General features: G+C 61.8%; 97 protein-coding genes, 1 tRNA gene and 9 pseudogenes (1 of these 107 cut by a window edge). 33 read left to right on the forward strand and 74 right to left on the reverse strand.

Annotated elements, in window-relative coordinates:
* Positions 1 to 41: 41 nt before the first annotated feature.
* The 4 genes and pseudogenes from RPG13_RS30160 to RPG13_RS30175 form a co-directional block, all read left to right on the forward strand.
* Positions 42 to 170 (forward strand): annotated as a pseudogene (locus RPG13_RS30160) (LysR family transcriptional regulator); the annotation flags it as partial.
* A 200-nt stretch (positions 171 to 370) separates the two neighbouring features.
* Entirely contained in the window at positions 371 to 970 is a 600-nt protein-coding gene (locus RPG13_RS30165; protein ID WP_337127075.1) for a substrate binding domain-containing protein, read from the forward strand.
* A 194-nt stretch (positions 971 to 1164) separates the two neighbouring features.
* Complete coding sequence (locus tag RPG13_RS30170) at positions 1165 to 2319, forward strand: efflux RND transporter periplasmic adaptor subunit (protein ID WP_337126707.1); 1155 nt, start codon at positions 1165 to 1167, stop codon at positions 2317 to 2319.
* The gene (locus RPG13_RS30175) at positions 2319 to 5450 is read left to right on the forward strand and encodes an efflux RND transporter permease subunit (RefSeq protein ID WP_292502639.1); all 3132 of its coding nucleotides are present in this window, start codon (positions 2319 to 2321) and stop codon (positions 5448 to 5450) included. The genes RPG13_RS30170 and RPG13_RS30175 overlap by 1 nt, the downstream gene beginning before the upstream one ends.
* Here the strand turns inward: RPG13_RS30175 and RPG13_RS30180 are convergent.
* The gene (locus RPG13_RS30180) at positions 5423 to 5551 is read right to left on the reverse strand and encodes a DUF2283 domain-containing protein (RefSeq protein WP_337127076.1); all 129 of its coding nucleotides are present in this window, start codon (positions 5549 to 5551) and stop codon (positions 5423 to 5425) included. The genes RPG13_RS30175 and RPG13_RS30180 overlap by 28 nt on opposite strands.
* Before the next feature lie 191 nt (positions 5552 to 5742).
* Between RPG13_RS30180 and RPG13_RS30185 the strand changes: the two genes are divergently transcribed.
* Both RPG13_RS30185 and RPG13_RS30190 read left to right on the forward strand, forming a co-directional pair.
* A complete protein-coding gene (locus RPG13_RS30185; RefSeq protein WP_337126708.1) occupies positions 5743 to 6558 on the forward strand; it encodes an SDR family oxidoreductase in 816 nt (271 codons plus the stop codon).
* Positions 6559 to 6584: 26 nt separating this feature from the next.
* Positions 6585 to 7079 (forward strand): MaoC family dehydratase, encoded by a 495-nt coding sequence (locus tag RPG13_RS30190; protein ID WP_029348059.1) that lies wholly within the window; start codon positions 6585 to 6587, stop codon positions 7077 to 7079.
* A 5-nt stretch (positions 7080 to 7084) separates the two neighbouring features.
* Here the strand turns inward: RPG13_RS30190 and RPG13_RS30195 are convergent, their stop codons facing one another.
* A complete protein-coding gene (locus tag RPG13_RS30195; RefSeq protein WP_337126709.1) occupies positions 7085 to 7786 on the reverse strand; it encodes a hypothetical protein in 702 nt (233 codons plus the stop codon).
* Positions 7787 to 7995: 209 nt separating this feature from the next.
* Here RPG13_RS30195 and RPG13_RS30200 point away from each other — a divergent pair, with 209 nt between their 5' ends.
* The gene (locus RPG13_RS30200) at positions 7996 to 8640 is read left to right on the forward strand and encodes a TetR/AcrR family transcriptional regulator (protein WP_292706795.1); all 645 of its coding nucleotides are present in this window, start codon (positions 7996 to 7998) and stop codon (positions 8638 to 8640) included.
* A 222-nt stretch (positions 8641 to 8862) separates the two neighbouring features.
* The gene (locus RPG13_RS30205; protein WP_127294664.1) at positions 8863 to 9105 is read left to right on the forward strand and encodes a lipoprotein; all 243 of its coding nucleotides are present in this window, start codon (positions 8863 to 8865) and stop codon (positions 9103 to 9105) included.
* An 85-nt stretch (positions 9106 to 9190) separates the two neighbouring features.
* Here RPG13_RS30205 and RPG13_RS30210 read toward each other — a convergent pair whose 3' ends face one another.
* From RPG13_RS30210 to RPG13_RS30235, 6 genes are read right to left on the reverse strand one after another with little or no spacing between them, the layout of a single operon-like run.
* Positions 9191 to 9421: a hypothetical protein gene (locus tag RPG13_RS30210; protein ID WP_095488556.1), complete on the reverse strand. Its 231-nt coding sequence runs from the start codon at positions 9419 to 9421 to the stop codon at positions 9191 to 9193.
* A 52-nt stretch (positions 9422 to 9473) separates the two neighbouring features.
* The gene (locus tag RPG13_RS30215; RefSeq protein WP_337126710.1) at positions 9474 to 10055 is read right to left on the reverse strand and encodes a sarcosine oxidase subunit gamma; all 582 of its coding nucleotides are present in this window, start codon (positions 10053 to 10055) and stop codon (positions 9474 to 9476) included.
* Positions 10048 to 13056: a sarcosine oxidase subunit alpha gene (locus tag RPG13_RS30220; RefSeq protein ID WP_292722239.1), complete on the reverse strand. Its 3009-nt coding sequence runs from the start codon at positions 13054 to 13056 to the stop codon at positions 10048 to 10050. Before RPG13_RS30220 ends, RPG13_RS30215 begins: the two co-directional genes overlap by 8 nt.
* Positions 13053 to 13349, reverse strand: coding sequence for a sarcosine oxidase subunit delta (locus tag RPG13_RS30225; RefSeq protein WP_095488500.1), 297 nt, complete (start codon positions 13347 to 13349; stop codon positions 13053 to 13055). The genes RPG13_RS30220 and RPG13_RS30225 overlap by 4 nt, the downstream gene beginning before the upstream one ends.
* 8 nt (positions 13350 to 13357) lie before the next feature.
* Positions 13358 to 13780: a hypothetical protein gene (locus RPG13_RS30230; protein ID WP_095488501.1), complete on the reverse strand. Its 423-nt coding sequence runs from the start codon at positions 13778 to 13780 to the stop codon at positions 13358 to 13360.
* A complete protein-coding gene (locus RPG13_RS30235; RefSeq protein WP_095488502.1) occupies positions 13780 to 15033 on the reverse strand; it encodes a sarcosine oxidase subunit beta in 1254 nt (417 codons plus the stop codon). The genes RPG13_RS30230 and RPG13_RS30235 overlap by 1 nt, the downstream gene beginning before the upstream one ends.
* Before the next feature lie 267 nt (positions 15034 to 15300).
* Here RPG13_RS30235 and RPG13_RS30240 point away from each other — a divergent pair, with 267 nt between their 5' ends.
* Together RPG13_RS30240 and RPG13_RS30245 are read left to right on the forward strand one after the other, a co-directional pair.
* Positions 15301 to 16059: an SDR family oxidoreductase gene (locus tag RPG13_RS30240; RefSeq protein ID WP_126105085.1), complete on the forward strand. Its 759-nt coding sequence runs from the start codon at positions 15301 to 15303 to the stop codon at positions 16057 to 16059.
* Between the two features lie 121 nt (positions 16060 to 16180).
* Positions 16181 to 16570 (forward strand): SET domain-containing protein, encoded by a 390-nt coding sequence (locus RPG13_RS30245; protein WP_126105084.1) that lies wholly within the window; start codon positions 16181 to 16183, stop codon positions 16568 to 16570.
* Positions 16571 to 16642: 72 nt separating this feature from the next.
* On the opposite strand, the gene RPG13_RS30250 is transcribed toward RPG13_RS30245, so the two are convergent.
* Together RPG13_RS30250 and RPG13_RS30255 are read right to left on the reverse strand one after the other, a co-directional pair.
* A complete protein-coding gene (locus RPG13_RS30250; RefSeq protein ID WP_126105083.1) occupies positions 16643 to 17086 on the reverse strand; it encodes a DUF6766 family protein in 444 nt (147 codons plus the stop codon).
* Complete coding sequence (locus RPG13_RS30255) at positions 17073 to 17582, reverse strand: ferritin-like domain-containing protein (RefSeq protein ID WP_337126711.1); 510 nt, start codon at positions 17580 to 17582, stop codon at positions 17073 to 17075. Before RPG13_RS30255 ends, RPG13_RS30250 begins: the two co-directional genes overlap by 14 nt.
* Positions 17583 to 17982: 400 nt before the next feature.
* Between RPG13_RS30255 and rpsU the strand changes: the two genes are divergently transcribed.
* From rpsU to RPG13_RS30270, 3 genes are all read left to right on the forward strand, one after another.
* Positions 17983 to 18258 (forward strand): 30S ribosomal protein S21, encoded by a 276-nt coding sequence (gene rpsU, locus RPG13_RS30260; protein WP_095488505.1) that lies wholly within the window; start codon positions 17983 to 17985, stop codon positions 18256 to 18258.
* A 149-nt stretch (positions 18259 to 18407) separates the two neighbouring features.
* Positions 18408 to 19253 (forward strand): tetratricopeptide repeat protein, encoded by an 846-nt coding sequence (locus RPG13_RS30265; RefSeq protein ID WP_126105081.1) that lies wholly within the window; start codon positions 18408 to 18410, stop codon positions 19251 to 19253.
* A 165-nt stretch (positions 19254 to 19418) separates the two neighbouring features.
* On the forward strand, positions 19419 to 19892 hold the full coding sequence (locus RPG13_RS30270) for a DUF992 domain-containing protein (protein ID WP_126105080.1): 474 nt from the start codon (positions 19419 to 19421) through the stop codon (positions 19890 to 19892).
* A 136-nt stretch (positions 19893 to 20028) separates the two neighbouring features.
* Here RPG13_RS30270 and RPG13_RS30275 read toward each other — a convergent pair whose 3' ends face one another.
* The 3 genes from RPG13_RS30275 to RPG13_RS30285 are packed head-to-tail and all read right to left on the reverse strand — an operon-like array spanning position 20029 to position 23450.
* Positions 20029 to 21189 carry an ABC transporter permease gene (locus RPG13_RS30275; RefSeq protein ID WP_337126712.1) on the reverse strand — a complete coding sequence of 387 codons (1161 nt, stop codon included), beginning with the start codon at positions 21187 to 21189 and terminating at the stop codon, positions 20029 to 20031.
* Between the two features lie 55 nt (positions 21190 to 21244).
* Positions 21245 to 21988, reverse strand: coding sequence for an ABC transporter ATP-binding protein (locus tag RPG13_RS30280; protein ID WP_126105078.1), 744 nt, complete (start codon positions 21986 to 21988; stop codon positions 21245 to 21247).
* Positions 21989 to 21995: 7 nt separating this feature from the next.
* A complete protein-coding gene (locus RPG13_RS30285; protein WP_095488510.1) occupies positions 21996 to 23450 on the reverse strand; it encodes an efflux RND transporter periplasmic adaptor subunit in 1455 nt (484 codons plus the stop codon).
* Between the two features lie 1095 nt (positions 23451 to 24545).
* On the opposite strand from RPG13_RS30285, the gene RPG13_RS30290 reads away from it, so the two are divergent.
* Positions 24546 to 25982, forward strand: a complete 1437-nt coding sequence (locus RPG13_RS30290) for an MFS transporter (protein ID WP_337126713.1) — start codon at positions 24546 to 24548, stop codon at positions 25980 to 25982.
* Here the strand turns inward: RPG13_RS30290 and coaBC are convergent.
* The 5 genes from coaBC to ubiE all read right to left on the reverse strand — a co-directional run bounded on the left by coaBC (position 25979) and on the right by ubiE (position 30318).
* Positions 25979 to 27196, reverse strand: coding sequence for a bifunctional phosphopantothenoylcysteine decarboxylase/phosphopantothenate--cysteine ligase CoaBC (gene coaBC, locus RPG13_RS30295; protein ID WP_337126714.1), 1218 nt, complete (start codon positions 27194 to 27196; stop codon positions 25979 to 25981). The two genes, RPG13_RS30290 and coaBC, sit on opposite strands and share 4 nt — an antisense overlap.
* 25 nt (positions 27197 to 27221) lie before the next feature.
* Positions 27222 to 27632: a type II toxin-antitoxin system VapC family toxin gene (locus RPG13_RS30300; protein ID WP_095488513.1), complete on the reverse strand. Its 411-nt coding sequence runs from the start codon at positions 27630 to 27632 to the stop codon at positions 27222 to 27224.
* Entirely contained in the window at positions 27629 to 27868 is a 240-nt protein-coding gene (locus RPG13_RS30305) for a FitA-like ribbon-helix-helix domain-containing protein (protein ID WP_008874379.1), read from the reverse strand. The genes RPG13_RS30300 and RPG13_RS30305 overlap by 4 nt, the downstream gene beginning before the upstream one ends.
* 85 nt (positions 27869 to 27953) lie before the next feature.
* Positions 27954 to 29528, reverse strand: a complete 1575-nt coding sequence (ubiB, locus tag RPG13_RS30310; RefSeq protein ID WP_095488514.1) for a 2-polyprenylphenol 6-hydroxylase — start codon at positions 29526 to 29528, stop codon at positions 27954 to 27956.
* A gap of 13 nt (positions 29529 to 29541) precedes the next feature.
* The gene (gene ubiE, locus RPG13_RS30315; RefSeq protein WP_095488515.1) at positions 29542 to 30318 is read right to left on the reverse strand and encodes a bifunctional demethylmenaquinone methyltransferase/2-methoxy-6-polyprenyl-1,4-benzoquinol methylase UbiE; all 777 of its coding nucleotides are present in this window, start codon (positions 30316 to 30318) and stop codon (positions 29542 to 29544) included.
* Between the two features lie 148 nt (positions 30319 to 30466).
* Between ubiE and RPG13_RS30320 the strand changes: the two genes are divergently transcribed.
* The 3 genes from RPG13_RS30320 (at position 30467) to RPG13_RS30330 (ending at position 32846) form a co-directional block, all read left to right on the forward strand.
* Positions 30467 to 31438: an adenosine deaminase gene (locus tag RPG13_RS30320; RefSeq protein ID WP_095488516.1), complete on the forward strand. Its 972-nt coding sequence runs from the start codon at positions 30467 to 30469 to the stop codon at positions 31436 to 31438.
* A gap of 104 nt (positions 31439 to 31542) precedes the next feature.
* The gene (gene upp / locus RPG13_RS30325) at positions 31543 to 32172 is read left to right on the forward strand and encodes a uracil phosphoribosyltransferase (protein ID WP_095488517.1); all 630 of its coding nucleotides are present in this window, start codon (positions 31543 to 31545) and stop codon (positions 32170 to 32172) included.
* 110 nt (positions 32173 to 32282) lie between these two features.
* Complete coding sequence (locus RPG13_RS30330; protein WP_126107359.1) at positions 32283 to 32846, forward strand: TIGR02281 family clan AA aspartic protease; 564 nt, start codon at positions 32283 to 32285, stop codon at positions 32844 to 32846.
* Here the strand turns inward: RPG13_RS30330 and deoA are convergent, their stop codons facing one another.
* The 6 genes from deoA to RPG13_RS30360 form a co-directional block, all read right to left on the reverse strand.
* Positions 32847 to 34166, reverse strand: coding sequence for a thymidine phosphorylase (gene deoA, locus RPG13_RS30335; protein ID WP_126105073.1), 1320 nt, complete (start codon positions 34164 to 34166; stop codon positions 32847 to 32849).
* Entirely contained in the window at positions 34166 to 34984 is an 819-nt protein-coding gene (locus RPG13_RS30340) for a purine-nucleoside phosphorylase (RefSeq protein ID WP_292722260.1), read from the reverse strand. Before RPG13_RS30340 ends, deoA begins: the two co-directional genes overlap by 1 nt.
* On the reverse strand, positions 34981 to 35373 hold the full coding sequence (gene cdd / locus RPG13_RS30345; RefSeq protein WP_127204612.1) for a cytidine deaminase: 393 nt from the start codon (positions 35371 to 35373) through the stop codon (positions 34981 to 34983). The genes RPG13_RS30340 and cdd overlap by 4 nt, the downstream gene beginning before the upstream one ends.
* 180 nt (positions 35374 to 35553) lie before the next feature.
* Positions 35554 to 36525 (reverse strand): ABC transporter permease, encoded by a 972-nt coding sequence (locus RPG13_RS30350; RefSeq protein WP_127204613.1) that lies wholly within the window; start codon positions 36523 to 36525, stop codon positions 35554 to 35556.
* A gap of 1 nt (position 36526) precedes the next feature.
* On the reverse strand, positions 36527 to 37666 hold the full coding sequence (locus tag RPG13_RS30355) for an ABC transporter permease (RefSeq protein ID WP_337126715.1): 1140 nt from the start codon (positions 37664 to 37666) through the stop codon (positions 36527 to 36529).
* Positions 37663 to 39195 (reverse strand): ABC transporter ATP-binding protein, encoded by a 1533-nt coding sequence (locus RPG13_RS30360; RefSeq protein ID WP_126105069.1) that lies wholly within the window; start codon positions 39193 to 39195, stop codon positions 37663 to 37665. Before RPG13_RS30360 ends, RPG13_RS30355 begins: the two co-directional genes overlap by 4 nt.
* Before the next feature lie 320 nt (positions 39196 to 39515).
* On the opposite strand from RPG13_RS30360, the gene RPG13_RS30365 reads away from it, so the two are divergent.
* Complete coding sequence (locus RPG13_RS30365) at positions 39516 to 39725, forward strand: SlyX family protein (protein WP_095488524.1); 210 nt, start codon at positions 39516 to 39518, stop codon at positions 39723 to 39725.
* Between the two features lie 93 nt (positions 39726 to 39818).
* On the opposite strand, the gene RPG13_RS30370 is transcribed toward RPG13_RS30365, so the two are convergent.
* The 5 genes from RPG13_RS30370 to RPG13_RS30390 form a co-directional block, all read right to left on the reverse strand.
* Entirely contained in the window at positions 39819 to 40184 is a 366-nt protein-coding gene (locus RPG13_RS30370; protein WP_095488525.1) for a VOC family protein, read from the reverse strand.
* 110 nt (positions 40185 to 40294) lie between these two features.
* On the reverse strand, positions 40295 to 41284 hold the full coding sequence (locus tag RPG13_RS30375) for a BMP family lipoprotein (protein WP_095488526.1): 990 nt from the start codon (positions 41282 to 41284) through the stop codon (positions 40295 to 40297).
* A gap of 209 nt (positions 41285 to 41493) precedes the next feature.
* Complete coding sequence (gene msrA, locus RPG13_RS30380) at positions 41494 to 42159, reverse strand: peptide-methionine (S)-S-oxide reductase MsrA (protein ID WP_127294642.1); 666 nt, start codon at positions 42157 to 42159, stop codon at positions 41494 to 41496.
* Between the two features lie 75 nt (positions 42160 to 42234).
* Positions 42235 to 42558: a hypothetical protein gene (locus tag RPG13_RS30385; RefSeq protein WP_127294640.1), complete on the reverse strand. Its 324-nt coding sequence runs from the start codon at positions 42556 to 42558 to the stop codon at positions 42235 to 42237.
* A gap of 108 nt (positions 42559 to 42666) precedes the next feature.
* Positions 42667 to 43383: a hypothetical protein gene (locus tag RPG13_RS30390; protein WP_127294638.1), complete on the reverse strand. Its 717-nt coding sequence runs from the start codon at positions 43381 to 43383 to the stop codon at positions 42667 to 42669.
* A gap of 362 nt (positions 43384 to 43745) precedes the next feature.
* On the opposite strand from RPG13_RS30390, the gene RPG13_RS30395 reads away from it, so the two are divergent.
* Both RPG13_RS30395 and RPG13_RS30400 read left to right on the forward strand, forming a co-directional pair.
* Positions 43746 to 43835, forward strand: a tRNA-Ser gene (locus tag RPG13_RS30395).
* A gap of 114 nt (positions 43836 to 43949) precedes the next feature.
* Complete coding sequence (locus tag RPG13_RS30400) at positions 43950 to 45272, forward strand: tyrosine-type recombinase/integrase (RefSeq protein WP_337126716.1); 1323 nt, start codon at positions 43950 to 43952, stop codon at positions 45270 to 45272.
* Between the two features lie 1887 nt (positions 45273 to 47159).
* On the opposite strand, the gene RPG13_RS30405 is transcribed toward RPG13_RS30400, so the two are convergent.
* From RPG13_RS30405 to RPG13_RS30465, 13 genes are all read right to left on the reverse strand, one after another.
* Entirely contained in the window at positions 47160 to 48983 is a 1824-nt protein-coding gene (locus tag RPG13_RS30405) for a putative bifunctional diguanylate cyclase/phosphodiesterase (protein ID WP_337126717.1), read from the reverse strand.
* A 257-nt stretch (positions 48984 to 49240) separates the two neighbouring features.
* On the reverse strand, positions 49241 to 50419 hold the full coding sequence (gene ubiM, locus RPG13_RS30410) for a 5-demethoxyubiquinol-8 5-hydroxylase UbiM (RefSeq protein WP_095488531.1): 1179 nt from the start codon (positions 50417 to 50419) through the stop codon (positions 49241 to 49243).
* A 289-nt stretch (positions 50420 to 50708) separates the two neighbouring features.
* On the reverse strand, positions 50709 to 51053 hold the full coding sequence (locus tag RPG13_RS30415) for a hypothetical protein (protein ID WP_337126718.1): 345 nt from the start codon (positions 51051 to 51053) through the stop codon (positions 50709 to 50711).
* Between the two features lie 2 nt (positions 51054 to 51055).
* Positions 51056 to 51319, reverse strand: a complete 264-nt coding sequence (locus RPG13_RS30420) for a hypothetical protein (protein WP_337126719.1) — start codon at positions 51317 to 51319, stop codon at positions 51056 to 51058.
* A 704-nt stretch (positions 51320 to 52023) separates the two neighbouring features.
* On the reverse strand, positions 52024 to 52179 hold the full coding sequence (gene ccoS, locus RPG13_RS30425) for a cbb3-type cytochrome oxidase assembly protein CcoS (RefSeq protein ID WP_095488533.1): 156 nt from the start codon (positions 52177 to 52179) through the stop codon (positions 52024 to 52026).
* Complete coding sequence (locus RPG13_RS30430; RefSeq protein ID WP_337126720.1) at positions 52176 to 54464, reverse strand: cation-translocating P-type ATPase; 2289 nt, start codon at positions 54462 to 54464, stop codon at positions 52176 to 52178. The genes ccoS and RPG13_RS30430 overlap by 4 nt, the downstream gene beginning before the upstream one ends.
* Positions 54461 to 54958 (reverse strand): FixH family protein, encoded by a 498-nt coding sequence (locus RPG13_RS30435; RefSeq protein WP_337126721.1) that lies wholly within the window; start codon positions 54956 to 54958, stop codon positions 54461 to 54463. The genes RPG13_RS30430 and RPG13_RS30435 overlap by 4 nt, the downstream gene beginning before the upstream one ends.
* Positions 54955 to 56514 (reverse strand): cytochrome c oxidase accessory protein CcoG, encoded by a 1560-nt coding sequence (ccoG, locus tag RPG13_RS30440; protein ID WP_337126722.1) that lies wholly within the window; start codon positions 56512 to 56514, stop codon positions 54955 to 54957. Before ccoG ends, RPG13_RS30435 begins: the two co-directional genes overlap by 4 nt.
* Positions 56515 to 56680: 166 nt before the next feature.
* Positions 56681 to 57544: a cytochrome-c oxidase, cbb3-type subunit III gene (ccoP, locus tag RPG13_RS30445; protein ID WP_126105063.1), complete on the reverse strand. Its 864-nt coding sequence runs from the start codon at positions 57542 to 57544 to the stop codon at positions 56681 to 56683.
* Positions 57545 to 57546: 2 nt separating this feature from the next.
* Entirely contained in the window at positions 57547 to 57696 is a 150-nt protein-coding gene (locus RPG13_RS30450; protein ID WP_024502864.1) for a cbb3-type cytochrome c oxidase subunit 3, read from the reverse strand.
* An 11-nt stretch (positions 57697 to 57707) separates the two neighbouring features.
* The gene (gene ccoO, locus RPG13_RS30455; RefSeq protein WP_095488537.1) at positions 57708 to 58439 is read right to left on the reverse strand and encodes a cytochrome-c oxidase, cbb3-type subunit II; all 732 of its coding nucleotides are present in this window, start codon (positions 58437 to 58439) and stop codon (positions 57708 to 57710) included.
* Positions 58439 to 60058, reverse strand: a complete 1620-nt coding sequence (gene ccoN, locus RPG13_RS30460; protein ID WP_337126723.1) for a cytochrome-c oxidase, cbb3-type subunit I — start codon at positions 60056 to 60058, stop codon at positions 58439 to 58441. The genes ccoO and ccoN overlap by 1 nt, the downstream gene beginning before the upstream one ends.
* 497 nt (positions 60059 to 60555) lie before the next feature.
* A complete protein-coding gene (locus RPG13_RS30465) occupies positions 60556 to 61299 on the reverse strand; it encodes a Crp/Fnr family transcriptional regulator (RefSeq protein WP_337126724.1) in 744 nt (247 codons plus the stop codon).
* A gap of 152 nt (positions 61300 to 61451) precedes the next feature.
* Here RPG13_RS30465 and hemN point away from each other — a divergent pair, with 152 nt between their 5' ends.
* Positions 61452 to 62801, forward strand: a complete 1350-nt coding sequence (gene hemN / locus RPG13_RS30470; protein WP_337127077.1) for an oxygen-independent coproporphyrinogen III oxidase — start codon at positions 61452 to 61454, stop codon at positions 62799 to 62801.
* A gap of 236 nt (positions 62802 to 63037) precedes the next feature.
* On the opposite strand, the gene RPG13_RS30475 is transcribed toward hemN, so the two are convergent.
* From RPG13_RS30475 to RPG13_RS30555, 17 genes and pseudogenes are all read right to left on the reverse strand, one after another.
* On the reverse strand, positions 63038 to 63280 hold the full coding sequence (locus RPG13_RS30475; protein WP_337126725.1) for a DUF2274 domain-containing protein: 243 nt from the start codon (positions 63278 to 63280) through the stop codon (positions 63038 to 63040).
* Positions 63281 to 63292: 12 nt separating this feature from the next.
* Positions 63293 to 64507 carry a TrbI/VirB10 family protein gene (locus RPG13_RS30480; RefSeq protein ID WP_337126726.1) on the reverse strand — a complete coding sequence of 405 codons (1215 nt, stop codon included), beginning with the start codon at positions 64505 to 64507 and terminating at the stop codon, positions 63293 to 63295.
* Positions 64504 to 65532 carry a P-type conjugative transfer protein TrbG gene (gene trbG / locus RPG13_RS30485; protein WP_337126727.1) on the reverse strand — a complete coding sequence of 343 codons (1029 nt, stop codon included), beginning with the start codon at positions 65530 to 65532 and terminating at the stop codon, positions 64504 to 64506. The genes RPG13_RS30480 and trbG overlap by 4 nt, the downstream gene beginning before the upstream one ends.
* Position 65533: 1 nt before the next feature.
* A complete protein-coding gene (gene trbF / locus RPG13_RS30490) occupies positions 65534 to 66265 on the reverse strand; it encodes a conjugal transfer protein TrbF (protein WP_127808977.1) in 732 nt (243 codons plus the stop codon).
* Positions 66266 to 67588: a P-type conjugative transfer protein TrbL gene (trbL, locus tag RPG13_RS30495; RefSeq protein WP_337126728.1), complete on the reverse strand. Its 1323-nt coding sequence runs from the start codon at positions 67586 to 67588 to the stop codon at positions 66266 to 66268.
* A gap of 33 nt (positions 67589 to 67621) precedes the next feature.
* Positions 67622 to 68347: a P-type conjugative transfer protein TrbJ gene (gene trbJ, locus RPG13_RS30500; protein ID WP_337126729.1), complete on the reverse strand. Its 726-nt coding sequence runs from the start codon at positions 68345 to 68347 to the stop codon at positions 67622 to 67624.
* Positions 68344 to 70794 carry a conjugal transfer protein TrbE gene (trbE, locus tag RPG13_RS30505; protein ID WP_337126730.1) on the reverse strand — a complete coding sequence of 817 codons (2451 nt, stop codon included), beginning with the start codon at positions 70792 to 70794 and terminating at the stop codon, positions 68344 to 68346. Before trbE ends, trbJ begins: the two co-directional genes overlap by 4 nt.
* Positions 70788 to 71060, reverse strand: a complete 273-nt coding sequence (locus RPG13_RS30510) for a VirB3 family type IV secretion system protein (RefSeq protein ID WP_337126731.1) — start codon at positions 71058 to 71060, stop codon at positions 70788 to 70790. The genes trbE and RPG13_RS30510 overlap by 7 nt, the downstream gene beginning before the upstream one ends.
* Positions 71060 to 71368: a TrbC/VirB2 family protein gene (locus RPG13_RS30515; RefSeq protein ID WP_024502851.1), complete on the reverse strand. Its 309-nt coding sequence runs from the start codon at positions 71366 to 71368 to the stop codon at positions 71060 to 71062. The genes RPG13_RS30510 and RPG13_RS30515 overlap by 1 nt, the downstream gene beginning before the upstream one ends.
* A gap of 12 nt (positions 71369 to 71380) precedes the next feature.
* On the reverse strand, positions 71381 to 72349 hold the full coding sequence (trbB, locus tag RPG13_RS30520; RefSeq protein ID WP_337126732.1) for a P-type conjugative transfer ATPase TrbB: 969 nt from the start codon (positions 72347 to 72349) through the stop codon (positions 71381 to 71383).
* Positions 72346 to 72759 (reverse strand): CopG family transcriptional regulator, encoded by a 414-nt coding sequence (locus RPG13_RS30525; protein ID WP_337126733.1) that lies wholly within the window; start codon positions 72757 to 72759, stop codon positions 72346 to 72348. Before RPG13_RS30525 ends, trbB begins: the two co-directional genes overlap by 4 nt.
* Before the next feature lie 116 nt (positions 72760 to 72875).
* Positions 72876 to 74900 carry a conjugal transfer protein TraG gene (locus tag RPG13_RS30530; protein ID WP_337126734.1) on the reverse strand — a complete coding sequence of 675 codons (2025 nt, stop codon included), beginning with the start codon at positions 74898 to 74900 and terminating at the stop codon, positions 72876 to 72878.
* Positions 74901 to 75101: 201 nt separating this feature from the next.
* Positions 75102 to 78683, reverse strand: a complete 3582-nt coding sequence (locus tag RPG13_RS30535; protein ID WP_337126735.1) for a Ulp1 family isopeptidase — start codon at positions 78681 to 78683, stop codon at positions 75102 to 75104.
* 834 nt (positions 78684 to 79517) lie between these two features.
* Positions 79518 to 81823 (reverse strand): annotated as a pseudogene (locus tag RPG13_RS30540) (prolyl oligopeptidase family serine peptidase).
* A 666-nt stretch (positions 81824 to 82489) separates the two neighbouring features.
* Positions 82490 to 82721: pseudogene (locus tag RPG13_RS30545) on the reverse strand (IS5/IS1182 family transposase); the annotation flags it as partial.
* Between the two features lie 86 nt (positions 82722 to 82807).
* A pseudogene (fni, locus tag RPG13_RS30550) lies at positions 82808 to 83852 on the reverse strand (type 2 isopentenyl-diphosphate Delta-isomerase).
* An 88-nt stretch (positions 83853 to 83940) separates the two neighbouring features.
* Positions 83941 to 84834 (reverse strand): annotated as a pseudogene (locus tag RPG13_RS30555) (terpene synthase family protein); the annotation flags it as partial.
* A 903-nt stretch (positions 84835 to 85737) separates the two neighbouring features.
* Between RPG13_RS30555 and RPG13_RS30560 the strand changes: the two are divergent.
* The 4 genes from RPG13_RS30560 to RPG13_RS30575 are packed head-to-tail and all read left to right on the forward strand — an operon-like array spanning position 85738 to position 88692.
* Positions 85738 to 86034 carry a DUF2604 domain-containing protein gene (locus RPG13_RS30560; RefSeq protein ID WP_337126736.1) on the forward strand — a complete coding sequence of 99 codons (297 nt, stop codon included), beginning with the start codon at positions 85738 to 85740 and terminating at the stop codon, positions 86032 to 86034.
* 10 nt (positions 86035 to 86044) lie between these two features.
* On the forward strand, positions 86045 to 86644 hold the full coding sequence (locus RPG13_RS30565; RefSeq protein WP_442921400.1) for a putative metal-binding protein: 600 nt from the start codon (positions 86045 to 86047) through the stop codon (positions 86642 to 86644).
* A complete protein-coding gene (locus tag RPG13_RS30570; protein ID WP_126057777.1) occupies positions 86641 to 87129 on the forward strand; it encodes a Mov34/MPN/PAD-1 family protein in 489 nt (162 codons plus the stop codon). Before RPG13_RS30565 ends, RPG13_RS30570 begins: the two co-directional genes overlap by 4 nt.
* 3 nt (positions 87130 to 87132) lie before the next feature.
* A complete protein-coding gene (locus tag RPG13_RS30575; RefSeq protein ID WP_337126738.1) occupies positions 87133 to 88692 on the forward strand; it encodes an E2 ligase fold family C protein in 1560 nt (519 codons plus the stop codon).
* A 206-nt stretch (positions 88693 to 88898) separates the two neighbouring features.
* Here RPG13_RS30575 and RPG13_RS30580 read toward each other — a convergent pair.
* From RPG13_RS30580 to RPG13_RS30610, 7 genes and pseudogenes are all read right to left on the reverse strand, one after another.
* Positions 88899 to 91371 (reverse strand): annotated as a pseudogene (locus RPG13_RS30580) (S8 family peptidase).
* Between the two features lie 17 nt (positions 91372 to 91388).
* Positions 91389 to 92375 (reverse strand): AAA family ATPase, encoded by a 987-nt coding sequence (locus RPG13_RS30585; RefSeq protein ID WP_337126739.1) that lies wholly within the window; start codon positions 92373 to 92375, stop codon positions 91389 to 91391.
* 358 nt (positions 92376 to 92733) lie between these two features.
* Positions 92734 to 94704: a relaxase/mobilization nuclease RlxS gene (gene rlxS, locus RPG13_RS30590; RefSeq protein WP_337126740.1), complete on the reverse strand. Its 1971-nt coding sequence runs from the start codon at positions 94702 to 94704 to the stop codon at positions 92734 to 92736.
* 178 nt (positions 94705 to 94882) lie between these two features.
* Positions 94883 to 95566 (reverse strand): lytic transglycosylase domain-containing protein, encoded by a 684-nt coding sequence (locus RPG13_RS30595; RefSeq protein WP_337126741.1) that lies wholly within the window; start codon positions 95564 to 95566, stop codon positions 94883 to 94885.
* Positions 95554 to 96102 carry a S26 family signal peptidase gene (locus RPG13_RS30600; protein WP_127318495.1) on the reverse strand — a complete coding sequence of 183 codons (549 nt, stop codon included), beginning with the start codon at positions 96100 to 96102 and terminating at the stop codon, positions 95554 to 95556. Before RPG13_RS30600 ends, RPG13_RS30595 begins: the two co-directional genes overlap by 13 nt.
* Positions 96099 to 96368, reverse strand: coding sequence for a helix-turn-helix transcriptional regulator (locus tag RPG13_RS30605; protein ID WP_337126742.1), 270 nt, complete (start codon positions 96366 to 96368; stop codon positions 96099 to 96101). The genes RPG13_RS30600 and RPG13_RS30605 overlap by 4 nt, the downstream gene beginning before the upstream one ends.
* Before the next feature lie 181 nt (positions 96369 to 96549).
* The gene (locus tag RPG13_RS30610) at positions 96550 to 96873 is read right to left on the reverse strand and encodes a DUF736 domain-containing protein (RefSeq protein WP_337126743.1); all 324 of its coding nucleotides are present in this window, start codon (positions 96871 to 96873) and stop codon (positions 96550 to 96552) included.
* Positions 96874 to 97638: 765 nt separating this feature from the next.
* Here RPG13_RS30610 and RPG13_RS30615 point away from each other — a divergent pair.
* The 3 genes and pseudogenes from RPG13_RS30615 to groL all read left to right on the forward strand — a co-directional run bounded on the left by RPG13_RS30615 (position 97639) and on the right by groL (position 100314).
* A complete protein-coding gene (locus RPG13_RS30615) occupies positions 97639 to 98238 on the forward strand; it encodes a hypothetical protein (protein WP_337126744.1) in 600 nt (199 codons plus the stop codon).
* A gap of 61 nt (positions 98239 to 98299) precedes the next feature.
* Positions 98300 to 98593, forward strand: a pseudogene (gene groES / locus RPG13_RS30620) (co-chaperone GroES); the annotation flags it as partial.
* Between the two features lie 65 nt (positions 98594 to 98658).
* On the forward strand, positions 98659 to 100314 hold the full coding sequence (gene groL / locus RPG13_RS30625) for a chaperonin GroEL (RefSeq protein ID WP_337126745.1): 1656 nt from the start codon (positions 98659 to 98661) through the stop codon (positions 100312 to 100314).
* 157 nt (positions 100315 to 100471) lie between these two features.
* Here groL and RPG13_RS30630 read toward each other — a convergent pair.
* Positions 100472 to 100816, reverse strand: a pseudogene (locus tag RPG13_RS30630) (zincin-like metallopeptidase domain-containing protein); the annotation flags it as partial.
* A gap of 219 nt (positions 100817 to 101035) precedes the next feature.
* Between RPG13_RS30630 and RPG13_RS30635 the strand changes: the two are divergent.
* The 3 genes from RPG13_RS30635 to RPG13_RS30645 all read left to right on the forward strand — a co-directional run bounded on the left by RPG13_RS30635 (position 101036) and on the right by RPG13_RS30645 (position 105716).
* Positions 101036 to 102109 (forward strand): tyrosine-type recombinase/integrase, encoded by a 1074-nt coding sequence (locus tag RPG13_RS30635; RefSeq protein WP_337126746.1) that lies wholly within the window; start codon positions 101036 to 101038, stop codon positions 102107 to 102109.
* The gene (locus tag RPG13_RS30640) at positions 102109 to 103893 is read left to right on the forward strand and encodes a site-specific integrase (RefSeq protein ID WP_337126747.1); all 1785 of its coding nucleotides are present in this window, start codon (positions 102109 to 102111) and stop codon (positions 103891 to 103893) included. The genes RPG13_RS30635 and RPG13_RS30640 overlap by 1 nt, the downstream gene beginning before the upstream one ends.
* Before the next feature lie 224 nt (positions 103894 to 104117).
* Positions 104118 to 105716, forward strand: a complete 1599-nt coding sequence (locus RPG13_RS30645; protein ID WP_337126748.1) for a hypothetical protein — start codon at positions 104118 to 104120, stop codon at positions 105714 to 105716.
* 419 nt (positions 105717 to 106135) lie between these two features.
* Here RPG13_RS30645 and RPG13_RS30650 read toward each other — a convergent pair whose 3' ends face one another.
* The 4 genes and pseudogenes from RPG13_RS30650 to RPG13_RS30665 all read right to left on the reverse strand — a co-directional run bounded on the left by RPG13_RS30650 (position 106136) and on the right by RPG13_RS30665 (position 110540).
* Positions 106136 to 107035, reverse strand: coding sequence for an ArdC family protein (locus RPG13_RS30650; protein WP_292721428.1), 900 nt, complete (start codon positions 107033 to 107035; stop codon positions 106136 to 106138).
* A gap of 53 nt (positions 107036 to 107088) precedes the next feature.
* Positions 107089 to 107757, reverse strand: a pseudogene (locus tag RPG13_RS30655) (ArdC family protein); the annotation flags it as partial.
* A gap of 350 nt (positions 107758 to 108107) precedes the next feature.
* Positions 108108 to 108896, reverse strand: coding sequence for a DsbA family protein (locus tag RPG13_RS30660; RefSeq protein ID WP_337126749.1), 789 nt, complete (start codon positions 108894 to 108896; stop codon positions 108108 to 108110).
* 561 nt (positions 108897 to 109457) lie between these two features.
* Positions 109458 to 110540, reverse strand: coding sequence for a cation:dicarboxylate symporter family transporter (locus RPG13_RS30665; RefSeq protein ID WP_442921368.1), 1083 nt, complete (start codon positions 110538 to 110540; stop codon positions 109458 to 109460).
* Between the two features lie 710 nt (positions 110541 to 111250).
* Here RPG13_RS30665 and RPG13_RS30670 point away from each other — a divergent pair.
* Complete coding sequence (locus RPG13_RS30670; RefSeq protein ID WP_287067237.1) at positions 111251 to 111640, forward strand: hypothetical protein; 390 nt, start codon at positions 111251 to 111253, stop codon at positions 111638 to 111640.
* Positions 111641 to 112130: 490 nt separating this feature from the next.
* On the opposite strand, the gene RPG13_RS30675 is transcribed toward RPG13_RS30670, so the two are convergent.
* Positions 112131 to 112655: a Crp/Fnr family transcriptional regulator gene (locus tag RPG13_RS30675; protein WP_337126750.1), complete on the reverse strand. Its 525-nt coding sequence runs from the start codon at positions 112653 to 112655 to the stop codon at positions 112131 to 112133.
* Between the two features lie 714 nt (positions 112656 to 113369).
* Between RPG13_RS30675 and RPG13_RS30680 the strand changes: the two genes are divergently transcribed.
* Complete coding sequence (locus tag RPG13_RS30680; protein ID WP_337126751.1) at positions 113370 to 113618, forward strand: DUF6074 family protein; 249 nt, start codon at positions 113370 to 113372, stop codon at positions 113616 to 113618.
* A gap of 364 nt (positions 113619 to 113982) precedes the next feature.
* Here RPG13_RS30680 and RPG13_RS30685 read toward each other — a convergent pair whose 3' ends face one another.
* Both RPG13_RS30685 and RPG13_RS30690 read right to left on the reverse strand, forming a co-directional pair.
* The gene (locus tag RPG13_RS30685) at positions 113983 to 114615 is read right to left on the reverse strand and encodes an acyl-homoserine-lactone synthase (RefSeq protein WP_127212116.1); all 633 of its coding nucleotides are present in this window, start codon (positions 114613 to 114615) and stop codon (positions 113983 to 113985) included.
* 92 nt (positions 114616 to 114707) lie between these two features.
* Positions 114708 to 115343: the 3' portion of a LuxR family transcriptional regulator gene (locus RPG13_RS30690; RefSeq protein ID WP_135937843.1), read on the reverse strand. It continues 84 nt past the right edge of the window; the window shows 636 of its 720 coding nt (coding positions 85-720); its start codon lies off the right edge, out of view — the gene reads right to left on this strand; it ends in the stop codon at positions 114708 to 114710.

Here is a 115343-nt window from a genome sequence, read left to right on the forward strand (position 1 = left end):
TCTCAAAATGAGAGACAATCCGAATTTGCTGGAGGCCCCATATGCTGCGCGACTTCAGCGATACGGTCGCTTTCGTAAAGGTGGTGCAGGAAGGGAGCTTCACAGCGGCAGCGCGCGTGCTCAAGGTGCCGAAGACACGGGTCAGCCGGAAGGTGCAGGAGCTGGAATCCAGACTGCACACACAATTGCTGAATCGGACAACGCGCAGCCTTAAGCTGACTGAAGCGGGAGCGGTTTATTTCCAGCACTGCGAGCGAGTGGTGAAGAATCTGGAGGATGCGGAGAACGCAGTGGCGGAGTTGCAGCAACATCCGCCCGGTGGCTTCGGATTACAGCCCCGTACTGGCTGGCAACTCGCGTCCTCGCGCCGCTGCTCACCGAGTTTCGCCGCTTCTATCCAGAGGTGCTCCCGCAATTGCTTCTTGGGCACGAGGTCGTCGACCTCGTCGCCAAGGACATCGACATCGCTTTCCGGCTCCAGGAAGGCACCCTCCCCGATTCCACGCTCACGGCTCGGCGGCTCGGCGCATTGCCGATGGGCATCTATGGAGCCCCGGCCTACCTGGAACGCGCAGGAACGCCACAGCGTCCTTCGGAGCTAGCGGAACATGCCTGTCTGTTGACAGAGTTCTATTTCAATCGTCCGGCAGTAGAATGGCCCCTATCGAGCGGCGGCGAGCGGTCCCAGTTCAAAGTACGAGCAGTGGCCGTCGCCAGCGATCCAGAGGCCCTTCACGGGTTCCTGCTGGAAGGAGTTGGCCTGTTCATGACCAACCATGTGCGCGTCAAGTCGGACGTTGCCGCTGGAAGACTGGTCCGCGTCCTGCCCGAGTGGGCAGGGCCCGAGCCGACCCTCTATGCGATCCGGCCAGGCGGCGGCGTTCAGCCCCCCAAGGTTAAAGCATTCTTGGACTTTCTCATTCCGCGGCTCGACTTGAAGAAGATTGATAGCAAAGGGAGCCACATCTGAAGCCGGCGGCAGCGGCCGATCCAATTTGACCCAAGCGTAGCCCTTATCAAGGTTACACCGATTTAATGTGCAAGCGAGTGGGAGAATTGCCATAAAGCTTTGATATCGACGAGTCATCCTGCGTGTCGGAGTGTGCCGTCGCGTCTACTTCACCTTGGGAGCCGTAGACGGTATATTTGCCAACCGGAGCGCCGATGGCCACCTGGAAACAGATCGTTTTTGCACTTGTGATCCTGGTCGCGGCCGCGGCCGCCTGGGTTCGCTTTTTTCCAGGCGCGCCGGATGTGCTGGCGCGCTGGGGCATCGACTGGGCTCATGCCGCAACGCCGCCAACGGGCGCCGTCGATAAGGTCGGGCAAGCAGGCAGCGGCAACGCCGCTGGCCAGAGGGTGACTATCGTCGCGTTGCCAGCGGCCGCGGCCATCATCAACGATCGCCTGCAGGCAATCGGCACTGGCCGCGCCAACGCCTCGGTGACGGTCAATCCCTACAGTTCCGGCCGCCTCGTTGAATTCGTGGTCGAGTCCGGCGCCCATGTCGAAAAAGGGCAGGTCATTGCCGCCCTCGATTCCGACACCGAGGTGATCGCACAGGACCGCGCCAAGGTTGCTTTGCAGGACGCGCAGGCCAAGCTCGTCCGGGTCAAATCGCTGCGCGCATCCAACGCCGCGACGGCGGTCGCCGTTGCCGATGCCGAAGTGGTGCTGGCCAATGCCAAGCTGGCGCTTCGCGATGCGGAACTGGCCCTGCAGCGCCGCTCGATCGTCGCGCCGATCGCCGGCGTCGTCGGCATCCTGCCGATATCAGCCGGCAATTATGTGACCAGCCAGTCGGCGGTCGCCACCCTCGACGACCGCTCCAGCATATTGGTCGAATTCTGGGTGCCGGAGCGCTTCGCCGCCGCCGTCAAGGTCGGCGTGCAATTGTCGGCGACGCCGATCGCCAATCCCAACAAAGCCTATACCGGAACGGTTGCCGCCATCGACAACCACATCGACGAAGCCAGCCGTACCCTTCTGGTCAAGGCAAAGATCGCCAATCCGGCCGATTCGCTGCGTGCAGGCATGTCCTTCCGGATCGCCATGAAATTCCCCGGCGACAGCTATCCAGCGGTCAGTCCGCTGGCGATCCAGTGGGGCTCTGATGGTGCCTATGTCTGGGCGATCGCGGACGGCAAAGCCAAGCGGGTGCCTGTGCGCATCATCCAGCGCAACACCGAAACCGTGCTGATCGACGCCCCGATCGTCAGCGGCGACATGGTGGTGACCGAAGGCACCCAGAGCGTCAGCGAAGGCGGCGAGGTCGCCATCGCCGGCGAAGAACAGCGCGCCGCGGACGCTGACGGCTGATGACCGCTTCCAACAACGCCGCCAGCGACACAGGCTTTACCGCGCTATTCATCCGCAGGCCGGTGATGGCCTTCGTCTTGAACACACTGATCGCGGTCGCCGGCCTTGCCGCCTTCTACGGCGTCGAAATCCGCGAACTGCCGGATGTCGATCGCGCCGTCGTCACCGTTAACACGACCTTTGAAGGCGCGGCGGCCGAGACCGTCGACCGCGAATTGACCGACGTGATTGAGGGCGCGGTCGCCCGCGTCTCCGGTGTGAAGTCGATCTCGTCCACTTCGTCCTTCGGCACGAGCCGCGTCACCATCGAATTCAACGACGGCGTCGACCTCGACGTCGCCGCCTCCGATGTGCGCGACGGCGTCGGCCGCGTCGCCGACCAGATGCCGGACACGGCGGATGCACCGCGCATCGTCAAGGCCGATGCCAATTCCGAGCCGGTGATGCGACTGGCTGTCACCTCCGACACCATGTCGGTGCAGGACATGACGGTGCTGGTCCAGGACCAGATCGAGGATGAACTTGCCGCCGTGCCCGGCGTAGCCGACGTCCAGGTCTATGGCGACCGCGACAAGATCTTTCGCATCGATGTCGACCAGAACAAGCTCGCCAGCCTGGGCTTCACAGTTGCCGACCTGAGGGCAGCGCTGGCCTCGGTCGCTTTCGATTCGCCGGCCGGCTCGATCACCACGACCAACCAGGACCTCATCGTGCGCACGACGGCGGACGTGACCACGCCGGAGGAGTTCGAGAACATCATCATCGGCGGCACGACCCGCATCCGCGACGTCGCCACCGTCACGCTCGGCCCCGACATCGGCCAGACCACATTGCGTTCGAACGGCAAGACCGGCATCGGCCTCGGCATTATCCGCCAGGCGGAATCGAACACGCTGGATATTTCGACCGGCGTCAGGGCCGCCGTCGACAAACTGCAGGCAGATCTGCCTCAGGGCATGTCGATCAAGGTCACCAGCGACGATGCGGTCTTCGTCAACGGTGCGGTGCATGAGGTCGAGATCGCCCTCGGCCTGTCCGTCTCCATCGTGCTGATCGTCATCTACGTGTTTCTCCTCGACTGGCGCGCGACGCTCATTCCGGGGCTGGCTATGCCGGTCGCCATGATCGGGACGATCGCCGCCATCTATCTCGCCGGCTTCTCGGTCAACATACTGACGCTGCTCGCCCTTGTGCTGGCGACGGGCTTGGTCGTCGACGACGCCATCGTTGTTCTGGAAAACATCGTGCGACGACGCAACCAAGGCATGGGACCACGCGCCGCAGCCGTGCTCGGCGCCCAGGAAGTGTTCTTCGCCGTCATCGCCACCACGCTGACGCTGGTCGCCGTCTTCGTGCCGATCTCCTTCCTGCCGGGGCAGACCGGCGGCCTGTTCCGCGAATTCGGCTTCGTTCTCGCCATATCGGTGCTTCTGTCCGCCGTCGTGGCGCTGACGCTTTGTCCGATGCTTGCCTCACGCATGCTGTCGGCCGCGCCGCTTCACCACGAAGGCGGCAGCGGCATCGGCGCCCGCATCGGCGGCGCGCTGAACACGCTCTACCGGCGCTGCCTGCGCATCTGCCTCGACGCGCCGTGGATCGTGCTTCTGGTCGCGCTGCTGTTTGCAGCCACCGCCTTCACGCTGTTTGGCACGATCCGCCAGGAACTGACGCCGACCGAGGACCGTGCCGTCGTGCTCATGCGCGTCGACGCGCCGCAAGGGGTCAGCCTCGACTACACGACGCAGCAGATGGAGAAGATCGAGAAACTGATCCAGCCGCTGCGCGATTCCGGCGAAATCCGCAACACGTTCGAGAGCGCCGGCCGGAACGGCGCCTACAATGCCGGCTTCATGGTCATGACGCTGGCGCCATGGGACGAGCGCACGCGCAGCCAGCAGCAGATCATGGCCGACATTAGCCGGCTCACCCGGCAGGTGCCGAGCGTGCGCGTCTTTCCGATGCAGCCCAACAGCCTCGGCATTCGCGGCGCCGGCAATGGCCTGCAGTTCGCGCTGGTCGGCAACAATCGCGCGGCACTCGGCGACGCTGCGGTGAAGATCATCGCCGAGATGCAGAAGGATCCCCGCTTCCAGTCGCCCCGGCTCTCCGTCGACCCGACGCAACCCCAGCTTTCCGTGGCCATCGACCGCGAGCGCGCTTCGGACCTCGGCATCGACATCACCGGGCTTGCCGACACTTTCCAGGCCATGCTCGACGGCAATGATGTCGTCGACGTCTATATCGCCGACCGCAGCTACGGGGTGAAGCTCGTCTCGACGACCAACCCGATCAACGATCCAACCGACCTGGAGAATATCTTCCTGAAGACGGCCGACGGCCGCTTCGTGCCGATGTCGACCATTGCCACGCTGACCGAGCGCGCCGTGCCACCCTCGCTGACCCGCGAGCAGCAACAGCCGTCGGTGGCGATCACCTCCAATCTCAGCGGCGATTTCGCGCTCGGCCAGGCGCTCACCCGCGCCGAGGCAATCGCCACGCCGCTCCTGCCGCCGGGCAGCCGCATCGTCCCCTTGGCCGAGGCGGCGACGCTGGGCGAAACCAACAGCGCCATGATCACCATCTTCGGTTTCTCGCTGGTCATCATCCTTTTGGTGCTCGCCGCTCAGTTCGAGAGCTTCGTCAGCGCGATCATCATCATGGCGACAGTGCCGCTCGGCCTCGCCTGCGCGATCTTTGCCCTTTTGCTCAGCGGCACCAGCCTCAACGCCTACAGCCAGATCGGCCTGGTGCTGCTGGTCGGCGTCATGGCCAAGAACGGCATCCTGATCGTCGAGTTCGCCAATCAGTTGCGCGACCGCGGGCTCGGCGTGCGCGAGGCGATCGAGCAGGCCTCCACCATCCGGCTGCGGCCGGTGATGATGACGATGATCTGCACCGTGCTCGGCGGCGTGCCGTTGGTGCTGGCGAGCGGCGCCGGCGCCGAGGCGCGCATCGCGCTCGGCTGGGTGATCGTCGGCGGGTTGGGCCTGGCCACCGTCTCGACGCTGTTCCTGACCCCGGTCGCCTATCTCTTGCTCGGCCGCTTCGTCACGCCGAAGGTGGAAGAAGCATCACGGCTGAAGCGCGAGCTCGAGGAAGCCGCCTACACCAATGTCGAGCCGGCGGAGTAGGATCGGGTCAGGCCGCCTTCAGCATCGCCGCGAAGGTGTTCTCGGGCATCCAGCACCTCCATCCCGACGATGTGGCCTTCAGCATCATAGTCTAGGACTATGCCTGCGGAACTTCCACGCTTTCCTGGATCGCCTCCACCTTGCCGTTGGGCTTGACCAGTTCAGCCGGCACGCACTCCATCGCCTCGGCTCTGGCCCTTTACCCGTGACAAGGATGATCGTAGTTCGAATAGTCTTGTCAACGCGACGCCGTCCCCCCGGGGCCGCGAAGCAAAGGCGCGGAGACCCTACAATGAGCTATCTGGACGAGCTGTTTTCGGTGGCCGGCAAGACGGCGCTGGTGACCGGGGCTGCGACCGGTATCGGCCGCATGGCGGCAACCGCTTTGGTCAGGGCTGGCGCCACCGTGATGATCGCCTCGCGCAAGGGCGAGGATTGCATCAGCGTTGCCGGCGAATTGAACGGCCTCGGCGGCTCCGGCCGGGCCGAGGGTTTTTCCGGGGATGTTTCCAGCGAGGCTGGCATCGCGGCGCTGGTCGCCGAGGTCAAGGCACGGACGGAGCGGCTGAACATCCTGGTCAACAATGCCGGTGTTTCCTGGGGGGCGCCGCTGGAAAGCTTCCCCTACCATGCCTGGGCCAAGGTGTTCGGCGTCAATGTCACCGCCGTCTTCCATCTGACGCGCGAGCTTCTGCCGCTGCTCGATGCTGCCGCCAGCGACGCCGATCCGGCCCGGGTGATCAATCTGGGTTCGGTGATGGGCACGCAGCCGCTGGCCGACAACGCTTATTCCTACTCTGCCTCCAAGGCTGCGGTTCACCATCTGACGCGCACGCTTGCGATCGAGCTCGCCGCGCGTCGCATTACCGTCAACGCCTTCGCCCCCGGGCCCTTTCAGAGCAGGATGACCGCCTTCGCCACCGCGACCAAGGAACAGGCCAACCATGTCGGCGGCCATGTTCCGCTTCGTCGCATCGGCGCGCCGGATGACATTGCCGGCGCAACGCTCTATTTGTGCAGCCGTGCCGGCAGCTACGTCACCGGCGCCATCCTGCCGATCGATGGCGGGCAGTCGGTGCAGCATGGGCTGACACTGTTCAAGGAATGAAGCCGCTCGCGCTCCGGACGGTTGAAATGGAGGACATCAGCGTGGAACCGATCAGTCTCGATGTGCTTCTGGCCAGCGTCGGCAAGGAAGTCGGCGTGTCGCCGTGGCGGGTGGTCTCGCAGCGCATGATCGACCAGTTTGCCGATGCCACCGACGACCACCAGTTCATCCACTGCGATCCGGAGCGGGCCAAGCGCGAGACGCCGTTCGGCGGCACCATCGCGCACGGCTTCCTGTCGCTTTCGTTGCTGTCGGCGATGACCTTCGAGACCATGCCGCCGCTCGAAAACAGCAAGATGGGCGTCAATCATGGCTTCGATTCGCTGCGCTTCCTGGCGCCGGTGAAGACCGGCGCGCGCATCCGCACCCGTTTCGTGCTGGCCGACGTCAAGGTCAGGCCGTCGGGCTGGGTGCAGACGGCGCATGACGTGACCATCGAGATCGAGGGTTCGAAAAAGCCGGCCCTGACCGCCCGCTGGCTGACGCTGACACTGATAGAGCGCCAGCCAGAAGCGGCATAGACGGCTCAGCGAGCGTCGCTGGAGATGAACTTCATGTGCCGGCCGATCTGCAGGGCGATGTAGACGACCAGTGAGCAACCGATCGGAAACACGATCTCGTTGAGGCCGGTTGCGATAGCCTGCGGCAGTGCGAGGGCAACGTCCTTCGCCGCGGCCGTCTCGATCGTCAGCACCGTGATTCCGCCGCCGAACACCGCGCCTATCAAGGCGCCTGCCAGCGCGAAATGGAGCGGACGGGGTTCTTCCTTCGACGCCATCGAGGCCAGTATCCAGCCGAGCAGGCCGTATTCGATCGCCCGCAGCACTCCCAACGTCGTGAGCGAGAGGATGGCCGGCTTTGCGGCCGCATCAAGCGCACTTACCATGACCTTTTGCGTCCCCTTGGCGATGCCCATCGCCAGTGGCGCCGAGATCGCGCTGATCAAGCCGCCGAGCGAGGCTCGCACCTTGGCGAGCGCCGTGCCGAGGCTGACGCCGGCGCAGACGAAGAACGCCCATGTCACGCCTTGCGCCAATTCGATCGGGACCTGGGTGGTAGCCGGGTGGGAGCCTGCTGCAAATCTGCCAGCCAGAATAAGGGCCTCCATGGCGAAGCCGAGTGCGATCGCCAACCATGCAACCATGACGACTCGCCTGAGTGCCAGCCTGGCGCCATGAGAAAGTGGATCCACGTCCGACACGCCGGACGAAAGCTCAGTCGTGGCCATGTTGGCCTCCCCAAAACGGAAATTTTTGCAGAGTCGCGAACTATCGGTCGGTTGTAACGGCCCGATGTTGCCCGTCTGGGTCAGGGTAACACCTCACGTGAGAAGAAAACGGGCATGTCGGAACGCTCAAGCTGGTTTTGACAGCGCCTTGTCCGTTTCCGTACAGCGTATATAATTTAGCCAACCGCCAACGGATAAAGGCAGGCAAATTGCAGCTCAGCGTCCAGACACGCCGCGAGAAACAAAAGGCCGAACTGCGCTCCGAGCTTGTCGATGCGGCTCACAAGCTCGTGCAGGAGGAAGGCTATGAAGGCCTCACCATCCGCAAGCTGGCCAAGCGCGTCGGCTATGCTCCGATGTCGGTCTATTCCTATTTCGCCGACAAGCAGGACATCTTGTTCGCATTGGCCGAGGATGCGTTCGAGACTCTGGCAAAGCGTATCGAGGATCATCCGGCCGACGATCCGATCGAGGCGCTGCAGGTGATCATGACCGAATACGCGGCCTTCGGCCTCGGCAATCCCAACGAATACCGCACGGTGTTCATGACGGAAAAGACCAGACCGCCGGAAGGCAGGACCTTCGCCGAGATGCAAGAGGGCAACCCGTTGATGAAGGTGCTGATCAGCAGAGTCGAGGCCTGCGTTGCCGCCGGCAGGCTCAAGGGCGACCCACGCGCCATCGCCACCATGCTGTGGGCGGTCGGCCACGGCACGATCTCGCTGCTGATCACCTTTCCATTTTATCCGTTCGGCGATCAGCAGGCTTTCGTGAAGCGGATGTGCGACTTCACGCTTGCCGGGCTGGCCACGCAGGACGTGCCGCCGCTGACCGGAACGCCGGCCAACTGCTGAAGGATTCTTCGGTTTCGAAGACCTGAATATCTCGCAAGGCACTGGTGAACGGCGCCGGGCGGCACAACTCGGCGCGTGCCGACGCGATGCGATTCCAAACATTCAAATAAAATTGTTCGTACATGTACGACTTCTGGCTTGAACCCCGCGGCTGTCGGGCGTATATGTACGCCATATCGTACATGTACGAAAAAGTTCAGCCGACGAAACCGGAGACAGACGATGAAAAAGACAATCCTCGCCCTCGTAGCCGTCCTGGCATTGTCGGGTGCGGCCCTCGCCGGCCAGAGTCAGCCCGGCAAGCAGGCGCCAGCCGCCTGCGCCGACACCAACATCAAGCTCGATTGCGGCGCGACCGGATCGGTGGAAAAGGCAGGCTCGGCCACTCGCGATGGCTCGACTGAAAGCAAGGGCCCGCGGCTCGGCATCGACATCGATCCGTGGATCGTGCCCAGCACATTCTGAGGTTCAAAACAAATAGGCGGCAGGAAATCCTGACCGCCCGTTTTCGTGGCCATTTCAGCCCGGCTCCGCTGGAGCCTGATGGAAGCTATTTCCTGCGCTTCTTCATTCCAGCCACGATCTTGGCCTTGCCGGGCCTTGCGGGAGCGCCGGAAATGGAAGTCCCGGTGATCGACACCGGATCGCTGGCCGGAAACGTGTCCTCGAGCCCTTCCTCGAGCTCCTCTTCGATGTTTGATTCTTCGTGCTTCTCGTGTTCGAGAGAGCGCACGGCCGACGTCTTCTGGACCGGTGGATTCGGCGCGGATTTCGACGGCATCGACATTCTCCCTCGACTTGCTCCGGCAAACGGTCGAGCGCAGCGAATGTTCCTAAGCCGCTGCGTCGCCTGCCGCCTCCGACAGCAAAGTAAAGACATAATCGGAGAAGGAACGCCAGCATTCGACCCGGAACGCATCGGCCGCGGTGCGCAACAGCACAATCTCGACCTTGCCCAGAATGGTGCGCGACGCCGCGCCTACCGGAAAGGCGTCAAGCGACAGATCCTGCGGGCAGCCTGAATTGATTGTTGCCGCGGCTGCCGGGCCGGTGACCGATATGGCGACGTTGCGATGCGAGATGCCGACCGCCGAATGCAGCGCGGTCACCTCAACGCAGTCGGCGAGCGGATCTTTTGCCGCCTCGTCGATGACCAGCCATTCGTCCGGCCCTAGCCACAATGCAGTGCGCCCGGCCTTTGCCGCCGAGGTTTTGGGCTTTCGCGGCAGGGTCACGCCGAGCGCCTTCGAAAGCGCCGCGACTGAGGCCTCCGGCGCGCGCAGCGAAATGCGCTCCGCCGGCGGCAACACAGCAAGCGTGACGCCAGTGGCGGAAAATTCCTGGCCGGCGATAGCCGGGCGACGTTCGACCGACGGGACAGCGGCGGCAGTTTTCTTCGCGGCAGCCTTAGCCATTGAGGCGCTCCCCCTTCTCGTCGAAGAACACCATGCCGGTGACCTCCACCTCGATCGTCCCGTTTGGCATCGGCACGTAAAGCGTCTCGCCCGTCCGATCACGGCCTCCGGCAACCAGAGCCAGCGCGATCGAGCGGCCGCAATTTTGCGACCAATAGCTGGAGGTGACATGGCCGATCATGGTCATCGGGATCGCCTGCTTCGGATCGCCGACGATCTGCGCGCCTTCTTCCAGCACCACCTTGGGGTCCTTGGTCTTCAGGCCGACAAGCTGCTTGCGGCCCTTGGCGACAAGATCCGGCCGCGCCATGCCCCTGATACCGACGAAATCGGTCTTCTTCTTGCCGACCGCCCAGTCGAGACCGGCATCGCCAGGCGTCACCGTGCCGTCGGTGTCCTGGCCGACGATGATGTAGCCTTTTTCGGCGCGCAGCACGTGCATCGCCTCGGTGCCGTAAGCGCAGGCGCCATGCTTCTGGCCCTCGGCCCACAGCGCTTCCCAGACGGCCTGGCCGTGGTCGGCCGGCACGTTGACCTCGAAACCGCGCTCGCCGGTGAACGACATGCGGAACAGCCTCGTCGGCACGCCGCAGATCTTGCCTTCGCGCACCGACATATGCGGCAGCGCGTCGTCCGACATGTCGATGCCTTCGACCAGCGGCGCGATGATGTCCCGAGACTTCGGTCCCTGCACGGCGATCACCGCCCACTGCTCGGTGATCGAGGTCAGCCAGACGTTGAGATGCGGGAACTCGGTCTGGAGGTAATCCTCCATATGGTTCATCACCCGCGGCGCGCCGCCCGTCGTCGTCGTCACATGGAAACGGTCCGGCGCCAGTCTTCCAACGACACCGTCGTCATAGATGAAGCCGTCCTCGCGCAGCATGATGCCATAGCGGCAGCGGCCGGGCTCCAACTTCTCCCACGGATTGGTGTAGAGCAGTTCCATGAACTTGGCCGCATCCGGCCCGACCACCTCGATCTTGCCCAGCGTCGAGGCATCGAACAGGCCGGCGGTCTTGCGCACGGTGACACACTCGCGATCGACGGCGGCATGCATGTCTTCGCCCGCTTTGGGAAAATACCAGGCGCGCTTCCATTGGCCGACATCCTCGAACACGGCACCTTGGCGCTCGGCCCAGGGATGAATCGCCGTCTTGCGGGTCGGGTCGAAGAGCGGACCCCGCGCGTGTCCGACGATCGAGCCGAAGGTGACCGGCGTGTAGGGCGCGCGGAACGTCGTCAGGCCGACTTGCGGGATCGGCTTGCCCAGCGTCTCGGCTGCGATGGCCAGGCCGTGCATGTTGGAGGTCTTGCCCTGGTCGGTCGCCATGCCGTTGGTGGTGAAGCGCTTGACGTGCTCGATCGAGCGCATGCCTTCATGCACCGCCTGGCGGATGTCCTTGGCGGTGACGTCGTTCTGGAAATCGACGAAGGCCTTTACCGTCGTGTCCGCACCGGCGCCGGGCGCCGCACCCAGCATGCCGCGCGACCAGCTCTCGCTGGCGTCGACCTTCGGCTTGGCTCCCTTGACGGTGTCGGCGCCGGCATTCTTGACGCCCGCATCCTTGGCCGCCTTGGCGCCCGCCGCATAGGCCTCGTCGATCGTCGCCGACAGCCCGTCCGTGCCGTTGCAGGCGCCGACGGAGACGCAGTCCTGCGCATAGGCGCCGGGCACGAAGCGCTTGGTCTCGTCGTTGAAGGCAACCTTGCCGCGCGACTGCGAGAACAGATGCACCGACGGCGTCCAGCCGGCCGACATCAGGATCGCGTCGACCGGGATGGTGCGCTCGCCACCGCCATTCTTCGGCTGCACGGTCATCGATGAGACGCGCAATTTGCCGCCGGCGCGGATCACCGCACGGCCGAAATTGACCTCGATGCCGAGCGCCCTCGCCTCATCGATCACCGGTCCGGTCGGGTTGTCGCGCAGATCTACGATGGCCGCCACGCCGACGCCGGCCTTCTTCAGGTCGATCGCCGCCGCATAGGCGGAATCATTGGCCGTATAGACGCCGACATTCCTGCCGACCGCGACGCCGTAATGGTTGAGATAGGTCCGCGCCGCCGACGCCAGCATGATGCCGGGCCGGTCGTTGTCGGCAAACACCATGTGCCGCTCGATGGCGCCGGTTGCCAGCACCACGCGGCTGGCGCGGACCTGCCACAGCCGCTCGCGCGGCAGGTCGCGGCCGGGGCTCTGCAGATGATCGCTGACGCGCTCGACCAGCCCGACGAAATTCTGCGCGTAATAGCCGAAGGCCGTCGTGCGGGACAGCACGCGGACATTGTCCATGGCCTTGAGCTTGGCGACTGCACCTTGCGCCCAGGCAAAACCATCCTGGCCGTCGATCCTGGCGCCACTCTCGAAACGAAGGCTGCCGCCGAAATCCGCCTGTTCGTCGGCAAGGATGACGCGCACGCCGGTTTCGGCCGCGGCAAGTGCGGCGGCGATGCCGGCAGCGCCACCGCCCACCACCAGCACGTCGCAATGGGCATAGCGCGCCGAATAGTGGTCGGGATCCGGCTGGTCGGGGGCGACGCCGAGGCCGGCCGCAGCCCTGATCTTGGGCTCGTAGAGGTTCTTCCAGGCGGACTTCGGCCACATGAAGGTCTTGTAGTAGAAGCCCGCCGAAAGCAGCGGCGAGGCGATGTCGCCGACCGCGCTGACGTCGAAGGAAAGCGACGGCCAGCGGTTCTGCGACTGTGCCGTCAGCCCGTCATAGAGCTCCTGCACGGTGGCGCGGACATTCGGCGTCTTGCGCGCTGCGTCGCGCTTGACTTCAACCAGCGCGTTGGGCTCTTCCGCCCCGGCGGACAGGAAGCCGCGCGGCCGGTGGTATTTGAACGAACGGCCGACCAGATGGACGCCGTTGGCAAGCAGCGCCGAGGCCAGCGTATCGCCCTCGACACCGGCATAGGGCCGGCCGTCGAAGCTGAAGCTGGCCGTCTCTGCCTGCTTGAGGCGCCCAGCGCCGGGAATGCGGAACGCTGCGATCATTTGGAGGCTCCCGGCAGCTTCGCGGGCTTCGGCTCGCCGGCCTTGTAGGTCATCAGGAACCTGTCGCTGACGGTATCGCGCACGGCATTGAAGAACCGCGCGCAGCCATGCATGTGCCGCCAGCGCTCATAGATGATGCCTTTGGGATTCGAGCGGATGAAGAAGAACTTTTCGAAGTCGTCATCGCTTGTCGCGGCCATATCTGACGAACGTGCAATATGCGCCTCGCCGGCGTTGCGGAATTCGAGTTCCGGACGCTCTTCCTCGCAATAGGGGCAGCGGATGAGAAGCATGATTGTTCCTACAATTCGCCGTGGCCGACGCGAGCGCCGGCAGGTTGATCGCAAAGCCTCTGGCCCAACGTCACGAAAGGAGCGACGAGCCGGATGCGCTCCTCGATGCTTGCCGCGGGGCGAAAAAGCGCGCGGTTCGCCATGTTGCCGATAGTGAGCTGGATCGGATCGGTGGTGACGATGAGGCCGCGCGGCTCGAATGGCTCGTCCTCGTCCAGATCGGATGGCCGGCCTTCAAAGAAGGAAACGATTCTTTGCCCGCCGCTCCAGACGCAGGCCAGAACGCCGTCATCGACAGCAAACGGCCATTCCGCCTCGTTTTCGGCGCGACTGATCGGCTGCACGCGCACCTCGTCCGGCGACGGAAAATGAAACAGGCCTTGCTCTCCCGCGAGCATCAGCGGCATGGCGACAGCCATCTCGGCCATCATCAGTGCGCCACCGCCGCCGCAGCCGCCTCGTCGATCAGGCGACCGGTGCGGAAGCGCTCGATGGTGAAAGGCGCATTGATCGGATGCGGATCGTCCCTGGCGATGGTGTGGGCAAAGACATGGCCCGATCCGGGCGTTGCCTTGAAGCCGCCCGTGCCCCAGCCGCAATTGACATAGAGACCGGGCACCGGCGTCTTGGCCAGGATCGGCGAGCGGTCGGGCGTCACGTCGACGATGCCGCCCCACGAACGCAGCATCTTCATGCGGGTGAACATCGGGAACATCTCGCAGATGGCGTCGAGCGTGTGCTGCAGGATGTGCAGGCCGCCGGTCTGCGAATAGGAAATATACTGGTCGGTGCCGGCGCCGATGACCAGCTCGCCCTTGTCGGACTGCGAGATATAGGCATGCACGGTGTTCGACATCACCACGCAGGGGAATACCGGCTTGACCGGCTCCGACACCAGCGCCTGCAGCGGATAGCTTTCCAGCGGCATGCGCACGCCGGCCATGTTCATGATGACGGACGAATGGCCGGCGGCAACGACGCCGACCTTCCTGGCGCCGATGAAACCGCGCGTCGTCTCGACACCCATGACCGCACCGTTCGGCGCCCGCTTGACGCCGGTGACCTCGCAATTCTGGATGATGTGGACGCCGCGCGCCGAAGCGCCGCGCGCATAGCCCCAGGCAACGGCATCGTGACGGGCGGTGCCGCCGCGACGCTGCAGGGTCGCGCCCATCACCGGATAGCGGGCATCGCGCGAAATGTTGAGCGGCGGGCAGAATTCCTTCGCCGCTTCCGGCGTCAGCCACTCATTGTCGATGCCGTTCAGCCGGTTGGCGTGGACATGGCGCTTCAGCACCTGGATGTCGTGGACATTATGCGCCAGCATCATGACGCCGCGTGGCGAATACATGACGTTGTAGTTGAGCTCCTGGCTGAGCCCGTCCCACAGCTTCAGCGCATGGTCGTAGATGCCGGCGCTCTCGTCATAGAGATAGTTGGAGCGGATGATGGTGGTGTTGCGGCCGGTATTGCCGCCGCCGAGCCAGCCCTTTTCCAGCACCGCGACATTGGTGATGCCGTGCACCGTGGCGAGGTAGTAGGCGGTGGCCAGGCCATGGCCGCCGGCGCCGACGATGATGACGTCGTACTCCTTCTTCGGCTCTGGCGAGGACCACTGTTCCTCCCAGCCCTTGTGGCCGCGCATGGCCTCACGGGCGATGGCGAATACCGAGTATTTCTTCAACGTTCCAGCCTCGCAGATAGCGGCCGGGCATCCAATCGAGCGCCGGCGCGCGAGGTGTATCACTAGCGAAACAGCGCTGCCAGCCTTGCGCTGTTTGCGACGGCGCTTGCCGTTTTGCGCCGCGACAAAAAAGACCGGTCCGAAGCGGCGGGCCGAACGACGATGCATCCGGGCACCTTCGCAGGTATCGGGTGGCTCGCGCCGCCTCGACCTGCGATCAACACCCCGATTGCCGGCCAAGCTGGCGCGAAAAAAGGATGCAAAAAAATGTTCGCACTCACCAACAAGGTCGCCATCGTCACCGGCGCCAGTTCCGGCATCGGCCGCGCCACGGCAAAACTCTTTGCCGAGGCAGGCGCCAAGGTGGTCGTCGCTGCCCGTCGCCAGGCAGAGCTGGACGCGCTCGTCGCTGAAATCGAGGAAGCCGACGGCACCGCGATCGCCCTTGCTGGCGATGTCCGAGACGAAGCCTATGCCAATGCCCTTGTGGATCTTGCGGTGGACAGGTTCGGCGGTCTCGACATCGCCTTCAACAACGCTGGCTCCGTCGGCCAGATGGGACCGGTTCCCGACATGTCGCTGGCGACGTGGCACGAGACCATCGACATCAATCTGACCGGCGCCTTTATCGGTGCAAAATACCAGGTGCCGGCGCTACTGGAGCGCGGTGGCGGTTCGCTGATCTTCACCTCCAGCTTCGTCGGTCGCACCGCCGGCATGCCGGGCATGGCCGCTTACGCTGCGGCCAAGGCCGGGCTGATCGGTTTGACTCAGGTTCTGGCGGCCGAATACGGAGCACAAGGGTTGCGCGTCAACGCACTGCTGCCCGGCGGCACCGACACGCCGGGCGCGACGACGACCACACCCGAAGCCCGGGCTTTCGTCGAAGGCATCCACGCTCTGAAGCGGATGGCGCAGCCGGAAGAGATCGCCCGCTCGGCGCTCTATCTGGCGTCGGATGCGTCGAGCTTCACCACCGGAACGGCGCTCTTTGCCGATGGCGGCGTCTCGATCAATCGGACGTGAGGCGTTTCGCGTCGGCGAACGATGGAAAAGGGCATGTCGTAAAACCGCGCTTGCTTTCTTGGCGCGATTTGGCGATTCCGTTTTCTGTTCGAAGAATGCTGTTCGAAGACGGGCCTAAAACATGCTGCTGATCAGGACCTACATCGCTGCTAGCGCAATCGAGGGCGTCGGCGTGTTCGCCGCCGAGCCGATCGGGAAGGGAACGTCGATCTGGCAGCTCGATCCGGATTTCGACCGGCTGATCCCGATGGAAAAATATGAGGCCGCGCCGCCGCATCTCAAGGAATTGCTCGACAGATATGCCTATCCAAGCCCGGACCGGCCCGGATTCATGGTCTATGAAGTCGACAATGGGCGCTTCATGAACCACGCCGAAATGCCGAACACGGATTTTTCGCGGTATGGCGGGGCAACCGCGATCCGCGACATAGCGGCGGGCGAGGAAATAACCTGCGACTACGGCGAGTTCTTCGAGGATTTCGAGCGACTTCATTTGGCCACGGCATCATAGCGATCTGGTTGCGTCGTTTGAAGAAAACCCGGAGCGATGATCGGCTCCGGGCCAAATTTCCAGCCCCCAGCTTTAGTTTCGCTGGGCGTGCGGCTCGTCGGTATGCCGGCCGTCATACTGCAGGTCCAACTCGCGAATTGCCTCCTGGCCTTTCTGCGGATCGACCAGGGTGAGAAGCGCGTCGATCTTGGCCTCCATCCGGTCGGTACCCTCCTTAGATTGCGGCGAGCCGACGAAGAGCAGGAACGCCAGGCCACCGACCTGCCAAAGCAGTTGCAGGAATTCCGATTGCCAGTTTTCGAGCGTGTCGCGGCCCATCTCGATCAGATAGCCGCCGAACTCGGGCGGTTGGCCAAGCGCTCGCTGCTCGTCGAGATAGGCGAACCAGCCGAAGACCCAGTGGCCGACAAGCGAGATGATGAAGAAGCCGAGGGTAATCCAGGCATAGCTGTAAGCCCGCCACACCGAAGATGGCTTCACTTTGCCCGACGGCCTGCTGTCCTCACCGCTTGGCATCGTCGCTGTCCGACGCCGTGCGAGCCAGGAACTGCTCCGTGGTCGCGGGCAGGTTGTTTTTCAGCCACTCGGCCATCGCCTCCTCTTCCCGCAGGTTTTGCTCGCAGACGCGGGCGACCTCTGTTTCGCCAAGAGATTCGGCGGCCGCGATGAGGATCCTGTAGGAGGCAATCTCCATATGCTCGAAAGTGTAGCTCGCGAGTGAACCTTTCATCACTTCGTCCCCTGCGAAGACGCCGCTCAGGGACTGCGCCGCCGCCATCAGCTTGCCGCCGGCGTCCTTCAGCGTGGATGTATCCTCGTCTAAACTTTCCAGGCAGGTTCTGAGGCGTGCGGCCTGCCCCTTCGTCTCGTCGACGTGCTGGCTGATGCGCTTACTGAGCTCGGGATAGCTCTCCAGCCGGCTTAGCTGTCCGTTCAGCATGGTTTCGGCCTGCTCCTCCATCGCATGCGCGTCCCTGAGCCACTGGACAAGCCATTCACGGGTGTCTGACATCGGTTTTCTCCTCTGCTTGCGTCGCCGCAACAACCACCGCGGAGCGAAGTTGGTTCCTTCATCGATCAAGCCAGGCGGGCCGTTTTGCCGGATTGGGCAGCAGAAATTTATCGGTGGCGGAAATGCCAACGATCGCTCATCCGCGCGACAGAACCCCGGTCGCGAAGGCACACACCCGAGGTCGTGATTCTTGCTTTTTGACGGCAGTTATGCTAAGTACTTGGGCATGGTGCTGATTTGCGCCGACGACCCGCCGCGGAGGCGGGTTTTTCGTTTCGGCAGTGGACAGAGCGGCATGATTCTGCTATCAGCCGCCACAATTCGTGGTGTAAATCGCCGCGGAGGCTAGTGGCTATGGCCGCTTGCCTGTTGATATCAAACACGAAAGACAGGATTGCCCGTGCAGGTACTCGTCCGCGACAACAATGTTGACCAGGCGCTTCGCGCGCTCAAGAAAAAGATGCAGCGCGAAGGCATCTTCCGCGAAATGAAAATGCGCGGACATTACGAGAAGCCGTCCGAGAAGCGCGCCCGCGAAAAGGCGGAAGCCGTTCGCCGCGCCCGCAAGCTGGCCCGCAAGCGCGCCCAGCGCGAAGGCCTGCTGCCGATGACCCCGCGCCCGGTGGCGGCTGGTGGTGCTGCTGGTGCCGGTGCTCCGCGTCCGCCGCGGTTCTGACGCCAATTTTTCGTCCTTTTCGAAGGATATCCAAGGTGGCGCGATGCGTAATCGCCGCCACCTTTTTGTTTTGAATTCCTCGATTCGGAGAGGCCGGTTCGGAAGGGAACAGACCTGACGGCGCGGCGGGCAGTGAGGACAGAGCAGACATGAATGCAATAAGCGTGGAGCGCAGAACCGCATTGCGCGGCTTTGCACTGACGGCAGCCTTGCTTTCCGGGCTGGCGCTCGCCGGCTGCCAGACAGCCCCGACCGGCGAATTCACCAACATCGACAAGGCACAAGGGTCGGCCGAGAACATCTCCTCGCTGTCGGCCGTTATCCAGCGCAGTCCCCAGGACCCGGAAGGCTACAATGTGCGCGGCTCGGCCTATGGCCGCGGCGGCCAGTATCAGGCAGCGCTCAAGGACTTCAACACCGCCATCCAGCTCAATCCGAATTTCTACCAGGCCTATTCGAACCGCGCGCTCATCCAGCGCTTCCTCGGCGACCAGGCGGCCGCGCTTACCGACTACAACCGCTCGATCCAGATCAATCCCGACTATGACGCCGCCTATATCGGCCGCGGCAATCTCTACCGCAAAGCCGGCCGCATCCAGGAAGCGTTCAACGATTTCCAGAAGGCGATCCAGCTCGACACGACCGATGCCCGCGCCTACCACAATCGCGGCCTGATCTATCAGAGCCAGGGCCAGCACGCTTTCGCCATCGAGGATTTCTCCACCGCCATCTCGCTGGCGCCGGACGCCGCCGAACCCTACAATGGCCGCGGCCTCTCCTACCTCGCCATGAACGACGAGGATAATGCCTTCGCCGACATCAACATGGCGATCAAGCTCGACGGCAAGAATGCCGAGGCCTGGTCCAACCAGGCGCTGATCTACGAGCGGCGCGGCGACAAGGCCAAGGCGGCGAAATCCTACCGCGAGGCAGTGCGTCTTAATCCCACCTACCAGCCGGCCAAGGACGGCCTGGCGCGCACCAGCGCCGGCTAACCGACGGCGACGTTGGGCCTGATATGGCAGGCCTGCCGTTTTTGGCATGCCTTCGAAGCCTTCAATCACTGTGCGTTAACGCCCGCCTTGATCGCGCCAAGTTTTCGGCGGAACGCTCGCGATGCTCAGCCGTTGTTCAAGGCAATTCGCAAAAGGACCCCTCCCATGATCAAGAAACTCGCCTGTGCCGCCGCCCTCGCCACCACGGTGCTCGCTGCCCCTGCCAGCGCGGGCAGGCTGGAGCTCGGCGTGCTCGACTGCACCATCGATGGCGGCACCGGCTATATCGTCACATCCAACAAAGGCGTGGCCTGCACCTTTCGCCCTCATCATGGCGGCCCGCCCGAAGCCTATACCGGGGTCATTTCCAAGCTCGGCGTCGACGTCGGCAAGACGCACCAAGGCGAATTGATATGGGCTGTTCTGGCGGCCACTCGCGATCGTAATTCCGGCGATCTTGCCGGCAGCTATTATGGCGTCAACGCCGAGGCCAGCCTGGTGACCGGCGGCGGCGCCAACCTTCTGGTCGGCGGATTGAACAGCGCCTTCTCGCTGCAGCCTCTCAACGTACAGGCGCAGACCGGCGTCAATCTGGCAGTCGCCGTAACCTCGCTGGAGCTGATCCACTCTTTCAAATAAGCGGCATAGCGTGGCTCTGCGGCGCGGAACAGGATTGAACTGTTCCGCGCCGCGTGGTCCCCGGCGCGTGGTAGCCTTTTGATTAGGCGCTTTGCGGCTTCGAAATTAACCGATTATCGCGCGGTGGCGCCAAACCTCATTCTGTGCGCAGCGCTTCGATTGGCTGTAGCCTTGCGGCCTTGCGGGCGGGATAATAGCCGAAGAAGACGCCTACAGCCGCCGCAAAGCCGATAGCCAGCAGGACGGCGCTGAGGTCGATGATCACCGGCCATTGGGCGATAGAGCCAACGGCGATTGCCGTAGCAATCCCAATAGCGGCACCCAGAATACCGCCGAGCAAGGCCAGCGTTGCTGCCTCAACGAGAAACTGGGCAAGGATATTTCGCCGTCGCGCGCCGACCGCAAGCCGCAGTCCGATCTCACGGACCCGCTCCGTCACCGTCACCAGCATGATGTTCATGATGCCGATCCCGCCCACCACCAGCGAAATTGAGGCCACCGCCGAAAGCAGCAGCGACACCACGCGCGTGGTCGAACCCTCGACATTCGCAGCTTCGGCGAGGTTGCTCACCACGAAGCTGTCTTCCTGACCCGTCCGCAACCGGTGGCGCTGCCACAGAAGGTTGCGGATAGCTGCCATCGTGTCCTCTGCCGAGGCCCAATTGGCGAACTTGACCGTGATGCTGTGTACGAAGGTCGGATTGGCGCGGCTCGTGCCGATGAACTGACGTCGCACCGTCTTTAGCGGCACAAGTGCCACATCGTCCTGGTCATCGCCCCATACGCTCTGACCCTTCCGCTCCAGCAGTCCGATCACCGTGAACGGCACGTCGCGGATGCGAATCGCGGCGCCTACCGGATCGGCTCTTCCGAACAATTTCTCCCGCATCGTTGTTCCGAGGAGCACCACATTGGCGACGCGCTTGTTGTCCTCCGGGGTCATCTCCTGCCCGACGATAACCCGCCATTCGCGCGCCGAGAAATATTCCGGCGTCACGCCGCGCACCACGCCTTGCCAATTGCTGGAACCGATCGTGAACTGCTCGCGTGCGTGGAGGAGTGGCGCCGCCACCACGACGCCGGGGATTTCCATTCCGATCGCCGCCGCGTCCTCTTCACTCAGCCGCGGCGCGCCACCGGCCCCAAGCCGGACGCTGCCCATCTTCGCACTGCCCGGACTGATGCTGATGAGATTGGCGCCAAGGCTGCGGATCTGAGCTGCGATGCGTTCGCGCGCACCAACCCCGATCGCGATCATCACCACGACAGCGGCCACACCGATGATGATGCCCAACATGGTGAGCGCGCTGCGCAAATGATGGGAGCGTAATGATCGCAGGGCAGTTCTTGTGCTACCGGACATTGTTGTAAGCCAGCGATAGATGGCGAGCGTTACCTAGAGACCGTGCCTGTTGCGCGACAGGGGTGTCGGACACAACGCGACCATCTCGAAAGGCCACAATGCGATCGGCATGGGCAGCAATCTGCGCCTCATGGGTGACCAGCACAATGGTCAGGCCCTCTACATTGAGGCGGCGGAAAATCGCCATGATCTCCAGCCCGGTCTGGCTGTCGAGCGCACCAGTGGGTTCATCGGCGAGCAGAAGCAAAGGCTCCGTCACCAGAGCACGGGCAATCGCAACGCGCTGCTGTTGTCCGCCCGAGAGTTCGGCAGGCGTATGTCTGGCCCGATCGGCGAGCCCTACCCTGGCCAGCATCGCCAGGGCTGCGCGCCGCCGCTCTCCAGCCCACATGCGGCGATAGACAAGCGGCAGCTCCACATTTTCTAGTGCGCTGGCCCGCGGCAGCAGATTGAACGACTGAAACACGAAACCGATGTTGCGATTGCGGATTGCAGCGAGCTCATCGTGATGGAGACCACCGACGTAAACCCCGTTCAGGCGGTAGCGGCCTTCGCTGGGACTGTCGAGGCAGCCCAGTATGTTCATGAAGGTAGATTTGCCTGACCCAGAAGGTCCGATCACCGCGACGAATTCGCCTCTTTGAATCGTCATGGTCACCCCTTCGAGCGCCCACACCGGTCCTCCGCCAACACGGTAGCAATGGCGCAGCCGATCGACTTCGATCAGGGCCATGGATGCCTCACCGCAACCGGAACTTGACCAGGACGGAAGACGCGTCATCGTCCCGACGCGGAGCAGTGGCAAGCCCTGTAATGACCTGCTGCCCCTCGGTCAGGTCGCCTGCCAGCAACTCTGTTGTACGACCGTCGGTGATTCCAAGCCGGAGCGAAACCAGCTTCGGCTCGCGGTCTGGCCCAACTACAAAGACCTCGCCCGGGCTTCCTGCCTCTGCGCCCGTTTCGGCAATGGCCGGCGCGGTTGAACGCGCCTTGTCCCCGGTATCATTCGGCGGCCGGAAACGCAGGGCAGCGTTCGGCACTTTCAAGACGCCCTGTCGCTTGGCCACTACCACACTCAGATTGGCGGTCATGCCGGGCAACAGCAGCTCATCGGAATTTTCGGTACCGACCACCACTATGTATGTGACGACATTTTGGACGACCTGCGGTGCCTTGCGGATCTGCTTTACCGTGCCGGTGAAGATTCGGTCGGGATAGGCATCGGCGGTGAAAGTAACTGGCTGGCCAAGCGCAAAACGGCTAATATCGGCTTCCACCACCGAAGCCTCCACCTGCATCTCAGTCAGGTCCTGAGCTATGGTGAACAGGATCGGTGTCTGCAGGCTAGCCGCGAGGGTCTGACCACCACTAACGGCGCGATTGACCACTGTGCCGGTGACCGGCGCGCGTACATACGTGCGGTCAAGATCGATTTGGGCCTGCTGAAGCACCGCTTCCTTCTGCTTCACCTGGGCAAGCGTGTTGGCGAGCTCGGCTTCGGCCATATTGAGTGTCGCCTTGGCGGCTCGAACGGCTGCCGATTGCGACAGTTCCTCCGCTTGGGCAGCAGTCGCCTGCGCCTTGGCAGAGTTATGCGCAGTGTTGTCCCGCTCCCATTCACCCTGCGCGATGATCTTCTGCTTAGCCAGCGAGCGTTTGCGGTTCACTTCCTGCGCCGCACCATCGAGCGCGATTTCGGCGCGTGCAGTCTGTGCTGCGGCAGAATCATATCTGGCCGCGGCGGTCTCCATCTCTGCCCTGGCCCGCTCGATTTGGGCTCGCTGTACGGAAACCTGCGTTTGGGCCATCTCCCGTTCGGCAAGGGTTTGCGCCAGTCTTGCTTCGTAAATCTCCGGGTCAACCCGGGCGATGACCTGACCCTTGGTGACCTTGGAGTTGAAGTCGACATAGAGTTCCTTCACCCGACCCGAGAGCTGAGAACCGACTTCCACCATAACCAGTGCGTTCAGCGTGCCAGCCGCCTGAACTGTTGTGATGATATCGCCGCGCTCCACGGCTTGCGAGCGATAGGCGGGGGTATCGGGCCGGATCGAGGACGGCTTGAGGAGAGCTGAGAGGTTATTGAAGGCCGACAAAACCTGGCCGGAAGTCGCCGATGGCGTCGGTCCCATCGAACTCCCTGGCGTCACCGCGGCGCCGAGGATTGCCGTAACGAACAGAACGCTGCGCATCATTTTCTGACCACCTCCGAGCCGGAAGGGAAAGGTAATCCCTTCCAGCTCTTTAATCTGTGATCGGCAATGCCGTAGAGGAACTCATTTCACCTATTGAAGAAATCCATCACAGCAAACCGCACAGAGATCGATTCGAAAGTTCCGGATCTTACTGCTTGCATTGCCCCGGATTGCCCTCGCAGGCTGTTTCGGTCTTGTTGTCGATGTTGCCCTTGCCTTCAGCCGTGTCCTGCGTTGCCGTGCCGAACGCATTGCCACTCACATCCTTCGTGGTCTCATTGCATTGGCAGTCCGGAACCGACCCTGTCTTTGTGCAAGTAGCCACGCCAGCGGCGCCGCAGAAGTCTGTGCACTGCGTCGCCGACACGCCAGGACAGGCGTTCTGCGCTAGCGCGCCGCCTGCTCCAAGCAACAGTGTCCCACCCCAGAAAGCCGCAGCCGCGGCTACCTTTAAACCACTATGTCCAACAATCATGTTCTCCTCCGAATTTGCCAGAGCTAGAGGGTGCTGCGCAGGCCATCTCTGGCACTGGTCGGCAGCATGAGGGCGCAAGAGAGCCCTCGATCCGGCTCGATCGATTATGCTGTGGGAGATGCGGAAGTTATGAGGCCGCCAGTAGCGGGTTACGCCGCCGGGCCTCCCAAGACTCTTTCGGGTGAAGGTCCCTCTGCGGCGCGTAGAACCGCCGCGATACTTGGCCTGTGCAAATCGGCAACGCTCATTGTCGCGCTCCAGTACGACCGCAAGCAGAATAATATTCGCTATTGCTAATATATTAACCGTACCTGCGGAAGTTGGCAACAAATATCTACATCCACCGGTTGACGTGCCGCTAAATCGATTCGGTAGAGCGGCGTCAACATCGCCATCGGCGTCAGCAGTACCAGATGCGCAGCACGGCGGATCGATGGAGCCGGGACGCACGATCATTTTGACTTCCCGCCTTCATCAGCATTCTCAGCGCACCCGCAAAAAACCGCTTGAGCTCAACTGCAGTTGAGGTTTTACAACCCCCGAAGCGCCGCTTGCCCTTTGGAGACGAAGGGCGCTCCACCATTTTTTGAATCGGCGTATAAGAACGTTCGGAGGGCGGGGTGACCGAAACCAGCACAAACAGGGTCGATTGGCGCGCGCTGTGGGCGAGCGGCGATCTGGCGCGCTTCTGCTTCATCAGCCTCGGCATCCTGCTGCACGCCACCAATGAAACCATGGTGGCGACGGTGATGCCGGCCATGGTCGGCGAACTCGCTGGCGTTCAGCTGGTCGGCTGGTCGCTGGCGATCTACGAGCTCGGCGCCATCGTCGCCGGCGCTGCCGCCGGGCGGCTGGTGAGCTACGTCGCGCTGCGCACCAACATGGTGGTGGCCGCCCTGCTTTATGCGGCCGGCGCACTGGTCTGCGCCATCGCGCCCTCCATGCCGCTGTTCCTGACCGGGCGCCTGATCGAGGGGTTTGGCGGCGGCGCGCTAGTGTCGTTGGCCTTCGTCTCGGTCGAGCGGCTGTTTCCACGCGCCATCTGGCCACAGCTTTTCGGCGTCATGTCGGCGATCTGGGGCGTCGCCGCCTTCAGCGGCCCGGTGCTGGGCGCGTTGATGACCGAGTTGCTCTCCTGGCGCTGGGCTTTCGGCGTCTTCACGCTCGGCGGCACGGCCATGGCATTGGCGAGCTTCATCGTGCTCGAAACGCCTGAGGCGACCAAGCCGCAGGCGATCACTGGGACGGCGCCGCCCTTCCCCTTCGCCGCGCTCGGCTGCCTTGCCGTCAGCGTCGTGCTGATCGCCACGGCCGGGGTCGACATTGCCCTGCTGCGTTCCTCCCTGCTGCTGGCCCTCGGCCTGGTCGGGCTTGCGCTGTTTGTCCGCATCGATGCGCTGAAGCCGCGCTCGCGGCTGTTCCCGTCGCGGCTGTTCTCTTGGCGCTCGCCGGTCGGCGCAGGCATGACCATGGTCGCCGCGTTCTCCGTGGCGACCTGTTCCTTCGCCGTCTACGGACCGCTGCTTCTGACCAGCCTGCACGGCATTCCGATCCTGACCACCGGCTACATCATCGCCGCCGAATCGATCGCCTGGTCGATCCTGTCGATCCTCGTCGCCAATGCGCCGCCGGAGCGCGAGAGGCTGATCATCACCGGCGGCGCGCTGATGATCGCGATGGGCATCGCTGGTTTCGCCTATGCCGTGCCGGCGGGTTCGATTCCGCTGATCCTGTTCTGCGCCTTGCTGCAAGGCGGCGGCTTCGGCATTGCCTGGCCCTTCGTCACCCGCGTGATCGTGGCATCGGCCAGGGATGGTGAGCAGACGATCGCCTCTGCCGCCGTGCCGACCATGCAGCGCATCGGCTATGCGGTCGGTGCAGCACTGACCGGCATCGTCGCCAACGCCAGCGGTTTTTCCGAAGGCCTGAACCGAGAGGCGGCAGCGAATGTCGCCACCTGGTTGTTCCTTGCCTTCGTGCCACTCGGCCTTCTGGGATGCCTTGCAGCCCTGAGGATCTCGGGGCCGGCAGCCCGGCCACAGGAAGCAACGGGCTAGACAGTAATTGTCTTCAGCCGCTCGGCGATCAGTGCCGCAAGCCGCGTCGCCACCTCGTCCTTGCTCATCTCGGGCCATTCGTCGACACCGGCCTTCGAGACGATCCGCACCCGGTTGCGATCGCCGCCCATCACGCCGCCTACGCGGGACACGTCGTTGGCGACGATGAAATCGGCGCCCTTCTTCCTGAGCTTGGCCTCGGCGTTCTTGACGAGATCCTGCGTCTCAGCGGCAAAGCCGACGACCAGGCTGGGCCGCCTTTTGTGATGACCGACACCGGCAAGAATATCGGGGTTTTCGATCATCTGCAGCGCCGGCGGCCCCTCGCCTGCCACTTTCTTGATCTTCTCGCCGGCCGAAGTCTCGCTACGCCAGTCGGCAACGGCAGCCACGAACACGGCCGCGTCCGCCGGCAGCAGCTGTTCGACCGCGCCCTTCATCTCGTTCGCGGTTTCGACATGCAGCGTGGTGACCCCGGCCGGATCGGCAATACCGACCGGACCGGAGACGAGGCGCACATCGGCGCCGAGCCTTGCCAGCGCCGCCGCAATGGCATGGCCCTGCTTGCCGGACGAGCGATTGGCGATGTAGCGCACCGGGTCGATCGGCTCATGCGTCGGCCCTGAGGTGACGATGATCTTTCTGCCGGCCAGCGGCTTCGGCCTGATGTCGAGCAGCGCCTCGATCGCGGCGACGATCTCCAGCGGCTCGGCCATGCGGCCCTCGCCTGCCTCGTTGCTCTCTGCCATCTCGCCCTTCGCCGGGCCGATGAATGCGATGCCGTCCTTCTGCAACGTCGCGCGGTTTCGCCGGGTCGCCGGGTGCGACCACATTTTCGGGTTCATGGCGGGCGCCATCAAAACCTGCTTGTCGGTGGCGATGAGCACGGTCGAGGCAAGGTCATTGGCGTGGCCGTTGGCGAGCTTCGCCATCAGGTCGGCGGTGGCCGGCGCCACGACGACAAGGTCGGCCTCGCGCGACAAGCGGATGTGGCCGACATCGTGCTCGTCATTGCGGTCGAACAAATCGGTGGAGACGTGGTCGGCAGCCAGCGCTCCAACCGACAGCGTGGTCACGAACTCCTGCGCCGCAGCGGTCATGACGACACGCACCGCAGCGCCCCGCTCGCGCAGCCGGCGGATCAGGTCGAGCGCCTTGTAGGCGGCGATGCCGCCGCCGATGATCAGCAGGATGCGCTTGCCGGAAAGGATCATGCCCGAGACCAGTCCTTGTCCAAAGTCATGCCGGCTTCAGTACCGGCGTGATATCGGTATGGATGAAATCATCGCCCTTGAAAAGCAATGGCAGATCTCGGGTCTTGGCGAGAGCGTAGGCGAAGCAGTCGCCCATGTTGAGGTTGGCCGGGTGGCCGGTGCCGCGGCCATAGGTTGAATAGGCAAGGCGAGCTGCAGAAAGCTGCACCAAATCGAAGGCTAGAATTTCGAGTTGAAGCTCCGAAACTATCGCTTCAAGTCGGGCAGCTCCCTCCGGATATCTGCCTCGCAAGGCGACGCAATATGCTTCATATAGCGTGCCAGAACTGATCGACGGCAGCTCCGATCGGGCGATGGCGTTGGCGAACAACACGTTGTCTGATTCCCGCCCCAGAATGGAAATCAATGCCGACGTGTCGACGACAAGAGCGCTCACCGGAGGCCTTCGTCCCACATTTCATCTGTGAGTTTCTTCAGGTCGAAAGGCTCCGCTGGTTTCACGCCAAGCGCCAGAACCTTGTCAACGTCGATCCTTCGTCGTGCAGGGCTTTTAACCTCTCGCGCAAGAACTTCCCGAGCCTCCTGCTCCATCGAAACACCTCGCGCGGCGGCGCGCTCGCGAAGGGCCTGCTTCACGCTGTCGTCAAGATTGCGGATGGTGAGCGTACCCATGGCATTGCTCCTTCTCATCCAACATAGTTGATGAAAGGAATGCTTTCAATGACAGCGCCGACAGCACTGCTGTCATTGCTTGCATTCAAAGCAGCTTCCAAGCGATATAGACCAGCGTCACCGCGATCACCCACAGCGCCAGCCGGCCGGATCGGGTGTGGCGCGCCTCGGCCTTGCCGATCGCGTGCGCTGTCCTTTCGTCGAAGCGCAACCCATGTTCGGCCATCAAATCGATCTCGCGCGACAGCCGCTCGGTGCGGGCGGCGAGATCCGGCGCCTGGCGGGCCAGCGCCAGCAGCGCGCTTGCGCCGTCGCGCGCGTCGGCCAGCAGAGCACGCGGGCCGAGATTGCCCGATATCCAGCCGCTGACCACCGGTTCGGACGTCTTCCACATGTTGAAGGCCGGGTCGAGGGTGCGGGCGACGCCCTCGACCACCACCATGGTCTTCTGCAGCAGCACCAGTTCGGAACGCGTCGCCATGTCGAAGAGGTCGGTCACCTCGAACAGAAGCGTCAAGAGCTTGGCCATCGAGATGGTATCGGCCGGCTGGCCGTGGATCGGCTCGCCGATCGCCCGGATCGCCTGGGCGAACGCCGCGACATTGTGCTGGCGCGGCACGTAGCCGGCCTCGAAATGCACTTCGGCGACGCGCAGATAGTCACGGGTGATGAAGCCATAGAGGATTTCGGCGAGGAAACGGCGCTCCTTCTTGCCGAGCCGGCCGGCAATGCCGAGATCAACGGCAACGATGGTGCCGTCGGCCTCGACGAACAGGTTTCCCGGATGCATGTCCGCATGAAAGAAGCCGTCGCGCAGCGTTTGACGCAGGAACGACTGGATCAGATTGGCGGCGATCGCCTTCAGATCGTGGCCGGCAGCAGCGAGGCCGGCAATGTCGTTCATCTTGATGCCGTCGACCCATTCCATGGTCAGAACGTCGCGGCCGGTGCGCTCCCAGTCGACCATCGGCACGCGAAAGCCGGGATCGTCCTTGGTGTTCTCGCCGAGCTCCGAAAGCGCTGCCGCCTCGAGCCTCAGATCCATTTCGATCTTGGTGGTCTGCGCCAGCGTCTCGGTCACTTCGACCGGCCGCAGCCGGCGCGACGACGGGATGTACTTCTCCTGCAGGCGGGCAGCGAGAAAATAGCTCTCGAGATCACGAAAGAAGAGGCGGCGCACGCCTGGCCGGATGACCTTGACCGCCACCCGCGAACCGACGCCGTCGTGCAGGGTTTCTGCGATATGGACCTGAGCGATCGAAGCCGCGGCAACGGCATCGCCGAAACTGGCGTAGAGGTCGCCGACCTTGCGCCCGAGCGAAGCCTCTATCGCCGCAATGGCCTCGGTCTGCGGAAAGGTCTGCATCTTGTCCTGCAGCATGGCGAGGTCGAGCGCCATGTCGTTGCCGACGACATCGGGCCGTGTCGCCAGGAACTGCCCGAGCTTGACATAGGATGGCCCGAGCCGGACGACCGCCTTGGCCAGCCGGTCGCCACGCTCATAGGCAAGCGCGCGGCGGCGGGTGAACAGCCGTGCCATCCGCCAGCCGAGTTTCGGCAGGCCGGAAAGCTCGTCGCCCGGCAAGGCCGCCACGACGCCTTCGCGGACCAGCACCCAGCCGGCCCGCACGAGCCTGAAACCAGCGCCGACCCTGCTCATGACTGCGCTAGCCTCAAAGCTTCCAGCCCGAATGAAGCGCAGCAATGCCGCCGGAATAATTGCGAAAAGAAGCGCGGTCGAAGCCGGCGCGGGAAATCATCGCCGCAAAATTCTGCTGATTGGGAAACTTGCGGATTGATTCGACCAGATAGGAATAGGGCTCGCCGTCACCGGTCACCGCCTTGCCGATCCTGGGGATGGCGTTGAACGACCACGCCTCATAGACCTTGTCGAGCAACGGCATGTCGACCTCGGAAAATTCGAGACAGAGAAAGCGTCCGCCGGGCTTCAGCACGCGATAGGCTTCCGCAAGCGCCACATCGATACGCGGCACGTTGCGAATGCCGAAAGCGATCGTGTAGGCGTCGAACGTGGCCTCAGCGAATGGCAGCTCCTCGGCATTGGCTTCGACGAAATCGGTGTTATCAGTCAGTCCCTTTTTCTCGGCCCGGTCGCGGCCGACGGCGAGCATCGAGCCGTTGATGTCGAGAACGGTGGCATGGGCGTTCCTGCCGCTCGCCTCGACGATGCGGAAGGCGATGTCGCCGGTGCCGCCGGCAACGTCGAGAACGCTCCAGCGCGGTCGTTTCGGTGGATTGAGCCATGTGACCATAGCGTCCTTCCACAGCCGGTGCAGGCCGGCCGACATCAGGTCGTTCATCAGATCGTAGCGGTTCGCGACCTTGTGGAAAACGTCATTGACCAGGGACTGCTTCTCGCCTGCCCCTACACGCTTGAAACCATAGGAGGTCTCCATGCCGCCAACGGCCGTGGTTCTCTCAACCGACATTATTTTTGATCCGCCATAAAACCGGCGGGACCATAGCCGATCGATGGTGCCGACGCTATTGTTTAAGGCGCGGTGTTCGGCCGCGCTTCTCGGTCGTGGAATCATGCTTATGGCTCCGCGAACTGGGCTGACCTGACGGGATGACTGCATGCCTTTGAAAGCGGAACTGCACTGCCATATCGAAGGGGCAGCGGCGCCCGAACTCGTCATCCGCCAGGCGCAGAAATACGGCAAGGACACCTCGCCCTACATTCAGGACGGCTCCTTCGTCTGGCACGATTTCACCTCCTTCCTCGCCGCCTATGATTTCTCCTCCGACCTGTTCCGCACGGAAGAAGACTATGCGCGGCTGGCCGATCATTACCTGACCAGTCTCGCCCGCGACGGCGCCATCTATTCCGAGATCTTCACCTCGCCGGACCATGCCGGCAAGGCCGGCCTGTCGCCCAAGGCCTATACGGACGCGCTCGGCGAAGGCATGGCGCGTGCCAAGGCCAAGACCGGCATCGAGGGCCGCATGATCGTCACCGGCGTGCGCAACGCCGGCGTCTATTCGATCGAGCAGGCGGCGCGCTTCGCGGCCCGCTGCGGACATCCGCTGGTCACCGGCTTCGGCGTCGCCGGCGACGAGCGGATGGGCGATCTGGAGGACTATGTCAGGGCCTTCGAGATCGCGCGCGAGGCCGGCCTCGGCATCACCGTCCACGCCGGCGAGCTGATGGGCTGGGAAAGCGTCAAGGCGGCGCTCGACCATATCCGCCCCGCCCGTATCGGCCATGGCGTGCGCGCCATCGAAAATCCCGACCTTGTCCGGCGCATAGCCGACGAAGGCGTCGTGCTCGAATGCTGTCCCGGCTCCAACATCGCGCTGAAGGTCTTCGACAGTTTCGCCGATCACCCTTTTCCGGCGCTGCAGGCGGCGGGCTGCAAGGTGACGCTAAACTCCGACGACCCGCCCTATTTCTGGACGTCGCTGAAGCGCGAATACGACATTGCCGCAGAGCATTTTTCGATGGACGACAAGGCGCTCGCCGCCGTCACCAGAACCGCAATCGAGGCCGCCTTCGTCGATAAGAAGACCAGGACGGCGCTTCTCGCCCGCCTCAACGCCGCCCGCTAACTCTCTCCTCCTGCAAAAACTGTGGTAGGTGATCGCAAGCAGTTCCTTGGCCGGCGCATTGTCGATAGGGTTCACGTAAGCAGCCGGAATTTCAGGAGAACACCATGAAGGGCGTCACCGTCGTCGACCACCCGCTTGTCCAGCACAAGCTGACCATCATGCGAAAGAAGGAAACCTCGACGGCCGGCTTCCGGCGGTTGTTGCGGGAGATCTCGCTGCTGCTCGGCTACGAGGTCACTCGCAACCTCGAACTGACGACGACAACGATCGAAACGCCGATCGAGACGATGGAAGCGCCAACGCTGGAGGGCAAGAAGCTGGTCTTCGCCTCAGTGCTGCGCGCCGGCAACGGCTTGCTCGAGGGCCTGCTTGACCTAGTGCCGGCGGCGCGCGTCGCCCATATCGGTCTCTACCGCGATCATGAGACGCTGGAAGCGGTCGAATATTTCTTCAAGGCGCCGAGCGATCTCGCCGACCGGTTGGTGATCGTCGTCGACCCGATGCTGGCGACCGCCAATTCGGCGATCGCGGCGATCGACAAGCTAAAAGGGCGCGGCGCCACCAACATCCGCTTCCTCTGCCTGCTGGCTGCGCCAGAAGGCCTCGAGCGCTTCATCAAGGCGCATCCCGATGTCCCGGTATTCACCGCGTCCATCGATCGCCAGCTCAACGAGAAAGGCTACATCATGCCCGGCCTCGGTGATGCCGGCGACCGCATGTACGGCACTAAATGACCGTGCCACTCGTTTACCGATCGTTTACGCAAACGGCCGCTTTCCGCATCTGTTAAAGCGGCAAACACCATGTCGCGATAAGCATGGGCGTTCACGAAGGCCGGTCCATGCTGCTGCGCAATCTTCTCATCCTTGGCGTGCTCGCCGTAACATCGGCGTCGTTCCCGATCCTCTATCAATCGAATCCGCAGATGCTCGATGGCCTGCTGAAATCGGCGGTCGGGGCGAGGCCCACGATCGAAACGCAAACGGACCTGAACCTGGCCGGGGTTCCCGACAGATCGGCGACGCCGCAGCCGCTCGGCCGCAAGGTCGTGGTCACGGCGGATGCGCGCGGGCATTTCACGTCGGCGTTCAAGCTCAACGGCCGTCAGGTCGACGGCATGATCGACACCGGCGCCACGCTCGTCGCCATCAACAGTTCGACCGCACGCAGGATCGGCATTTCGCTGAACGCGTCTGACTTCCGCCACACCGTCAACACCGCCAACGGGGCGATCAAGGCTGCCCTGGTGACCGTCGATCGCCTGCAGATCGGCAAGATCACGGTCGACGGCGTCCAGGCGGTGGTGCTCGACGACAAGGCACTGCGCACCAATTTGATCGGTCTGAGTTTTCTCCAGCGGCTTGAAAAATACCAGGTCGAAAACGGCGCGCTGTTGCTCGTCCAGTGATCACCCGCGCGGCAGGATCCGCCGGATGACGGCTTTTTCCGCAGGCGGCTTCGAAGCGCCGATCGTATAGGCCGAAAGCACGGCGGCCGCGGCCGCCTCGGCATCGGAGGCGTTGCGGGCATGGACCAGCGCCAGCGCCTCGCCGGCGCGTACCTCCGCACCGACCGGCAATAGCCTGGTGATGCCGACCGCATGATCGATGCTGTCGTCCGGCCGTATGCGCCCGCCGCCAAGCCCGACGACGGCAAGACCGATGTCGCGGGTGGCGATGCCGGTGACAAAGCCGTTTTCGGTCGCCTTGACCGCAAACTCGGTCGCCGCCTTCGGCAGGTATTTTTCCGGATTCTCGATGAAGTCGGCCGGACCGCCGAGCGCCGCCACCATGCGCGCGAAGACGGCCGCCGCGCGGCCACCGGCAAGCGTCTCGGCGGCGCGCCGCATGCCGTCCTGGTTGGACGATACCAGCCCCGCCGACTGAAGCATGTCTGCGGCCAATGCCAGCGTCACATCCTCCAGGCGCCGATCGCGGACGCGGCCGGTGAGAAAGTCGACGGCATTTTGCACCTCGACCGCGTTGCCGGCTGCCGATGCCAGCGGCTCGTTCATGCCGGTGACCAGCGCCGAGGCCTTCAGGCCTGCGCCGTTGGCGATTTCGACCAGGCTGTTCGCCAGTGCCGCTGCGTCGCGCGACCTTTCCATGAAGGCGCCGTTGCCGACCTTCACGTCGAGCACCAGTGACTGCAGGCCGGCGGCCAACTTCTTCGACAGGATCGAGGCGGTGATCAGCGGCACCGATTCGACGGTCCCCGACACGTCGCGGATCGCATAGAGCCTGCGGTCGGCGGGCGCGAGATCGGCGGTCTGGCCGATGATGGCGCAGCCGGTTTCGAGCACCACCTTGCGGAAGCGCGTAACATCCGGCTGGCTGATATAGCCGGGGATGGCATCCATCTTGTCCAGTGTGCCGCCGGTATGGCCGAGGCCGCGGCCGGAAATCATCGGCACATAGGCGCCGCAGGCGGCGACGATCGGCGCCACCATCAGCGAGACATTGTCGCCGACGCCGCCTGTCGAATGCTTGTCGGTCACCGGGCCCGGCAGGTCCGACCAGTCGAGCACGTCGCCGGAATCGCGCATGGCCAGCGTCAGCGCCACCGCCTCGTCGCGGCTCATGCCGTTGAAGAACACCGCCATGGCGAACGCCCCGACCTGCCCGTCCGAGACGGTGCCGGTGGTCACGCCCTCGATGAAGCTGGCGATCTCCTGCGCCGACAGCTTATGGCCGTCGCGCTTGCTGCGGATGATTTCCTGGGGAAGCATCAGGCCGAGACCTTACTCTCCGGCAGCCCGTCTTCGAACACACGCTGGAGAATGGTCGCCAGCCGCGCGCCGCCGACCGGCGCCATGTCCTTGGTCTCCTGGTGCGAAAGCTCCGCCCCGGTCATCCCTGCTGCAAGGTTGGTGATGACCGAGCAGGCAGCGACGCGCAGGCCGAGGAAGCGGGCGAGAATGACTTCCGGCACGGTCGACATGCCGACGGCATTGGCGCCCATGACGCGCGCCATGCGGATCTCGGCGGGCGTCTCGAAGCAGGGCCCGGAAAACCACATATAGACACCCTTGTGCAGCGCGGTATCCGTCGCCTTCGCCGCCGTCTCGATCGCCGAGCGAAGGCCAGCATCATAGGCTTCGGTCAGGCCGACGAAGCGGCGGTCGCTGGGCTCGCCGATCAGCGGGTTGGAGCCCGAGAAATTGATGTGGTCGGTGATCAGCATCACCGAGCCTGGCCCCATGTCCGGATCGACTGAGCCGGCGGCATTGGTGAGGATCAGTTGCGAGATGCCGAGGCCGGCGAGCACCTCCAGCGCCGGCCGCATCGCCGCCGCGTTGCCGTGCTCGTAATAATGCGCGCGGCCGGACAGCATCAGCACTGGCGTGCCGGCAAAACGTCCTGCCACCACCTCGCCGGCATGGCCGGTGACGCCGCTTCTGGGAAAGCCCGGCAATTCGGCATAGGAAATGCGGACGGCGTCCTCGACCTGGTCGACCAGCCCGCCGAGGCCCGAACCCAGCACGAGCGCGGTGGCGGGCGCCAGCCCGTCCAGCCTTTCGACGAGATGATCGATCGCTTCCTTCATTTCAAAATATCGCCCTGGAAGCCGTAGGGCAGCATATCGCCCATGGTCACAGTCTCGACCACACCGCCATTGTCGCAGAGATAAAGCTTGGTTTCCGGCCGACAGAATTCGGCCAGCCGCTGCCGGCAGCCACCACAGGGCGAGCATTTCGCCATGCGCTCGGCAATCACGGCGATCTCCGTGATCCTGCCGCCGCCGCCCATGATGTAGTGGCCGAGCGCGGTGGTTTCGGCGCACCAGCCTTCCGGATAGGACGCGACCTCGATGTTGGCGCCGGCAAAGACGCGGCCGTCCTCGGTGCGCAGTGCCGCCCCGACCGGGAATTTCGAATAGGGCGCATAGGCCTTGGCCATGGCGGCCTTGGCCGCTTCGAACAGGTCATGCGACATTTAGTTTTTCCCTAGAATGATCTGTCCGAAAACCGGCTTCCACTTTTTCGCGGCCATGCTCATATTTTCCTTTTCGCATGGCCCGGTCCGAAAACCGGCTTCCACTTTTCGGGGCCATGCTCATATTTTCCTTTTCGCATGGCCGGTCCGAAAACCGGCTTCCACTTTTTGGGGCCATGCTCAGCGTTCCTTGACATAGGGCACGCCGCCGGCGCGCGGCGGGATCGCCTTGCCGATGAAGCCGGCGAGAAGGATGACGGTGAGGATATAGGGCAGCGCCTGCATGAGTTGCACCGGCACCTTGCCGATCACTGGCAGCGGCGTGCCCTGCAGGCGGATCGACAGCGCGTCGAGGAAGCCGAACAACAGGCAGGCGAACATGGCGTTGACCGGCTTCCACTTGGCGAAGATCAGCGCGGCCAGCGCGATATAACCCTTGCCGGCGGTCATGTCCTTTACGAAGCCGCCGTTCTGCACCATCGACAGGTAGGCGCCGGCAATGCCGGTGAGCACCCCGGTGCAGATCAGCGCCCGGTAGCGCAGCCAGGCGACCGAGATGCCGGCCGTGTCGACCGCGGCCGGATTCTCGCCGACCGCGCGCATCCGCAAGCCGAAACGGGTGCGGAACAGCACCCACCAGGTGAACGGCACGGCGAGGAACGCGATATAGACCAGCACGGAATGGCCGGAGATTAGTTCCGAATATATCGGACCGAGGATCGGCACGCCCCTGAGCGCGTCCGCGCCAGGCCAGATGATCGCTCCGAACCGCTCGTCCGAGGCCAAAGCCGGCGTACGGCCACCTTGCTGGAACCAGGCCTGGCCAAGCATGATCGTCGATCCCGCGGCGATGAAATTGATCGCCACGCCGGAGACGATCTGGTTGCCGCGATGGGTGATCGAGGCAAAGCCGTGGATCAGCGCGAAGGCGACTGAGATCAGGATGGCCATGCCAAGGCCGAGATAGGCGGAATGGAAGACGGAGGCTGCGGCGGCACCGGCGAAGGCGCCGACCAGCATCTTGCCCTCGAGCCCGATATCGAAAATGCCGGCCCGCTCCGAATAGAGGCCGGCGAGGCAAGCGAGCAGCAAGGGCACCGACAGGCGGATGGTCGAGTCCAGAACCTGGACGATGGCGTTGAAAAAATCCATCTCAGGCACCCTTCTCCTTGATCGCTTCCATGCCGACGGATCTCGGGCTGAGCGAGGCGAACAGCGCCTGGACATAGGGCCGGAACATGTGCTCGAGCGCGCCGGCGAACAGGATGACCAGGCCCTGGATGATGACGATCATATCGCGGCTGATCGCCGGCATCTCGAAGGCGAGCTCTGCGCCACCCTGGTAGAGCATGCCGAATAGTATTGCGGCGAGCACGATGCCGACCGGGTGCAGGCGCCCCATCAGCGCCACCGCGATGCCGACGAAACCGGCGCCCGAAACGAATTCGAGCGCGACATTGTGCTGGTCGCCCATCGTCGGATTAAGCGCCATCATGCCGGCCAGCGCGCCCGAGATCATCATGGCGACGATGATGATGCGGGTCTCCGAAATGCCGGCATAGCGCGCCGCTTTCGGGCTGTGGCCGTAGGTGCGCATCTCGTAACCGAGCTTGGTGCGCCAGATCAGCACCCAGACCAGAAAGGCCATGGCCAGCGCCAGCAGGAAGCTGATGTTGAACGGCGCCGAGCGTATCTTGGCGCCGAACAGCTCGATGACCCAGTTGAGCTTCGGCAGTTGCGCGCCGTCGAGGAAGGTGCGTGTCTGCGGCGCCATCGAATTGGCCGGCTTCAAGAATCCGACCAGTGCATAGACCATGACGCTGGCGGCGATGAAGTTGAACATGATGGTGGTGATGACGATGTGCGAGCCGCGCTTGGCCTGCAGATAGGCCGGGATCAGCGCCCACAGCGCCCCCATTGCCGCGGCGGCGATGATCGCCAGCGGGAAGGTGAGCCACCAGGGCAGCACGCTGTCGAAGGCCAGGCAGACGATGCCGATGCCGAGACCGGCTATATAGCCCTGGCCCTCGCCACCGATGTTGAACAGGCCGCAATGCGCCGCAACCGCCACCGAAAGCCCGCTGAAGATGAAGGTGGTGGCGTAGAAAAGCGTGAACGCGATGCCTTGCCCACGGCCGAACGCGCCCTCGACCAGGACGGCGGCCGCGCGGAACGGATTTTCGCCAACCAGAAGCACGACGAAGCCGGCGACGACGAAGGCAACGGCGAGATTGATCACCGGAATCAGCCCGTAATCGGCCCAGGCCGGCAGCTTGGCGTAGGGAGTGCTCATTCCGCCGCCTCCTGGCGCTCGACGCCAGCCATCAGCAGGCCGAGCTCGCCTTCGCTCGCATCCGGGCCGCGCTCGCCGACGATGCGGCCGGCAAACATCACCAGGATGCGGTCGGACAGCGAGCGGATCTCGTCGAGCTCGACCGAGACCACCAGCACCGCCTTGCCCTGGTCGCGCATGGCGATGAGGCGCTTGTGGATGAATTCGATGGCGCCGACATCGACGCCGCGCGTCGGCTGGCCGACGATGAGCACGCCTGGGTCTTGTTCCATTTCCCGCGCCAACACGATCTTCTGCTGGTTGCCGCCGGAGAAATTGGCGGTCTTGAGGCGGCAGTCCGCCGGGCGGATGTCGTATTTGGTGATCTTGTCCCTGGCGTCGTCGCGGATGGCATCGATATTGAGGAACGGCCCCCGGAGATAGCGCGGATCGTCGTGATAGCCGAGGATCGAATTCTCGTTCTCCTCGAAGGCCAGCACCAGCCCGACGTGATGGCGGTCCTCCGGCACATGGGCGAGACCGCGGTCGCGCAGCTCGCCGGGATCGGCGGCCCCGGTGAGATCGATCGGCTTGCCGTCGAGCATGACGGAGCCCGAGACGGCGCGCCTGATGCCGGAAATCGCCTCGAGCATTTCGGATTGCCCGTTGCCGGCGACGCCGGCGATGCCGACGATCTCGCCGGCGCGCACATCGAAGGAGATGTCGTCGACCATGGTGACGCCGCGGGAATCCTTCACCGTCAGGTTCTTGACCGCGAGCTTGACGCCGCCGGCTTCCGCCTCGCCCTTCTCGACCCTGAGCAGCACACGGCGCCCGACCATCAGCTCGGCCAGCTCCTCGACTGTCGTCTTCTTGGTCTCCCTGGTCGCCACCATCGTGCCCTGGCGCATGACCGAGACCGTGTCGGTGATCGCCATGATTTCGCGCAGCTTATGGGTGATCAGCAGGATCGTCTTGCCCTGCTCCTTCAACTGCTTGAGGATGCGGAACAGATGGTCGGCTTCTGCGGGCGTCAGCACGCCCGTCGGCTCGTCGAGGATCAGGATCTCGGCGCCGCGATACAGCGCCTTGAGGATTTCGACACGCTGCTGCAGGCCGACCGGCAACTCTTCGATGATCGCATCGGGATCGACTTCCAGCCCGTATTCGCGCTCGAGCCGTTCCAGTTCGGACCGCGCCTTGGCGATGCTCTTCTTCAGCAGCGCATCGCTTTCGGCGCCGAGAATGACGTTTTCCAGCACCGTGAAATTGTCGACCAGCATGAAGTGCTGATGCACCATGCCGATGCCGAGCGCGATGGCGTCGTTTGGCGACTTGATCGACGCCGGCTGGCCGCCGACGCGGATCTCACCGCTGTCGGCCTGGTAGAAGCCATAGAGGATCGACATCAGTGTCGACTTGCCGGCGCCGTTCTCGCCGACAATGCCGTGGATGGTGCCGCGCACGATCTCCAGATTGATGTCGCGGTTGGCGCGCACGGCGCCAAAACTCTTGTTGATGCCGATCAGCTCGATTGCGGCTTGCGCCATGCAGCCTGTCCCACTCTTATTTTTTTTATCGCTTGGTCAAAACGCCTAGCATGACGCCCCGTCTGTGCCAATTGGCCGGAGCAGCGTTCACTCTCGACAAATCCCCGCGCGCTTGTCAATTTCGAACGTGGCCGCAGCCTTCACATTCGCTGTCGCATCGGCCGGAAAACCGGATTCGATTTTCGGAAAGCACGATGCGAAGATTGTAAGTGTCAGAGCGTAGTTTGTGCGTCCAATTGGACGCCCGTCGCTCTAATGTGGCAGACCCAGAAAATTCGCATCTCTTGGGAGTTGCGCAGCAAGAACCCGAGGTTTTTCAAATGACCATGCCCGCCGACCGGCTGACAACGCTGGAAATACGCGCCGCCGAGCAGGAGAAGACCATCGAGGAACTGTCCGGCCAGATCGCCGAGCAGTGGAAGGTGATCGAGCGCATGCAGCGCAAGCTCGATGCGCTCACCGACCGCTTCCTGGCGTTGGAGGAACAGGCCGCACCGGACGTGCCGGTGACCAAGCCGCCGCATTGGTGAGCGACTGAGGAAGAGCAACGAGCGTGGCCGGTGAAAGCGACCGCATAGCCGGACGGCCGCGAATACGTGCAGCCGGCCCACGCGGTTCTCAGGTCAGGCAGCGGCTTTCGACGGCTGCCAAAGTTCGATCGGATTGCCTTCGGGATCATGAATGCGGCAGAAGCGGCCGGCCTCTGAATCCCATTCGGCGCGAGTTTCGACGGCGATGCCCGCCGCCTTGAGATCGGCCACGGTCGCATCGATGTCATCGACGCGGAAATTGATCATCCACTGCTGATCCATGCGACCGAAATAGTCGCTCTCTCGACGGAACGGTGCGAAGACGGTCGGGCCAGCCTCCTGTTTCCAGACGGTCTTGGCGATGTCGACAATGCCCAGATGCTTCTCGTACCAGGCGGTCAGCGCTTGCGGGTCGCTGGCGCGAAAGAAGAAGCCGCCTATTCCCGTCACCGTTGCCATCGGCCGTTACCTCCTCTTGCCGGATATTATTTTTGCGGTCCGCCATCCATAACGCAAAACCGCCGGGTTTTCACCCCGGCGGCTTTGATCAGATCCGCGATGTCGGTCGATCAATAAGGGCAGGCGTTGTCCGACATGTAGTCGTGCACCTTGACGGTGCCGGCGATGATGTCGGCCTTGGCCTTTTCGACCGCCGCCTTCATCGCGTCATCGACAAGCGCCTTGTTGTTGTCGTCCATGGCGTAGTCGACACCGCCTTCCTTGAGGCCGAGGTCGTTGATGCCGCCGGTGAACTTGTCGTTCTTGGCGTCCATGAAGGTGTTGTAGACGGCAACGTCGACGCGCTTGACCATGGAGGTCAGCACCTTGCCGGGCTGCAGTCCGTTCTGGTTGGAATCGACGCCGATGCCGAGCTTTCCGGCATCCGCCGCTGCCTGCAGCACGCCAACACCGGTTCCGCCTGCCGCCGCATAGATCACGTCGGCGCCCTGGTCGATCTGCGTCTTGGCGATCTCGCCGCCCTTGGCCGGATCGTTCCAGGCTGCCGGCGTATCGCCGGTCATGTTCTGGATGACATCGGTCGCGCCGGCTGCCTTGGCGCCGCCGACATAGCCGCAGCCGAATCTGCGGATCAGCGGAATGTCCATGCCGCCGATGAAGCCGACCTTCTTCGACTTCGAGGCCATCGCCGCCATCACGCCGACGAGGTAGGAGCCTTCCTGCTCCTTGTAGACGACGGAGCGGACATTGGGCTTGTCGACGACCATGTCGATGATGGCGAATTTGGTGTCGGGAAACTCGACGGCGATCTTCTCCAGCGCATCCGCCCAGGAGAAGCCCGCCATGGCGATCGGATTGCGGCCATCCTCGGCGAAACGGCGCAGCGCCTGCTCGCGCTGGGTCGCGTTGCTGACCTCGAATTCCACATAAGCGATACCGGTTTCGGCCTTGAACTTTTCGGCGCCATTGAAGGACGCTTCGTTGAACGACTTGTCGAATTTGCCGCCGAGATCGTAGAGAAGCGCGGGCTGAATGTCCGCGGCGAAGGCCGGAAGAACCATCGCAGTTGCGGCCAGGAGGCCGAGAACGATACGTTTCATGTGATCCACACCCTGTCGGTTATTTTTTCCGTTACGCACCGCCTGCCCGCCCGGTTCTCCGGCAGGCATGCGACATCAGACAGGAGTGTCTTCCTCCCGCTTCGGGCCAATCTGGCACGGCCCGAAACAAAATTCACGCGGAATTTTGACCTTTTGGAAAAGCGTGGCGCCGCATCCCGGCGCCACGGATCATCGCCTCGACAACGGCCTCAGGCGGAGACGGCAGCCGGGATGGCGCAGGCAACGCCGGTGCCCTGCAGATTGCAATAGCCGTAGGGATTCTTCGCCAGATATTGCTGGTGGTCTTCCTCGGCGAAGTAGAATTCTGGCGCCGGCGCGATCTCGGTGGTGATCTTGCCGCGGCCGGCACCGCGCAACGAGGCTTCATAGGCGTCGCGCGAGGCGATCGCCGCCTGGTATTGCGCATCGCCGAACGTGTAGATCGCCGAGCGGTAGGTGGTGCCGACATCGTTGCCCTGGCGCATGCCCTGCGTCGGGTCATGGCTTTCCCAGAACAGCTTCAGAAGCTGTGCATAGGACACGATCTTCGGGTCGTAGACGACGAGCACGACTTCGGCGTGGCCGGTCAGGCCGGTGCAGGTTTCCTGGTAGGTCGGGTTGGGGGTGACGCCACCCGCATAACCGACAGCCGTGACCCATACGCCCTCGACCTGCCAGAACATACGCTCGGCGCCCCAGAAGCAGCCCAGTCCGAACATCGCTGTCTCCAGCCCCCCGGGATAAGGCCCCTTGAGCGGCCGCTTCGAGACAAAGTGCTTGGATGCCGTCGGGATAGGCTTGGCACGACCCGGCAGCGCCTCGGCAGGCTTCGGCAGATTGAGCTTCTTGTTCAGCATGTCGCTGAGAAAAAACATGCGCGGTCTCCCTTTCTCTTTGATTTGGGATTTCTCTTCGTTTGGGGACGCCGGAAGGCCGTCAACAACAACTCATCAAGTCCGGGCGAACCGCCCTGTCGGCCGCTCCCGCCTGTAGCCGATAATGTAGAGAATGAAGGCAAGCACCGCGAACACGGCGAAGCCGGGCTGGTTGAGCACCCAGGCGATGGCGCCGTCCCACAGCAGCGAACCAAGCTTGTCGCGGACGAAGCTTTCGAAGGCGCTTCGCGTATCCGGCGAGACGGCGAGCCAGCTCGTGTTGAGCGGGGTCATGACCAAGGCCGACGCCGCCACCGAGCGTGTCGTGTCGAGCACCGCCATGATGACGGAAACCGAAAGCGCAACCATTGCCGCGAGACGGAAAAGAAAGCGAAACATGCAGACCTTTCCTCCCCAGGACTTTAGCAGACAGACTGCAACGTCTGTTTCGAACAGAGAGATAGTGTGCGCGCGCTTTGTTCGCAATCGCGACACGCGAATTTGAAGCTACGCCGCCGGTTTCAGCTTTCGCCGATTGACGCGCCAGACAGCGAAGACACCGCCCGCCACCGCGCCGACAACTAGCCCGGCCAACCCGACGAACAGTGCAAAATAGGCGCAGGCACCCTCGAAGCAGCTCATGTCGGTGACATTCGCGACCATCAAGCCGGCAAAAAACCCGGCGCAGGCGCCGAGCCCGGCGCCGAGAATGACCCCGAGCAGGGCGGCGATCACCGAGACCAGCACCGGTGGGCGTTCGTTTTCCGGGTTGGTATAGATCGCATCGGCGCCCGAGCCGCGGCGCAGACGGTAGATGCAGAGCAGGCCGACGGCGATTTCAGCGCCGGTGACGGCCAGCCCTCTGGCCGAGAAAACGAAGTCGGGCGTGACGAGGATGTAGGACTGCCTCGCCAGCAGCCACAGGATGGTGGCGACCTGCCAAAGCGTGAAATGCCGAGGAAACCGCGCCGAGCGGTTGAGGGCGAGACCCAGGACAAAGAGCCCCCACAGGACGGTGACGATGCTGGCAGCAAGGCTGCCATAGATCAGATAGTAAACGCTATCCGGCAGGCCGTAATCGCTGGTCAGCGGCCATCCCGAGATCATGCCGTAAACAGACCAGGCCATGACCAAGGCGAGCCAGGCAGGCGGGATGTAGGACAGCCCGCTGTCCGGTCGCCCGGCCGGCCGTCCGCTGGCCGGCTGCTCGTTGCTCGATGTCATGCCGCCCCCGCAAAGCTGACGGACACTCGATAGGCGGCCAACAGCGAAGTCAAGCGCGGCAGGTTTTTTTCGGCATTTCCCGTGCACGTCGTTCGACAGTCGCCGCATCGGGAGCATTGCGTCGGTAGCACGACAAAACCATCTGTACCCGGCAAAGCGAATAGAGTGCCGTTATGGCTTGGCATTCGATGCCGGATCGACTAGATGAGCCCCGCGCCTGTTGCTTTGACGGCTCAGGTGCGGGGAAAGGGTGTCCGTTGGTTGACGGCGCCCACGGTACCGAGTTCCGGACCGGAATCCCCCAAGGGAGACGCATCTCCCCAACCCGCGTGGCGAAACCGGCCGACGCGAAATGCCAAGACGGAGAGGTGGCCGAGTGGTTGAAGGCGCACGCCTGGAAAGTGTGTTTACGGGAAACCGTAACGCGGGTTCGAATCCCGCTCTCTCCGCCATCCAGCTTCCATAAAAATCCTTTCTTTTCAAAAACTTCCTTGTTGCGCTTGACCAGTGCGAAGCGAAACCTATCTCAGACTGTGTAACAAACTGTGTAACATTAGTGAAAGATAATGCGACGTTCCGCAGCGCCAAGGCCCCATAAACGTGAAGGCATCTGGTATCTCGTTCGCAGGGTGCCGAAGGAATTCGCGGCGTTTGATCGCCGCTGCCTGGTACGCATTTCCACGGGGGTCGCCGTGGCTGACGATCCCCGCGGTGTACGGGCGCGAGATGCAGTGCAAAGCCTCGGCGCAGGGCTGGAGGCGTATTGGCGTAGACTGCGGGAAGGCCAATCCGCCGAGGCGGGGCTGCGTTTCGAAGCCGCGAGGAAGCGCGCGCGGTCATTTGGATTGGCCTATCGCACTAACGAGGAACTAGCAGCGGGGCCGCTCGACGAACTCATGGCCCGCATCAACCTGCTTCTCGACAAAAAATCGATCGAGGACGCGCAGGACGTCTCGGCGGTGATGGGTGGGGAGAAGCGGCCAGCGGTCCGCCTGAGCGGTCTTATCAAGGAATTCGAGACGATCGAGCAACAGAACTTGCTGACTATGTCGCCCAACCAAATCAAGAAATGGCGTAATCCCAAAAAGCGCGCAGTTGCCAATCTGGTTGGAGTCATTGGCGACAAGGAGATCGCAAGCCTCACTCGGGACGACGCAGTCGCGTTCCGCGAGTGGTGGCAAAAGCGGATCGTTGAGGACGGACTTGATATCGGTACGGCCAACAAGGACATCGGCCATGTTTCGAAAATGCTGCGCGTCGTCGATCTGACTCACCAGCTCAAGCTGGAGCCGGTTTTTCGCAACCTCCGTCTTTCCGGCGCCGTCCCCGGGCAACGCGCTGCGTTCCCAGCGGAGTTCATTCAGGAGAAGATACTCGCTGAAGGCGCGCTCGACGGACTCAATGACGAAGCCCGCCATCTAATCTATGTAATTGCCGATACCGGACTCAGGCTTTCTGAAGCGGCAAACCTCACCACCGAAACAATCCACCTCGATCAAGAAATCCCGCATGTGCGGGTGCGCCCCAATGGCCGTCGCTTGAAGACCGGTCATTCAGCCCGTGACATTCCCTTGGTTGGCGGCGCACTTGCAGCCATCAAGCTCCATCCGGACGGCTTTCCTCGTTATCGCGACAAGGCCGCCTCACTTTCAGCGCTCGTCAACAAGGTGCTCGCCAGCAAGGAACTTCTGCCGACTTCCGAGCATAGTCTTTATAGCCTGCGACACACTTTCGAGGACCGGCTGACGGCAGTTGAGGCGCCGGAGAAGGTAATTGCCTCTCTGATGGGCCACAAATGGATCCGGCCGAAATACGGCGCGGGACCTTCGTTAGCGCAAAAGCGCGAGTGGCTCCAAAAAATCGCTTTTACCCCGCCCGGGCGAATGTGATTGCGCCATCCAGGCCGTGAGAACCAACCTCACGGCTCCAGCTGTCCGAGCCATTTAGGTTGAGCGTGGCCAGCACGCGCTGCGCTCGCTCGCGATTTCCGAGCTTCCGCCGCATTTGTTCGACCTCGTATTCCAGCCTTTCGAAGGTCGGTGTATAGGCATCTCCATGACGGATGACCAAGTAGGCCGCAACAGCTAGACAGCATTCGAGCTCCGTGGCCGATGGATCGGAAAAAGGGGCGACGCCATAGCAAGGCGCGCAACGCCTCTCGAAAGCTTCCGAACTAGGCAAACGGCCAGCACGTGGCATCGTGACAGAAACCTATGCCTGATCGACGAACCTGAAGTGCTCACGAAGCTTGACCGGTGCGCAGGCCATCGGAGGGACAATTCCGCTCTGCCTAAAACCGACAAAAATTTTGAAACACCCGTCCCTCCGGCTCGAATTCAAAAGTTCAGCCCAGACAGTAACGCCTGATATCTTGTCGTGCACTGTCACGGTGCCAAACCTGGTGCCGGCGACAACGGCAGTTTGGCGAGCAGAAGAATTCCCGAGACTGAGACGTTCTACGGCTTGGCTCATGTTCGCGTTCCTCCTCGATTGGAAACAGGATGGGCCATATGGAAGCGAATAAAAGGAGGTTGGTGACGAGTCTCGGTAGTGGAGTAGAAACGGATGGAAAAGCTTGCGCTATTCGCCATCGGCGCCGCTAAGCGCACTTGAGAGAAGGGGCATGATCGCCAAGAGATGACGTCCGAAGAACTCTAGCGCGTCGCTTGTCGCCCCACTCTGAACTCTCGTCGGTCTGGTCCATTTATTCGACTCGAGGATGTTCGTCCGTTCATCCGGCAGGCTGCATGATCGGCATTGGCGAGGCAATCGAGGCGACAAACATCGCTCAATATGAGTAGCCGACAGGCAATCTCTAATTGCGAGGAGCGGATAGATGGGTACGGTCAAGGGATGAAAACGCGATATGGCTACGCTGGCGTCCATATGTTCGACCGCACATCCAGCCTTAGCCGGTCGCTGTGTGTCAAAGCGATTTAGAGGCGCGACACCGCAAGCCAGTTAGAAATGCGACAGTGACGCGTCTTTTTGGCACGACCTTAGCACCCGATCGGGCCTCAGCTGGTCGTGGTTGCGCAGCCCGATGGGGTGCGATTTTATAGAGCTCCCCTGGCTTTAGCTTTGAGAGCCCGTCATCGACACAAATGCAAGGGAACGGTCCGACCGCTTGCGGACATTCGACATGCCGTGGCAGCTTGCTATGGTGAGCCAGCGCATTCCGATACACGTTTTCCGCGCTCTTCAATTCGTCAGGCGTGAGACGGTCGTGACCGCTGCGCCAATTGATCTCGTGGCAGGGTTTGAGAAGCCTCTGGTTCTCGTTGTCGACGGACGAAGCTTTGATCCCACTCGATCAAGAGTGCGCTCTTTGCGAAGCCGGCTATACCGTTGCTCCAGCACCTGTGCTGAGGCTGAGCGCTTGATCAAGGACAGCCCCGGCCGCTGCTGTTCTGGACGTGAAGTTGCGGGATGGTGACTGCGTTGAGGTCGCGAAGACCTTGACCGCGGGTACGTTGTTCATCCGGATGAGCGCTGAGCCGAGAAGCGGCCAAGAACGCTTGCCTGTATTCGAATCCTACGGGAACCGCGAAACGAGCGTCCAAGGGACGCAATTCTCCGACGTCGTTCACTCAAGCTCATCTCGCAACTTGAACGCTTGTATCAAGCCGCTGCATGTGCGCCGGTGGACCGGATTGCTGCATCCAAACCACGTGCTCAGTTCCGCCCCCGCAATAACTCTACCGTCCGAAACGGCTTTCGCGCGCCAGGTCCACCCCACATGAAAGTTCCGCGAGCAGCACGGACGGAGAGGCCGGTCACAACTCCTTCGCGTGCTCTTTTACTACCGAATCAAGTGCCAGATGGAGAGGCACTGCCTTAGAGAACAGGAAGCCCTGCGCAGTTCTGCAGCCAAGCTTGTACAGAGTTTGCCGATCTGCCTCTGTTTCAACGCCCTCGGCCATGACCTCGATCCCGAGCGTCCTACCAAGATCAATCACCGCTTTGACAAGCAGCCGATCCTCCCGGGACTTGGCTAAGCCGCGAATGAAGCCCTGGTCTATTTTCACCTTCCTGATCCGACTGTCCTTGAGCGATGCCAACGTCGAAAAACCGGTGCCGAAGTCATCGAGCGCGATAGAAATGCCAGCATGTGAAAGCCGGCCAAGCTTTTCATCCACTCTGTCCGGATCCACTGGGGCTTCTTCGGTAATCTCGATGTCGAACATCGTTGCAGGGAGGTCTTTTGCCGCCAGACCATTAAGAATCATCTCGTCAATATCGCCAGCTTCCAATTCGCGCGGTGAAACATTCATCGCCACACGAACATCTCGACAGTCAGCTTTGACCAAGCCCTCGATAAGAGCGCAACAGTCGGCGAATACCGTTTGAGTTAGCAGCTGAAGCATTCCAGTTTCGCGTGCCGCTGTCATGATCTCGGGCGGAGAAATGGGACCGTGAAGCGGGTGAGACCACCTTAGCAAGGCTTCAAAACCGACGACGGCTTCAGTTTCGAGTCTTACGATTGGCTGGAACCAAGGGACCAAGCTTCTCATCGTTATCGCCGAATGAAGATCGCGTTCGATTGACTGGCGGCGTTGCAGTTCCCGGGCTAGCTCGGCATCGAACAGACAAAATTCATTCCTGCCGCGGCGCTTAGCTGTGTAAAGGGCGATGTCGGCCCGCAACAACATTTCCGTTAGTCCGGGGTTTTCAGCCAAGTAGATTCCTATAGACGCTCCAATGCGGACCGATGCGATCCCAGGATAGGGGCGAGCAAGCTTGGCTATGAGATTGGACGCGAGATTGGTGGGAGAAGGAGAATTCTTTCGCGAAGAAAAAACCAGCACGAATTCATCCCCACCGATGCGGGCGAGCGTTGAGCCCTCCGGTGCTTCTTCCTCTATTCGGCGGGCGATCCTGACAAGCAGTTCGTCACCCGTTCTGTGACCGTAGGTATCGTTGACAGATTTGAACCCATCCAGATCAATCAGCATGGCGACAAAGGGCCCATCAGTGTTCTCAAACTGATCGATTGCATGTTCGAGGCCGCGCCTGTTGAGGAGCGCGGTAAGATGGTCCTCCCTGGAATTGCGCTCCATTTCCGCGGCAAGCCGCTCGGCTTGATGTCTCAGGCGGCTCGCGTCACGGAAGCGCGCTTGTCCAACGAACGAGGCTCGAACCAGGCCGCCCTCGAAAAGCAGGACGGCAAAAGCCAGAATGTAGTTTTCCAGGGTTCCCTTCGTCAGCAAGCATGCGGCGGCAATGAGGAGTGGCGGTGTGATGAAGTATATCGCTGCCGCAGCATATGAGCTGCCGTACGTGACCGCGCCAGCTGAAATGCCCGCCAGAATTATTAGATGCAGCGATGCTTGAGACGTCGTGTACCCAGCCGTTAGGACGGCAAGGAATGACCAGGTGAATCCCGCCAGAAGAGCAAGCCTGCCAAACCAGCGAAGCCGCAGCCAAACCCGTGTCAGATCATCCTGGACTCCGGGTTCCTTCAGCTGATGACGGGCGAGTGCAAGGCGGGCGGCATTTATCGCATTAACGACCGAAAACCAGGCCGCGCCAGCAAGACCGTTCCCGGAAAGGGCCTGCACGGTCAAAATCAGCCCGGACAGCACAATGCTTATCGGCATTGAGACGAAAAGGCCTGCCCTCAGATCAGCGAGCTGGTCCTGAAGGATTCTCGCCTCCAGCGGATCTTCTTTTTCCAGGGCTGGACGGGTCAGCTTGCTTACTCCTGCTTGTCCGCAGCCTACGCAGCCCCCCTGAAGGACGGGTTAATTCTTCAATCGGAGATCAGCGTCGGGAGCAGGATTACTCCGGCGCATGATGCACTCTCTCCCATCGCTCGCCCAGCACATCGCGCAAAAATGCAACTGCTGGTGCAGTATCACCGCTGGAGCTCCGCCGAAATCCCATGCCGGACAAGGGGAACATGTTGGGCAAAGCGAAGCCCCAGATGCCTTGCAAGCCGTGCCGCCAGGTGGTCTCTGGAGTAGAGTCCAACCAGTATGTTCGTTGCATGGTAGAGCGGCGCCGCCGACAGGCGCAGCCGCCTTTCGTATATGTGCAGCATGTCGGGGTCGCCAACATTGCGGCCGTCGCGGCACGCAGTCATGATTCCACGGGCGAGCTGCTTCTGGCTGCTGAGACCGATGTTGAATCCGTGAGCGGTCACCGGGTGCATGCCGATGGCAGCGTCGCCGATGAGTGCGGCGCTCGGGGCCCGGAATTTGTGCGCCCACGTCGTGACCAGCGGATAGGTATGGCGCTTGCTTGCCAAGGTCATTTTTCCAAGGCGCCCTCGACACCGTTTCGTCAACTCCGACAGGAACAAATCGTCATCGAAGGCAAGCAGTCTATAGGCCTCGTTTGAGCGCAATGTGAGCAGCAGCGACGACACGCCTTCCGCGAGGGGCAATATCGCTATCGTCTGATGGTGATCGAACCATTCGATGGCGATCTGGTGGTGGGCGCGCTCGTGCCTCACTCGGCAAATCAGCATCGAGTGGCCAAGCCGGTTGATATCGGCGCCGATGCCCAGCAGATCACGCGTGGCGGACAAACGCGAATCCGCGGCAACAACAAGCCGAGCAGTTAAACGCGCGCCATTAGAGAGCGTTACGACTGCTCCTTCTTGGCTGTTTGTTGCATCGACGACCGAGTGGCCGCACAACAGCCGGGCGCGATCCTGCAAGCGGACGATTTTGAACAGCGCCTCGCGGATCCGGCAATTTGGAACCAAAACCCCCAGCGGTTCTCCAGAGTTGCTGGGAGGATCGAAACGAAGAGCGAATGCGCTCGAGCCGTTGAGCACGCGCGCGCCTTGAAGTGCTGATTTGTCCGAAGCCGGGATGACATCCCAGGCGCCGAGCTCGCGAAGGGTTCTGATCGAAGCGTTGGTCAGCGCGATTTCGCGACCATCGAAAGCCGGATTCGCCAGACTATAGAATGTGTTCTGTTCAACAACTGCCACCTTGAGTTCGCTTTGGGCAAGCGACGCAGCGAACGAAAGGCCGACCGGCCCGGCTCCAACGACAACGATGTCAAAATTCTCGTCAGAGCCCATCAGCGTGCCGCCATCCCGTCGGCTATCCTCGTGTAACGGTGGAACTGAGCCGAGTGACATCCGCTGAGCTCCGTGCCCGCCGCATTGCCTAAAGGCGCTGGGCCGCGGGATTCGCATGGATCGGCAACGAAGCACGCAACCCGCTCAGAGGTGGATGCGGCTAACCGAACCCGCCCTTTCGCCGCGCAGCCGCGCAGATCGCCGCCAGCAAGCGAGACACTCGCGACGCTGGTCAGCCACGGCCGCGCCGCATCGATGGCCACATTCCACTTGGAACCCGTGCGCATAGCTACTCACGCTCCACGACGTCGAAGCGGGTTCTCTTGCTAGGGTATCGAACGTAGCGCTCTCTCTCGTCATCCCAGCCAAGGTAGCGGAAACTTTTATGCACGACCGCGCATATCTTCGCAAGAACCTGCTGCATGGCTTCGATGTCGATGTCCTTGCAATTCAGTCGCCGATAGAGCAAAGCCCACGCGGCGACATAGTCGTCGAAATAGCGCGCGTCACTCGAACCAATGATCAACTTCGGACGGTTGGTCGATCTCGAAAACGCACGTCCCAACCCCGATGATGCTCCGCAGCACGTTGACATCACGAGGATCTTCGGCGCTGGATCCGAGCCCTGGAACATTTCTACGAAGTCAGCCCAAAGTAGGCTACCTCGCCCACTGGACGAAGCGATCCCGTCTCCATTGCCGTGCCAGCGATGTGAAGCACGTCGCACTTCGCCTTGTTCGCTTGGACTACAGCCTCACGAAAATGCTTTCGGTCCAAAGTAATGCGATAGTCCGAGTGGATGTTGAAAGCCTTTAACAACTGCTGCAGGATCGGTCCCTCGTGCTTGTCGTGGTAGTAGTCTTTCGCGTAGTGGCAGTCGATGATGTGAACGGTTTTCATGGCACTCCAGCCGTTTGTTCGTTGATCGTCGTGACGAGCGGATACCACGCGCCCGGAACCGCGTGACGTACGCTGAGTTCCGGTGCCGTCGCATAGCCTCAAGGCGCGGGCCGGGAATCCGGATGGATCGGGAACGACGCACACAACCCATCAAAGGCGAAAGCTGTTGATCGGCCCCCGTTTCCGCGCAGCCACGCTGATGGCCAGCCAGCAAGCGAGATACACACGACCCTGGTCAGGTAAATGGCTGCGCCGTAAGCACAAGGCATAGCCGACCACACGACAGAAAAACCCGGCACCGTGAAGGTGCTGATAATGACGACCAAACTTTCCGTGAGTCATGCAGTTCTCCCTCGAAGACTGGTCTATAGACCACACCGATGAGTATGACCCTGATCTGGATCAGCCAGACATGACCAACCGGCACTGTCGGTTCTCGGTCGGGTGATCGATCGCGACGTTCCACTTTGGAACCCGTGCGCACATTGCCAAGCTCTCGTCGGCCACGCGAGGTACTTTCGTGGCATCAGCCGCCTCAGTTGGTGCAATGGGAGGGCAGTCCTTCGCACGACAGAGGCTTTTCACAAATCGATGTAGTGCGCAGCTTAGGTCAAGGTGGTCATGGAGCATGGACAGCTTGTTCCCGACCGAGCCGGCTCGACTGACGAGCGCGATCCGCGCATCTTATGCACAGCGGATTGAAATCAGCGTTCCGGTTTGTCGTCCCGATCAATTAGTATCCGCTCGGCGGCTCCGTCGAGATCTTCGTATTGACCGCTTCGCAATGCCCAGACGAAGCCGGACAGGCCCAATGCACCCAGAAAAAGGGCCACGGGTATGAGATAGAGTAAGGTCGTCACGAGGATTGTGCCGAATAGCTGACTGCGGAGCGTCTGACTTTTTGAATAACTTGCACCGTCGCATTCGCCATGAAGCCGTGCAAGCGCAATGCGTTTCCAATAACAAGCAGCGATGAGGCAGACATGGCAATCGCCGCTATCAAGGGCGTGACGTGCCCGAGGATGGCGATTGGTACTGCCACCGCATTGTAGACGATTGCGATTGCGATGTTCTGCCGGATCAGGTGTCCTGCCTTGCGCGAGACGCCCAGGGCGAGCGGCACCGCCAGGAGGCTTTCGCGCAGGAAGACGAAGTCTGCCGCGTTGCGGCCAATGTCGACGGCGGTGGCCGGTGCGATCGAGACATGCGCCGCGCTCAGCGCCGGCGTATCGTTGAGGCCGTCGCCAACCATCAGAACCTTGTGCCCAACTTTCGCGAGGGTCTCGATGCGCTCGACCTTGCCCGATGGCAGCAGGCACGGAACGAAGTCGTGGATATCCAGCAGCTTTGCCACTTCGGCGCAGGCTGCGGCGGTATCGCCCGACAGCATTTCGATCGACACCCCGTCACCGTTCAACTGTTGGATGCCCGCTCCAGCGTCGGCGCGCAACGCATCCTCGAAAACGAAGGATGCGGCAATCATCCCGTTTCTCGTCAGGACCGTTCCGCCGTAGCCGTGTTTGCCTTCACCGCCAGTTCGAGCCTTCCAGCCGGCCCATCCGCGTCGACCCAGTCGCCAGGTGCTTCCCGCGTCAGTGGCTTCGATTCCAAACCCGGGATGCTCGGTCACAGTATCGAATTTGTGCTGCCCGCCAGGAGCGGCAAAACCGGCTATGGCCTTTGAAAACGGATGGCGGGAATGCGCGGCCATGTCGGCGGCGATTGCCAGCATCGCCGGATCAATCGAGTCCGCGTTGACCAGCCGGGGCTGGCCGAGCGTGAGCGTGCCGGTCTTGTCGAACACGGCAGTATCGATCGCCGCGAGGCGCTCCATGGCCGAACCGTCCTTGACCATGATGCCGCTCTCGAAAAGCCGCCGCGCCGCGACCACCTGCACGATCGGCACCGCGAGGCCAAGCGCGCACGGGCATGTGATGATGAGAACGGCGATGGCGATCGTCATCGCCCGATGCCAGTCGCCGGTCGCCGCCATCCAGCCCAGGAATGTCACAAAGGCGGTGAGATGGACCACTGGGGCATAAAGCGCTGAAACGCGGTCGGCGATACGGCGATAGTGCGCGCGGCCGCCCTCGGCGGCCTCCATCAACCGGACCATTTCCGCGAGGAACGAATCCTTTGCGGCGGCTGTCGCCTCAATCGTCAGCGGGCCGGTAAGGTTGAGCACGCCGGCCTGTACTGCTTCGCCCGGCGCCACGTTTTTCGGCGTGCTTTCGCCTGAGGCCAGCGAGCAGTCGAGATCCGACGTTCCCTGGATGATCTTGCCGTCGACAGGGATCCTCTCACCGGCCGCGATCAACAACCGCATGCCTGGTTCGATCTCGCCGACCGGCAGATAGTCGCGCGCGCCGTCGCCGCGCATCACCATGGCGCCACGCGCGGCCAGCTGAGACAGGCCCTTCACGGCAGTCCGGGCACGCTCCCGCATCACATGATCCAGCGTGCGCCCGATCAAAAGGAAGAACAGCAGCGATACCGACGCGTCGAAATAGGCGTGGTCGCCATGATTGATCGTCTCATAGAGGCTCATGGCATAGGCGAGCGAAACACCGACCGCGATGGGCACGTCCATATTCATGCGACCATGGCGCAAAGCATTCCAGGCCGAACGGAAGAAGATTCCGCCGGCGAAGGCGAGGGCAGGAATGGCGATCAGCGCCGAGACCCAGTGAAACAGGTCGCGGGTAGCACCTTCGGCGCCGGACCAGACAGAGACCGAAAGCAGCATGATGTTGCCCGCCGCAAAGCCGGCAACAGCGACGGCGCGGATCAGTTCGGCAAGCGTCTTGTCCTTGTCATCGACCTCGGGTGTGAACAGATGCGCCTCGTAGCCCAGCCTGCCAAGCGCGGCGACGAAGGGTGGCACCTCGTCTCCTCGCCACCGGACCGCGACCCGCTTCGTCGACAGGTTGACGCGCGCGCTTTCGACGTGATCGAGCTTTCCAAGTGCCGCCTCGATCGTCTGGATGCAGGCGGCGCAATGAACCGTCGGCACTGAAAGATCGGTCTGCCGAAGATTGTCGCCAAGCGATCGGCTCGCCAACCTGATCTCCTGGCTGGATGGCAGGACCGACGTGGCGCCGTTCAGATCCAGCGCCATTTCAGCGCCCGGTGCACAACAGCTCATTGCAGCGCTCCATGGGAAATCATAATCCTGCGGACGTCGCGATAGGGTCGTGTCAGGCCGGCATCGGCGTCGACTTCGACGATCCAGACGCCGTCCTTCGGCATATGCTGGGCGGCGAACTCCTGGCCGGAGGCGAGGGCGAGCGTGACGGACTTGTCCTCTTTCTCGTAGGCGGGATGACGAAACAGCACCTTGACGCCGTGCAGAGGAACCGGCTTGCCGAATGCGTCGGAGAGGCTGTAGCGGACTTCGCCCCATGCGATGGTCAGCTTGCCGGTCCAACCGAGCGCTGCTTGGGCGCGGCCGGCCTCGGCCTCCTTCTTGAATTGCTGGCTGGCCACATAGGTGTTCTCGACGACGAGGCCGGTCCAGCTCGTATTGGCGAGCGTGGCCATGGTCAGGTTGACGGCGATGACCACCCCGAAGAAGGTGAGAATGATGGCCAGCATGTGCCTGCCGGTGAATTCGCGAGGCTTTTGGGCATTGGCGGTCATTTGGCGGCCTCTGGCGCGTTGAATGTGGCGGTGTATTCGTTCGACTCGAAGCTCGCCTTATCCTCGACACGGAACTTGAAGGTCTGTGCCGGGGCGTGGATCTGGTCCGCGGGCTGGCGAACGAAGACCTTCAACGTTTTCAGGCGGTCGGGTTCGACCGGGATGGCGAAAGACCGGCCCGCCGGGATGTCGTCGCCCACGACGACCATGTCGGCACCCTTCAGACCCTGCATGGTGACGACGATTGTCCTTGGCTCAGGGATCATGTTGAGCAGCTTCACGGTATAGCCATTGCGGATGGAGCCATCGGATAGCGTGACGAATTGCGGATTGCGGTCATGCAGCACGTTCAGTTCGAGCCGATCGCGCGTCAGCAGCGAATAGAGCAGGCCCAGCCCGATCAGCGACCATAGGCCCATGTAGATGTAGGTGCGCGGCCGGAAGATCTTGCGAATGTGAAAATGCGCCACCTGATCGGAGAAGGTGCCGACAGCAGTCCTGACCAGCGACGGATTGATTGAACTGGAGCCGCCTGCGGTCGCCAGCATCATGTTGGCGTTGTAGTCGGAGAGCGTCGCGTAGGAGATCAGCCCGCGCTCCTTGCCGAGCTTGTCCATGACGCCGTCGCAGGCGTCGATACACAGCGCGCAGGTAATGCATTCGAGCTGCTGGCCGTGGCGAATGTCGATTCCCATTGGGCAGACCGCGACGCAGGCATTGCAGTCGACGCAGTCGCCGACGGACTGCCCCGAGGCTTGCACCTTCTTGGCGTGGCGCGATCGCGGCTCGCCGCGCCAGTCATTGTAGGTGACGGTGAGCGAATTCTCGTCGAGCATGGCTGCCTGGATGCGCGGCCATGGGCACATATAGGTGCAGACCTGTTCGCGCATCAGGCCGCCGAACGTGTAGGTGGTCGCCGTCAACACGGCGATGGTGATGTAGGCGACAGGTGCGGCGGTACCGGTGAAAAGCTCGCCCATAAGTGTCGGTGCATCAGCGAAATAGAAAATCCAGGCGCCGCCGGTCGCCGCAGCGATGACCAGCCAGACGGCATGCTTCGATACGCGCAGCATCAGCTTGCGGGCGGTCCAGGGACCAGCGTCAAGTTTCATTCGGGCGTTGCGGTCCCCCTCGATCGCACGTTCAACGAGAAGGAACAGATCGACCCACACGGTCTGCGGACATGCATAGCCGCACCAGGCACGGCCGACAGTCGAGGTAATCAGGAAAAGTCCAACGCCGGCCATGACCAATAGGCCGGCCACATAGAAGAATTCCTGCGGCCAGATCTCGATGAAGAAGAAGTAGAAGCGCCGATTGGCGACATCGAGCAGCACGGCCTGGTCCGGGGCAAATGGACCGCGAGCCCAAGGCAGCCACGCAGCCAGGTAATAGATGCCAAGTGTGATCGTCATCACCAGCCATTTGAAGCGACGAAAGTTGCCCGAGGCGCGCTTCGGAAAGATCTTTTGACGCGCGGCATAAAGGGGCTTGCGGGTTTTGGCGGAATTGACAGTTTCTGTTTCGAGCCGTGTCAACTGCGTCTTGTCACGCACGTGCAACTCCACTTTCCCAGCCAATGTCAGGGGCACCTGTCGAAAAGCCTCGCGGTAGGACAGCCTTGCCGGGTTGTGCAGATCGCATTAGGAATGGTGTCGAGGCCCGGCTCACGCCGGGCCTCGTCCGCTTGGCAGGGGGGACCGAAGAATAGGGCTTCCATTCCTATTCTCCGCCGCCAAGCGAATGGACATAAACTGCAAGTTCCTTGACCTTGATTTCGCCGAGACGGCCAACCCAGGCCGGCATGATACCCTGCTTTGGCGCACGAACCTGGGCGGCGATGGCCGTCTCGCCGGACCCGTAAAGCCAGATCGCGTCGGTCAGGTCGGGGGCGCCGAATTCCCTGTTGCCTTTTGCATTGTCGCCGTGACAGGCGACGCAGTTCTCGGCAAAGACCTTGGCGCCGGGTTGGATCAGACTTGCATCGCGGACCTTGCCGGAAAGGCTGGCCACGTAGGCGCTGACTTGTGCGATCTGGTCGGCGGCGATGATGTCGCCGAAGGCCGGCATTTCTGACAGTCGCGTGTCCGGATCGGAAGCAAAGCGGAGGCCGTGCGTGATCGTCTGCTGGATCTGGTCGGGGCTGCCGCCCCACAGCCAGTCATCGTCATTCAGGTTGGGAAAGCCCTTCGATCCCTGAGCGCCGGAGCCGTGGCATTGCGTACAGTTGACCTTGAACGCGGCAGCCCCGGCAGCGACCGCGAATTCGCGCAAGTCATCGTCAGTCAAGATCTCCGAGACGCTCTTTGCCTGGATGGCTGCAACATACTTGCCATTGGCGGCCTCGGCCGCGGCAAGGTCGTTCTTGACGTCCTTACGGCTTGAATAGCCGAGCATGCCCTTGGTTGCCGAGGTCAGCATCGGCCATGCCGGGTATGCGGTCGTATAGACGAGCGCCCACGCTATGGTGACGTAGAAGGTAATCACCCACCATCGCGGCAGAGGATTGTTGAGCTCCCTGATGCCGTCCCATTCATGGCCGGTGGTTGAGACGCCGGAGACCTCATCGATGTGCTCGTCGCTCATGATCACTCGTCCTCGAGCGGAATGCGGGCAGCTTCGTCGGCCAGCCTTCGGCTGCCGGGGCGTAGGGCAAAGGCGATGCACCCGACGAAGAACAGCGCCATCGCAACCAGGCCCCAGCTGTCGGCAAACGCCCGCATCAAATTGTAGGTCATCAGCGTTCTCCTCAGCGGTAGCCGGCGGCTTCGTCGTAATTTTTGAAGTCGACCAGTGTGCCAAGCATCTGCAGGTAGGCGAGCAGGGCATCCATTTCGGTGACCTGTTGCGGGTTGCCGTCGAAGTCGCCGATCTTGGCTTTGGGGTAACGCGCCTCAAGGCCTGATGTGTCGGCATTGGGATCGGCCTGCGCCGCCAAATCCGCATTGGCGTGCGCGATCATGTCATCGGTGTAAGGGACGGCTACACGCCTGTTGGCGATCAGATGCGTCGAGAAATCCTTCACGTCGATCGGCGTGTCTTTCAGGAACCCATAGCTCGGCATGATCGATTCCGGCACCACCGAGCGCGGGTCGGTAAGATGCGCGACATGCCATGCATTCGAGTAGCGGTCGCCAACTCTGGCGAGATCCGGCCCGGTGCGCTTCGATCCCCACTGGAAGGGGTGATCGTACATGGACTCGGCAGCCAGGCTGTAGTGGCCATAGCGCTCAACTTCGTCGCGGAACGGCCTGATCATCTGGCTATGACAGAGAAAGCAGCCCTCGCGCATATAGATGTTGCGCCCGACAAGTTCGAGCGGCGAGTAGGGGCGCATGCCTTCCACCTTCTCGATCGTATTGTCGAGATAGAAGAGAGGCGCTATCTCGACGATACCGCCGACCGTCACCACGAGCAGCGAGCCAACGAGAAGAAGCGTGGCGTTCTTCTCGATGATTGCGTGTTTGTCCATCAAGCCCATTACCTGGCTCCTGATCGCGCAGGTCGGATGGCGACGGGGCTCGGCATCGGCTCCTCCTCGCGCTGGTGGCCGAGGATGGTCCTGGTGATGTTCCAGGCCATGATCAGGGCGCCGGAGAGGTACATGGCCCCACCGATGGCGCGCATGACGTAGTATGGGTGCATGGCGGCGACGGTTTCGGCGAAGGAATAGACCAGGAAGCCCTGCTCGTCATATTCACGCCACATCAGGCCCTGCATGATGCCGGACACCCACATGACCGAGGCGTAGACGACGATCCCTAGTGTCGCCAGCCAAAAGTGCCAGGTGACGAGCCGCAGCGAGTAGAGCCGGTGACGGCACCAGAGCTTCGGCACCATGTAGTAGATCGCGCCGAACGAGATCATGCCAACCCAGCCGAGCGCGCCCGAATGGACGTGGCCGATGGTCCAGTCGGTATAATGCGACAGCGAATTGACCGCCCGGATCGCCATGATGGGGCCTTCGAAGGTCGACATGCCATAGAAGGCGACGGCCATCACCATCATGCGTATGATCGGATCGGTGCGCAGCTTGTCCCAGGCGCCGGACAGGGTCATCAGGCCGTTGATCATGCCGCCCCAGGACGGCATCCACAGCATGATCGAGAACACCATGCCGAGCGTCTGCGCCCAATCTGGCAAGGCGGTGTAGTGCAGGTGATGCGGCCCGGCCCAGATGTAGAGAAAGATGATCGCCCAGAAATGGACGATCGACAGCCGGTACGAATAGACTGGCCGGTTCGCCTGCTTGGGCACGAAATAATACATCATGCCGAGGAAGCCGGCGGTGAGAAAGAAGCCGACCGCGTTGTGGCCGTACCACCATTGGGTCAGCGCGTCCTGGACCCCAGAAAAGGCGGAGTAGCTCTTGGAGCCCAGGAACGAGACTGGCATGGATAGGTTGTTGACCACATGCAGCATCGCGATGGTCACGATGAACGACAGGTAGAACCAGTTGGCCACGTAGATATGCGGTTCCTTGCGCTTCAGGATCGTGCCAAGGAACAGAATGAGGTAGGCGACCCAGACGATGGTCAGCCAGACATCCACATACCATTCGGGTTCGGCGTACTCGCGGCCCTCGGTGATGCCGAGCAGATAGCCGGTCGCGGCCATGACGATGAACAGCTGGTAGCCCCAGAAGACGAACCAGGCGAGATCACGGCCGAAGAGGCGGGCGCGGCAGGTGCGCTGCACGACATACAGAGACGTGCAAAGCAGCGCGTTGCCGCCGAAGGCGAAGACGACACCGGATGTGTGCAGCGGCCGCAAACGACCGAAATTGAACCAGGGCTGGATGTTGAGATCGGGATAGGCGAGTTGAAGCGCGATCACCACGCCGACCAGCATGCCGACGACACCCCAGAACACGGTGGCGATCGCGCCGTAGCGGATCGGACCATCCATGTAAGCGGATGGGTCAATCGGAGCTGCTGGCTTGAACTCCGTGTTGCGCAACAGGATCGCAGTGAAACCAGCCACTGCGAAGAACAACACCCACATATGTCGGCGGAAAGGTTCATCCACGCCGAAGCCGGCGGCCACCAGGGCCGCAAAAGCGAACACGCTTAGAAGGACGATCTCTGTGCCGAATTTCATTGCAGATCCCGATCTCGAATCTGGTGGATGCCAAATCCGCAGCGCACTAATTGCGCAGCCTCCGCCCCCTCGCCCTGATCTATGTCAGGCCGCACGATTTTGTGTCGGCGGCGCAATCAGCAGGTGGCGAATGAACGAGGAACGCAGCGCGGGCTCACCCCCTCATGGAAGGCGTTCCCTGGGTTGGGCGGGCGCAGACGCGATCGATTGAGGGGAAAGCTGAGGCTATGCGAGGCGTTGGATGCTATTGCCGATGCCCTGCCAAAGGTTATTCGGATCCCATTGGAAACGAAGGCGATCGTTCGGCCGAGCCGTGGCAGCTTAAGGACCGTGCTTCGCCGGTACATGCCGAAACACACTTGGCGATTGGTCACGTCCCTATCAAAGCCCGAAAGCTGTCTGTCTCGACCGTGACGCCGCTTCTTCGAAGGCGCGGCGACATCGCACGAGAAGGCAAACACGGCCCGCCCCGGAGCCATGCGACATGGCCTCGCCGCTTAGGGCCGCTCGCGTCCGCCGCCACAGCGCTTCTCCAGACGGCTTATGCTGTCCACCGTCACATGGCGTGCGTTCTCAATCCGAATCACCCCGTCAGCCCGCAATCGCGTCAGTTGGCGGCTCACGGTCTCGTTGGTGATTCCAAGGAAATCAGACATTTCGGCACGCGTCAGCGGCAGATCGAAGGACGCCGACCCGGAAGCCGCATCGAAACTGGAATCGATATTCCGGGCCATCATGAGGAGAAAAGTCGCCACCTTTTCCGGAGCTGTCTTGCGCCCCAGCGTCACCATCCACTCGCGCGCCTCATCGAGTTCATTCAGCGTCTGTTTGAGCAGGCGATGCTCGAATTCCCGTGACGCCTTCATCATCCGTTCGACGGCCGCTCGCGGAAACGAACACAGCGTGACTGCTGTTGCCGCTTCCGCATTGATCGAGCTTTCCACCTTGAAAGGACGTCCCAGAAAATCCGGTGCAAACTGGAGACCGACGATCTGCTGGCGCCCATCCGACAGGCTCTTTGATAGCTTTACCACGCCTGAAAGCACGTTGGAGTAGCTGTCGACGTTCTGTGCCTCGCCGGTCAACTCCATTCCTGACTCGATCCGGCGACGCGAGCAAGTCTTGGCGAGCCCAACCAAATTGTCTGGATCGAGCGCACCGCAGACACCGCGACGCCTTGCCTCGCAAGGGAGGCAAAGAACAGGAATGCCGGAACTATGAATGTCTTGCCGAAAGGTCATGCGTTCGCCTTACCCGATCCTAACTGCCGGCAGGATACCCATCCAGGGTAGAGAAATCCTGCGGCGGTTTGTCCATGAGCGCGGCTGATCGAGATCAGGGTCTGCTTCAGCGATGCGTGCAGTGTTCCGGCGGGCAACACGGTGAACGCGAGATGCAATCGGAAATAGCTGTCAAACTCAGCGAGAACGTCCCACGCTACACCAGCTATCCGACGGCGCCGCATTTCCATTCGGGGATCGATGCTGCCATTTACCGTGGCTGGTTGGAGGCGCTGGAAAGCGGCGACGAAATCTCGCTGTATCTGCACATTCCTTACTGCGACAAGCTCTGCTGGTTCTGCGCCTGCCACACCAAGCAGACGCACCAATATGAGCCGGTGGCCGCTTATCTGCGCTCGCTGAATGCCGAAATCGTCACGATTGCCGGTCTGGTGAGCGGCAAGGCACATGTCCGTGCAATCCACTTCGGTGGCGGTTCGCCAACTATTCTGAGGCCCGATGATATGGTTGCTCTTGGAGCGGCCTTGCGGGACAGCTTCGACCTTCTCCCGGATGCTACGGTCAGCATCGAAATCGAAACCAACGACATGGACAAGGCGCGCCTTGATGCACTTGCTCAAATCGGCGTAACGCGGGCGAGCCTCGGCGTGCAGGATTTCGATCCGCAAGTGCAAAAAGCAATTAATCGTGAGCAGAGTTTTTTGCAGACCAAGGCAGTCGTCGACGGGGTTCGTTCGCGGGGCGTCGAATCGGTCAATCTGGACCTGCTCTACGGGCTCCCGAATCAGACACGCGAGACGATGTGTTCCACGGTGGCGCAGGCACTGACCTTGGAGCCAGACCGGATGGCCCTGTTCGGCTACGCACATGTGCCCTGGTTCAAGAAGCATCAGACGATGATCGACGAGGCATGGCTGCCGAGTCCCACTGAGCGTTTCGCCCAATCTCAACTCGCGGCGCGGGCAATTGTCGCCAAGGGATATGAGGCAATAGGACTCGATCATTTCGCGAAGCCCGACGATGCGCTGGCCATAGCGGCCCGCGCAGGGGTTTTGCATCGCAATTTTCAGGGCTACACTGAGGATCGCTGCCCGACACTGATCGGACTTGGCCCTTCGTCCATCGGTCGTTTTCGCCAAGGCTACGTGCAGAACATGGCTTCGACTGCCGGGTACGGGCGCATGGTTGCTGATGGCGGGTTGGCTGCCGTCCGCGGCGTTGCCCTTTCCGACGACGATCGCGTCCGTGGCTGGATCATCGAGCGGCTGATGTGTGATTTTGCCTTCTCGGCAGTCGATCTGGTGGAGCGGTTCGGCAAAGCCGGCGAGCAGCTCCTTCATCGCTCGAGGTCCATCGCACTCCACGATCCTGCCCGAGCGCTTGAATTCGATGGTGACAGTTTCATCGTACGGACTGAAAGTCGCCCCTTCGTTCGAACCATCGCGGCCAAGTTCGATACATATTTCAAAGGGGGAACGGCGAGGCACTCGGTGGCGGTCTGAGTAAAGCACAGTGCGCTCGCCGTTTGGTCGATCGGCGAACCAGCTGCGTTTCGTTTTGACCGCTCATAGGCGACTACCGCATCCAATCGAAAATGCAAACTTAGGCTGTTGCGCGGTATCTCCTTCCACATCCTCTCTTGCGCATACCTGCATTCCAAGGTGTTTGATCCTATGCTTCGCGAGGAGCAGGTAGGTCGCGACAGCTAGGCAATGTTCCAGCTGCCCTAGCGGAGGAGTCACGACTTTTCGGCAAGCTCCGTCGGCAGACCTTCTTTTCTGGCCTTGGCAAAGGCTCGGTCGCCTTCCAGAAACGCCGCCAGCATGAAAGGGATGAGTTCTGCCACGGTTTCAGACTGACCATAGGTCTGACGGTAAAGTGCAGCATACTCCTTGAGTGTTTGGCTCAGCTCCGCGCTGACGGTAATGGTGATCTTCGAAGCTGTTCGGTCCGGAAGCTTTCCAAGTTTCAGGTCAGCCATGGTAACTCCTGCTCAACTGGCGTATGGCCGCAGCACGATGTCCTTGTGCACGATGACGCGCAGTGGCCAACCTGGGCGGACGATGATGGTGGGCTGGATATTGAGGTTTTTTTCGGTGATGCGCTGGCCGGCTCGACTGGCGTTCTGCTGGGCTGATTCCCGGATCGCCTTGACCAGATCGCTCTCGTTTTCGCCGAGGCTGAATTCTGTGCCGACACCGAGCAATGTGGCAAGCGCCACTCCCTTGATCATCTGCCAAGTGTGGAAATCGACTTTGTCTTCCAGCCCTGCGTAGCCGGCGGTGTCGCTCGCGGGCAGATTGTCGATTTCGGCCGACGAGCCGTCGGGCAGCAGAATGCGCTGCCAGACCAGCAGCGCTCGCTTTTGCCCGAACGCGACGACGCTGTCGTAGACGCCGATAAGACGTGAGCCCTGCGGAATCAGCAATATGTTGCCCGTGACCGTGTCGTGCACATTTTCGGTGACTTGCGCGACGACAAGGCCCGGCAAATCGGAATTGATGCCGGTGATCAGGCTGGCGGCAATCACGCTGCCAGCCATCAGTTGATATGGCGAGATCGGCGTCTGCAGCGCATGCGGATTGTAGATCCCGCCAGTGCTCCGCTGGCTGAGGAAATCAAGCTTTCGCTGCTGATTGTTCTGGTGGCCTTCCGCCGCCGCCACCGAGGCTGACGCGCGTCCTGCTTCGGATTGGGGAAGCGCCTCAAATGGATGCTGAGCAGTTTGCACGCTCTCTCCGACATCTGTCTGTTGAGCTCGATTTTCGACGCGGAAAAGCACCCGCGATTCACGCGCTTCGATCGCCTGCTGCGCTAGACGCTGCTCCTCGGCCGAGATGTCTTGGCCCGGCACGATGCCGAGCTGGCGCTGCCGCTCGAGGATGGGGTGGCCGAGGTCGCCCGGCAAAGGTAGCCCAAGGACGGGAGGCTTCGGCTTCATGCCGGAATAGTCATGGGGAAGCGTATCAAGTCCCTCGGCGGTTGGTTTGCGCTCAGTGTTGTAGAGATCTTCCGCCTGATCCCTAATGCGAAGGGCCGGCCCCTGGAGCGCGATCATGGTAACGCCGAAGACAGCGCCGGATCCGAGCGCTGCGATCGCGATGATCACACCGCGCCTGAACCGCACCACGCGGCGGGGAGAGGCCCGAAGCTGCAGTTCCTCGGGATCCAGTTTCGGCGGGATGCCAGAGCGGGAATTTTCGATCATGAGCCCTCACCTCGCCGGCTGGAACGCGAAAAGAGCGAGATCCGCCGTTGCGGTTGCCGGCCGTCAATCCTGCTGATGCGGATCACCTGCTGCTGCTTGGTGCCGAGGCGAAGTTCGGCCGCGGCGAAGAGCCGATCGACGATGTAATAGTTGCCGCGCACGCGATAGTTGACGAGCTCGCTGCTCCCATCTGCGCCGACGATGAAGAGTGGTGGCGCCTCGCCCTGATCTATGCGACGAGGGAACTCAATATAGACCTTGCTGCCGTCGTCGAAGGCTCGCGTCGGTCTCCAGGGCGGTGTGTCGCCACTGATCGAGTAGCGAAAGCGAAGGTTTTCGAGCGCGATATTCGACGCGACCGGTGTAACTGCCTCGGCTTGAGCATTGCGCTGGCGAAGCGCGATGATCTGGTCTTGGCTGTAGGTCCAGGAGATTGCCGCCATTGCGGTCTTCTCGGTGCTTTGAAGCTGCAAATGATAGGTCCGCCGGTCCGTCGTAATGACGACATTGGTGGCAAGACCCGGCGCGAAGGGTTTTACCAGAACATGGGTGCGCTGATTGTCACCGGTGCCGCTTGCGGTATCGCCAATGACCCAGCGCACGGTGTCGCCAGCCGACACGGCGGTTAGTTTCTCGCCCGGCTGCAGAGCGATGTCGGTCACGCGCTCCGGCGCGGCATAGAGTTGATAAAGCGCGCCATCGGTGAAGGGGTAGACTTGCACGGCATTAACATACCCGTACTTGGTGGGTTGCTGGGTCGCGGCTTTGTTGGCATCAGCGACGCGTTCTTCAGGGGGGCGCTTGTCCTCGGCCTTGCCGGGCTCGGGCTGCAATTGGCCAGGCAGCGGCAGTGGTTTTGGCACCTCGACAATTCTAATCGGCCTCTCCGGCGCCTTCTCGATCGCGGCCGGTTTGAAGTCGGCAGCGTCATAGGAAATCTCAGGCGGCGGCACCTTCTTCGATGCACAAGCGGAAACGACCGCTGCCGACACCGATAGGATCAGCACGGCACGAATCGGTGACATTTTATCTTTCATTGGTGGACTCCGTCGGAGAAAGGGGGGCTGGGACGGCGCTGTCGAGCTCGCGTGACCAGTCAATGGCATTGATGAAGACGCCGAGCGGATTCTTGCGCAGCTGATCCGTATTGCTTGGCGAGCGGATCACGATCGTGAGGATCGCAGTCCAGCGCATCGTGCTGGCAAGGCTTCCGCGCTCAAACACCTGCTCGGTCCATTTGACCTGGAATGAACTTTCGGAGGCCCTGACCACGCTGGTGACCTGTACCGAAACACTGCGCGTTCCGATCTGACCGAAGGGGTCGTTCGCCTTGGCGTATTCGTTGAGGAAGAGCGCTGCGCGATCGCTAGCAAAGTCGTACGCTGCCAACCAGTTCTGCCGTACCAAAACCGGATCGGTGGAAACGGAACGGACATTCTGGATGAAGCGGCCGAGATGCCAGGCGATCTGAGCATCCGAGGGCTCATAATTCCGGATCGCCGGCGCGACGGCGCGCGTCTCGCCGAAGCCATCGACCTCGACGACATAAGGCACGACACGGCTTTGCATCGACTGCCATACGAGTCCGCCGGAAAGCCCGGTCGCCAAGGCCAGGCAGCCAAGGGCCATGATCCGCCAGTTCCTGGCCTGCAGTCGAGATGAGCCGATGCGCTCGTCCCACAGCTGGGCGGCTTTTTGATACGGCGTGACCGGTTCGGGTGTTTTGCCGTAACGGTGCACGGGTCGCTTGAAGAGCATCTAGTCATCCTTGTCGTTGAGAGAGGGGTTGGCGCTGCCTCCCGGCCGGTCTCCGTCTCGGACAGCTTGCATGGCAGCGTGGCGATTTGCACGGGCGGTCTGTTCAGAACGTAGGCGCCTTGCCCACGTCGGCGCCGAAACAGTGGCCGAACCGGCAGAGCGTTCGGTCATTGACGCTGTCGGCGTGCCGCCGGTCGCGGTCCACGCGGCATCGCGCCCGGCATCGGCGTTGCGCCCAACACTTGCAGTGGCGGATCGCGCTATGCGTATAGCGGCGCCGCCAGCGGCACTGGTTACACCATGCATTCCAGCAGCCACACCGGAGAGGCCAGCGTCGGGCGAGGTTGCGCGCCCGATCTGCCAGGACGTGGAAGCAGCCGATCCCATTGTTGTGCCGGCTCGGATGGCGGCGAGACCGCCGCTGGTTGCCATACGCGCGCCAGCAAATGCTGTGCCTCCAGCAACGAGTGATAAACCCGCTGCCGCCGCGGTCGTGCCGAGGGCGGCGCCCGCCCCAAGCTGCGGTGCGCCTGAGACAAGACCCGACGCGATCCCCGGCCCAAAAATGCCAAGGCCAAGCAGTGCCAGTGCGCCCAGTACCTGGGACATGGCAGCGCCCAAATCCGGCTCCTTGCCTTGCAATGCGGAAGCGAACTCCCCGAAGAGCGTGGAGCCGATACCGACAATGACGGCGAGCACCATCACCTTGATGCCTGACGAGATAACATGGCCGAGCACGCGTTCGGCCAGGAACGCTGAACGGTTCCAAAGTGCGAATGGAACCAAAACAAAACCTGCCAGCGTGGTGAGCTTGAACTCAAGGATGGTGATGAAAAGCTGGATGGAAAGGATGAAGAAGGCGATGATGACCAGGAACCAGGCCATCAGCAGCACGAAGATGGTCAGTGCGTTGCCGAAGATTTCCGGGAAGCCCAGGAGCTGACTGGCTTGGTCAAGCATTGGCCAAGCACCTTCGAAACCGGTCGCGGCAATGCGGCCCGGGCGCAGGAGATTGTCTGCCGACAGATTGCCGGCCGACGCATTAATCCCGAGACCGGCAAAAGAACGATAAATGATATCGGCGAGGTTCTTGAAATTGTTCAGGATGAAGGCGAAGACGCCAACATAGAGCACCTTGCGGACAAGCCGGCCGAGAACGCTGGTCTCGTCGCCGAGCGCCCACGCCAGGCCGGCAAGTGTGATGTCAATGCCGATCAGAATGGTAGTGAGGAAGGCGACGTCGCCCGAGAGCAGACCGAACCCGCTGTCGATGTAGCGGATGAAGGTCTCCATGAAGCGATCGATGACGCCAAGGTCGTTCATGCCGCTGCCTTCCTCGTCGTGATGAGCTCGTGACTAATTGCCGGGATAAGCCGAGCCGGTACCCAAGAATCGCTTCGTCATCTCGCGGGCGGCTTCCTCTGACTGGGCCTTGCGGGCGGCATCCTCGGCCTCAGCTCGAAACTGCGTTGCGAGCAGCGTCTGGATCTGCATCTGCTGCTTTGTCGAAAGCGCCATCAGCTGGTTGGTGGCCTGGCTTGCCTGAAGCGCACCGGCCGCCCCTTGGCTGCGGTTGACGAGATCGGCGAGCAGATCGCCGTCGGCGCGGACGTTCTCGACGATTTGCGACTGGACCCCCATGGTCTGGCGGAACGCCTGCATGGCGCTTTGCCAACGCTCGCGCGCAGCATTCGCTACATCGCTGACCTTGATCGTGGCGTCGTAGCTTTCCGGATATTGGCTGCGCCACTGGTCTTGAAGCTTGCCCAGATCAAAGCTGAGGCCACTCGCCTGGTCCATCAAGCCGTCGATGCGATGGAGCGAACCGGTGAGTTGGCCAACGGAAGAGAAATCCAGACGCTGAAGATTGCGCGCCATGTTCTGCAGCATGGTCGCCTGATTCTGCAGCGACTGGATCTGGTTGTTGATCTGCTCCAGGGCGCGCGCGGCCGTCAGCACGTTCTGCGCATAATTGGACGGATCGAACACGATAAGGGCGTAGGCGGGCTGCACATAGTCGGCCATAGGCTTGGCGATCAGGGAAACGGTGATCAGGCCGGAGAGAAGGCGTCGCCGCATCATGCTAATTGCTCCTTGTCTGGTTTAGGGAATTGCTTGAGAAGTTCGCCGGCCCAATCGAGGCCGCGCGCGATCAGGAACTGCGAGGCAAAGCTGCCTTGCCCGTCTTCGGACAGGATCCTGTCGATCAGAGTCTGCGTGGCCGGATCGGAAGCACCGCAAAGCGCAAGAGCGATGGGGCCAAGCCCGAGCTCGAACAGACGGTTGCCGCGGCGCGATTGCAGATAATACTGACGCTTCGGCGTGGCGCGGGCGATCAATTCAATCTGCCGCTCGCTTAAACCGAAGCGTTCGTAGGCTGTGCGCGCCTGGGGTTCCACGGCACGATCATTGGGAAGAAAAATGCGCTGCGGGCAGCTTTCGATGATTGCCGGCGCTATGCCAGAGCCCGCGATATCAGCCAGCGACTGCGTAGCGAAGACAACCGACACGTTCTTCTTTCGCAGCACCTTCAGCCATTCGCGGATGCGGGCGGCGAACAGCGGATTGTCGAGATAGACCCACGCCTCGTCGAGCATGATCAGCGTGGGCCGTCCGTCGAACCGTTCCTCAAGTCGCTGGAACAGATAGGTAAGCACCGGCAGCAAAGCGCCTTGGCTGTGCATTAACTCCTCGGTCTCGAAACACTGCACATCCGACAAGGCCAGCCCATCATGATCGGCATCGAGCAGGCGGCCGAAGGGACCGTCGAGCGTGTAGGGCATCAATGCGGTCTTCAGCGCATTGGATTGAAGCAGGACCGAAAGACCGGTCAGTGTGCGTTCCTGCGCCGGCGCGGTGGCAAGGCTGGCCAGCGCTGACCAAATAGCCTCCTTCACCTCCGGCGTGACGGTGACGTTCTCGTGGGCAATAAGGCTGGCGATCCATTCGGCCGCCCAGCTTCGGCTAGCCTGGTCGTTGATGCTGCGCAGTGGCTGAAAGGCAAGGGAACCGTCCGCTCCTAGCGCGTGGTGTTCTCCACCCATGGCAAGTGTTGCAGCACGGGCCGAATTGCCTTTGTCGAAGACATAAACCTGGGCGCCGGCATAGCGCCTGAACTGCAGAGCAATCAGAGCAAGCAGAACCGACTTGCCGGCGCCGGTCGGACCAACAACCAGCATGTGGCCGACATCTTCGACGTGGGTGGAAAGCCGAAACGGTGTCGACCCACTGGTCTCGGCAACGAAAAGCGGTGGCGCTTCGGTTTGGGTGACTTTCGCGAGATGCTCGTTTGTCGCAGGACCGGCCCAAACCGACGACAGCGGCATGAGATGGGCAAGGTTCAATGTATGAACGAGCGGTTGGCGAACGTTAGCGTAGACATGGCCAGGCAATGAGCCGAGCCAAGCCTCGACCGCATTGACGCCTTCTCGGATCGTGGTGAAGCCGAGCCCATTGATGATGCGCTCGACCGCGCGAAGCTTCTCTGCAGCGGCTTGGCGATCCTCGCCCCACACCGTCACGGTCGTGGTGAGATACCCGAAGCTCACATGATCGCCGCCCAATGCCTGAAGGGCTTCGTCGGCATCGAGCGCCTTGTTGTCGGCATCGCTATCGACAAGCGGGACCGGCTCGTTGGTAATGACCTCGCGTAGGATTGCCACGATCGATTTGCGTTTGGCAAACCACTGCCGGCGCAACCGCGTCAGCGTCTTCGTGGCTTCCGTTTTCTCGAGCGGAATGAAGCGCGTCATCCAGCGATAGGCGAAATCCTGATGATTGAGGGCATCGAGGATCCCCGGCCGGGTGAGGTTCGGAAAGCCGAGGATGGTCAGTGTGCGAAGATGCTGCTCACCCAGCATCGGCTCCAGGCCACCGGTAAGCGGCGCATCGACCAGGATGGCATCCAGATACATCGGCGTTTCCGGGACCATGATGGGATGGCGGCGAGGCGAAATCGTGCCGTGGAGGTAGATCAACGTCTGAGCATCATCGAGGACGCGTACTTCGGGCATGAAACCCGAGAAGAGATCGAGCACGCGGTTGGTCTCGTCACGGAACCTCGCCAGATCCTGGCGCCAGTCTCTTTCTCCTTGGGAATAATGAGAGTCGACGAGCGCGCTTTCCGCGCGCGCCTGGGCGTCCGGCGGTGGCATAAACACCAAGGTCAGATGATAGCGGCTCTCGTAGTGCGCTACCTTCCCCTCGAAAGCAGCGCGGCGTTCTTCGTCGACCAGCCACGAGGCGGCGTCAGGAAAATGCGAGTTCGGATAGCCCAGCGCTTCTATGCGCTCGGCCTCAAAGAACAATGCCCAGCCAGAGCCAAGGCGTCTGAGAGCATTGTTCGCCCGGGCGCAAACGCCGACGAGTTCAGCCTCCGTCGCACTTTCGAGATCCGGGCCGCGGAACCGCAACGTCCGCTGAAAGCTGCCGTCCTTGTTGAGCACGATGCCGGGCGCCACCAAGGCAGCCCAGGGTAGATGGTCGGCAAGCCGGTCGGCTTTGCTTCGATATTCCGAAAGGTTCAGCATGCAAGCCACCCCTTCAGACGTAGGTGGCGCACAAGCACGCTGGCGAAGTCCGGATCGCGTCTTGCGGCAAAGACCGCTAACGAGTGGCCCGCGATCCAAAGCACCAGACCAGCAATCCATTGCTGCAAGCCGAAGCCAATGGCCGCGGCCACTGTACCGTTGAGGATCGCCACCGCGCGCGGAGCCCCGCCGAGCAGGATCGGCTCGGTCAGCGCCCGGTGGACCGGTACTGCGAAGCCCTCGATATGCTGCTCCCCGGCGGTCATCAGACGAGCGCCCCACCACCGAAGGAGAAGAAGGAGAGGAAGAAGCTCGATGCCGCGAAGGCGATCGACAGACCGAAGACGATCTGAATCAGGCGCCGAAAACCACCGGCGGTGTCGCCGAAGGCAAGCGTCAGGCCGGTGGTGATAATGATGATCACCGCAACGATCTTGGCGACCGGTCCCTGCACGGACTCCAGGATCTGCTGCAGCGGCTGCTCCCACGGCATGCCGGAGCCGGCCGCATAAACGGGGGCCGTGATAAGAAACGCGAGCGCTGTGGACGAAAGAAAGCGAAGCTTCTTGCGCATGAGGAAGGCCTTTCAAAGCTGCTGGAGTTGCGAAAGCGTGAGCGGGGCAACGGCGTAATCGCCGCTGCCGTCGAGACCGGTGACCTCGGCGATTGCGTCGATGTGGCGCGACGAGCCGCGTCCCGCTATAAAGACGATCAGATCTATCGCCTCAGCGATGAGCCGGCGGGGAACGGTGACCACCGCTTCCTGGGCGAGTTGCTCAATGCGATAGAGAGCCGAGCGCGCGGAATTGGCGTGTACGGTAGCGATGCCGCCTGGGTGTCCGGTGTTCCATGCCTTCAGCATGTCGAGCGCTTCCGCGCCCCTCACCTCGCCCACGATGATGCGGTCCGGCCTGAGCCTCAGCGTCGAGCGCACGAGATCGGCAAGGGTGACCGAGCCCCGCCTCGTTCTCAGGGCAACGCAGTCCCTGGCCGCGCACTGCAGTTCGCGTGTGTTCTCGATCAGGATCACCCGATCGTCGCATTCGGCGACTTCAGCCAGCAGAGCGTTGGCGAGTGTTGTCTTCCCCGAGGAAGTGCCGCCGGCGATCAGCATGTTGCGCCGCTCGCGGACGGCCTTTTTCAGCGCATCGGCCTGCAGCGGCAGCATGATGCGTTCGGCAACATAGTCGGCCAGGGTGTAAAGTTTCGCGGCGGGCTTGCGGATGGCAAAACATGGCGCCAACACCACAGGTGGCAGCAGGCCTTCGAAGCGTTCGCCCGACGGCAATTCGGCACTGACTATCGGGTTGTCGGCGTGCGCCTCGGCGCGCACGTGGGAAGCAACCAGGCGGATGATACGTTCTGCCTCGGACGGATGCATGTGAACGTCGGTATCGACCCGACCTTCGCCTAACCGGTCGAGTCGCAGCGCGCCGTCGGGATTGACCATCACCTCGATGACGGACGGATCGGCCAGGGCTTCGGTGATTGCCGGACCCAGGGCGGTGCGCAGCATGACACGCCGCCTGTGGTCGGCCTCGGGATGAGAGCTCATCCTTCCCCTCCCGCACCATTGTCTTTGCTAAGCGACCTTTTGCCGGAAGCGATCTGGCGGCCGACCTTCTCAACGAATTTGTCGAAACGCTCTTGGGCAATAGCCTGCGTTGCCCGATCCGGGACCGGCGTGTGGGCATGAAGCGTGATCGAAAAGCGGATGAAGTGCGCCAGGCTCTCCAGGATCACCTCGGCATCGCGCCTGACGTGGGCAAGGTCGCGGGAGAGCCGGTCAAGCCTTACGCCGTAGCGCCGATCGAACTCGCTCTCGCCACGCCGCTCGATGAACGCCTCGACCGCCTTCGCCACGATCGCTGATTTGGTCGTTGACGGATCGCGACTGAGGGTGTCCAGTTTCTCGCTGAGCTCCGGCTCAAGCAGAAACTGATGGCGAATGCGGTGCGGCTTCATGCGGCTCGTTCCGACGGCCCGGCGTTGCGCCGGCGACGGGAGAAGCATCGGCCAGACGCTCAAAATTGCTTATCGCCGTTATCTACGCTGAGATGCGCTCTGCAACTCAGCGGACTTCAGAAGCCGGGAATGACATCGTCGCCCCTGCCCTCGTTGATACCGTAGGCGCGGGCCGCAGTGGAAATCCGATCCATGACACGCTTGTCCGCGAGCGCTTCGCTGTCATCGTCTGCGGGCTTCAACAGATCGGCCTGATCGGGCTCTTGAGAGACAACAACGTCTTCTTCGGGCAGGCTTGGATGGCGTTGCTGCTGAACGCCTCCCTCGTCTTCAACTGGCGCGTCGGCGCTTTCCTCGTCCGCAGCAAGTCGGCTATCGACGCTGCACACATGTCCAGTCCAGCCGTCCGGGCGTGATGCAGGGCAGTCCGCATAGGGACCCTCGTGCAGCACCGGCGCAGGCAGCACCCGATCTGTGAAATTCTGATCCTGATAATAGCGCAGCTTCTTGGCGCGAATCGGCGGCAACCCAGAAACCAGGACCAATTCGTCTGACGGCGGCAATTGCATCACCTCGCCTGGCGTCAGGAGCGGGCGCGCGGTTTCCTGGCGGCTCACCATGACATGCGAAAGCCAGGGCGCAAGCCGATGGCCCGCATAGTTGCGCATCGACCTAAGTTCGGTTGCGGTGCCGAGGGCATCCGAGATGCGCTTGGCCGTGCGTTCGTCATTGGAGGAAAAGGCAATTCGCACGTGGCAATTGTCGAGAATAGCATTGTTCTCGCCATAGGCCTTTGAAACCTGGTTCAAAGATTGTGCGATCAGATAGGAGCGAATGCCATAACCTGCCATGAAGGCGAGCGCCGTTTCGAAGAAGTCGAGGCGACCGAGCGCCGGAAACTCGTCCAGCATCATGAGCAGCTGATGCTTACGGCTCTTCTTCGGGTCCCCCTCCAGACGCTCCGTCAACCGCCTGCCGATCTGGTTCAAGATCAGTCGCACCAAAGGCTTGGTGCGCGAGATATCCGAAGGCGGCACGACCAGATAGAGCGACAGCGGTCGCTCTCCATCCACTAGGTCAGCGATGCGCCAGTCGCAGGACGAAGTGGCCGCCGCGACCGTTGGATCACGATAAAGCCCGAGAAAAGACATGGCGGTCGAGAGGACGCCTGAGCGCTCGTTTTCCGACTTGTTCAGGAGTTCGCGAGCCGCCGAGGCCACTACGGGATGGACCTGAGGGTTATGCCCCGTCCCGAGATGGTTTGTCGTCATCATCCGCTGTAGCGTTGCGGCAAACGAGCGTTGCGGGTCCGACAGGAAGGTGGCGACGCGGGCCAGCGTCTTTTCCTCTGCAGCGTAGAGCACGTGCAAAATGGCGCCAACTAGGAGTGAATGGCTGGTCTTCTCCCAGTGGTTCCGTCGCTCCAGCGCGCCCTCGGGATCGACGAGGATGTCGGCGATGTTTTGAACGTCCCGGATCTCATCTGGGCCTTTGCGTACCTCCAGCAGCGGGTTGTAGCGTGCCGATCTCGGGTCGGTCGGATTGAACAGAAGGCAGTACGAGAATTTCGACCGCCAGCCGGAGGTCAACTGCCAATTTTCGCCTTTTATATCATGAATGATGGCAGACCCGGTCCAGGAAAGTAGCGTTGGAACAACCAGCCCCACGCCCTTGCCCGAACGCGTCGGCGCAAATGCCATGACGTGCTCCGGGCCGTCATGGCGCAGATAGCGATCGTTCAGCCTACCGAGGAAAACGCCCGCCGGCCGTAACAACCCTGCCGTCTCGACCTCATGAGTCGTGGCCCACCGTGAAGACCCATAGGTCGTAACCGACCCGCGCTGTCGCGCGCGCAAAAGCGAGCCAGCGATTGCGGCGGCACAGCCCAGGAATCCGCTGGCGCCTGCAAGCGTACCGGCTTTGTCGAAGACCTCCGGCGCATAAGCATCGAAGTGGAACCACCATTCAAACAGCTTCCACGGCTTGTAGATTGGCCAGCCGGCGAAGAGAAACCATGGTGCGCCGAGAGGCGTCTGGTAGGTCAGCATTTGAGCGCACCATTGGGTTGCCGTCCATACGCCGATAATGACAATTGCGCACACAACGGCGATCTGCCCGATCAGTAGCTTCGTAGGTGTCATCGGCTTGGCCCGCTGAACAACGCGACCTAGCATCGCGCGGCGCAGCCGGGACAGGAATGTTCCTCACATACGATTTGGGAGCAATGAACGACTTCCTACGTATGCAGGTCGGTCAGCACGCGTGTTGCGCCTGACACCATCCTCTCCATTCACCCTGAGGCCCGGCGCCGCCGACAGTTGCGTGACCGCTCCTCCGCAAAGTTATCTTCTGCGTTCAGGGAGCCACGGCTGGGCTGGCTGATGAACACCGTCCGCTCGCGCATGTGGGGTCGAATTGATTTGTGCCCAAATGGAGGCAGGCTCATCATTCAACAGTTGCCGCAGTTCCCCTGGCTCGAACGCCATCATTGGTGGGGAGGCAGGCTCGTCTTCCAACAGTTGCCGCAGTTCCCCTGGCTCGAACGCCATCATCGGTGGGGAAGCGGGTTCATCCTTCAACAGTTGCCGCAGCTCCCCTGGCTCGAACGCCATCATCGATGGGGAAGCGGGTTCATCCTCCAACAGCTGCCGCAGCTCCCCTGGCTCGAACGCCATCATCGATGGGGAAGCGGGTTCATCCTCCAACAGCTGCCGCAGTTCCCCTGGCTCGAACGCCATCATCGATGGGGAAGCGGGTTCATCCTCCAACAGCTGCCGCAGTTCCCCTGGCTCGAACGCCATCATCGATGGGGAAGCGGGTTCATCCTCCAACAGCTGCCGCAGTTCCCCTGGCTCGAACGCCATCATTGGTGGGGAGGCAGGCTCGTCCTCCAACAGTTGCCGCAGTTCCCCTGGCTCGAATGCCATCATCGGTGGGGAGGCGGGTTCATCCTCCAGCAGCTGCCGCGGCTCTTCCTCGTGCGGCAAGCGCCTCCTTAGCCGGTCTTGCAGCGCCTGCCGATCGGCAACGAGGTTGTCGAGGGGCAGCGGCTCGTGGTCTGGCCGCTGCCCTTTCACCAATCGTTCAACCAGCGCCCACGTGCCCTCCAGGACAAATACGCCGCAATCATAATGGTTCGTCTGTCTGGCCATGGGGGCTGGCGCCAAGGTAGCATTCAGCAGTCCTGCGAGCTGTTTTGCAGGCACGTCGTTATATCCCTCTCGCTGGAGGGAGTCGTAGTGATAGGCGAACCGCCTTTCGGGGTCGCGGCGATCAACGAGCAGCAGCGACCAATGGGTGCCGGGGCTAGTAGCCGTGCCATTATTCACTGGCAAGAACAGGAAGTCGGCTGTGGCGTTGTTTTGATTATAGATGGACTGCAATATGCCTCGAGCGTCTTGCGGCGACGTGTGTCGCAGTAGATGGGATACGGAAGGATCCACCAGCCGAGTCCGGGCAGCGAGCGCCGGATTGATCCCCTGCAGTTGCCCCTCCAGCAAATTGTAATCTCTCTGGATATGGGCGTCGCTCAGCCATTCGGCGGCGCCGAGCACCCGCCCCGTTGCAACGTTGGACGGGGCTGTCGGATCGAGCGCCCCGATCTGAGCCCCAGAGGAACTGGTCGTCAGTGTGGTCACATCAACCAGTGGAAGGCCGCGGTAGGTGCCTGGCAGCTTAGCGGTTGCTGGCGAGGCGGGTTGGGGAGCTCTTGCCGGTGCCGCTGGCCCAGCTTCAGCAGCGGCCCCAACGCGCCTGGTGACTGCGTCTGCCGGATGAGCAGCAAGGACAGTTTCGCGCCCGAGCACAATGCGCGGCAGGATATCCCGGAGGTGAGCCAATGCAGAACCGATCCTTAGCCTATTACCATAGGAGACAGCCTTGAAGCTCTCAACATCTTTATCCAGCGATTTGTCGTGAATCCGAGCCGCAATCCCAGGCTTGTTATTTTGACGCAGGTACTGGCTAAAATGTCTAAGAAAAGTTGTATAGCCGCCCACGGTATCTGGATTCCGTCCGGTCGCAGGCGCTGCCAGGTACTCCTTGGTCGAAGCGGCTCTGTAATCTCTAATGAGCTCGGCATCGTCAGGATAGGGGATCACGACAGGGCGACCCATAATCGGGGCTCCGCCTGTCGACTTCTTGAGGTAACGCAGTGCGCCAGCCACGGTGGAGGAACCACCCGTACTCTCGTACTCCTTGAGATCCTGATCCAGCGACGAATGGTAAAGCCGAGCAGCAAACCCTGGCTTGTTGTTTTGAAGGAGCCACCGACTAAAGCCGAAAAGAGAATTTACATTGTAAGTGACCGTGTTCGCGCTGGCCTTACCCGCGTGGAATGCTGCCCTCAGCCCTTCGATAGCGGTCGCATCGTTGGAATAGACAGGACGCTTGTCGGAACCGTTGGGGACTACAATTGGACGATCCGGCTGCACTGTCGAGGGCATCGACCCACCACCTCCGGGATGCGGTGCTGGGGTGGATTCGTGCTCATCCCTCTGCCTGACGAGCTGCGCCTCACATTCCGGTGTAGCCACCTTATGAGGATCCTGCATCGGTTCGATCCCCTCCATCTCCTGCTGCAACCAAGCCAAAGCTTGGCGAGCGGCGGCTTCATCAACCGCGGAGGATGTCTCCACACCTCTGGCGGACGCCGGCAGAGCCTGCTCCGCCCGCCGTCGAAAGAGCTCTGGCGAGGCGGATTTCTCCGCCCACAATCTGGGCTGCGTAGCGAGTCCCCGTCCAGATTTATGTGGCACCGCCTCGCTTGGCAGCGGGCTGCTCCTGTCCCGTGCAGCTACCAGCCCCTCCGGGGCGCCCTGGTCGCCGTGGCGCCAGTTCAAGTGAGGGACGGCCTCTCCAAAGTCGGGTGCTTGGTGTTGGTGCGCGGTTGGGGCGAGAGACAATGGTAGATCGGTGCCCTCCTTATAACCTACCGGCAGGAGCTCCTCTGGCCAATCGAATCCCTGCTGTGGTGCGGTATGCTGAGCAGCGTCGCCACGGGGACGAGCCTCCATGCTGACCGCGTTTTCCAGATGACTCCCGAGTATAACGCGCGGCGGGTGCTTGCGGAGATAAACCAGTGCAGATTCGATCGGAGCTCCACGATTAGAGGAGGCGGCCTTGTAGCTCTCAACATCTTTATCCAGCGATTCATCGTAAATCCGGCCCGCAATCCCGAGCTTGTCATTTTGACGTAGGTAATGACTGAAATGGTTAAGAGCAGTTGCGTAGCCGCTCGCGGATCTGAAATGTCTAGTGAGCGCGGCGTCGTCAGGATGGGGGTTCAGGACAGCGCGACCCACAATCGGGGCGGCTCCGCCTATCGACTTCATCAGTTGACGCAGTGCGCCAGCCACGGTGGAGGAACCACCCCTACTCTCGTACTCCTCGAGATCCTGGCTCAGCGACGGATGGTAAAGCCGAGCAGCAAACCCTGGCTTTTTGTTTTGAAAGAGCCAACGACTAAAGCCGAAAAGAGAATTTGCGCTGCGAGTGACCGTGTCCGGCCTGGCTTTACCCGCAAGGAGTGCAGACTTCAGCCCTTCGATGGCGGTGGCATCGTTGGAATAAACAGGACGCTTGTCGGCACCGTCGGGGGCCACAATTGGACGATCCGGCTGCACTGTCGAGGGCATCGACCCATCGAGATGCGGCGCTGGGGTGTATTCGTGCTCATCCCCCTGCATCGCGAGCTGCGCCTCCCGTTCCGATGTACCCACCTGATGGGCAGGGAGTTGCATCATCACGCGAGCGCCTGAGTCACCAACCTGACCTGGTTGCCGCTCAGTGACAGCATGCTGCAGATTGCTTTGGATCCTCTGCTTCTTCGTTGGTCTCAACTCACCTTTGCCATGCGAGCCATTGACGAGGACATCCTCGCCTGGTGCACTCATCAACTCATCCGCCGCCTGCAATTCGCCCAAGTGCTGCTCAAAACCGGCTTGGCCGGCCTGTCCGCTTGCTCGTGCGGTACGGCGTGCTGCACCTGCAGCCAAGCTGCTACGATGAATGTCCAGTTTGTACGGGTGCACGCTATCCTCACTTCCACAGATCACATGAGCAACCTACTCAGGCAAGCTTTCGAAAGGCTGACGAGGTCCGCCGCCGCGGAAGGCGAAGGCTGGTTTTCTGCTCAGCGGTTGACGGCCTAGCGTGTTGCGGCCGCGCCGGGTATCACGCCAATCAATCTGAATAGTCGATGCGTCAAACGAACCAGGATAGGATTTTCGTAGCGGGGCTGCTCTACTCACTCTTGTCCTGAGGGCAGAATTCAACCATATCGCCGAGCAACTGGATGCCGATTGGATACCCGATCCGGAAAGCTTCAGCTCATATGTGACGCGAGGATGAGAATCGTGGCAGCTCCAGACCGACGGGCTGCCACCCACAGCGGCGATGACCGACGAGGGTCTTCTATTGCCAAGGCAATCGTCCGTTCGGGGACCTATGTGTTCCAATGCTCGTCGAGCGGATCGGGTGGGCCGCACCGCCGTAGCGTTACGGCGAGCGGAAGCGGCGTTGGGTGCGGCTTTTCCCCTGAACGCTTCACACCAGGCTGATAGGGGATCTTGCAATCGCACACACGCGGTCTGCAGGCGTGCCTATCAAGCAGTTTGCTCAGACCAACGTCGCGGCGAGCCTATCCTCAATACGCAGCGCAAGTCCTAGACTCCACGATCGTCCTTCGGTGCAGATTTGCTCGCGCCTCGCCCTGATTACAGCCGATAAGGCGAGCTAACAATTGCAAGAGCCACAAGCTAGTCCAGCTCGATCGGTTTGGTGTTCCAGTCGGGCGGGGTCTGACCGAGAATGTTGCGAACGAAGAAGTCTAGGAGTTTGCGCTCGGTGTAGGTGCCTAGAGTATGGTGATTGGCACCAGGAACGTAGACCATGTCAAAATCTTTTCCTGCCTTGATGAGTCGATCGGCAAGCTGGAACGAGCAAAACGGATCGACATTATCATCCATTTCGCCGACCGCGATCATCAGCTTGCCCTGCAGCCTGTGAGCATTGTCAACGGCGGAGGATTGCGAATATTCAATGCCGACCGGCCACCCCATCCACAGTTCGTTCCACCAGGTCTTGTCTATCCTGTTGTCGAAGCAGCCGTTTTTGGCGACGGCGACCTTGTAGAAATCGGGGTGAAAGAGCAGCGCGCTGACTGCACTCTGGCCGCCGGCGGATGCGCCAAAAATGCCGACGTTGGATATGTCGTACCATGGATATTGCGCGGCCGCCGCCTTGTGCCACAGAATGCGATCGGGAAATCCTGCGTCCTTCAGATTCTTCCAAGCAACATCATGGAAGGCGCGGGAGCGGTTGTTGGTGCCCATGCCGTCGATCTGAGCAAAGACGAAGCCCAGCTGCGTGAGCGGCTCTGTCCACCGCGAGAAGGATTTTGGGACGAAGGAGCCGTGGGGTCCAGCATAGATATTCTCCACAACCGGGTATTTCTTCGCCGGGTCGAAGTTGGCTGGCAGGTGGAGCACGCCCCAGATGTCAGTTTTGCCGTCGCGCCCCTTGGAATGGAAACTGAGCGGCGGCTGCCAGCCTGCGGCGACGAGCTCGGAAATGTCGGCCGTCTCGATCTGCTGGAGCTTGGCATTGTCGCTGGCGCGGTAGAGTGCCATGCGCGGGGGCAGATCGATGCGTGACCAGAGATCGACATAATAGCGCCTGTCAGGCGAGAACTCGATATGGTGGTTGGCCGGTTCGGGCGTCAGTGCAGTCAGTCCCTTGCCGTCAAAGCCGATGCGGTAAGCATGGACCCAATAGGGGTCCTCCTGCGAGTTCATCCCGCTCGCCTCGAACCAGATCTGACGCTTGACCGGATCGACATGGTTGACCCTCCGGACGACCCACTCACCTCGGGTGATCTGGTTTTCGAGCGCGCCTGTCCGGCCGTTGAAAAGATACAAATGCTCATACCCGTCGCGCTCTGATGCCCAGATGATCTCCTTCCCGTCATCGACATCGTAACGGAAGATTTTTCCGGCATCCTCCTGGCCATGCCCCAGCGGCAAATAATCAACGAATGTCTCGCTGGTCTCATCGATCAGGGAGCGCCCGCGGCCCGAGGCGGCGTCTACCTCGACCAGGCGATAGAGCTGATGCCCGCGCTGGTTATATTCGAAAGTGAAGCCGCGGCTGTCCGCCCACCACCGGAGAGGGGAAAGTTCGAAGACGTTCGAGAAGAGGGCACCGTCAATCACGATCTGGCGCCGGCCGGCAATGTCGAACAGGACTGGCTGGGGCAGCGGAAGGACATCGCCCGGCCTGGGATAGAATATTGTTGAATATTCCCGCTCCAACTGGTCCGTCGAAGAATTGAGGTAGCGGACCTTTGCCTATAGCCGGGGCGAACAAGGTAAGCGGCGAGGTGGCGCGAGTCCGGCGACCAGCTCAGCGTCGAAAAGACGTAGCAATTGCCTTCGGCTCCGTCCCGGCTCAGAGGAACATCCTGCAATCCGTCCTCGCTGCGCAGGAAAACGTTGCAGTTCTTGATATAGGCGATCCATTTGCCGTCGGGCGACGCGTTGCTCTTGTCGGGGTTGTTCTCCGCTGGCGGCGTGTAGCGGTGGCTGAGCTCCCTACGGTCCCCTTTCCTTGCATCGAATGTGGTGCTGGTACAGTCATAGCTTGCAAGGTCGCAGCTCCACCGGGTGTCTTCAATCTGGAAGTCGAGCCTGCGACCATCCTCACTCAGTTCGAAACGGTCGAACGGAAGATTGCCGGCTTGATAGCTCTCATGGCTCACCTTGTTTAGCGCTGCCGCCAGACGCGCCTGATCGAAAGCGGGCCGCTTGAAACCCGTGGCAGCATCGACCTGCATGAACTGCTGCTCGCCGTGGTTAGTCCGGCGGTAGACGAAGGCTTCACCCCCGGTCAGCCAGAAAGGCATTTTGGGGACATTGACAGTGAGCCCGCCATATCGATCGTTGATCGTAAGTGCGCGCTTGAAATCGGCCGGCGCTAGCGTCGGGTGTAAACTTTTCGAACCCTTGGCCAGCGTCTGAGTTGCCGATCGCCATGCCGCGCGCGTCAAAGCGCCGATCCTGGACATACCTGTTCACTTCTTTCGGTTTTCGGAATGCTAATTTTGAAGTTGGGTTCTCGTCGCCGGTCTGCAGCAGCGCCGAGCGTCGCCTTGGAGGAGAGCCAGCACGCGGGTGCAGCCAGGCACGCGCAACAGGGGCGCTCCTTGGACATCCAGGCACTGGTTCGGGTGCCGATTGAAGAGTTGGCGTCCGCCGCCGAAACAACCAGGAAAGAGCGTCCATGCAGCCCTGACGCGACTATTTCCCCGCGAGTATGGCCGCTTGCTTTTCTGCATCATCTGAAAGGTCCTGCTCTAGTCGGGCCGGATGTCACCCCGGCAGAAATCATTGTGCTATTTCGACAATCTCCGAGCGATTGCCGCCGGCCCATGACGAGGTTTACCGATAGGGCGCAATATGCGTGCCAAAGGAAAAGCGGTTTAAATACACGGCAATCCGCCTATGTCGCATCCCCAACATCGTCGCACACCGGACAATGCCGGACGAAATTGTCCCGGGGCGTCAAATTGGTTTGATGGTGACCCAAGGAGTTCTGGCTTTATCTGAGGCGTTCGGCCTTTTTCGAAAGCCGGACTCTTCGCGCGTTTCCGACGGCCCGAAGCGCCTGATCAAAGCTGACGGCATTCCCGGGTCTTGGCCTTGCCACAGCAACACCTGCTGCATCAATTCCGACGGACGCTGTAGAACACCTGCAACACACGGCCCGCAGCAATTTCTCCGGCGCAACGCTGGGGCGACCGCCTTTGGCACTGCAGGCGTACATGCCGGAAAGGATGCCGTCTAGCCGCACCAGCGCTCCATTGATCATCAGCCGGTGCGGGCACCAGGATGACCGGCTGGAACGAAATCTTCCAACCGCTTCATCGTGAACAGCTGCTCCATGAACACATCGCTCCCGTCAATCGAGCCGTCTCGCCAGGGGGATCAATAGTCTGTCTTTGGCGTAGGTATTTCAGCAGCCTGCTGTTAGCGTGCGGACGACGCCGACATCAACCGGCGGACAAATGCGACGAGGGCAACAAGCGCGCCTGACGCAACGCCGCCAGATCAGCCGAGCCCGTGCAGAAGCAGGCGACGGCCAACTGGCGGATGACGATCTCGAAATGCGCGACAACGGCCTCGGTGGACACTGTCGCCGCGCCCAGCACGCTGGCCGCCTGCCCGGCGATGTCCGCGCCCAGGCGGATGGCCTTGGCCACGTCGACGCCATCGCGGATCCCGCCCGACGCGATCAGCTTCACCGTTGGCAGCGCCCGACGCACCGCCTGCACGCTGGTCAGGGTGGGAATCCCCCAATCGGCGAATGACATCGCCACTGCACGGTCGGCGGCATTGCGGGCGCGCTCGCCCTCCACTGCGGCCCAACTGGTGCCGCCGGCGCCGGGGACATCGATTACCGCCACGCCCGCCTCGACGAGCGCACAGGCCACCGAGGCGGACAGGCCCGCCCCCACTTCCTTGGCCACGATCGGCACGCCCACGATGCGCGCGGCGCCAGCGATCAGCGCCAGGACGCCGCGCCAGTCGCGGTCGCCCTCCGGCTGTACCGCTTCCTGCAGCGGATTGAAATGGACGATGAGCCCATCGGCCTCCAGCGCGTCCACCGCGACGCGCCAGGTCCAGGCCGTCGGCCTCCCGCAGTTGCGCGGCGCCGATATTGGCCAGCAAGGGAATGTCTGGCGCCAGGCGGCGCAGCGCGCGCGTTAGCCCCTGGGAGTTGCGGGATTGCAGGCTCACACGCTGCGAACCGCACATGGCGATCCCCAAGGCTTGCGCTGCCTCGCTCAAATGCCGGTTGATGGCCTCGGCCCGTGGCATGCCGCCGGCCATAGAGCTGATCAGCAGCGGCGCGCGCATAGCCTTGCCCAGCAGCGAGGCGCGCAGGTCGATCTGCGTCAGGTCCAACTCGGGCAGTGCGCAGTGTTCGAAATGGATGTACTCCCAGCCAGCGGCCACCGTGGCCGGCGCCGTTCGCCGATCCAGCACGATGTCCAGATGTTCGTCCTTTCGCCGGCTCAGGGCGGTGTCGCTCATGCTCGCTCCATCCGTAGCAGCGGGCGACGGCGTTGCGTCGGATCGAACCGACGGCAGCGCGCCCAAGCCGCCGCCTCCGGCGCGTCCAGGCCGACGCACGCTGGCCTCCCCCTGCAGCGTCGCTGCGGTAGCGGCTGGTCGAAGTCTGGTAGTACTGCGCGCGGATCGCCGCCATCGCCTCGATCAACGGTCCCCACGGCGCGGGAAAGCATTCTTCCGCCATCACCCGGTGCAGCATGCGCGTATGGCCGGCCAACTCGTCGTTGAGGAACTCAACCACAGGCATAGCCGGATAGCGCTGCAGAAGCAGGATCGCCGCGTTATCGCCGGCCGACCTGTCCTTGTCGCGTCCATGCAGATCGTTCTGCAGGCGCCCTATCACTGAGATGAGCCGCAGGACCTGGCGAAACGCGGGACGCGCGCGCAAGGTCGCCATGTCCAGCCCCCACAGCAGCGACAGGCAACAGAACACGTTCCCGTAAGCGATCGAATCGATGCCGTTGTGCAGGTACTCGGCGTAAGACCAGCGTCGCGCCCCTGCCGCCTGCGCGTGTCCGGCGCGCAGCGCCGCGCAGTAGCACCGGGTATAGTCGAGAAGCCGAGCATAGTCGCGACGATCGTAAGCGAGCGCAGCCAGCGAAGCGCGCAGCTGAGCGCAGCCCTCGAATCCGGAGAGCACGCACGGTACGCCGTGCCCCAGCGCCTGCTCCACGGCGGCGAGCTGCTCCGGCGCGATCAGGCCAACGTCGTTGCAATCGTCTAGCCAGAACAGCAGCGCCAGTTCGCGATAGAACGCCACGATCAGCGTTTCGTTCTGCGGATCGCGGCCGGTGCGGGCGCTGGTGTCGCGCAGGCTCGGGTGAATGCGTTGCAGGATATACTGGCCGCCCCTTACCGCTTCCTCAGCATGCTCATCCGCGAAACCGGTCAGGGCACGCCCCCACTCAAGCACCTGCTGCAGCGCGCGTTCGGTCTGGATCATGGCGCCGCCCCTGCTCCCTCGGCTACGACGCGCCGCCCCCAACGAAGCGCCAGCCACAACCCGGCGAGACCGCATCTCCGCGCCATAACGGCGATCGCGAAGTTATCGATCCGATTGCCAGTTGCTGATGCAAGCTCTTGTGAACGGCCGTTTGGAGCCGGCCCGCAGTCTCGCCGGCAGTATCGAGCAATCCGCTTGCGCCGGCTCGCCATAGCAGGCGAGGACGGCAAGGTCGCCGGCGGCAAACGCACGCGAGCACATTGCAAGCGACATCCGCGAACGCGGCGCCGACTGGTCAGCCTCCGCCTCGGTGCCCGCATATGTCCGCGAGTCGAGCAGCGCCTTCGCCACGAAATGAGCAGAACGCCTTACGAGCATCGACCGCCGGCTGCTGCGCATGCGCGATGATGAGGCATGGTCTCGCAGCGGACCCGTTCCGACAGATGCTGCACCAGGGACGAGGCGACCTTATCCAACAAGGCACCACTTGCGCTGTTTGTGGAGACGAGCGTCGGCTGCATCCATGCGGCTGCTTGAGTGGTGAAGACTCTGAACGACGGTTCCTACGGCGCTGCCGGCGCAATCGGCTGCTTGGGGGACGCGTGACGCAGTCAAAGCTCCCCTTGCCAAGCACGGAGCAGGCGAGTGAGAGAGCAGATGAATAGGCGTGTCGCCAATATTTTCGCATTGCTCTAATCGATTATAGTTGTGAGGAGCAATTTGAGACCATTTACTTGCGGCTCAAGTCACCCATAAAAGAAGGCAAGCACCGATTTGGTAGCTTATCCCCTGTCTTTCGCGTACTCGCGGCCGTGGCGCCGGGTGAACGATTGAAGACCGCCGGTCTCACTCGCAGGTGGGCGCCAGGGCGTGGGACGGTTGGCAAGCCACAGGAGTAGGACAATGTCGAAGGATTCGGGTAAGGGCGATAATCACGGCGGCGGGCCGGGCAAGATCGAGATCACGGTGGTGGTGAACGGCCAGCCCACGCAGGTCGAAGCCAATCCCAACCAGCCGCTTCACGTCATTCGTACCAAAGCCCTTGAGAACACGCAGAACGTCGCCCAACCAGCCGAGAATTGGGAATTGAAGGATGAGGCCGGCAACTTGCTCGACGTCGACAAGAAGCTTGGCGATTTCGGTTTCCCGAATACTGTGACCCTGTTCCTCAGCCTGAAGGCGGGCGTCGCAGGTGCCTAAACCCCAAAGTGTGGATCCGGAGGTCTCCCGAGCGAAGTTTAATCGGGAGATCGGCCGGTTCCGGCCATATGCTGATGTCTATCGGGCTCAGGGCTGCTTCTTGATCGAGGCGACCTTTCCGCGCGCTTTCTTCATTTTCGCCAGCCCCAAGTTAAAGCCACGGGTGGTCAGCGCAGCGAGCGAGGTCGACTTCACCGACTACGACTTAAGACCACCGTCCGTGGTCTTCGTCGATCCGTTTACGCGTCATCCGATTGCCCGGAAAGATCTATACCTGAAAATGCTTAGACGTCCGCCGCTGCCCGGAACGCCGCCGGAGATGATAGGAGCTCTCATCCAGCAGAACGCCGTGCCGCTGACGGACTTCATCCAGGCCAACAGTCCCGAGGACGAACCATTCCTGTGCATGGCGGGCGTCCGGGAATACCACGACAATCCAGCCCATTCAGGTGATCCATGGCTGCTTCATCGGGGTTCTGGCGAAGGCTGTTTGGCCTTCATCCTGGACAAGATCATCAAGTACGGAATCGTTCCTATAGAGCAGTTGCAGATTCAACTCCAACCGACAATCGTAGGAATGGTGGTATCCCCTCAGGCGATACAAGAATGACTGGTTTGAGAGATGTAACGATCGTGACTCTCCCGCGCGGCTGCATCTCGACCACGCATGGGCATCTGCGCTCAGTTGGTCGCGAGGGCAATGAGGGGATGGCGCTCTGGGTCGGCGTTCAGCAAGACCGGCACTTTGCCGTAACAGAGACGGTTATCCCGGCGCAGCGTCACATTCGGACAAACGATGGCGTTTGCGTGATCGTTGCGGCCGAAGAACTGCACCGGCTCAATGTCTGGCTCTACAAAAGCGGCCTGAAACTCTTGGCCCAGATTCACAGCCATCCGGGCCGCGCCTACCATTCGACGACGGACGACGCTTATGCGGTTGCTACCACGGTTGGGTGTCTGTCGCTGGTAGTGCCGAATTTCGCCCGCGAGCCTTTCGATTTTGCTCGGGTCGCCGCCTATCGGCTTGACGAAAAGGCCAAATGGAATGCGCTCCCTCCCGCGGCACTGTCGCGAATGATCATGATATCGAGTTGAACAATGGCATTCGCTAACTTCATCGATCGCGCCGCCACGGCGGCATCTCAGGTCCTGGCCGATTTTCATCTGGGAGACTTCAAAGCAGCTCTTGAAAAGCAGGTCGTGGCAGTCGCCTTCGACCATCAGGCCGCTTCCTGCGCCGAAGGCCAGGCGACACTAGATCTTGCGGTGAGATTGCTCGCTAGGCTCTACCCGGTTCTGGCGATACTCCCGCTGGACAGCGCGGCGAGCTCTCAAGCCCAAGCGCTGGAGCGCTTGGCAAAGTCGATCAATCCAAAAGTCGGCATCCGGCGTTCCGGCAAGTCTGCCACCGTCTGCGTCGTTGCAGGGGTAACGCGCCCATCACTCCGGTGCCCGATCTTTTTCGTGGGATCGGACGGTTGGGCGGCAAAGCTGTCGCGTACGGACCCGGTGGGCTCTGGCCCAAGTCTGCTGCCTTATGGAGCTGGCGCCGCCAGTTGCTTCGGCGCCGCCAACGTCTTTCGAACTATCTTCGCCGCCCAGTTGACCGGCGCCGAGTTGGACGAAACCATCGACCTCTCGCTATGCAGCTACGACAAGACCAAAGCCGGGGAGCCTGGCCCGATCGACTTCCCAGTCGACCTTGGCGAAACCCACCTCGTTGGGCTCGGTGCGATAGGCCATGGCTCGCTTTGGGCGCTAGCGAGACAACCCGATCTCAAGGGTCGTCTGCATGTAATCGATCACGAAGCGATCGAACTCTCAAACCTGCAGCGCTACGCATTGGCTGGCCAGGCGGAGATTGGTATGTCCAAAGCGGTTCTTGCAGCCACCGCCCTTAGATCGACTGCCCTTGAGGTCGAGGCGCACCCTCTGACGTGGGCAGAATATGTTGCGCGCCGGGGCAATTGGGTCTTCGACCAAGTGGGTGTGGCGCTTGACACCGCCGCCGACCGTCTGGCTGTCCAAGGTGCACTGCCGCGATGGATCGCAAACGCTTGGACGCAGGAGCACGATCTCGGTATCTCCCGGCATGGTTTCGATGACGGCCAGGCTTGCCTTTGTTGCATGTACCTGCCATCCGGAAAATCCAAGGACGAGCACCAGCTGATTGCCGAGGAACTCGGAATACCGGAAGCACACGAGCAGGTGAAAACGCTCCTGCAGACCAATGCCGGAGTTCCCAACGACTTTGTAGTTCGCGTGGCTACAGCGATGGCTGTGCCGTTTGAACCGCTAGCCCCGTTTGTCGGCCAGCCCCTGCGCTCCTTTTATCAGCAGGCTATCTGCGGCGGTCTGGTGTTCCAGCTTAGCGAAGGAAGTCGCCGCGTTCGAACTGTGGTTCCGATGGCTTTTCAGTCGGTGCTTGCCGGGATTATGCTTGCCGCGGATTTGGTCAAACATAGTGCGGGGTTTCCCATGAGCCCGACGACGAGCACTCGGGTGAATCTTCTGCGCCCCCTTGGCTCTCACTTGCACGATCCGAAGGCCAAGGACTCCAGCGGCCGCTGCATCTGTAGGGACGACGATTTCATTGCCGCTTACAGGCGCAAATACGGCGAGCGCGTTGATCAGGTAAGCGATGTCTCGGCCGCCTAAGCAGACGCGCACCTCTCCGTAGACGCAGGGGGCGCGGCTTGTGGGCGTGACCATGGGCGCCATTATGACACGCTTGGCCCGCTCCTTTGCCGGCCTATCGTCCTCCGCGCATGATCCCTGTTGCCGACGTGATGATCCAGCACCAGCCGCCATGGCACCAGAGGCTGGTCAAACCTCCGTTGTTGGCCGGTTTGGACAGTGCTGCATCAGGTCTCGACCGACGTCTCGACAGTCAGGGCTGCTTCGACGGGTGTGAAGATGTCAACATCGACCCCAGGCGCCCGAATCGTCACAATCAGGGCGTATCGAGCCATAGCGTCGACGCGTTCCAGGTAAGGCTTCTCCTTCCACCAGCCCCCGACCGGGAACACGCCGATCGCGTCACGCTCGGCGAGATCGGCGGCGCTGCCCGACCAGAAATCGGCGTGCAACGAGCCGCGATCGCGGAAGGTGCCGAGCAGCCACTCTTCTCCGCCTCCAGCAGGCGCCCCTTCCTCCTCGTCCCGAGCGGCCTGATTGATGCGGGCTCGGAATTCGTCGACTGTCTCGGTCGCTGACTTTACTCTGAACCGAAGACCATGGGACGCGTAACGATGCCGGCGGGTCCATCCGCGTTCACCGGGGTTGGGTTCGATGAAATAGGACAGCGTGACGCGGAGCTCGACCTGGGCAGCGCCGAGCGCCGCGAGCTGCTCCTTCGGCCAAGGCAGGCGATGCAGCTTCATGTCACGCGTTTTGGCAGCCGCGCCGCCCTCGCGCTGGAAAGGCTGAAGATCATCTTCAACGATAAGCGTGAGGTCGTTCACCGTTGACAGAAGCGCGCGCCCAAGATCTGGCACGCCGTAACCATAGCGCCGCACGAGCGCCTGGATCTCGCCCTTCGCTCCGTTGCACGCATCGATGCGTGCGCCGCATCGCCGGAGTCCATTCGGCCGAGTGGACGATCAGGGCGCGAACCGTTTCAGGCCACAGCTCGGGGCGCGCTGACAGAATCAGTCCCGCCATCCGTGCGGCATGGGCCGTTGCCGCGCTCGTATCTCCGAGGGTGGTGAAGTGGCGCAGTTCGGGTCGATAGAAAGTGGTCAATATCTGCAGATCGTCGATCGGCTCGCCAGGCAACACACCGTCATGGGCGAGATTGCCGCCTTCGAAGACGACCTCGGGCTTCACCGGCCACTGCCTGTCCCAAACGACCGAAGTGCGACTGCGCGGCGAGAGCTCGCCGGCCGGCGCGATCGGAGCGTAGCCCGCAAAGTCGGTGTCAATGATATCGACCTTTTCTGTGAAAGCGCCGACCGTCAGCGCATTCCAGGCCTGAGAAGGATCATCGACTGCTTCCAGATCGTTGCGCGTCAAATGCTCGGCCGGCATGAGGTCATCGCCGATGTTGCCGGCAGAGAGAACGATCAAGCGTCGCTGTTCCTCTTCGAAACAGAGTTGGTCGATAGCGGCAGACCACGATGTAGGCCTTCCACGCGCCGGACTGGCGCTTGTCACAGCCATTGCGATCGCGCGGCGGCGCTCCGGCGCCTTCACCTCGGCGCGGGCGATCGCTTCCGCGGTGATCGCGCCATAGAGTTCTGGATCGTTTGCCTCGTCTTCTGGCGGAAGGATACGAACACTCTCCAGCCGAAAGGGCAATGGAACTGGATCGCCTCCGACCAGGAGCGGGACCAGATCACCGTACAGGCCGACACCTGCCATTCGCGTCCCGTGGCCGCTCCACGCAGGTGTGTCGTCGCTGCCCCATGCCGGTTTGACGGTGTGCCAGTCTTCAACGGCAAGTGCGGGTTCGATCAACGGGTGGGTGCGACGTACGCCGCTGTCGAGAATGCAGACCGCAATATCGGATTGAGGCGGTCTGACGCGCCCGAGAAGCTCGTCGCTCCAGTCCCTTTGCTCCGCGCCGCCAAGGCCCATGAAGAAGGACGGCGTATCCTTCGCGCGCCGCAGCTCGGCGACGACATCGCTGTGCGCAATCATGCGGTCGAGCATTGCCGTGCTGGCGAGTGCCAGCATGACCACCCGCTCCGGAAACCTGACCGCATGCGTGCGCAAAGTGATGTTCAGGGCTTCGGCAATGTGCTCGAAGTTCTCGCGGCGACCGTCGCGCAGCAGCCAGACTTCCCACCACACCTGCTCGTCAGCGGCCTGGGGGAAGAGGTCGTCGTGGTCGGTAAACAACGATCGTGCAGTCGCCAGCCTGACTGTCTCCATGCGGGAGACGAGCGGCTCGTTGCGCGGTCTGCCGCGGTCAGTGTCAACGTCTCGATACGCCTCGACTTTCCGCAAATAATAGGCTTGCGCGCTTTGCGGCAGGAACACCGACGCTGTGATGGGAGCACCGGGTTGAGTTGGCTCATGGACGGCGACCAGCTCCATGTGCTGGCGACGATCGGCCAACTGGTCGAGGGCCGCCCGTCCGGACATGGGCAGATCGATCTCGAGGTAAAAGCCAGGCGTGCCGACCGACAGCTGGGGGTCACGCGCCGCAATCTGCTGGCGTGCACTTTCGACCGCTTGTTCGATGGATTGCGTCAAGGCCGCAGCATGCGACGCCCGATCACGCGCCGGCAGCGGCGGTGCATGTATAAGTTGGTTGGGCCGCCGATAGGCTTCCCGAATGCCGTTGTTGCGAAGGTGGATATGGGCGCGGTCGCGCGGAAAATCGTCTGCCATTATGATCTGTGCTGTCGCTACTCAGACAGCGAAGCCTGCCGGCGTTCCTTCAGAGCGTCGATGAGCGCTTCCGAGGTGATCCGCTTCCCCCCCCGCAATATGATGGTTTTTGCAGCGTCGTCGGCCGCGCGGGTGATCTCGGCCTGCGACAGTCTCTCTGCCTGAGAGATCGCCTCGTTCCAGGCAAGCCCTCTGGTGTCGAAGCGGTCGAGTCGAGCCCGAAGCAGCGCCTCGATAATCGGCCGATCGGGCACGGCGTATTCGATGACATCGTCGAAACGGCGGAACAAAGCTCTGTCGAGCAGCTCGGGATGATTTGTTGCGGCAATAATCAGGCTGTGGCTGTCGTCTTGCTCGAGAAACTGCAGAAACGAATTCAGCACGCGCCGAATCTCGCCAACATCCTGGCGTTCGCCTCGACGCGCGCCGATGGCATCGAATTCGTCAAAGAAGTAGACGCCCCGCGTCGCCTGCATTGCATCAAAAACAAGCCGCAGCTTTCCGGCAGTCTCTCCCATGAACTTGGTGATCAAACCATCGAGGACGATCATGAAAAGGGGCAGATGAAGCTCCCCGGCCAATGCCGATGCGGTCATCGTCTTGCCTGATCCTGGCGGGCCGACCAGAAGCAGTTTGCGACGGGGAACAAGCCCGTGCTCGCGCAAGCTTGCTTGTTGGCGCTGCTCTCCCAGCACGCGGTGCAGGCGCGAGCGCAGACTGTCCGGCAAAATCATGTCGGTCAGTCGCAGGTCCGGATAGCGCACATGCAGGAGCCCTGCGAGCTCGCCCTTTGGCTGAAAAAGGGGAACCGGCCGACTGCTCTTGGCAATCCGGGCGTCCCTGCTCTTGGCTGCGTCGACCAGACCCTTGAGCTCCTGAGCAAGCTTGCCATGGCCTTGACGTGCCTCATGCGCAGCAAGCTGCATCGCGATAGAGAGGAAACGATCCTCGTCGCCGGCAATGTGGCTTTTAAGCAGCGTCACGATATGGCGGGCCGTGGTCATGGCTCTCTTCTGGGGTATCCGTTTACTTGGCGAAGCGCATGCTGCAACCTAAACGCTTTCAACGGCGATTTGTATCGCGCAATGGTGTTTTTTCTCTTGTCGATGTTCGCCCGTGGCAACTTCAGCGGTGAACTGTTGCGCCGCGGTCATAGGCCAGCCGGAATAACGCCGGCCAGCAGACAACAGTCCGCATCTTCGAGCGCTCGAAGTCTGGCCACTCACGCAGCGTGTCGGGTCCGAACGCTCCAAAGCCGCCCCGCCTGTCAGGTCCATGCGACCGATTGCGGGCGTGCGGCCATAAGGTCTACGCGGGCTCGCATGGCTGCCCGCGCCGCTGGCTAAAAAGCTGTACACCATCTCACGAAACACCAGGTCCGCTCCTTTGCCGGCCGACGGTCCATGAAATCCCCTCCCCACTCACGACACCGGAGACCTCCTTGCCCACATGGCGCTCAAGCACCGGCCGCCATGGCACCAGCGTGAACTCGCGCGACTTCTCAACGACGGCATATTTTCCGCTGGCAAGCTCGACGGAGCGGCGGAGCGTACCCTGTACTCGTCCTCCGGATCGCGCTTCGGCATAGGGCAGGCCAAGTTCCTCCGACAGTTGGCCAGCAACACGGTTCAGTTCTCGCTGGCGCAGGATCGAAAGCATGTTGGCTCGATAGACGATCCGATCCTGTTCTTCATGCGCGAGGCCTTGCGCGATCAGCCACTGCCGCCGGCGAGCTTGCGCCTCTCTCACGTCGCGGCCGAAGCCGGATCCGTGCAAAGGCTCGGGTCTATCGGCAACCAGCTCCCGGTCGAGCCAGGTGGCGCCGTTGAAGCTGACCTGTCGCTCCAGCGCCATTGAGGAGAGCTTGTCGGCAACGACAGGCTCGGCCCTGGCCCGCTGGCCCTCATAATTCGCGACGCGATCGAGATGGTCCGGCGCGATGAGCCAGGTGCCGTTCGGCTCTCGCTCGACGCCGCCGGTCGCGCGGCGGATCGCCTCCAGCCGCCGCACATGCGTTCGCGCAAAGCTCTCGGTGGCGGATGGGTCATGCTTCAGGTGGATATCGACGTCGTAACGGCCGCCATGCGCGGCGGCGATTTCGGCGATGGTACGATCGACCTGCCTCGGCTCGGTGTTCCTTGGCGCGACACGCACGATGCAGCCATTAGGCATCGTTTCCATCGCCTCGCCTCTACCGATGTCGATCCAATGGCTCTTACCGTCGACGGCGTCGACGATCATGTAGTGGCGGTCATTGATCTCGTCGGCCAGTCCACGCGCGACAACGCGACCGACGAGAGACTGGACGGGCTCGCCGGCTCGATCGTGGATCACCCAGTCGGCGGCACTGCGGGCAAGCCCCTTGCCGGCCAGTTCGCGGTGCATGGTCTTGATGATGTCGCCGCGTTCGCCGGTGCGGCGCAGCGTGGCTTCGAGCTCATCGTGGAGGCGCCAGGAGCCAGCGCCGACCTCCGCGGCCAGACCCATCCGCTCGAGCTTGCGCAGCCGTCCCTGGTGCAGCGTCTTGCGAATGGCGTCGGGACCGCCCGGCGAGACCAGGCCGTCATCATCACGCATGCTGAGCAGCCGACGGTCGATGCTGGTGAAGCGTTCCTGCTCCATTTCCCGGCGCAGGCGAAGCTCAATCTCGCGGTCGGTTCGCGGACCGAGATCGAGGCTGACCAGCTCGGCCGCCCGCTCGCGGATGCCAGATGAGATATATTCGCGCGCGATGACCAGGTTCTCGCCACGGTCGTCCCTGCCTCGGACGATGATGTGGCTGTGCGGGTGGCCGGTGTTGAAATGATCAACCGCGACCCAGTCGAGCTTCGTGCCGAGGTCTTCCTGCATCTGCGCCATGAGCCGCCGCGTCAGCGGCTTCAGGTCTTCATACTCGATGCCGTCTTCGGCAGCGACGATGAAGCGGAATTGGTGGCGGTCGCCGTCCGCGCGATCGATGAACGCCTTGCCGTCGACGCGGTCGCTGTCGGCGCCGTAGAGCTCGCCAGGCGCACCTTCTCGGGTGACGCCGTCGCGCTGAAGATAGCGTAGATGGGCACGCGCCCCGTCCGCGCCCTTGCCGGCGAGCTTGACGATCCGCGCCTTGACGATCACCCGGCGCTGGCGGAAGGCGGCATACCGGTCGCGCGATTTCAGCAGCGCCGCAGCCGCCCCGCCGCGCCCTGTCCGGCTGCCCGTGAAGCGACCGCCGGGCTGGGGCTGGCCGCCGGCTCGGTTGACGGCTGCCCGGACTTGACCGGCATAGCGTTTGCCTGCCTTCGAGCCGCGCGACCCGATTTTGCCGAGCTTCGGCCTGAACTCGTCATCTGCCATGCGACCTCCCAGACATATCAAGCAAAATCAGACACTTACACGTCCAACCCTCTTGGCACCGGCGGCAGCCTCCTGGAAAAACGATGTGCAGACAAAGATTTAACCGCCTCCTGGAGGCAGTACCTTTATCTTGCCTTACGCGCCCTGCCCCTCCAGACGCGCCCCCGTCCGCCCATGGCTAACGCACCGGCTCCCTCGGCTGCGCGCCGTCCTTGCCGAGCGGCACGAAGAGATCGCCGTTTCGCACGCCTGAGTGAACACCGTCATGGATGAAGAACAGCGACCGTCCGAGAGGAGCGATTTGCGCCTTTGGAGCGACAGATTGGCTTTCGAACGTCTCGATGTCGGCCGCCGAAACTCCGGCCGCCTTGAGTTGGTCGAGGTACTCGACGGTCTCTTCTGGCAGCGGTTTGCCACGCTTCAAATGCTCGTCGTAGCGCTCGGGACCGGCATTGTAGGCGCCAAACAGGCCAGGAAATCCGAAGCGGTCATACATGGCGCTGAGATAGGCCGTGCCGGCCAGGATATTGTCGCGCGGATCGTGCGGGTTAGGCCCAAGGCCGTGTTCGACCCGCATCTCCTCATAGGTGCCGGGCATCACCTGCATGAGGCCCATGGCGCCGGCGCGGGAGGTGATGGGGCGGCCGTCGCGCATCGTCTTGCCGCCGCTTTCGGCAGCCATGACGGCATAGATCCAGGCTTGGGGAATATGGAAGCGCCGGCTTGCTTCCGATACCAACGTCTGCCACTTTCGCAGCTGCGGACTTTGGGAGATGGCGACCGGCTCAGCGCCGGTCGAGGCGGAACAGGCGCATGGCGCAATGGCGATCATGCCCAACAAGAGGAGGGTCACTCGGTCCATAGCGGTACGAGCCTCCCGATGACATTTTGAGTGGGAACAGGCCCGAAATAGCGGCTGTCGAAGGAGCGGTTTTTGTCGCTGCCGAGCAGGAAAACCTCGTTATCGCCGAGCGCTCGGCAGCCGTTCCACCATGGCAAAGGTCGGCCTTCGGCGTCGATTTTGAGCCGGCGCGCGACGATGTCGCCGCCGATGATGATGGCGTCATTGAAGGCGCAGACATTATCGTCCGGCAGCGCTGCAAGACGTTTTGCCAGCGGCACATTGCGAGGCAGATAGCTGCGCTCGGCGGCGAGATACGCCGCGTATTCAGGCGGGCGCACGAGCACGAGATCGCCGCGCGCCAGCGCTCCCGCAGCGATGCGGTAAAGGCCGATCGGCGCGCTGGCCGAGGCGTTCCAGACCAGCCAAGGGGTGGGCTTTGCCAGCGCCGTGAAGCCCAAAAGACCGAGACCGGCCGCGGCCAAGGCCACCGTCTTGCGGGCTCGAACACGCCGAAGGCGGCTGCCGATCAGATGGATGGAAGGGCGCCGGCTCATGAATGGCCTCCCGTGCCGCCCTGGCCGGAACCGGCCTCGCCATCGCCGGCAGTGGAGTGCTGCGGGTGTCCTTTCGACCAATGGTCAAGTTCGTCGATGTGATAGCGGACATAGCGGCCGTGCTTGCGGAATTTCGGGCCGCCGCCCTTGAGCCGCATCTTTTCGAGCGTGCGCTGGGAGAGCCCGATATAGAAGGCGGCTTGGGCTGTGCTGAGAAACGGGCTGCCCTTTTTCGCGCGGGCCGCGCGTTCGTTTTCGTCGTCCATGATGATCCTCGTTTCGCTTCGGACAAGCGAGGGGGAGGATGGGCGAGGGAGATCGTCTCGGGGACGGGCGAAGAGTCGGGGGAGAGTTTTCGCCGCCCTTTTAGGGCGGACGGGGTTTGGGTGGAACTCCTGGGAATGAGCCCCACGCCGGGGCTGCGGCGCGAGGCTCTATGTCGGCCGATCAGTCGGCCGGGTTCCAGATGATGGCGTAGGTGTCGTCATCGTCCTGGCCGGCGGCGCGGCCGAGATTGGCGTAGAGCTTGCGCGGTCCGAACTCCGGCGCTGCAATCGACAGGCTCACATAACCCTTGCCGGAAGTCTCGCCGGTGCGGATCCAGCCGGCGCCAACTTCGACCCCTTGCGTAAGCACCCGGAAGTCGGGATGGTTATCGGCGCTCTTGGCCTGGTTGGGGACGATATCGATGTCGGCGCGGACGCTGAGCGTCTTGAGCTGGCCCTTGTAGGCGCCGTTTTCCTGCTTGTTGACGTAACCGATCGCGGTCATTTCGAAGTCTCCTTTTTTGCTTTCGCCGGGGACCATCCCCTGCGATGGCGTACCGTAATGGGCGCGTCAGGACCGCCTGAACCCGACAGGGCCGCAGCGACAGCGAAGGACCCGAGCGGGCAGCTTTTTTGTGAGCGAAGCGGCGCGAGGAAGCCGCCGCAGGCGGCAGGGAAAAAAGCTGATGGCGAGGGTTTCGGGCGGCGCGGACCCGCCCATAGGTCGACAAGCCAGCCGCAGGGATGGTCCTTGGAGAGAGCATGGAGACCGCTCACCAAGTGCGGTCTGTCAGCCAAGCAGGACGCCGGGAATGAAACGGCCTGCAAAGATGCTGCGCCCTTATGCCGGATCGAGATCGTGCCAGCGGGTCGGGCGCCAGAGCAGACATCCGGCATGGTGCGATCGATGAAAGCAGGGCTCGCCAGCGGGAATCTGATACGCGAAGGGGCCAAAGCAAGGCTGGATGAGAAGCCGGTGCTACCTGCAGGTCCAGTGTCAGGCGGCGGCGCTCGGGAAGCCGCTACGCAACGTGACGCGCTCTTATGAGGCGAACAGACCGGCCCCAAAACCGATCGACCGGTGGGCGGCGCGAAACGCGTCATGCCTGTCCGAAAGCTGACAGTGGCAGAAGACGCATGTCGGGTTCCGCACAATCGACCATGCTGGATTTGTGGAGCTTTTCAGGGAGAGCCATGCGTTCACTACCCAGTGAGCTTTGGCACGGCCTTTGCAATTGAGATGTGGCAACACGGATCGAAGGTTGACTGCATGCACAAGCGCGAGATGAGCAATGCTCTCCTTTCCTGGAGGCTTTGCAGCAGATTCGATTGTGACGTTGCGAGGAGCTTCAGCCGCATCGCGGCGGAAGTGATCTCAAATCTGGAAGGCACCGTTGGGGCCGCAGCCATCAAACACATCTTTCTCTTTTTCGCAGCGCCCGTATTCAGCGCGATGCGGACTTCTTCGCGTCGACGGCGGCCGAAGGTGGAGAAGGGCTCGACTTGCAAAAAGGACTTGTCAATGACGTCTTACGTTCGCACCAACAGCCCGGCGCAGGTGCGCTCACTCTCCACCTTTGGCAAGCATCTGCAAAGGAGCGTGCTGACGGCGGCGCTGCTTGCCGCGGCTTCGACGGGAAGTGAAGCGCAGCCCTATGTTCGTGCTGACGGCAGCACGACTGGCGACTTGGAAGCGGCGCGCGCGAGTTGGCGTCACGACGCCGAATTCAACGGAAATGTGGGGCTCGGAGCCATCAACGCGGATGCCGCGTATGCGTTGGGCTTCACCGGCAAGGGGGCCAGAGCTCCTCGCCTGCCCTCGTCCGTCTTGACGAGTGCCCGCTTACAGCCTACCTCACTACCGCGTTAGCACTCATCTATCGCGAGTGCTAACAAAACGCTAAACATCCGCACCAGGGAAAAATCCGAAAATGACAAAGTCGAATTTCCGACCGCTGCATGACCGCGTGGTCGTTCGCCGGGTCGAATCCGAATCCAAGACATCCGGCGGGATCATCATCCCCGACACCGCAAAGGAAAAGCCGCAGGAAGGCGAGATCATCGCTGTCGGCTCCGGCGCTCGTGACGAAGCCGGCAAGCTCGTCCCGCTGGACGTCAAGGCCGGCGACCGTGTCCTGTTCGGCAAGTGGTCGGGCACCGAAGTCAAGCTCAATGGCGAAGACCTTCTTATCATGAAGGAATCCGACATCCTGGGTATCATCGGCTCATATCAGGCCTTTCCGTCAACTGAATTCCCGGGCTCAATTCAAGCCCCTGCCAGGAGCTAAAAATGGCTGCCAAAGACGTAAAATTCTCCCGCGACGCTCGTGAGCGCATGCTGCGCGGCGTCAACATCCTCGCCGACGCAGTGAAGGTCACGCTCGGCCCCAAGGGCCGCAACGTCGTCATCGACAAGTCGTTCGGCGCACCGCGCATCACCAAGGACGGCGTCACCGTCGCCAAGGAAATCGAGCTTGAAGACAAGTTCGAGAACATGGGCGCGCAGATGGTCCGCGAAGTCGCTTCGAAGACCAACGACATCGCCGGCGACGGCACCACGACCGCGACCGTTCTGGCGCAGTCGATCGTCCAGGAAGGCCACAAGGCGGTTGCCGCCGGCATGAACCCGATGGACCTGAAGCGCGGCATCGACCTCGCCGTCGCCGACATCGTCGCGACGCTGATCAAGAACGCCAAGAAGATCAAGACCTCGGAAGAGGTTGCCCAGGTCGGCACCATCGCCGGCAATGGCGACGTTTCGGTCGGCTCGATGATCGCCGAAGCGATGCAGAAGGTCGGCAATGAGGGCGTCATCACGGTCGAGGAAGCCAAGACCGCCGAGACCGAACTCGAAGTCGTCGAAGGCATGCAGTTCGACCGCGGCTATCTCTCGCCCTACTTCGTCACCAACGCCGACAAGATGGTTGCGGATCTGGAAGACGCCTACATCCTTCTCCACGAGAAGAAGCTCTCCAACCTGCAGGCCATGCTGCCGATCCTCGAGGCCGTCGTGCAGACCTCGAAGCCGCTGGTCATCATCTCGGAAGACGTCGAAGGCGAGGCTCTGGCCACGCTGGTCGTCAACAAGCTGCGTGGCGGCCTGAAGATCGCTGCCGTCAAGGCGCCGGGCTTCGGTGATCGCCGCAAGGCCATGCTGGAAGACATCGCCATTCTCACCGGTGGCCAGGTCATTTCCGAAGACCTCGGCATCAAGCTCGAGAATGTTGGCCTCAACATGCTCGGCCGCGCCAAGAAGGTGTCGATCTCCAAGGAGAACACCACCATCGTCGACGGCGCCGGCAAGAAGGCCGAGATCCAGGGCCGCGTCGCCCAGATCAAGCAGCAGATCGAGGAGACCACCTCGGACTACGACAAGGAGAAGCTGCAGGAACGTCTCGCCAAGCTGGCGGGCGGCGTTGCCGTCATCCGCGTCGGCGGTGCGACCGAAGTGGAAGTCAAGGAAAAGAAGGATCGCGTCGATGACGCCCTCAACGCGACCCGCGCGGCCGTCGAAGAAGGCATCGTTCCCGGCGGCGGCGTCGCACTTCTGCGCGCTTCGCTGACCATCAAGGCTGTCGGCGCCAACTCCGACCAGACCGCTGGCATCGCCATCGTGCGTCGCGCGCTGCAGGCTCCGGCCCGTCAGATCGCGGCTAACGCCGGTGCGGAAGCATCAATCGTTGCCGGCAAGATCCTCGAGAACAAGGGCGCGACCTTCGGTTACAACGCCCAGACCGGCGAATATGGCGACATGATCGCCATGGGTATCGTCGATCCGGTCAAGGTCGTGCGCACGGCTCTCCAGGACGCGGCCTCGGTCGCCGGCCTGCTGGTCACCACCGAAGCCATGATCGCGGAGGCTCCGAAGAAGGAGTCGGCTGGCGGCGGCATGCCTGGCGGCATGGGCGGCGGCGGCATGGGCGGCATGGGCGGCATGGATTTCTAATCTAGCTCTGGCAGCTTTCGCAACGAGAGGGCGGCAGCAATGCCGCCCTTTTTTTGCGAACCTCGGTCCGATAAACGATCGGCGCCAACGCCGGCCATCGGCTTTAGCGCAACCTCAAAGAGAACTGTCGAGTTGGTTGCGCGCGGCTTTTGCGTCATCAGAGGCGCAAGGCGGTCGCGTGTGAGGATTGCGCGCTCCCATGGGCGGTTTCGGCATGTGCCTCGCCTTCGACATCGGCATTGAGGCCAAGCAGGAAATCGGCGGCTTTCGAGGCATGGCTGGCGGCGCGGAAGATGGCGCGGTTGTCCTCGCGCAAAACCGTCAGCCATGAGCCGATGTAGTCGGCATGGCGCACGGTCGGCTCGATGCCGAAACTGCTGCAGATGAAGGCTGATGCGATTTCGGCGACCAGTTCCTCGCGCGCATAGGTCTTGGACCCGAAGGAGCCGGACAGGTCGCGCGCGAGTCGCGTCGGGTGGCCGGTCCAGTGGCCAAGCTCGTGTTAGGTCACGTCTTCATCGCGTCCTTTCTGTCATCTTCCTGCACTGGAATCAGGACAGTCTTTCACGTGTAGGACGCTGTTCCGCCGCTTTGCGGGGACGGGCCCGAGGGCCTGTCCCCGCAAAGCGGCGGGTCGCCCGAATTGGAGACCTGTTTGGCAGAGCTGATGTTCACCACCGATGACTTTGCGCCGAACGGTATTCCTCGGCCGCACGTTCCGATGCTGCTCGATCGCGAGATGCGGCTGGTTGAACCAGCCTGTGCCTGGTTATTGCATGTTGCCCTTGTGAGAGGACGGACGCGCAGCGTCCAGACGTGGCGGACTTACGGCGAGGTTCTCTACGACTGGTGGCAGACACTCGAAGCCAATGAGTGGGCCTGGAATGTGATCGGGGTGGCGGAAATCGCCGCTTACCGCGACCGGATGCTTTCCGGTCGCAGCGATCATACGAGGCGAGCATTTGCAAGGAGCACTATCAATGGCCGGATCAGAACGCTCGCTCTGTTCTACCGATGGTGTGTCAATGCTGGCCTGACCGAAAATGCTCCGTTCACTGCGAGCGAACTGGCCTTGTCGCGGAGCCGGCCGCAAGGCTTTCTTGCGCACGTTGACGCGACGGGTGGACCGCAGGTCGTCAACGAATTGACTGTCCGACACACGCCGACGCTTCCTAGACCGCTTTCGCCGGCCACGCTGCGGCGTGTCATGGCCAATTTGGGATCACGGGACCGACTGATCGTTGAATGGGCCGTCTCCACAGGCATGCGCCGGATGGAAGTCGCCGGATTGGGACAACGGGCGATGCCGCGATCCAACTCGGATGCCCTAACAGCCATCAAGATTGAGGAGACCAAGGGTGGGAAACCTCGGACCGTTTATCCACCATCGCCTCTGGTCGATAGGACCCGCGCCTATATGCGTGAAGAGCGCACCATCATTGTCCGGCGTGCGCGATCGCGACATGCCGACTATGTGGAACCGGACGCGGTATTCCTTACGGAATACGGGAGCGCGATCAGTTCGCGGCGTATCGGCGCAATGTTCACCACAGCTGCCACGGCCGCAGGCGTCACCGCGAGCTTCCATGCCCTGCGCCACACCTTTGCAACATCGATGCTTCGGTTCCTCCAGCGGCGGGCACAGCACGAGCAGGAGCTTAATCCGCTCCTGACCCTGCAGGTGCTCCTGGGGCATGCCGACCTCGCCACAACCGCCATTTACCTGCGCGTTCTGGCAACCGATCTGACCCTTGTCGAGGCATCGGTCGATGAGCTTTACGAGGCCCTTCTATAATGGTCCGGCGGCGCAAGGATTATCGGCTCGCGCCATCACCGCTACCGCTGGCGGGCGTTCCTGGTTCTCTGATCGTCAACTTCCTTGATCCCGACGGCAAGCTGGAGCGCAGCTTCGACTTCTCGGTCTATAGCAACAGGCCTGGGGTCGCCGCCGAAATTGCACTCGCCTTCCGACAACATCATGCGGGCCACAGCGCTGCAACGCGGGAGAGCGCCTTCCACCTACTTCGTCGCTGGTTCGGATTCCTGGATGAGCAAATGCCCTCTCTCGTCTCAATGTGTGAGGTCACTTCGGACGTGTTAAGATCGTTCATCGCATGGCTCGATGCCAAATCGTGGACAAAAGGCACGCGCCACGGCATCTGGTCGGTGCTCAAGCAAATGGTCCGCTGGTTGAAGCGGTACCGGCCAGAGTTCGTGGCTCCCAATCTGGAGATTCCGTTCAACGCCTTTCCTCGGAAAAACGCAGAGACGCGACCACGTGACGCCTTGAACCGATCGGAAATGGAAGCGGTGCTAGTCGCGGCCAGGAGAGATATCGAGGAGAGCTGGTCGACTTTCCAAACAGGACAAGCTCTGCTCTCGCAAGTCGATCGTAAGATCATCGCGCGGGAGTACGATCTTAGCCGCCTCGATCTCGATGATCTCGGCGTGATGCTTGCTGTCATCGTTGAGCACTATGGCGGTCTCGTTCCTCCGCAGAACGTCACATTGGAGAGGGGCACGGGCCGCTGGCGGCTTCACTTCGCATCGCTCAGACACGGTGGCAACCAGAAGCTCGCCAGCTATCTTCATACCCTGCCCGAAACGCTCATTCCCTACATGATCGCCATCGGCGCTCAGTGCTATGCCAACCCTGAAGCGCTTCGCGAGCTGCGGCGGGACTGTATGAGCGAGCATCTGCTGCTCGATGGACGCGAGGTCATGACCTGGGCGAAGGGCCGTTCCAGTCGGATGCAACGGCGCAGCTTCCTACGCGACAAGAGCCTCTCGGTGCCGAACCTGATCGACCGCGTTCTGGCGATGACAGCACCACTGCTGGCGCATGTCACTGCGAAAGATCACGATCGGCTGTTCCTGGCGGCAAGCATAAACGGCACGCGGGCGGTCAAGCTGATACCCGGCTATCTGATGAGCAAACATGTTCGGCTGTTCGCCCAGCGCCATGGGCTTGCTGATGAGAGCGGCGCGCCTCTTGCGTTGACCTTGGCGGCATTGCGCCCAACGGGACTTACACTGGCGCATGAGGCGCTTGGCCACGATATCCTGAAAACTCAGCTACTCGCCAATCACGCCACGCCGGACACGACGCAGCGATATGTCGATCGGCCGATTGTACGCAGGATGCAAGAACGGATCATCGGTAATCTTCAAACCCGCTTCGTCGACGTTGTTCGAGGCGCGGATGATGGCCACAAGCACATCGAACTCGACACGAAGCCGATCAACGCCCGACACGCCACTGCCGCAGGGTTCACCTGCAGCGATCCTCTGGCAGGTGTCGCAGAAGGTCAGAAGGCAGGGCGTCTCTGCACGGCCTGGCTTGGCTGCTTCACCTGCCCGAATGCTGTGATCCCGCTCGATCCGGACGTTTTGGCACGCTTGCTGTCCACCCGGGATGCCCTCGTTGCGGCGCGCAAGGCATTGGCGCCAGACCGGTGGAGGCTTCTTTATGCACCGAAACTGGAAATCCTCGAGAACGACATCCTGTCGCGCTTCTCTCCCGAACTGCACCTTGCGGCGTCTGGCATGACGGCGCCAGCTTTGCCGGTGATTGAATGAAAGCGCGGCTTGATAAGGCTACCTCAATAGCAACGTGGATGGATGCAGCGGTGTCGCCGTGGAGCCGCTTTGGCGACAACGAATGGCGGCTTGATATCCGAACGGCTGGCCGGCGCGCCGATCAGAACAGAATAGGCTGGATGCTGCCGGTACCGAAGGAAGCGCTGATCAGCACAAAGGCCTGGATTGCCCTCCACGTTGCAGCAAAGCAGTTCCTCTGGTCCATGATCGTCAATCCGCCGACAGGTCGAAAACGACTTTCGGCAAGCACGGTGCAGCGCAAGAGTATCCCTCTGAAAGCCATGATCAGGTGGATGGCGATCGATGGACTGGAGACGTTCAGCAGCATCGATGCCGCGGCGGTGGAGCGGTTGCGTGGCTGGCTTTTGACGCGGCCGGGATACGGCGGAAAGCCCATTACCGCCAACACCATCGTCAACTACATGGTGGTGCTGAAGGACCTTTATCGGCAACGCGCAAAGCTCGAAGATGCACCGTTGATCGATCCCCTACCGCTGGAAACAACCTACGAAGCGGCGGGACTGACGCCGGCAACGAAAGGCGCGATTCCCTTCATCCCCGACGCCATCGCAATCTCTTTGCTTAACATCGCCTTGCAATGGGTCGAAGAGCATGGCCCAACTATCGTGAAAGCGGAAAACATCCGTCGCGAAGCCCAAGAAGATGGGCTGACACGAGGGACGAAGAGGCAGGCTTCAGATCAGGTTCGAAAAGCATTGCACGCCGAAAACCTGACAGGCCCCGCCGGTGAAGCACTGCTCGGCGCCTATGCCGTACGCCACGCCGCCACCCATCTCGCCGAGGCCTGTTACATCGTCATCGCCGGCTTCGTCGGGATGCGCGTGAGCGAAATCCTCTCGATGGAGGTTGGCGCAATCGAGTTCCGCGCCATCGGCGAAACCGGCGTCGAGCAGGCCTATGTCGTGGCCAGGCTCTTCAAGACCGTCGACCAGCATGGCGGGCGGTTGGAGCGCTGGATCGCTCCAGAACCTGTCGTGACAGCGGTCGCGCTGCTCGAGCAATTGAGCGAGCCGTTCCGGGAGGCGTCGGGCAGACGCGAGCTCTTCCTTGTGAAAAATACGCAGTACGGCGAGATCGTACCGGTGACACAGATGCACATCGGCTGGCGGATCAATGATTTTGCTCGTCATGTTGGAGTGCCATTGCATGAAGGAAAGCCTTGGCCCTTCAGCACTCACCAGTTCCGCAAAACCTTCGCGCGCTTCATCGCGCGTAAAGACCGATCGCAGCTCCTCGGTCTGGCCGAGCATTACAAGCACGCATCGGTCGCGATGACCGCGCGCGGATATGTCGGCAGCGACTTCGATCTTCATCAGCTCATCGACCATGAAAGCCGCGAAGAGACAGCAACAGCAATGGGAAGGCTCTTGGTGAGCGACCGGCTCGCGGGACGGATGGGCGAACGGATTGTCGCGGGTAACGAGCGCTTCCGGGGGCGCGCCGGCGAGCAAGTGAGGCGCGATTACATAGAGTTCGTGCTGAAGGAAACGGACCTGCGGATCCATGCCTGTGACTACGGCTGGTGTGTCTTCCAGTCGGAAACCAGCCGATGCGGCGGCGAAGTTGCGCCGAGCGAGGCAGGCCGGAGCCCATCGGTCTGCCTGGGGTGCGCCAACATGGTGATCGAGGCGCGTCATGCACCGTATTGGCGGGACCGGCGCGCCCGCAATGAAGCCTTGATGCCGGGTGCCAATCCGATGACGGCCGCCGTTCTCACAGAAGCGATCGACCAGTGCGAATACGTGTTGAACAGGATCGGAGGAGATGATGAGCACATCTGATCCGCGGTCGCCGTCAGCAATGTCTGCTGCCCGTTCCTATCGTGCTGCTCTTGCTCGTCTGGCCCGCGGCGAAGGACGCCACCCAGATCATCAGGGTCGCGTAGTGCGGATCAGTCCGGCTTCCGTTGCACGGGAGGCAGGCAAGAGCCGCAATCCGCTTTACACGACACACCGCGACATCCTCGATGAAATCGAGGCAGCTTCGCAGGCACCGGGGCCGGCCAAGGATCTGGCTGCAAGAGTGCAAGAGATGGAAGCAGAAATTGCGCTCCTGCGATCGGACGCCCGTCGGCACGCCGAAGAAAAGCGACAGTTGGCAACCGAGAGCCTTGCCCTTTTGCACAGAGCAAGGGTTGCCGAAGGGCAACTGGCTTCATTGCAGCGGCGCGCGGCAACGGCGCCCGCCGCTGAACTGTCTGTCAGGCCGCTGCGCTGACCTGGCTGGATGGCTGCCGAGCATGCATCCAGTCGGCCGCCTGTTGAGCCTTGCTGGCGGCGGTGAAGATAGCGGAAGAGTCATTGCGCAGGACCTTTAGCCAACTTGAGATGTACGAGGCATCATCAGGTCGTGGACCCGCCGCAATACTAAGGTCTGCGAGGATCATCGATGATCCTACTTGGGCAATGATCTCCTCCATGGCATAGGCCTCGGAGCCGAACCGTCCGGATAGATCGCGATCAAGTCGATGTTTGGCTGCCGTGGCATGGAGCCCTTCATGAAAAAGCACACTATAATGAGACGCAGCATCCCTGAATAAACTGAAACTTGGGACATGGACCCGATCAGCCGATGGCAAATAATAGGCTTCATTGCCGCCATAGACGGTGTTGATGCCAAGGTTGGCGTAGAAAGCATCGGCATGGGCGACGCGTTCTTCTTCTGAGTACGCAGCAATAGGTTCCGGCTCGTAGCCATCGACCTGCGCGCAGTTGAACACGGAATAGCCGCGAGCAAAGAAGCGGCGGCGCTCAGCCCCATCATCCAAGCCGCTATCATCCTCGTCGCTGTCACCGCCGGCCTGCTTCCAGAAAACGACCGTCGTGGAGCGCTCGCCTTTGCGCACCTGAGCGCCAAGCGCCTGCCACTGGCGATAGGTTCCCCAGAGGCCTGTCGGATACGCGGCGCTTTGCGCAGCGACCCACAGGGCGAGTGTGTTCACGCCCCGATAGGCCTTACCGGAGGCGACGTTGACGGGCCGCGCTGTCGAGGAGCCATTATGGTGCCAAGGCATGACATACTCGCCGGCGCCAGCTTCGATAGCTGCGACAATCTCCTCAGTGATGCGGGCGTAAACGTCTGCGCGATTGAGAGTAGCCATGGTCAGGCCCTCCCTGCGAAAGGTATTGCATCTACAAGGACACTTGAGATGAAACCTAACTCGTGAAAGCAGGTCCGGTAATAGTCGATCTGGTGGAAGAAAGCCGGCTGCGGCGGCACCTGTATGGTGTCGCTGCCGGGCATGTAGAAAGCGCGCTCGCCGCCGATGCGAAAATCAGCGCCGCTTGCATGAATGAGCGCCTCGGCCTGCGGGACCATCTCGCGCTCAGGCAGAGGCTCGCCGGCGGCGTAAAGATGTTCGGGCAGATTATCGCACTGCGCGACATTGAAGACGGTGAAGCGCTTCAGGAAGGGCACCGCCTGCGGTTCGTCGCCATCGGTGTCGGCGCGTTGCTTTTCGTTCTTGGGAACAAAGCGGTCAGCGTGAACGATGGTGGTGCCGTGCTCGCCCTTCCTGACATTGCCGCCTAGGGAAAGCGCCTGCCGGAAGGTGAGCCAGTTCTGGCTGGGGAAACCGCGATCGATGACCCCGCCCCACAGGATCAGGATATTGATGCCGGAATATCGGCGCTGGGTGGCCGCATTCCGCGGCAGGCCGAGGCCTGTCCTTGCCCTGCGCCACGGCTTGACCCATGGCACGGTGCCGCGCTCCAGTTCGGCAATGATGCGGTCGGTGATTTCCTGATAAAGGCTGGCGCCGGTGCGCTCGCCACTGTCTGCGCCAGCCTGTCGGCTGCCGCAACGTTTGTTGTTTGCACGCACCGTGATGTCCTCCGCTCTTCAATCGCGCGCCCTCCCCAGAAGCGGGGTGGGCGGCGAAAGCGACCGGAAAGGCCCGACGTCGGAGGCGGACTGCATCCGCAGGACCGGAACGGAGTGGAGGACCCGAAGCGAAAGCGAAGGGTTGCGGGACGCCGCGGCGGGCCTAGAAGGGAGTGCTGCCCACCCTGCGCCACCGGGGAAGGCCACGATAAAAACGACGCCGGCCGACAGGCCGGCGACCGTCAGCAGCCGAAGGCTGCCCCGCGCCAGGGGGCGAAGCCGCAGGGCCGAGACCGCCTGAGCCTGGCGAAGAAAAGCGGGCTCGGTTCACGAGCACCCGGCCAGCGCCTTCAGGCGCGGCGCTCAGGATTGTTGTTGGCGCCCACGGCAGCTGGATGACCGCAACAAGATGCCGAGGAGCAACAGCAAAGCCAGCTGCCACAAACGGCACGCTCCGGCAACAACAGCGTGGCCGATCTACAGATGCTGCCCCGCACGAGAGCCAGCGCGCTTTGAGCGCGCATCGGCGAGCAAGCGTTGCAAGCTGGCCATGTCGACCAGTCGGCGATCACTTTATCGCCGACCACCAAAGCGGGCGTACCGAGGATGTGCAGACCTTTCGCGAGTGCCCGGGTGCGAGCAAATTCATCTGCCATGGCCGGATCTTGCATGTCCCGCTTGAGCTGCTCAACGTCGAGGCCCACACGTGCTGCGATCATGAGAGTGATCCTTTCGTTAATCCGACTGGGGAAAGCCATAAGGGCGCGGTGGAATTCGTCATACTTTCCCTGTTTTCTGGAGGCGAGCGCCGCTACGGCTGCGAATTCGGAATCCGGTCCCAGGACCGGCAACTGTTTGTACACAAGCTTCAGATTGGGATCATCCCTGATGGCTTTCTGGTAATTGAGATCTGCCAGTCTGCAATGCGGACAGTTGTGGTAGTCATTGAATATGACCAGAACGGCATCGCCTTGCGGGTTGCCGGCGATTGGGGAAGCGGGGTCGTTGTCGAATGCGCCGCTCCACTTTTGCCTCTCGATCGACCACGCCTGCCGGTGCAGGTTCGCGCTATATTGGCTCGCCAGCACGGCGAGGAGTAAAAGAAGAGCTGCGACAGTGATAGCAGTCGGCTTAGACATGGGTCTCCAATCCATGGACGGGGTGGCAGCAACGGCACGCCTTTTGCTGTAAAATGCTTTGATCGAGCCCCGCACTTGCCACAGGGCGCAGTCGCGAGGGCGGACAGCTATCGATGCCGGTGCGCTCTGGCGGTTTCTGGAAAGATGGCCTTGCGCCATCGGGCCCACCCCACCAGCTGAGCGTCGTTCGCGCGGGCCGGGCAACCGCGACCGCCATTCACCACGCCGGGCGACTGACCGTCCACCCGGCAGAGCGCTGAAGGGTTCCCGGACCTTCCGGGTTGCCGGCGATTGGCGAAGCGGGGTCGTTGACGAGTGCCGCTCCACTTTTGACTGTCTATTGGCACGACTGCATGGTCGGGGGCGGCCTTTCCCGCCCGTGCGGGTGCGCGCTATTATGGCTCGCCAGCACGGAAAGCAGCACGGCGAGGAGAAAAAGGAGAACCGCGAGAGTGATGGCAGTTGTCTTAGACATGAGGCTCCAATCCATGGACGGCGTGGCAGCAACGGCCCGCCTTTTTGGTGTAAAATGGGGTCGCTTTGGATCGTGCCCCGCAGTTGCTACAGGCGCACAGGTGCCGGTGCGATCTGGCGGTTTCTCAAATACGGCTTTGCGCCATCGGGCCCACGCCAATAGCTGAGCGTCGTTCGCGCGGGGACTGCGTTCACCACGCCGGGCGACTTGACCGTCCACCGCCAGAGCGCTGAACGGTCCGCTCGTGAGGCGCTCCCCGAATCGTCGTTTATCCCGCTCGCCCCAGACCGGGCGACAGCCAGCGTTGCCGCTACGCTGCGGAGAAAAATCGTCAGCGCGTGGCATTCGGACATAAGCTGATCGACGCCAAGAATAAGCCCCACGGAGGTGACCGGTGCGGCCGGAACAAGAAAGAGCGTTGCAGCCATTGTGACGAGGCCTGCACCGGTAATGCGGGTTGTTCCGTTCGAAGGGAACAAAGCGACAAACAGCATCAGGATCCGGCAGCCGATCGGCAGATCAGTTTTCGTCGCCTGGGCGATGAAGAGGGCGGCGAGCATCATATTCGTGCCGTCCAGATTGAATGGAATGAGACCCACGACCGAATGCGTGGCGCCGGTGATCGAGCGGCCGTTGTAGCGGCAGACCGCGCCGAACAGGACCGAGAAGAACAGGACTTGCAGGATGTCGCCGTCCGCGAAGGTCCCGGGAATGGTTGACGGGATGATGTTCATCAGGAAACCGGTCACGGACTGCTCGTGGGCCTTGGCCGCAAAGCTCTTCACTGCCTGGAGATCGAGCGAAGCCGGATCGATGTTGAGGCCAGCGCCAGGCTGAACGACATTTGCGACGATAAGTCCGACGACAAGTGCGAGCGTTGAGAAGGTGAGAAAATAGACCATCGCCTTGCCGGCAACGCGGCCGACCTTCTGCAGATCGTTCATGCCGGCGATGCCGGTCGCAATTGTCAGGAAGACGACAGGTGCGATGATCATCTTCACGACCTTGATGAAAGCATCGCCGAGCGGCTTCAGGCTCTCGCCGGTCTCCGGATAGAAATAGCCAATTGCAGCCCCCAGGGCGATGCCGGCAAGCACCTGCACGCAGGCCCGGGCAAAATGGCGCTTGCGGGCCGCTGCGTTCGCTATGGGGACTTGTGGAACCAACACCGTTTCTCTCCTTGACCGGATCGGGGTGGGGCTCCTCCTTCTCCATGCAGTGCTCCGGTCGAACGCTGCGCCCACTTCGGCGCAAGCGATGTGCCAAATAGCAAAGAGGGGAAAACGCGCAGGACCTCTCACGCAGTGCTTGTTCGCTCTCCCCCGCACTCGCGCTGCGGTTGCCAGTCAACTATGGAAGGGTCAGTTCTTGGGAATTCCAAAGGTCGCTCTTTGCTTCGGCGCAGCTTGGCTGGCTGGAAGGTTCCCTGTTTGCCTTGGGGTCTGGGACCTGCGTCCAGATCGTCAACATTTGCCTGCGCGCCGCACGGGGCTCCAAAGAATCAATCGAGGACGGGCCCTCTTCGAAAACGGGGGCAGCGTTGGTCAAGCCCTTCCACCCTGCTGTCCCACCAAGGGTGTTCAGAAGCTCAGTTCACGATCAAGCGATGGATCAGCGTAATCTGGCGTTTGCGCCATCGCGGCGGCGTTGCAAGGGGTCTGCCAAGGATGAGCAAGCCGCGAGGCAGGGCCCGAGACCTAGACTCGATCCTCATCAACAGCGCGCTCGGCTCGCGTTAGGAATGTTCGAACCGCAGCACGAGCAGGTGGCCACACCGTTGGTCGGAACCGGAACCCGACGAATGATCGTTCGTGACCGACATCTGTGAACAAGCAGTGTGTGTCATTGCAATCACCACCCATTGCGCGCAATTGCCCATATGGCCGTGAATGAACTGGATTTGGTGATTTTCCAGATGGCGGTGGAAAGCGTCCGCTTGCTCTCTTCAAGCTTTGATGAGAAGGCGGCTGAGATAGCCACGAGGAGCCGTGGTAGCCTTCTTTTCGACGTGCGGGTTGACGGTGACCTGGAGGTCCAGCGAGTCGCAGCCATTGGATATCCAGGCGACAACATCGGTGTGGTGGCATTGGACCGAGAGGGCCTTGTTAGCTGCTGTTGCCTTGTCAATGGCACCTTCTCACCTTTCATTGCACCGTTGGAGAACTGGACCAGCATGCCCCTGTCCATGCAGGCCCAGATCGATGTCACAGGCTATGCGAGGCTCCTTCTGGCCGCCCTGCGAAATGCTGGACATATGCTGGGCAGGTAGCATCGCCGATGATGTCTGTGATGAGATAGTGCAGACGGCTGGATGAGGCGATCGCTTGCCGGCAGCTTTGGCCGCCAAGCGATCGGTGAGTTCGCAATGCTGGACACGTCCTGTAGACTCTGCCAGTTAAGTTAGCGGACAACCATCTGACGAATGCCCGATCTGACAGTCTGGACGGCGCGGCATGCCCTCCTAGGAATGCAGCCGTGGTTCTACTCCATCGGCTGTTTTTGCGTCGAAGGCGACGGGGCACACCGTGAACGATGGACGTCGCCGCCACCAATTCCTCAACTCGCGATCGGTCGCTTTGCACGCCGGCTTAAGCGTTCGAATGGCGCGGATCGCCTGGGCGGTGGAGAGGAACCGGGCCTTTGCCTCTGGACAGAACATAGGCTTCGGCGGCTTTTTCACCCGCCTCCCTGAAACTCTGACTGACACGATCTAGGACGGGAGTTCGGCAGCCTTCAAGCCTATGTCCGATACCGGACAATCAGGCAGCGGTGGCCAGGCCGAAATAACGTTGCTCCTCCTCGCCGTAAGCGCCATGCGTGAGTTCCATCAATCCGACGCGGTCGATAATCGTGACGTCGCCGCGCTTGGCACGGACAAGTCCTGGATATTCAAGCATTTGCAGGGCCGTGGTGACCCCGGGACGGCGGGCGCCGAGCATGGTCGCCAGAAATTCATGCGTCAGGTAGATCTTGTCTCCGTCAGAGCGGTCATGGATCATCAGCAGCCAGCGGGCCAGCCGTTCCTCGATTTTGGAGTGGCCATTGACCAGTGCCGTCCGGGACGACTGGACAAGGAACGCGTGGGCATAGTCCAACAGTGACGTGCGCAGCGACGGGCTTTCCGCAACCGCAGGACGAAGGATTTCAACCGGCAGGCGCCAGCCATTGCCTGCGACCTGGATATAGGTCTCGTTGGAAGAGCTGTCCTGTCCGAGAATGACGGCTATTCCTGTCATCCCGTCATATCCGATAATGCCGACTTCACATTGCCGTCCGCCGGTCATGGTGGCGACCACCGAGGCGATGCCCCTCTCGGGAAAATATACATTCCTGATCGGCTGATGCGCGATCTCCAACTGAGCCTTTGTCCAGTTCGAGGTGATGCAGCGATGGTCGCAACAGCGCGAAATCCTCCGGCGAAAGGGATTTCAGCACCTGGTTGCGAAAAAGGGATTCGGGCAAGGCTCTCTCCCATGCGGGCAAGAGCGCGTACCTCTTACTGTCGGCTGCATCCGAAGTAACTGACGGCCGATGCCAAAGCATAGGCTTCGAAACGCGCGATTGCAAAGCCCTATCGGGGCAGTGCAGCCATGCTAGAAGTCGCGCGGCCTTACGATAGGCGCGGATGACATGATTCCCTTCTGCGGCCACCAAGAACGGCTCGGGCACGCTTTAATCGTTCATACACAAGCTCGCAGGAATGTAAGCGGCGGAACAATCGGGTGATTCGTACCGCCCTGCCCTTTCAGAAATTAAGTCATTGGACGTCAATTCGGGCTGGAACGCCTCGTCGCGGAACGGCACAGGAAACGCAGCCGGATCAGCAATGGTGGTTCACCTTATGTGCGGTCCGGATGTGCGGTCCGGCGGCTCATCGCCCAATGGCTTGTCGAGGGGAAGTGGAACTCGTCATGTCGCCGCGAACCGTCACCGCGCTAGCGCGGCGCTTTTGAAGACGCCGGTGTTTTCTTTGTGGAACTGAAACTGTGAGGTGATTGATGCATGACTCAAACATTTGCGTATTTCCGCTGCATCGGCGACGCACATTGGTCGAAAGTATCGCCCAGGCCCTCGAGACCAAGAGCGGCGAGGCGGCGAATGCGTTCTGGCGCTGTGCTGCCAAGAAAATGCTCATTCAATTGTCCGATGTAGGAATTGCGCCAGAGTTCGCTGCGCAGGAGGTTGGAAGCCTTCTTCATGCGGTCTTGGACGATATGGCCAACCGAACGGTAATGCACATAGCATAGGCTTGGGCGCTGTTGGATCGCGCGTCAGCTCGGGTCCTTATCGGGGGACTGCTCCGACTGGCCGACGGTCCGGCCAAACCGGCATACCGGCAAAGGTTTGAGGTTGGGATCGCTCACGGCGGCCGGTCCAATATTCCAAGGCGACCTCAGAAGCCACATTGGCTTCTTTCCAAGCGGACGGGCGCCATTTTGGCGTGCTCACGCTGGACTGCGGGTTGCGCCTACGGAAATCCGAAGTCCGGCCGCGCGAGTCGATCGACCGGAACAGTCGAATGCTCGTGGGTCCGGGTCCGCTCAGCTTGACGGCGGGCGGTGGCGGCCGTGAGCAGACTTAACCCAGGTCACGGCTGAGCATCCGCAGGCGCTATGCCGATTGGATGAGAACTGGTTGCCACAACACCGGCCCGTTCAGGCGTCCCCTCCAGCGGATGCGCAAGAGACTGGCGTAGGAAATCTCGAGGAAGCCGGCGACTGCCTCGGTGTTGCCGACCTGCTTGGGCTGTCCGATACGTGACAACGGCCAGGTCGCGAGACGAAGGATCCTTTCGATGCGCGTATCTGTCACCGTTACGATCCCGGAGAGATTGTTGGCCAAGCCGAATTCGATGATGCCCGCGAAGAGCTCGTAGGTTGCTTGTGCCAGGCCGCCAGCAGCCTTCGGCGCTGTCGGAGGGAGATCGAGCGCGAAACGACTACTCTCCCAGATATCGGCACTCGCAGGGGCCACCATCTCATCCAGCAGCGCCGGAAACGTATCGCGCAACATAGTCGGTCCGGTGGTCGGCAAAAGGCGGACGCAGCCGCAAGTTCGCCAATCGGACCCCTTGAGAAGCAGGTAGACGGGGTTCAGGCTGTCAAACGGGTCCGTTTCCATTTCGCCTTCGGTCTGCACTTCCCAATCGAGCCGCTTCTTGAAAACCCGATACCTAAGCCCGTGCATTTCCCTGAGTTCGCTCGCGAACTCGGCGTAGCAGTCGGGTGTTATCAGCTGCATCATTGTCGTCTCCGTGCGGGATGTGTCCACGCAATCGAAGCGCAAAGCCGTCATTAATGCAGCCTGTAGACCTTTACAGCTAGCCTTGGAGAGGATCAGGATCTCGCCCGAGCAGCCATCCGCACTATGGCCTGGTTGATAGTTCGCACGCCAAGCTTCGCCTTGGCGTTTTCCTGATGGAAGGTCACGGTGCGTTTCGAGACACCGAGAATCTGGCTGATATCCCAGGCCGACTTGCCGCACGCCGCCCATTTCAGGCACTCGAACTCCCGCGGGGTGAGCGTTATGCCATCTACCACGCAATCTTCGGCGAGCCTGCGCCGGGCATGGATATGAACGGTGATCGCAACCAGCTGCATTGCTTTTTCGTAGCGCGTCAGCGACCTCAAAAGTGGCGGATGCGCCTCGTTGGAGGCGAAGGTCAGTGCGGCGAACCGGCCGCGATGATCATGCATCGACATGGTCAGTCCGCCGCGAATGCCGAACTCAGCTGCTTTTTCCAGGACTTCCTGCTGCGAGGTCGGCAAATAACGGTGATCGCGGTCCACACCCCAGTCGAAGGTATCCCAGCCCCGCAGTCCCCGCAGGATCACGGGATCCACGCTGTGGTAGCGCAGTTGCAGGTAATGTGATGTCCATGATGATGGATAGTTCGAGATCAATCGCGGCGTGTCGCCGGAAGCGGATGGGTAGGTGAAATAAGCGAAGAGCGGAAAATCGAACCCGGCTGC

The organism is Mesorhizobium sp. ISC15 (genome assembly GCF_037162615.1).
GTDB lineage: Bacteria > Pseudomonadota > Alphaproteobacteria > Rhizobiales > Rhizobiaceae > Mesorhizobium > Mesorhizobium mediterraneum.

Bases quoted from the DNA above. Each gene is read 5' to 3' on its own strand.
- RPG13_RS30170 (WP_337126707.1), top strand. From the start codon at position 1,165: ATGGCCACCTGGAAACAGATCGTTTTTGCACTTGTGATCCTGGTCGCG.
- RPG13_RS30175 (WP_292502639.1), top strand. From the start codon at position 2,319: ATGACCGCTTCCAACAACGCCGCCAGCGACACAGGCTTTACCGCGCTA.
- RPG13_RS30185 (WP_337126708.1), top strand. From the start codon at position 5,743: ATGAGCTATCTGGACGAGCTGTTTTCGGTGGCCGGCAAGACGGCGCTG.
- RPG13_RS30190 (WP_029348059.1), top strand. From the start codon at position 6,585: ATGGAGGACATCAGCGTGGAACCGATCAGTCTCGATGTGCTTCTGGCC.
- RPG13_RS30195 (WP_337126709.1), bottom strand. From the start codon at position 7,786: ATGGCCACGACTGAGCTTTCGTCCGGCGTGTCGGACGTGGATCCACTT.
- RPG13_RS30205 (WP_127294664.1), top strand. From the start codon at position 8,863: ATGAAAAAGACAATCCTCGCCCTCGTAGCCGTCCTGGCATTGTCGGGT.
- RPG13_RS30210 (WP_095488556.1), bottom strand. From the start codon at position 9,421: ATGCCGTCGAAATCCGCGCCGAATCCACCGGTCCAGAAGACGTCGGCC.
- RPG13_RS30215 (WP_337126710.1), bottom strand. From the start codon at position 10,055: ATGGCTAAGGCTGCCGCGAAGAAAACTGCCGCCGCTGTCCCGTCGGTC.
- RPG13_RS30220 (WP_292722239.1), bottom strand. From the start codon at position 13,056: ATGATCGCAGCGTTCCGCATTCCCGGCGCTGGGCGCCTCAAGCAGGCA.
- RPG13_RS30225 (WP_095488500.1), bottom strand. From the start codon at position 13,349: ATGCTTCTCATCCGCTGCCCCTATTGCGAGGAAGAGCGTCCGGAACTC.
- RPG13_RS30230 (WP_095488501.1), bottom strand. From the start codon at position 13,780: ATGATGGCCGAGATGGCTGTCGCCATGCCGCTGATGCTCGCGGGAGAG.
- RPG13_RS30240 (WP_126105085.1), top strand. From the start codon at position 15,301: ATGTTCGCACTCACCAACAAGGTCGCCATCGTCACCGGCGCCAGTTCC.
- RPG13_RS30245 (WP_126105084.1), top strand. From the start codon at position 16,181: ATGCTGCTGATCAGGACCTACATCGCTGCTAGCGCAATCGAGGGCGTC.
- RPG13_RS30250 (WP_126105083.1), bottom strand. From the start codon at position 17,086: ATGCCAAGCGGTGAGGACAGCAGGCCGTCGGGCAAAGTGAAGCCATCT.
- RPG13_RS30255 (WP_337126711.1), bottom strand. From the start codon at position 17,582: ATGTCAGACACCCGTGAATGGCTTGTCCAGTGGCTCAGGGACGCGCAT.
- RPG13_RS30265 (WP_126105081.1), top strand. From the start codon at position 18,408: ATGAATGCAATAAGCGTGGAGCGCAGAACCGCATTGCGCGGCTTTGCA.
- RPG13_RS30270 (WP_126105080.1), top strand. From the start codon at position 19,419: ATGATCAAGAAACTCGCCTGTGCCGCCGCCCTCGCCACCACGGTGCTC.
- RPG13_RS30275 (WP_337126712.1), bottom strand. From the start codon at position 21,189: ATGTTGGGCATCATCATCGGTGTGGCCGCTGTCGTGGTGATGATCGCG.
- RPG13_RS30280 (WP_126105078.1), bottom strand. From the start codon at position 21,988: ATGGCCCTGATCGAAGTCGATCGGCTGCGCCATTGCTACCGTGTTGGC.
- RPG13_RS30285 (WP_095488510.1), bottom strand. From the start codon at position 23,450: ATGATGCGCAGCGTTCTGTTCGTTACGGCAATCCTCGGCGCCGCGGTG.
- coaBC (WP_337126714.1), bottom strand. From the start codon at position 27,196: ATGATCCTTTCCGGCAAGCGCATCCTGCTGATCATCGGCGGCGGCATC.
- RPG13_RS30305 (WP_008874379.1), bottom strand. From the start codon at position 27,868: ATGGGTACGCTCACCATCCGCAATCTTGACGACAGCGTGAAGCAGGCC.
- ubiB (WP_095488514.1), bottom strand. From the start codon at position 29,528: ATGAGCAGGGTCGGCGCTGGTTTCAGGCTCGTGCGGGCCGGCTGGGTG.
- ubiE (WP_095488515.1), bottom strand. From the start codon at position 30,318: ATGTCGGTTGAGAGAACCACGGCCGTTGGCGGCATGGAGACCTCCTAT.
- RPG13_RS30320 (WP_095488516.1), top strand. From the start codon at position 30,467: ATGCCTTTGAAAGCGGAACTGCACTGCCATATCGAAGGGGCAGCGGCG.
- upp (WP_095488517.1), top strand. From the start codon at position 31,543: ATGAAGGGCGTCACCGTCGTCGACCACCCGCTTGTCCAGCACAAGCTG.
- deoA (WP_126105073.1), bottom strand. From the start codon at position 34,166: ATGCTTCCCCAGGAAATCATCCGCAGCAAGCGCGACGGCCATAAGCTG.
- RPG13_RS30340 (WP_292722260.1), bottom strand. From the start codon at position 34,984: ATGAAGGAAGCGATCGATCATCTCGTCGAAAGGCTGGACGGGCTGGCG.
- cdd (WP_127204612.1), bottom strand. From the start codon at position 35,373: ATGTCGCATGACCTGTTCGAAGCGGCCAAGGCCGCCATGGCCAAGGCC.
- RPG13_RS30350 (WP_127204613.1), bottom strand. From the start codon at position 36,525: ATGGATTTTTTCAACGCCATCGTCCAGGTTCTGGACTCGACCATCCGC.
- RPG13_RS30355 (WP_337126715.1), bottom strand. From the start codon at position 37,666: ATGAGCACTCCCTACGCCAAGCTGCCGGCCTGGGCCGATTACGGGCTG.
- RPG13_RS30360 (WP_126105069.1), bottom strand. From the start codon at position 39,195: ATGGCGCAAGCCGCAATCGAGCTGATCGGCATCAACAAGAGTTTTGGC.
- RPG13_RS30365 (WP_095488524.1), top strand. From the start codon at position 39,516: ATGACCATGCCCGCCGACCGGCTGACAACGCTGGAAATACGCGCCGCC.
- RPG13_RS30370 (WP_095488525.1), bottom strand. From the start codon at position 40,184: ATGGCAACGGTGACGGGAATAGGCGGCTTCTTCTTTCGCGCCAGCGAC.
- RPG13_RS30375 (WP_095488526.1), bottom strand. From the start codon at position 41,284: ATGAAACGTATCGTTCTCGGCCTCCTGGCCGCAACTGCGATGGTTCTT.
- msrA (WP_127294642.1), bottom strand. From the start codon at position 42,159: ATGTTTTTTCTCAGCGACATGCTGAACAAGAAGCTCAATCTGCCGAAG.
- RPG13_RS30385 (WP_127294640.1), bottom strand. From the start codon at position 42,558: ATGTTTCGCTTTCTTTTCCGTCTCGCGGCAATGGTTGCGCTTTCGGTT.
- RPG13_RS30390 (WP_127294638.1), bottom strand. From the start codon at position 43,383: ATGACATCGAGCAACGAGCAGCCGGCCAGCGGACGGCCGGCCGGGCGA.
- RPG13_RS30400 (WP_337126716.1), top strand. From the start codon at position 43,950: ATGCGACGTTCCGCAGCGCCAAGGCCCCATAAACGTGAAGGCATCTGG.
- RPG13_RS30405 (WP_337126717.1), bottom strand. From the start codon at position 48,983: ATGCCGATAAGCATTGTGCTGTCCGGGCTGATTTTGACCGTGCAGGCC.
- ubiM (WP_095488531.1), bottom strand. From the start codon at position 50,419: ATGGGCTCTGACGAGAATTTTGACATCGTTGTCGTTGGAGCCGGGCCG.
- RPG13_RS30415 (WP_337126718.1), bottom strand. From the start codon at position 51,053: ATGTTCCAGGGCTCGGATCCAGCGCCGAAGATCCTCGTGATGTCAACG.
- RPG13_RS30420 (WP_337126719.1), bottom strand. From the start codon at position 51,319: ATGAAAACCGTTCACATCATCGACTGCCACTACGCGAAAGACTACTAC.
- RPG13_RS30430 (WP_337126720.1), bottom strand. From the start codon at position 54,464: ATGAGCTGTTGTGCACCGGGCGCTGAAATGGCGCTGGATCTGAACGGC.
- RPG13_RS30435 (WP_337126721.1), bottom strand. From the start codon at position 54,958: ATGACCGCCAATGCCCAAAAGCCTCGCGAATTCACCGGCAGGCACATG.
- ccoP (WP_126105063.1), bottom strand. From the start codon at position 57,544: ATGAGCGACGAGCACATCGATGAGGTCTCCGGCGTCTCAACCACCGGC.
- RPG13_RS30450 (WP_024502864.1), bottom strand. From the start codon at position 57,696: ATGACCTACAATTTGATGCGGGCGTTTGCCGACAGCTGGGGCCTGGTT.
- ccoO (WP_095488537.1), bottom strand. From the start codon at position 58,439: ATGGGCTTGATGGACAAACACGCAATCATCGAGAAGAACGCCACGCTT.
- ccoN (WP_337126723.1), bottom strand. From the start codon at position 60,058: ATGAAATTCGGCACAGAGATCGTCCTTCTAAGCGTGTTCGCTTTTGCG.
- RPG13_RS30465 (WP_337126724.1), bottom strand. From the start codon at position 61,299: ATGACCTTTCGGCAAGACATTCATAGTTCCGGCATTCCTGTTCTTTGC.
- hemN (WP_337127077.1), top strand. From the start codon at position 61,452: ATGCAATCGGAAATAGCTGTCAAACTCAGCGAGAACGTCCCACGCTAC.
- RPG13_RS30475 (WP_337126725.1), bottom strand. From the start codon at position 63,280: ATGGCTGACCTGAAACTTGGAAAGCTTCCGGACCGAACAGCTTCGAAG.
- RPG13_RS30480 (WP_337126726.1), bottom strand. From the start codon at position 64,507: ATGATCGAAAATTCCCGCTCTGGCATCCCGCCGAAACTGGATCCCGAG.
- trbG (WP_337126727.1), bottom strand. From the start codon at position 65,532: ATGTCACCGATTCGTGCCGTGCTGATCCTATCGGTGTCGGCAGCGGTC.
- trbF (WP_127808977.1), bottom strand. From the start codon at position 66,265: ATGCTCTTCAAGCGACCCGTGCACCGTTACGGCAAAACACCCGAACCG.
- trbL (WP_337126728.1), bottom strand. From the start codon at position 67,588: ATGAACGACCTTGGCGTCATCGATCGCTTCATGGAGACCTTCATCCGC.
- trbJ (WP_337126729.1), bottom strand. From the start codon at position 68,347: ATGATGCGGCGACGCCTTCTCTCCGGCCTGATCACCGTTTCCCTGATC.
- trbE (WP_337126730.1), bottom strand. From the start codon at position 70,794: ATGCTGAACCTTTCGGAATATCGAAGCAAAGCCGACCGGCTTGCCGAC.
- RPG13_RS30510 (WP_337126731.1), bottom strand. From the start codon at position 71,060: ATGACCGCCGGGGAGCAGCATATCGAGGGCTTCGCAGTACCGGTCCAC.
- RPG13_RS30515 (WP_024502851.1), bottom strand. From the start codon at position 71,368: ATGCGCAAGAAGCTTCGCTTTCTTTCGTCCACAGCGCTCGCGTTTCTT.
- trbB (WP_337126732.1), bottom strand. From the start codon at position 72,349: ATGAGCTCTCATCCCGAGGCCGACCACAGGCGGCGTGTCATGCTGCGC.
- RPG13_RS30525 (WP_337126733.1), bottom strand. From the start codon at position 72,759: ATGAAGCCGCACCGCATTCGCCATCAGTTTCTGCTTGAGCCGGAGCTC.
- RPG13_RS30530 (WP_337126734.1), bottom strand. From the start codon at position 74,900: ATGACACCTACGAAGCTACTGATCGGGCAGATCGCCGTTGTGTGCGCA.
- RPG13_RS30560 (WP_337126736.1), top strand. From the start codon at position 85,738: ATGTCGAAGGATTCGGGTAAGGGCGATAATCACGGCGGCGGGCCGGGC.
- RPG13_RS30570 (WP_126057777.1), top strand. From the start codon at position 86,641: ATGACTGGTTTGAGAGATGTAACGATCGTGACTCTCCCGCGCGGCTGC.
- RPG13_RS30575 (WP_337126738.1), top strand. From the start codon at position 87,133: ATGGCATTCGCTAACTTCATCGATCGCGCCGCCACGGCGGCATCTCAG.
- RPG13_RS30585 (WP_337126739.1), bottom strand. From the start codon at position 92,375: ATGACCACGGCCCGCCATATCGTGACGCTGCTTAAAAGCCACATTGCC.
- rlxS (WP_337126740.1), bottom strand. From the start codon at position 94,704: ATGGCAGATGACGAGTTCAGGCCGAAGCTCGGCAAAATCGGGTCGCGC.
- RPG13_RS30595 (WP_337126741.1), bottom strand. From the start codon at position 95,566: ATGGACCGAGTGACCCTCCTCTTGTTGGGCATGATCGCCATTGCGCCA.
- RPG13_RS30600 (WP_127318495.1), bottom strand. From the start codon at position 96,102: ATGAGCCGGCGCCCTTCCATCCATCTGATCGGCAGCCGCCTTCGGCGT.
- RPG13_RS30605 (WP_337126742.1), bottom strand. From the start codon at position 96,368: ATGGACGACGAAAACGAACGCGCGGCCCGCGCGAAAAAGGGCAGCCCG.
- RPG13_RS30610 (WP_337126743.1), bottom strand. From the start codon at position 96,873: ATGACCGCGATCGGTTACGTCAACAAGCAGGAAAACGGCGCCTACAAG.
- RPG13_RS30615 (WP_337126744.1), top strand. From the start codon at position 97,639: ATGCACAAGCGCGAGATGAGCAATGCTCTCCTTTCCTGGAGGCTTTGC.
- groL (WP_337126745.1), top strand. From the start codon at position 98,659: ATGGCTGCCAAAGACGTAAAATTCTCCCGCGACGCTCGTGAGCGCATG.
- RPG13_RS30635 (WP_337126746.1), top strand. From the start codon at position 101,036: ATGCTGCTCGATCGCGAGATGCGGCTGGTTGAACCAGCCTGTGCCTGG.
- RPG13_RS30640 (WP_337126747.1), top strand. From the start codon at position 102,109: ATGGTCCGGCGGCGCAAGGATTATCGGCTCGCGCCATCACCGCTACCG.
- RPG13_RS30645 (WP_337126748.1), top strand. From the start codon at position 104,118: ATGATCGTCAATCCGCCGACAGGTCGAAAACGACTTTCGGCAAGCACG.
- RPG13_RS30650 (WP_292721428.1), bottom strand. From the start codon at position 107,035: ATGGCTACTCTCAATCGCGCAGACGTTTACGCCCGCATCACTGAGGAG.
- RPG13_RS30660 (WP_337126749.1), bottom strand. From the start codon at position 108,896: ATGTCTAAGCCGACTGCTATCACTGTCGCAGCTCTTCTTTTACTCCTC.
- RPG13_RS30670 (WP_287067237.1), top strand. From the start codon at position 111,251: ATGGCCGTGAATGAACTGGATTTGGTGATTTTCCAGATGGCGGTGGAA.
- RPG13_RS30675 (WP_337126750.1), bottom strand. From the start codon at position 112,655: ATGACCGGCGGACGGCAATGTGAAGTCGGCATTATCGGATATGACGGG.
- RPG13_RS30680 (WP_337126751.1), top strand. From the start codon at position 113,370: ATGCATGACTCAAACATTTGCGTATTTCCGCTGCATCGGCGACGCACA.
- RPG13_RS30685 (WP_127212116.1), bottom strand. From the start codon at position 114,615: ATGATGCAGCTGATAACACCCGACTGCTACGCCGAGTTCGCGAGCGAA.